Below are 115,343 nucleotides of genomic sequence, written 5' to 3' on the forward strand. Positions count from 1 at the left end.
ATTCTATAATCATGAAAGATATCAAAAACGATTAAACGGCCTTAGCCCTATGGAATATAGAGCTAAAGCCGCTTAGATCATTTTTATTATTTCCACTGTCTACTTGACAGGGTGCAGATCAATTTACCTCTCGATGCCTTTTTGCCGACATTCTAAAAGAGAGTCTCTACTCTCTTTTTTTATGCATCAAATACTTCAACTTTCTCCATCACATCGCCTTGTTTATGGTTAAGAACGGTTTCCATTCCGGAAGTCACCTTGCCAAAAACAGTGTGGACGCCATTTAAATGCGGCTGTGGTTCGTGAACAATGAAGAATTGACTTCCACCAGTGTCTTTGCCTGCATGAGCCATTGATAAGGATCCTACCTCATGTTTATGTGGGTTCCCAGCAGTTTCACATTTTATTGTATATCCTGGTCCACCTGTTCCGTTTCCAACTGGGCAACCACCTTGGCTAACAAAACCAGGGATGACACGGTGGAAAGTTAAGCCATTATAAAAGCCTTCATTTGCCAGCTTTTCAAAATTGGCTACCGTTCCCGGTGCTTCATTAGGGTATAATTCAAATTCAATTTTCTTTCCATCTTGCATTTGTATGTATCCTTTTTTTGTCATCTCGACCACTCCTTTATCTAAATGAATCAGTCTTTATCATACATGAAGTTAATAAGAAAGAAAAGCAAAGGGCTTGTTTACGTGCATGAAAACCAGCCCTTTTAGTAAGAACTGGTTCCATTTTATAATCCTTATTTTACATAAATTGTTTCTGTCTTTTGAAAGCGGGAGATGACTCCTGTTATAACCATTGTAATGACGACTGGAATAAGCCAGCCTAGCCCGTGCTCATAGAAAGGCAATGTTTGTTTATAAAAGGAGATAATCGGTTCCATCCATCTAAAATAGGAAATTTCAAGTGAATCACATAATGTTTTAAAGCCATCTATAATGCTAATTAAAAAGGCAACTACTGTTGCTGCTACATACACTAATCTCGCATGATTAAAGAATGGTGAAACGAAAGTTAACATCATAAGTGTAATGGCAAGTGGATATAAAAACATCAATACTGGAATGGAGAATGTAATGATATTTGCTAATCCAAAGTTGGCAATAACAAACGAAAATAGAGAGAAAATAATCACAAATACTTGATAGCTAACTTTTGGCAGCAACGTATGAAAGTATTCTCCACAAGCTGTTATTAACCCAATGCTGGTTGTTAAACATGCAAGTGTGATCAAAATAGCGAGCATCAATGAACCAAATGAGCCAAAATAGTACGAAGAAGCATTGCTTAATACTGGTCCGCCTGTTTCAAATAACCCAAAACGCTCTGTCGTGGTAGCTCCTAAATAGGTGATGCCGACATAGATTAATGCCAGCAAGGAAACTGCTACAAGCCCCGTTTTAATGGTAGCCGTTAAAATTTCTCCTTTCGAAGTCACACCTAATGCACGAATCGCATTAATAACAATAATTCCAAAAACGAGTGAAGCAAGGGCATCCATTGTATTGTAACCTTCGAGAAAGCCTTTGCTAAATGCCCCATTTTTGTATGCGTCTTGAGGTGCTTCAAAAGAGCCGATTGGGTTTACGATCGACATTAGCAATAATACAAATAGTAAAATAATAATTCCTGGTGATAATATTTTTCCAACTCGGTCTACTATTTTCGCTGGATTTAATGATAACCACAATGTAATTCCAAAGAAAATAAGTGTGAAAATAAAGAGTCCAAATTGTGAAAATTTTTCTCCCACAAAAGGAGAAATTCCAATATCAAATGCAACAGTACCGGTCCGCGGTGTTGCAAAGAAGGGTCCAATTGTTAAGTACAATAATGAAGTAAAAAATACTCCATATGTCGGATGAACACGACTTGCTAAATCCTGTAAATTGGAACTTCCAGAAAAGCCCATTGCTAAAATCCCGAGCAAGGGAAGTCCGACACCAGTAGTTAAAAAGCCAATGACGGCTGGCCAAAAGTTTGTCCCAGCATTCTGCCCGAGCTGTGCCGGAAAAATTAAGTTCCCTGCTCCGAAAAATAGAGCAAATAGCATAACTCCTATGACAGAATAAGATGAAAAAGAAAGTTTGTTCTTCATAAAAAAACTACTCCTTAGACGATAAAAATAATCAACAAAAGCTATCATACAACTATTTTTCTGAAAAAACAATAATATTTTCTGGAATTGCGTAAATTTTTAAGAAAATTTCACAATTTCTTACTTTATCACTCTTTTAATAATACATTTATTATAATCATGAGGTTGCAAAATTATATATCTCGATAATAATTTTGTTAATATTTAAAATTTACTTGAAACTTTTTTTCATTTCAATCGTCTGTGCTTATAATGAGGTGAACAATGTGAAGAAAAAAACAAGAATCATTCTTTTATTTATTTTCTTACTCTCCATTATTGTCTTCTTTCGAAAAGGAATTATTCTTGATTATCTCGGGGTTCACTGGGAGAATCCATTTATACAGAAGGTTGAAATTCCAGCTGCATATGCTAAAGTCGATAGAAATGAGAATCAGATACCAGATCCAATCGATATTGTTGAAGCAGCACGAAAAGAGGTTGAGCAGCGAACCCGTTATGAAAGCAATTATTATGATGGTGGCTATCCCCCGGATGATGAAGGGGTGTGTACAGATGTGATCTGGCGTGGATTATTGGGGGCAAATATTAATTTGAAGGATGTCATGGATGCCGATATTGCGACTAACACGGATTTGTATCCTCGTGTAGGAGGGGCACCTGATCCAAATATCGATTTCCGTCGAGTACCTAATCAATATGTCTTTTTTGAAAGGTATGCTGAGAGCCTAACTACCGATTTAGTACCAGGAGATGTGGAAAATTTGAAAGAGTGGCAACCAGGCGATATTGTCGTATTTCTAGATGGATATCATCATGTAGGAATTGTTTCTGACAAACGTGCTGCAGACGGTACTCCCTATCTTATTCATAATAACCCACCCTTTGCTGCGGAAGTCAAATTAACTTCATTTAAGACGCCTATTGCCGGACATTATCGCTGGAAATATTAATGCGTTCCTAAAACAAACCTAGTCTGAAGCTGTAGCCTTCAGACTAGGTTTGTTTATTTAAGCTTGTGTAGTAGCTGACAGCTTCGGGGAAATTTGCTAACTCCTTTTTTCCTAGTTCACTAAGATCATAGACTCCTCTTGCAATCCTTCTGAACCAGCCGTAATGGTTTTGAGATAAAATCGATAGCGTCTTATCTCCAGTTCCCAATTGTCGAAGCTTTTTTGGTGATAATGGTCCGTATTGAAGGAAACAAGTGGCAATCTGAATACAATTTTCCTTATAGGCGGTCATGATTTTTATCTGATTGCTCCCACCAATATTATCGTTTATATTTCGACCTTTAATTTCATCAAATAGCTTTTGACGTTTTCTTTTATAACTTTGAATACTATATTTTCGATCATATGGTCCAGGTTCTAAAATCACTTCAAGTTTAGTAGTGGATTTTAAAAATGTAACCATAATTAAGCCTAGCTCTAACCTCTTCAACAGATGGCACATATCATGCCATTTTTTTGAATTTCGTTTGAAACGCGGTTTTGGAATGGCAACGTACACTTGATCCGTAAGACGTTGCCGGTTTGTTGCTTGAATTAGTAAGTCACTGTTGAAGTGTAATTTTAATTCGATAATAATCAATTCATCCGCTTTAACGGCAACGACATCACAGTCGTTCACCTCTCCATATACTTCATAGTTCAGTTTAGAAAAATATTTTTTAACTGGTGGAAATAAATCTTTTTCATATTTCTTCTCTTTGTTCATCACTAAACCCCTCATACTTTCTGAAGGTAAGTATAACATGAATTATTTAAAAGGAAGTGACCTTATATATACTTTCCAGCAGTAACAAGCCATTATTTTATAGAGATGAAAATTCTTCAACTAGTTCCTTAAACTTGGCCAAAGAATTCTTGATTGGTTCTGGCGAAGTTAAATCGACTCCCGTTTTCTTTAACAGCTCAAGCGGATAATCGGAGCTTCCACTCTTTAAAAACTCTAAATAGTTGTATAAAGTTTCTTCATTACCTTTTAGAAGATTCGTCGCAATTTGAATTGCTGATGCAAATCCTGTTGCGTACTTATATACGTAGAATGGTCGATAAAAATGTGGGATTCTTGCCCATCCGTATTTCATCTCTTCATCGGCAACGATAGTATCACCATAATATTCTCTTAATAAAGTTTCATAGATGGTATTAAAAACTTCAACATTTAATGGCTCCCCTTGTTCAGCTCTTTCGTGTGTTAATTTTTCGAATTCAGCAAACATGACTTGTGTGAAGAATGTCCCTCTAAATTTATCAATGAAATGATTAAGCAAATGACGTTGTACTTTTTCATTTTCTTCGTTATCTAACAAATAATTGATAAGCAACACTTCATTGACCGTTGAAGCTACTTCTGCAACGAAAATACTGTAGCGAGCTGTAATTTGTGGTTGGTATTGAGAACTTAGTTGACTGTGTACGCCATGGCCGCATTCATGGACTAACGTAAATAAACTATCGAGATCATCTTGATGATTCAAGAGAATAAACGGATGCACGCCATAGACGCCAAGATTATAGGCGCCTGAACGTTTCCCTGGAGTTTCTCTGACATCAAAATAGCGCGCCTTTTTGAAGTCCTTTAATGTATTTACATAATCCTCACCTAGTGGAGCTAATGCTCTTAGCATAATATCATATGCTTTATCATAAGGGATAACCTGCTTTACACCACTGACAAGAGGAACATTCATATCATACTGTCTTAATTCATCGAGCCCAAGCTTTTCTTTACGAAATTCTGAGTATTGATGCAATGGTGCAATATGCTTCTTGGTCGCCATGATTAAGTTTTCGTACACTTCTTTTGGAACGTTATCTGCAAATAAGCCTTTTTCAAGTGCAGATGGGTAGTTGCGAATTTTTGAAGTGGTTACATTATTTTTAATTGCCGCAGCCAAGGTTGAAGCGATTGAATTTTTCATCTGGAGATATGGTTTGTAATAAGCTTTATAGGCTTCCTTTCTCTTATCCCGATTTTCATCCTCGATTAATTTCGAGTACATTCCTCTTGTAAGCTCAACCTTTTCCCCACTTTCATTTGTCACCTCTCCAAACTTAATATCAGCATTATTGATCATCGCATAAGTATTGGCTGGTGCTGATAAGGCTTCCCCAAATTGAGACATGAGCGCTTCTTGTTCCTTGCTCAATACATGCTTTTTGTATCGAAATGATTCAAAAAGGTCTTTCTCAAAATAAGTTAATCCTTTCTCCTCAGCTATATATTTTTTTAAGGTATGTTCATCTAAGCTTAGCAAAAAAGGGAGAAAGAAAGATGTAGCTGAACTAATCTTTACACTTAATGCTCTTGCACGTTCCAATAATGATTGGGAAGTTGTATCACGAGTATCCTCATCAACCTTTAGCATTGCATAGGCAAAGAGGTGATTAAATTTATAGGACAGTTTCTCTTGAGTTGTTAAAAATTGATATAACTGAATTCCGTTGTGTATAGCTCCATCAAAAGTTTTTAATTCATTTGCCAGCAATTCTATCATTTTTAAATCTTCTTCCCACTTTTGAAGATTTATGTAAAGGTCCTCTAAATTCCATTTTTCCTTTAAGGGAACTTCTTCGCGTGATTTGTAAGTTATTGTCATAGTTGCACTCCTTCTTAATTTAACTGATCTGGGTCCATTTGGACAAAAGACTTTTCCGTTTTGATAAAAGTAAGAGACGTATATACCTCTATTTTCTTTTCTGTCAACCATTGGCGATCTGAAATGCCTAACATTTTTTAGCAATTACAGCAGCATCTCTCATCGTTTTATAAGCAATCTCTGTTTTTTCCTCCTGCTACATAAATTTCTTTTACTTCCGGTGATACATTTGATTCCTCGTGAAAAGTTCATGACCTAATTTCATTCCCTCCAAATATGCAGTTTATTTTTTTTTCGAAATGACATTTTCAATTGGGATGAGAATTTCAAAATGTGGATCTGACAAGTCTCTATCACGCGGGTATCTTTCATGTTTAATCGGTAATGGGTCGTAATAGGTTTTACTTGCATCAACATACGGGATATAGTTCATTTTGCTAATCCAAATTCCGATTTCCGAATAGCTTTGCCCTATATTCTCTCCTTTATCGTGATGTGTGGTGACATATGTGAGTTCAGGAACATAGAATTCCACCATCCCAGGTGGTATTTCCTCAAACTCGTTTACTTCAAAAAGGGAGTAATGGACAAAACCGTCTGGTCTTAAATGATAAGATAAACCAAGCTGTGTGTTGCGATCAAGTGGATTTTTTAACTCGTCTATTCGTAGAGTCATTTCATTGATTACTTCCTTTAATTGTGCCACTTCGCTGTATGCACCTTCCCATTTCAGGCCAATGGCCCGATACGCAGGTAACTTCTTGACAATATAGCGGGATGATTCCAATTATCATACACCTCTTTATAATTTATTAACATTTAATTCTTCTATGATTACGAAAATTCCTTCTATTTTTGGAAGGAATTCAATGAAGCGATCACGTATTTTATTCAATAACATAAATATGGGGGAATGAAAGTTGAAAAAAAGACATGAAGTTTTATTTAATCAATTAGAAGCATATCGTTCTTTAACTTTAAAAACTATTGAAAACATTAGCGAAGAGCAAGCTGAACTTATTCCAAATGGGTTTAACAACAATATTCGTTGGAATTTAGGGCATCTCTATTTAGACCAATATCTTTGGATTCAGGCAGTAACGAAGGAAAAAGTGAATCTACCCGAAGTTTTTCAGAGGTCGTTCGGTTTCCGCACATCGCCCAGCGATTTTACAGCGGAAACTCCGAGTACACAGGAGTTAAAAACACTTTTAAAAAACCAGCCTAGCGAAATCAAAAAACTCTTTGGCGAAAGATTAGAAGAGGAATTTGAACCTACAGATATGGGGATGTATACTATTGAACAGGTGCTCATCCGCACAATTTTCCACGAAGGAATACATTTTCAAGCCATTCTAGATATTAAGAAATTTCTATAATTGTTTAAAAGCCGCCAACTTATGTTGAACGGCTTTTAAACATTTCTTTATTATTGTCGTTCACTCTTTAAATGAGTGCATCGATGGTTATTATCATAGGTTTCCATTACGCCAGAATAAGCCTTGTCTCGATGGATATTGCGAAACTATCACTGTTGCGAAGCTCATTCCTGCACTATTGATCTCTAACTTAATGACTTTTGTTGCGATTCTGACTGTTTTTGGATTAACACTTGATGCGGGAGTGGGATTTCAATTCCATGTGCATCGAAAGCCTCTTTAATAGCTTTTCTTAATTGTCTTTCGATTGCCCATTGTTCACCGTTCACTGTTTTTGCAATGACGCGAATGACAACCTCTGAGGTACCGAACGCTTGTACACCAAGAACATTTGGTCCCTCAAGGATTGTTGAGGTTTGTTTAGCAACTCGCTCACATGCCTGCTGCATAACATCAATGGCATGATCGATATCATCCTCATAGGAAATACCGATATCGACTAGCGCGCGCATATTCCCCCTTGAATGATTGCTTAAACTTGTTATTTCTCGATTTGGAATAAAGTGCAGTGTCCCATCGAAGCCTCGAATTTGCGTTGTTCTAAGCCCCACTGCTTCGACAATGCCGTCAAAGTTTCCGACCGTGACATAATCATTAACATCAATCTGTTTTTCAAGTAAAAGAAAAAATCCGGTTACAACATCACTAACCAGTCCTTGGGCACCGAAACCGACAGCTAGGCCGACAATCCCGGCTCCAGCGATTAAACTTGCAACCGGTATTCCGAGAACGCTAAATAGAGTGGCAGCAAGGATAAAAACTAATGCATATGAAAAAATATTCTCTGCCAAGCGATGTAATGTTAAGGCTCTTCCTTCGGTTATATCTTGGCGGTGCAATATATTATTAAATGTCCGATCAAGAATTTTACGGCCAATCCGTCTAATAATCCAGTAGGCGAAAAGTATCCCAATTACTTTAAGTGTAATTACTCCGCCTTTAATCAGCAGATTTTCCCAATCGAAATTTGTAATGAAGTTTTCTAATTTAAACATAAAGACATCCTTTCTTTTCTTAAACAATCTCTCTGTTATCTGATGTTGTTGGCTTTTTAGTTTGATTGATGAAAATCGAGCCTTCTCATATTTAATGTCGCCCCTTCTCCCAGCATGGATATGTCGGAGATCTACGATAAAATGAAGTTAAAAAACAAACGGTTTATACTAGTTTGAAATTCTGTTAAATTGACTTTGTTATTTGTCGGTCTTGAATTTTGGTTCTTTTTCTCCAACTGTTTCGTGGAACTGAAATTCTTGTAAATCCTCTCTTTCGCAAGAAATGTAACAGTATTTTTAATAAATCCTCAAAAATAAAAGATGAAACCTGTTGATTTCATCTACGTTTATTTTCTTCATTCTCAGGAAATAAAAAATAGGAAATAATTCCTGAAAAAATAACGGCACCGAATGTAATCAACATTCGAATGGAAAGATCAATTTCGGAATAGCCTGTTTGCAGCATATAAATTGATGCTATGCCAACAATAACCATTATTGGAACGATAAAAGTGACTCTTTTGGATTTCAAGATCGTTTTTCCCCTTTTTCAGCATTATCTCTTTCTATTATAGCGGTCTAGCATCAGTTGGTAAAATGGAAGGATTCATAAAAATGCTTCAATATATGGATTCTTGCAGAGTAAATAAAGAGGTCATCTAAGTTATTTTCTACATATTCAGCAATATTTTCGAGTGCTTTGCAAGCTCTAAAAATTAATAATTCAGATTGTTCCTTTTGCCAATTAAATTGATTAAGCCGAACAATTTCTTCCCCTAATAATTGTATACGATATTCTTCTATGATGTTTTTAAGGCGAAATAGTTTATGGTGATCAGATAGATTATTGATGTTTTCACTATTGCGAACATACTGAGCAAAATGAATTAAATTTTCTCCAAATAGAGTTGCTCGCTCTTGTTCAAATTTCAATTATTGTCCCTCCTCACATTACTGTTTTCTACCGTAAATGTATGTGAATTTGTCGATTTTTAGAAGATGCTTTGAACGATGAATATCCGATTTATTTCGTGGAAACCTAGGGATGAGGAGGTGTACATAATTGAAGAAAAAAAATAAACGATGGATCAAGTTTTTCAAGGCTTAACTCGTGCAACAGGAGTTGATAAAGGGAATGATGGAAAAGAGGGAAATGGATCTTTATTCACAACATTGCCCTTTATTGACATAAATTTTTTTGTAAAGGAGAAGACTATGCAAATTTCACAACAAACACCAATGCCGTCACCACCACCGGCCATTACGACAAAGGACTTGTCCTATTTAAAGGATGCAATGTCGTGGGAATTACTTGCATTCAAGAAATTTCACTTCTATGCACAGCAAGTAAATGATCTTGAGATTAAACAAGCATTTGAACAGGCTGGACAAATGCATCAAAATCATTATCAACGTTTACTTTCCCATTTACAGGTTAATAACGATGCCATTATGGCGAATGTTCCGAATCCAAATCAAGGTCAACAGCATTAAGAAAGCAGGTGATGTATTTTGCAAAATCAACAACAAAACAAGCAGATTGCAAATCCTTCAACAGGACAGTTACCGAAGATAAAAACACCAGAAATGAATGAAAGAGACTTTATCAATGACGGATTATCCACGTGTAAGTATTTAACAGATAGTTTAAATATTGCCGTTCGTGAGGCAAGTCATGACCAGTTGTATCAAGACTTTTTGCAAATATTGGAAGAGACGCATCAAACTTCAAGAGAACTTTTTAATTTAATGTTTAAAAAGGGTTGGTATAAATTGGAGGCAGCTGAACAGCAAAAAGTTGATCAAGCGTACCAACAATTTAGCAATTACTCTACACAATTCCCTTATCAATAATCTTGCCTTTTGCAGGGACGATCCTTGCAATGTTAAGCTACATGAAAAATATTAATTATAGAAAATAATTTTTCCGTGTTAAAAGCTTGCTCTGACTCGATCAAATGTTAAGAGAGTGTTGACTTTCTCCCTTCGTTTTCTCGAATCAGAGCCGTGCTAATGTTTCGTTATTTGATCACAAGCAAGCGTTCTTTCTCTTTTTAAATGGCTTTGTTAAACAGAATTGTTGATAAAATGATTTTTCCCTCATTTCGCGTGAAACCAAAATTTCACTTGGGGCTGTCCAAAAAAGTCAGTGAAAGCAGACTTTTTTGGACAGCCCTTTTCTTTTGGCTAAATTTGTTAAAAACGAATGAAGTTCATTCGCTTTCTTTTATGGTCTAGGTTTGTTGTGGATCACTTTTTTATGGGTTTTCAAGCAGCAAAGACCTAACATCTACAAATCGGGGATTTAACTTTATCGTGTAAGGCGATAAGCACTCAGAAAAATAGCTTTGAAATAACCATTGCAGGAGTATCTCGAATTTTAATGGTTTCAAAGATAATTTGCGCTTTTTTCTTTTGTTAAAAAACATAATTAAAAAAAGAAGAACCCTTGACAAAATATTCTAATTTTTCAAAAAATCTGATACAATGTAAATAAGAGCAAACTCAGTAGCTATTTCTATTGCACATGACACCAATTATTTAAATGAGGAGGTTTGTCCATGTACAGGATTAAAGAAAAGGAAATGCTTTTTATTTATACCGGCCCTGATGGTTCTGGTCGAAAAACGGTGGCAAAAATGGTGGCGACTGCTTTTGATATGGAGACAGTGCTCTCTTACACGACACGTCTGCCCCGCCACTACGAAACAAATGGTGAGGATTATCACTTTGTAGATGAAGAGACATTTAGAACTATGAATCTAGCTGGAGAATTTTTAGAGGCTGTTGAGCTTGATGGAAATCACTATGGCATTCGAGAAAAAGACATAATTAGAGCCTTTGAAAATCACAATCTTGTCTATTTAACTTTAAATCCTGAAGGAACGGAAAAGCTTAAGAGGATGTATGGTGAACGGGTCATGAGATTCTTTATTTATGCCAACCGTGATACAGTCATAAATAGACAAAAGGAACGGGGCGACAATGAGAGAGATATTGAGCGCCATCTCACCCATTACGATGAAATTATGGCTTACAAAAGCAAATGTGAATATGTGTTTGAAAATTATGATTCGCCACAAATATCGTATCAGGTCAGCGAAGAAATTGAAAAATTTTTAGACCGAGATTTGATTGTCACCGATTATTAATCACGATTCAATTAATGAAAAGGTGTTGTTAAACAATAATTGTGGATAAAACGATTTTTGGCTCATTTCGTGTGAAACCAATGTTTCAAACAAAATGAGCCAAAAATCAACTCGGTATATAATAAAGCCTATAGAGGTCCTACCAACAAAACGCGAAAAACATATGCTAAGATTTCGACATGAAGAAAGCCGATTTCCTACGCTAAGTAATCGGTTTTTTGATTTGGTGTTGATTAAAAATAAATTTCCTACTTCACAATATCCATATTCTTTTCTTGTTCCCACAGTAGGAATATGAATTAAACATTCAAAGCAAAGATATACAGTTTAACTTGTTGGAACTAACCATTTAGAGAGAATATAGTAATAATAGATCGATTAGAGGGCAACGTAAATTTCTAGAAAAGAAAAAACTCTGTAGAGATTTCTTTCTACAGAGCCCTTCTTAAGGGACAAGGAACCTGTCCCTTAAGAAGGGCAGTCAATCGAAGAAAGCTTGAAGAAATAAAAAATAAGGATCATTAATTTTCTTGTCCATTTACTTTTATTACAGATTACTTTGCGGTCTACAGCATGAACCCTGTCTATCATCAAGCCTAATCAAAAAAACCGTTTGTAAAAGTTTGACTTTTACAAACGGTTTTTTTGATATTCATTAAAATTTCATTAAATGAGTGTAAGTTTTTTTATTGAGTTCGAAGATATCCGCCTCAATTAATAAAAGAGAACTCCAAATTTCTATCACAAAATTAGCGCTAGAATAATATTCTTTTGTCCATTCGTAAGATGAATTCATAGAAATCTCTCCTATACCATTTTCAAAATAGTCAATAGATGTGAGTTCTAAATAATCCCCATCTTCTAATTCATAAAAAGAAAATCTATTTTCTCCATTGTTCTTTAAAAAATAATAAGAAGAGACATTTTTAAAAGCTATTTCAAAATATTCAACATTTCCATTTTCCGTTAACTTCAAATTCATACGAATTGAGTTTTCCATTAAGTTAAAGTCAATTTTTTCAATTACACTTGCCCACAAACTACCTAACTTTTCATTCAAATTCTCCATTTACATCATTTCCTTTTAGCTGCATTTACCATCTTGGTTATTTGACTTAAGAAGTTATCTCCTAAATCAATATGAGTTTGTCCTTTGTCCCCAGATAGTTTACCTTTAATTGTATAAGACCCTTTTCCATCAATACTTACTCTAAAATATGGTTTAGCCCTTCCACCTGAACCAGTATTCATTATTCGAACAGTAATCGGTTTCTTTCCATTAGGTATTTCAACTTTATAACCATTTTTTAATTTGGAAGTTTTTCCGCCTATTTTCTTTGCTACAAGTTTTGCAACAGTTTGTGTAGATGGTATTGGCATTTTTCCTTTATATTTTTTGGCAGCATACTTAATCCCTTTTTTTGCAACATATTTAACAACATACCGCCCACCAGTATAAACTAAAATAGCCACAAGTGGATGCTCACCGTCCGGATCATCTAGCATAACTGGATTATTTTGAGCATACGCATATGGATGCTGGCTAATAGGATCTATTGCTTCACCTGGCTTAGGATCAACTGCTAAGAAAACTCCTTCTTTTGGTTCATAATATCGTGCCAACAAATAGTATAAACCTGTTTCATTGTCATAACGGTAAGAGGCATATCGATACGGGTTTACATCTGCCATCGGACCGCTTTTTGATAAAATATTTCCCCATCCGTCATACATATAGGAAGCGACAGTGTTTCCAAATGCATCCGTTAAGGCAGTAACATCCTTATGTTCGTTAACTACATAATAATAAGTATTTCCATCCTTTGTCATTGTCAGAGGGCGTCCATAATCATCGTAAGAATATTCTGCAGTAATGGTGCCATCCTCATTCGTTTCAAATAGCACCTGATTTTCATCATAATGATAGTATGTTGTTTGGCCGTTGATGGTTTTGCTGATACGGCGGCCTTCTTCATTGTAAGCATAGGTTGCTACAATTTGGCCACTTAGTTTCTGAACTTCCACCAGCTCATTTAGTTTATTATACACATACTTGTAGCTTCTGTCCCGCATACGATTTCCGTTTAGGTCATAAATGTATGATTGACCATTTGATGCTGTTAGTTGGTTATTGGCATTATACGAATAAGTCTCGGTTGTAATCTGATCATTTTTCGCCGTTATCTGCTTTGTCCGGTTGCCTAATCCGTCATACTCATATGTAATAGACGCACCGTCTATGGTCGTTTCTTGGATTAGCTGGTTATTGCTATCATATTGAAATGTGGCTGTACCAGCATTAGACGTAACGGATGTTATATTTCCTCGTGTATCATATTCATACTTAAAGGTATCGAAAATCGCTGTTCCTTTTTTAACCGTCAGCGTCTTCAGCTGTCTCGCTACATCATATTCATACGTTGATGAAATACCATTTACATATGAAATTGTAGCCGGTGAATCTGTTGTAGTATACGTTAAAGATACCTGGCTGGTTCCATTTCGCTTAACGTGTGACAGACGTTCCAGATTATCAATTGTATAGTTTTGTGTAAAAGACTGTGTGCCTGATAGGCCTTTCACAGAAATAGCAGCATCTGTACTATCATAACCATATTGAACAGACTGGCTTCCAAGTGTTGACTTTAATATTTTGCCATTTGCATTATACAAGAAAGTCTTTTTTGCTCCTGTTACAACATTAAGTACAGCAGCAACATTGCCATCCGCATTATAGGTGTATGTCCATTTTCTTGAACCATTTAATGCTATATGAGAGAGCTGATTATTATTATTATAAATATTTTGTAGTTTATCTCCAGATGGATAAACGGTTTCTTTTTTATTTCCATTCTCATCATAGATATAAGTTATTGTCTCTCCAAGTGGCTCTTTTCTTGATGTCATCTGATTCTGAGCATTATATGTAAAAAGAGTCTGTTGCATTGCTGCATTTGTCGTCATTATCAAATTTCCATTGGCATCATAATCATAAGAGGTTACATTGCCTTTAGCATCTTTTACTTGTGTCAACAAATTTCGAAGGTCATAGGTGTAATTAATTGTATTTAACACCGGATCAGTAACACTTGTTGTGTTTCCATATTTATCTTGAAGAGTAGTGGTGGTCCTTCCTAGAGGATCCGTTACAGACTTCTGATAGTTTTTATTTTCGTCATATACATAATTTTCTTTCGTGCCATCCGCAAATGTTGTACTAATCAAATTTCCATAACTGTCGTATTCATGGACCGTTGTTTCCCCTGCAGGATTGATCTCCTCGATCAGATCACCTACACTGTTGTATACGTTTGTTGTTGTTCCTTTGGAGTCGGTAACCGTCAGTGGCTGGCTAAATTCATTATACGTATAGGTAACCGTATTCCCCAGCGGATCTTTTGTGGATAACAGGTTCCCTTTACTGTCATAGGTATTAATCGTCTGATTTCCCAAGGCATCTGTTTGGATGATCGGGTTATAGTTCGTATCATACTCGGTACTTGTGATATTTCCAAGAGGATCGATGGTTTCTAGTATGACATAATTATCATCTAACCAATACTCTGTTTGGTTTCCTTTCGCATCTGTTTCTATAGCTATATAATTCGAAATATCATAGGAATAGGTTGTTTTTGAAAGAGCTGTATCTGCAATCGTTGGCTGTTGTACATTTGTTAAAAAGCCGTTTGTATAGGTGTAATTGGTTTCCTGATTTTTCGCGTCAATAACGGTAACTAATTCACCGTCTGTATTATAATTGAAAGTTGTAACAGATCCTGTTTCTCCATCTTTAAAAATGGTAGATGTTTTTAAATTACCGTTTGCATCATACGTATAAGCTGTTTTCTTGGTTCCTTCAAAGCTCGTGGAAACAATACGGCCATTTTGATAGTCCAATGTTAATCTACGACCAGATGCATCGGTAATACCTGTTAATGTGCCATCCGCTTGACGCTGATACGTAATTTTGTTCTTATTCCTGTCTTCCTCATAATCGATTCGGTAAATTCGGCTTGGTGCTTCAGGATCTTTAATCAGATCACGAAAAACCGTCCGATTCCCATTGTAGTCAGCTAAAACAAAGGAGTCCGTATTGGCTTTGGTCAAAGTCAAATAAAGACCTGCTGGAGCTTTATATGTTCCAGTTGTTGTGTCGTAAGTGAAAAAGTGAACCGTTCCATCTTCCTGCTGATAGAGAACATCATTATTAGGAAATTGGGTTACCGTATCGCTGCCTGTATATGACCATCCATAGCCAATCGGTGAATCCTCTACCGCTTTGGAATTGTATGTTCGGGAGAAGGAAAAACCAGAATTCCCACGTCCACTGACAGAAAAATCAGTGGTTTCGAGAACCAGATTCCCAGTTCCGAGATTTACAAAGCCTTGTCCATCAGAAAGTGCATGCTCCGCATACGACCAATAATCTTCTAGACCTAGTCGGCTGACAGGATAATATACAATTGAAAGCTTGGGTGAATATTTCAAATCACCTGTTGCCCCAGAAGCATCACCGGAATAAAACTTTTTGTACGTCGCAAGTGATTCATTCTAAGCTTTTAGCATCAAGCCTAAATTTTGAGAGGGCTGATTAATCCACTTCTGGACGATATCTGCACTTATACGCCACTTAAATAATGGTGGTGCTGGAAGAGAAGTATCAAGTGCGCCAATTGTCTGGGCGGAAAGGCTGACAGGTGTATAATCACCGCCTTTGTTCGTCCACAAATCGCTTAATGTTCGGCGATTCCACGTAGCTCGGTTTTCCTCCCAGGCGTTCCTCATTTCAAAGAGCTGAATAACGGATGATGTATCATTCCAGACAGATGACAGATGGAGATTTAACTGAGCACTCATTATTTTTGCGCCTTTAGGCAATGTTCCAACATCAAATTGAAGGAGCGATCGAACAATATTGTTAGAGGTTTTATGAAAACCTGCTCCTAGTTCCAAATCGGCTCCACCTGTTGTATCTGGCAAGGCACTTCGGATCGTTGTATCGTTCAAGTCTTTTTTAGGTTGGAATACTTTCACAGTAGGGTCAAGTACAACAGGGTATACCCTCTCTGATGCTTTTAGCCATTCCATATCAGGTTTCAGAGTAAGGATTAGGTTATCTCCATTTTGCTCGGTATACATTTCAATTTGATCACTCCATGCCCCTTCTGGCATGGGCGTCTTCATATTAGAAACAAATCCTTCTGGCTTTGATGAATCCATCATAAAAGGCTTTTCAATTGCAAAAAGATGTTCTTTCGAGGAAGAATCAAGTAAATATAAGTAACCATCTTCTGTTTTTTCCAATATTAATCCACTGATATTAAATTGAAATGTATATTCTAACTGCTTGTCATTGCTTGGTTTTTCCTTTAATAAAATATCTTCTTTAATCTTGCTGTTATTAACGGTGTAGGAGAGGTCTGTATTGGGATAAATCTCTTTGTATATAACTTTATTTTCTTCCACCACGGCAGGGACTTCCGCTGCCAGTTCTCCATTTTGATCAACCGATTCAATTTCTACAGCTTTACCTTGTTGTTCAATTGACATAAGAGGCTGATTTGGTTTAATTTTTGACGAGAAAGAGGCATCGAATTCATTTTTCTTATTGTGAAAACGGCCTGTTTTTGTTTTCGTTAATGTATTATCAATCGGTTCCCATTTTTTTGTTTCTTCGTCTTGAACATGAATGGGTTCCGAGTAGATTTCCATTTTGTAAGAACCATCTTCCTGTTTAAAGACTTGAGATGTGGACGTCCGTTTTTCAACAATTTCTTGCTCTTGTTGAGGAGAAGGCACTATGACCTCTTTTTCTTCTGCTGAAGTTGCCTCCACATTGTTTAGTGGTGGTACCACACTGAATAACAATGTTGCAACTACTAGTTTTGCTATAACTCGATTCAAATATATTCCTCCATATCTATTTAATTCTAAGAATAGTATAAACTTTAATTATATATGTTAAATAGGCATAACTTACTATTTTGTAATCTATCTGTAAAATTTGTAAAATAGTTGTTTTAACACAAGATAGTGTCACAAATAAATCAAATTATTAATTTTCTGTTTGTTTATAAATGAGACAAAACAGAGAAATTTTGGCAATCGTTAAAATTTTCTTCCTCATGCTCCCTCCCCTTAAATGGATATGACTATATTACAACGGTTAAGGAACAAGCGTAAAATACATATTTATTATGATTTTCATAACTTTAAGTTATATCCAATGCGTGAGGAAGAATGCTTTGAAATATAATCGATAAAAGTTCGCCCGGCATATGAAAGATATTTATCCTTCTTTGTAATCAGCGCAAGATTCCAGGGGGTTATCGGAATAAGTTCTATGATTCGAATGCGCTTATTCATAACTCGATTACAAATTGATTCCGGCAGGATCGTTACCCCTAAGTTGGCAGCGACCATTTCTGACATAAAGTCCCACTGTGAGCTTTTAAATAAAATCTTTGGTTCAAAACCGCTCTCGATAAATTTCTTTCACATAATGTCATGGAGGGTAAAATCTTCATGATAAAAGATGAGCTCTTCATCCTTTAATTCTTTAAGATGAACTTTTTTAAAGAAGCAAGTTTTTACATTTTGCTATTGTAAGAAAATATTTTAATTGCCGCAATTCCATTTAAAAAAACCTCCAACCCTTTTCTCTAATTCATTTTTAGCACGTTTTTACTAGGTAAACAATCAGCATTCATTACTAATATTTCATCTTCTCCCATTTACAAAATTAAGATTTGCTCCTATAATACTTTCATACAAATGAATAAGTGCATTCACTCATATAATCGCGGGGATATGGCCTGCAAGTTTCTACCAGTGTACCGTAAATATACTGACTATGGGTGAGCAATGGGGATAACACCTAATGAAAGGTGTTTATTCCATTTCCTTCTATGATAGCACCTGAAGGTCATTGGCTCACTCATGTTTGAGGAGTGTCATGACGTTCAGGTTTTTTATGTAATGGCTTTTTATACTGTCCAATTTTTGGTTCATGTCCTCTCTGATCCTAAAGTGTTTCTTAAAAGGGTGTGAAGCTTTGATTTCATACGAAATGATCCAAAATCACTTTATCAACCATTCTGTTTTAAAAAGCCAATGCCATAAGGAGGAAAATGATGAAAACATTAAAAGACAAAATTAGGTTTGAAGGAAGAGTACTTTCTTCACAGGTTTTAAAAGTTGATTCTTTTTTAAACCATCAAATTGACCCCCGATTGATGGCGGAAGTTGGAAAGGAATTTGCCAACCGTTTTAAGAAAGAAAATATTACCAAAGTGTTGACTATCGAGTCTTCCGGAATTGCACCAGGCTTAATGGCCGCTTTAGAATTAGAGGTTCCTGTCGTTTTTGCTCGCAAAAGAAAGTCACTGACTCTAGTTAATGATTTACTTACTGCAAGCGTGCACTCGTTTACAAAAAATGAAACCAACGAGATTTCTGTTTCAAATCAATTTTTAATGCAAGATGACCGTGTCTTAATTATTGATGATTTTCTCGCTAACGGTCAGGCAGCATTAGGTTTAGTCGATATTGTCAAAGCTTCGGGTGCAGAAGTCGCAGGTATTGGGATTGTGATTGAAAAATCATTCCAAAATGGTGGCAGCCTACTTAGAGAAAAAGGCTTTCGAGTCGAATCTCTTGCTAGAATAAGTTCTCTTGAAGGTGGCGTGCAATTTTTGGATGAAGTGGAGGCTGCGCTATTATGAACAGAGACTTGTTTAAAACAACATCATTAGGGATTCAGCATGTTTTGGCCATGTATGCTGGAGCAGTGATCGTACCTATTATTGTCGGAGGTGCGTTAGGATTAACAGGTGAGCAGCTTACTTATTTAGTATCAATTGATATTTTAATGTGTGGGGTTGCGACCCTTTTACAGGTTTGGAAGAATCGTTTTTTCGGAATTGGCTTGCCGGTTGTACTCGGATGTACATTTACCGCAGTGGCTCCTATGATTGCTATTGGTGGAGAACATGGAATTTCCGCAATTTATGGAGCTATTTTAGTATCAGGCTTAATTGTCATTTTAATTTCTACTATTTTTAGTAAATTGGTTAAATTTTTTCCACCTGTCGTAACGGGCTCTGTTGTGACAATTATCGGTATCACTCTTATCCCGGTAGCGATGAATAATATTGCCGGCGGTGAAGGAAGTGCTGACTATGGCTCACTGACAAATATTTCCCTTGCCTTCTCTACGTTATTGTTCATTTTGCTTTTATACCGCTTTACGAGAGGATTCATCCGCTCCATCTCAATCTTAATCGGGCTGTTAGCAGGAACGGCTGTTGCTTACTTAATCGGCATGGTTGATTTTAGTGAAGTTTCCGAAGCATCATGGGTGCATTTGCCAACGCCATTTTATTTTGGAATGCCGACTTTTGAATGGTCTGCTATTTTGACGATGACGATTGTTGCTATTATTAGTCTTGTAGAATCCTCAGGTGTCTATTTTGTGTTAGGTGAAATTACTGAGAAAAAGATTACTGAAAAGGATTTATCGAAGGGATATCGCGCAGAAGGTTTAGCCATTGTTTTAGGCGGCGTATTTAATGCTTTCCCTTATACGACTTACTCGCAAAACGTTGGGCTTCTGCAGCTCTCCGGTGTTAAACGTAATAATGTTATATACACAGCAGGAATCATTCTCGTCCTCCTTGGCCTCATTCCAAAAATTGGTGCATTCACAACGGTTATTCCAACCTCTGTGCTCGGTGGAGCAATGGTTGCCATGTTTGGAATGGTTATTGCTGCAGGAATCAAAATGCTTAGTAGGATTGATTTTAACTCTCAGGAGAACCTTTTAATTGTTGCTTGTTCCATTGGAATGGGGCTCGGTGTTACAACTGTTCCGGCTATTTTTAACAATCTTCCAGAAGGAATTCACATTTTAACAAGCAATGGCATCGTTATCGGAAGTCTAACAGCGATCGTGTTGAATATCATCTTTCATCTTGCCCCTAGAAAAAAAGCAAATCATCCTGTTCAAGAACAGCAAGCCTCATAATAGATTAAAGCACTCTTTCTTTTTAGAAGAGTGCTTTTTAATGTTTTGAAAAGATGATGCAATCACTTTTGTATCGGAAAAGATTCATATGTTCAATGAACATTTAAGATCCTATTTTTGAAAGATTACATTTTTCGCTGAGTTAAGTTGTCAAGAAATTTATAGAGGACACTGTCTTCTGTTTCATTGTTTGTCGTTTTAATGATACTTCTTTCAAACGATAAATCGATTGTCTACCGATGGAATGGTACTCAATCGCATATTGAGAAACTTCACTGAGCGCAAAGCAATTACGACCGTCAAAGATAACGGGTCTCTTCATTAATTTTTCATATAATGCCAAAGGGAAATCTTTAATAACATCCCAATCGGTGACGATAAAGGCGAGGTCAGCTTCTTGCAGAGCATGCCGGATATCATCGGTAACCTTTACTTCATCTGGAAGCAGCTTTCTCCCCTTTTCATACGCAACAGGATCAAATGCTATCACTTTTGCCCCATCTTGAATAAGTTTGTTTGCTAATGGCAGAGCTGGAGATTCCCTCAGATCATCTGTGTTCGGTTTAAAGGAAAGGCCGAGGAGCGCTATTTTTAAATGTTTAAGCTTCGCAAATCTCGTCTTTGCCTTTTCAAAAAGAAGTGATTGCTGCCGATTATTTACATGGATAACAGCTTCAAGAAGTTCGAATTGATGACTTAAATTCCCAGCGATTTGCATTAAGGCGTTCGTATCTTTCGGAAAGCATGAGCCGCCATAGCCGATTCCAGCTTTTAAAAATTGCGTTCCGATTCTTGAGTCACTGCCCATTCCTCGAGCGACATCTTCAATATTGGCGTTTAATCTTTCGCAAATGTTGGCAATTTCATTAATAAAGCTAATCTTCGTCGCTAAAAATGCATTGGAGGCATATTTAATTAGTTCTGCGCTCCTTAAATCAGTGCGAATAATGTTCAGATGCAACGGTTCATATAATTCCATTAAGATTTTAGCGCCAACGTCATCATCAGCACCGATGACGATCCGGTCTGCGTGAAATGTATCTTGAAGTGCTTGCCCTTCTCGTAGAAATTCTGGATTGGAGACAACGTGGACATTAATTGGCTGTACCGCATGCTTTTCGATAAATTTCTTTACTATTTCACTCGTACCGACGGGAACAGTGCTTTTTGTGACCACAACGATTTCATCATGGGCTGAGAGACTGATTTCTTTGGCGGCTTCCATCAGATAGGAAAGGTCCACGGAACCATCCTGCAATGATGGGGTTCCCACTGCGAGATAAATAATATCCGCATTTTGAATGGCTTGGCGATGATTCCACGTAAAAGAGAGTCGTCCGCTTTTTAAATTTTGCACTAATAATGTCTCTAATCCAGGCTCATATATAGGGGATTTCCCAGCCATTAAAAGGTTGATCTTGTTTTTATCAATATCAACACAGATGACGTTATGCCCGAGTTCTGCTAGAGATACGGCGGTAACTAAACCAACATAGCCCGTTCCGATTATCGCAATTGCCCTCTTCTCCAAAATGACCCCTCCATTTATAAATTTGCAATCATGCGCTTAGTTTCTGTCTTCGTAACAACGCCTTCGTATTGCATTAAAAGATCCGAAAATATTCTTTCCCATGATTGCCCTAATGCATAATTTCTTGCTTCCAGGCTCATTAATTTTAGAGTAGATTGCTTATTTACTAGTTCAGTGATGCTTTCAACAAACTCGGTTACATTTCCTGGTTGGCATAGTTTTCCAGTTCGTCCATCTTCAATGATTTCTTGAACTCCGCCAGCTTTAGCTCCAACGACTGGAGTTCCACAAGCAAAAGATTCTAGCACAACATTTCCGAAAGTTTCAGTACTTGAAGGAAAAACAAACAGATCAGAAACTGCATAAAGCTCTGCTAAATTCTCTCCCTTGATATAGCCGGTAAACGTCATATTTGCTAGCTTCTGTCCTTGTAGTTCCTCATACAGCGGCCCGTTACCTGCTATTATCCAATGCACTTTATTTTGGATATGAGAAGGCAAGCGCTTTGCGATTTCCATTAAGACATCAAGATCTTTCTCAGGTGCTAGCCGTCCTACATAGCTTAAAATATATGGCTCTGTTATTTTGTATTGCTCTCTTAAGCGAGTAGAAGAAAAATGGGGATGAAATAAAGAGCAATCCACACCTCTACTCCAAATATCTACATTTGTAAACCCTCTGTTAATCAATTCCGTTTTTGTTTCATAAGAAGGAACAAATGTTTTTTTAAATGAACGATGAAACCAACGTAGGTATTTCCATATGAATTTAGATAAAAATTGTAAGTCGTAATATTGCAGATATCGATCAAAATGGGTATGGTATGACCCCACAAGGGGAATCTCAAGTTTTTTCGCATAATAAATACCGGCTAATCCAATATTAAAGGGAGTCGCCACATGAATGATATCCGGTTGAAATTGTTCAAGTTCTTTTTTTATATGGATGATATTTGGTAAGGCGAGGCGACATTCAGGATATAGAAAAAACGGATAACTTGTAAATCTGAAAATTTGGTTGGAAAATAAATCTGTCTCATGACCGTCTGGAACAAATAAACGATATTCGATCCCTACTTCATCTAAATAATCGACAAAGCGTTGAAACGTTAAGGCGACCCCATTAACTTGTGGTGTAAATGTATCGGTAAAGATGGCGATTTTCATGCATGTTTCCCCTCCTTAAAAAATCGATACGGCTAAAATGGCAAAGAGCGAACCTAATAATGCACCTGCTAACACATCTGAAGGATAATGCAAGCCTAAAACGACGCGCGATGCCCCTACACAAAAGCCAATTGGATATAGGATGAGACTGGTGATTGGCAAATGGATAATGAATGGAGTAATGACGGAAAAAATCGCTGTTGTGTGTCCGGAAGGAAAAGAGTGATCCTTTAATGGATTGATATCAACGTATGCTTCTTTAATCGAGAGATAGGGACGTTCTCGCGGATAAATTTTTTTAATCAGCATGACAATAAGATGGCTAAACAACAGAGCAAGCCCACTTTCAATTCCCCACATTTTTACTGGGGACTCTGCGAATAGAATGATAAACAGGCAGAAAATGATTGTAAAAGTGGCTCCGCCAAAATAGGTTATACGGCTAAAGAAGATATTTAATGCTTTGCGCTCAAATAGACAGTTTAGTGAATGAAATAATCCGCAATCATAACGATACAGATGATGGGCCCATTTTGTGATCATGAGTAATCCCCCTTTATGTCGTTTTACTTTATTTTAAGCTGTTCGTATATGGGGAATATTAACAGGGTGTAAAACTTCATTAAATCTTTATTGATTAAATTAGGCAAAATGTTTCATGATGACATCAAAAAACCGTTTCCTCTTGATTAAACATTTAAGTAAATTTCAGCATTTCAAAATATAAAAGCCTCCCAAATCGTAATTGGGAAGCTTTAGTAAAGATTATAATTACACTAAACTTGGAGTGCCGCTCCTCTTTTCGTTTCAAGTACTGAACGAATGACAACATTTTGGATTGCATCATGGCGACTTAATGGTTTAACCTGAACAATCTTTGATGCGAATTTTTGACACCAATGGGTGACTTCTGATAAAAGAAGCCCAGAGAACAAGAGATATGGAATGACAATCACCCGTTTTCTTTTTTTGGCGAGCATGCCATGTAATCCTTCTTGAAAAGTTGGTTTTGCTGCCGCAAGATAGCAAGTCGAGATTTCCGTGATTTTTAGCCTGTGTTTAATTCCTTCTTCCATTTCAAAAAATGCCCTTTTAATATCAGGATCACTGCTTCCTCTTCCAACAATTAAGAGAGCATCATCATGCGATAAATCTGGCACCGCCAATATAATTAATTGTGCCAGTGCATCCAATATTTCTTTTTGCACCCCAAACGCATTGCCAATTGTGACTTGAACAGTTGGATATTTCTTTTTCAGTCCACCTATCACTTCAGGTATATCTTTTTTCATATGGCCAGCAGATAGAAGAAAAATCGGAACGATCATAATTTCTGTTGCTCCCCTCTCGACACACTGATGGAATCCTTTGTCTATGGAAGGAGAAGTGAGTTCAAGAAAGCTCATTTCTTGTATTTGAATCGGAATTTTTTTCATGATGTTTTCGATAAACATTTTTGCCTCTAAAGCTTCTTTTTTTGAGCGGGTTCCATGCCCTACATAAAGAATGGCTTTCATCGTAATCACTTCCTAAGTTTATTTAGCTCCCGGTTATTGAAACAATTGAATTCTTTTCAGCATTAAACCAATTTAATTGTCGATTAAGGCCCACTACTTCACCAATGACAATCATGCTTGGATTGACGATATTTTCCCTATCTACGATTTTGCTAATTGTTTCGAGTGTTCCAATTACTGTTTTTTGTTTCATTAAAGTGCCCCATTGAATAATGGCGATTGGAGTATTTTTATTCTTTCCATTTTTAATTAAATTTTCAATAATGAATGGAAGTTGGCCGATTCCCATATAAACACAGAGTGTATCTACCCCTCTTGCCAAATGGTGCCATTGCTGCTCTGCAGCTTTATCTCCAGCTTGGTGGCCTGTTATAAAGGCAAAGCTTTTGCTTAATGTCCGATGGGTTACAGGGATCCCTGCGTAAGCAGCAGCTCCGATGCCTGCTGTAATCCCTGGGACGACTTCAAACGGAATTTGATGATGGATGCATGTTTGCGCTTCTTCGCCTCCGCGACCAAAGACAAAAGGATCTCCCCCTTTTAAGCGAACTACTTGGAGTCCTCTTTTTGCATATATAACAAGAATGTGATTTATCGTTTCTTGTTTCATTGTATGTGCGTGCGGCTGTTTTCCACAATAAATTAATTGTGCATCCTCACGTGCATATTGTAAAAGCTCCTGATTAACTAAGCGGTCATATAGAATGACATCTGCCTCTTTTATATAGCGAAGCCCTTTTACGGTTATTAAATCAGGGTCACCTGGACCAGCTCCAACTAAATATACTTTGCCAACCATAGACCCCTCATCCTTCCTTAAACTATAGAAGATTTTTTTTCTGTAAAAAGTGAATAATTACCTCGACAGATTCCTGAATGGATAATAGATTTGTGTGAATGACTAGATCAGGGTTTTCAGGTTCCTCGTAAGGAGAGTTAATCCCTGTGAAATCTTTAATTTCTCCTCTTCTCGCCTTCGCATAGAGCTGTTTTGGATCCCTCTTCTCACATTCTTCAAGGGGACAGTCAATGTGAATTTCAAAAAATTCATCATCGTCAAAAAGCTCGCGCACTTGATCCCGATCCGCCTGAAAAGGTGAAATAAAAGCTGTAGTAACAATTTTTCCACTGTCGACAAATAATTTGGCAACCTCACCAATTCTTCTTATATTTTCAGTGCGATCCTGTTCACTGAATCCTAGATCTTTATTTAAACCATGGCGAATATTATCACCATCTAGAACATATTCGTTGATGCCATGACGAAATAACTCACTTGAGACCGCATTAGCAATCGTTGATTTGCCAGATCCAGAAAGTCCGGTAAACCAAAGGACGCAACTCCCATGTCCATTCTGGTTTCTCCGTTCTTGCTTTGTTATGGTTGTTTGATGCCATGTGAGATTACTAGCTTTCAAGTTTATCTTCCTCCTGACATTGTTGTTGCTTCTTTAAGACCATCGATTAGGACTTTGATTACTTCTTTTCTACTAAAAGTAGATGGCGGTAAAACACCATTGCTCAGCATTTCTCTAACTTTTGTTCCGGAAAGAATAACCCGTTCTTCTATTCCATGCGGACAAGTTTTGTCCGATGCCATTCCTTCGCATTTTTGACAATAGAAACTATGTTCAAAGAAAAGTGGTTTTATTCCTAATTCTTCCTCTGTGAATTCATTAAAGATTAGTTGTGCATCATAAGTGCCATAATAATTACCAACTCCGGCATGATCCCTTCCAACAATAAAATGAGTACAACCAAAGTTCTTGCGAGCGATGGCATGGAAAATTGCTTCACGGGGTCCCGCATATCTCATCGCAGCCGGGTAGACTCCTAGATGGACCCTTTCCGTTGGATAATAATTATCGAGCAAAACTCTATAACTCTTTAAGCGAATATCTGCTGGAATATCATCTGCTTTTGTTTCTCCCACAAGTGGGTTGACAAAGAGTCCGTCAACCGTTTCCAAGGCAACTTTTTGGATATACTCATGCGCTCTGTGAATAGGATTTCGTGTTTGAAAGCCAACAACTGTTTTCCAGCCATTTTTTTCAAAAAGAGCACGTGTTTCCTTCGGTTCATACCAAACATCTGCAAAGATACCTTTTTCAGGTTTTTTCACGAGAACAATATCTCCTGCAACATAAATACTTCCTCTTTGAAAAAGATTTTTTACTCCAGGGTGAGCAATTTCATCAGTTCGATAGACTTGAACAGCTTCTTTTTGTAAATTTGGCTCAAACCACTCAGATACAGTAATGACGCCAAATGTCTCCCCTTCAAAGTTCAATTTATACGTTTCCCCTTCTGTCAAAGTTTTAGCGATCTCAGGTGTAATCGGTAATGTAATCGGAATCGACCATACGGTACCATTTGCTAGCCGCATGCTTTCTACGACGGATTCGTAGTCTTCTTTGCCAAGAAAGCCAGTCAGTGGACTAAAGAGGCCGGCTCCAATTAGTTCAAGATCGCTTAACGAAATGGCATCAATAGGAATTTCTTTCTCAATCGATTGTATATCGAATGTTGGATTATATAATTGGATTAATGTTCCACCATGTGGTGTTGGTAAAAATGACAAACTTCTCAACCCTTTCCAAAAAATTAACTTTTTTCCGTTAAAGATGTTTCCTTTCTTGCTTGAGTTGGCAAGGAAACAAATTTTCTTTTCATAACAAGAACAATGCCTACAATCAATATCAGCGCCATTGCCAACACGAATATTGGATAGAAATTCTTTTCAATGATTATTTGAATAAGGCTGTAGGAAAGTGTCAGCGAAATAATGGGGGAAACGACCCAAACGGTTAACAATTGAATGACGATCTTCTTTTTTAGGACATTGATACCGTCTTTTACAAAGCCAATACCGATAATCGAGCTCGTCGTAATTTGCGTTAACGGAACAGGGATGCCAAAAAGGGAGGCTGTCATAACGATGCTTGCTCCAGTTCCGGAAATAATGCACCCATCTTCTAAACGTATGCTGGTAATTTTTTTTCCGTTCGTTTCCAGTACCCGTTTTCCGAGAATCAGCGCCCCCAATGCAACAAACAGCCCGCCCCAAAAGATTCCTGATTGAATAGAAAGTATTTTTGCTCCCACCAATGGTCCGACTGCATTTGCAACATTGTTCATTCCTGCCGAAAAAGCTTCAAACATACCCATCACGATCACAATGAACGGTAAAATGCGGCTGATCGAAGGTTTCTCTAACCATTTTTTAATTTTCTTTATTTTAAGAATCATGGAAGAAACAACAGCCATGATGAAGGCAATAAAAGGAGTCAACACCCAGAATAGTAAGATCCATGCCAATTTATCGAAAAATAAAGATTGATAGACAATCCCGACTCCGACAATTGATCCTACAACAACTTCACTTGTCGAAAGAGGGATTCCTAAAATATTCGCTAAAAATAAAGACAAGGCGGCTGAAAGAAGAACTAGAATTGTAACGGATACTGTAAACGTATGTTCCGGAACAATTCCGCTCCCCAATGTTTTCACGACTTCTCCCCCGCCTAAATAGGCACCTAGAAATACAGCAATGGCACATAGAAACAATGCCATCCCCTTTTTAACAACGCCCGTTCCATAAGCAATCCCCATCGATGCTGCGGCACCTGAAGCTCCTATGTTTAGGGCAAAAAATAATGCAATGAGAATGGCTAAAATCACCATCGTGCCAACCTCCCCTAGCTTGTGTGAAGTCCACACTCTGTCTTGCTACTACCAGACCAACGGCCTGCTCTAGAATCACCCTCATTTGCTACCGGTTGTGTACATGGAAAACAGCCAATACTTGGGTAATGATGATCGTGCAATTCATTGTATGGAAGTTCATGTGCTTTAATATATGCCCAAATTTCGTCCCACGTCCAATGGATTAACGGACATATTTTTATATTTTTAAATTTTTCATCTTTATTAAGAAATTCAGTATGAGCTCTTGATGGTGATTGTTCTCGTCTTAACCCAGATATCCATGCCTCTTTTTTTCCGATTGCCTCTCGTAACGGAATAACTTTGCGGACATGGCAGCATTGGTTCGGTTCTCGTTTCCACAATGCCGTCCCATATTTTTCGGCTTGTTGTTCTAAAGTAAGAGCAGGTTTCTTTTTTTCAATTCGTAGTGTAGGAAAACGTTTTTCTATTTTTTCGATCACGTCGTATGTTTCTGGAAAATGTAAATCTGTATCTAAAAAAACGATATGTGCATCAGGCTTTATTTGATGAATAAGGTCAATTAAGACAATTCCCTCAGCCCCAAAGCTAGAAGCGTAAACGATTTTCTCTTCAGGATATACTTGGTAAGCCCACTCAAGTACAGAATACGCTCCTTTAAAAGGTTCATCCATTTTGAACAGATGGGGAATTGGCTGCCAATTTTCATAAGTTATCGCGGTTTTCATAGATTAAACCTCCTTTATCCATTGGCTTTGTTAAATAGAATGGTTGTTAAATGATTTTGGGCTCATTTCATGTGAAACCAAAGTTTCACATGCCTTTCTGCATAACTGAAAGGTCAGTGAGAAAATGAGCCAAAAATCAACACCGACATATAACAGAGCCTATCCATTAAAAAAAGGCAGACTTCCTTTATAAAAAAGGATAGCCTGCCTCTAGTTGTCTAGTCAGCAAGTGTTCATATCAAATGTTTAAGGAAGACGAATCTTTTCATTTTTTTCAATCTGAACGATCTTTCCATCCTGTACGACTAATGTAATAGATCCAAATTTCATTGTCGTAAGCATTTCTTCTAAATGCTTGATTGTATTTTGCCAATTTGCTTGTTTCAGAGCGATTCGCCCTCCTTTCATGAAAGAAGTTTGTAAAAATCACCTTAGAAGTACTTTTAATCCTACCATTTCGATATGATTTGTCAACATTTAAAGACGAAATATTCTAACTAAATTTCTCTTACTTTACATCATGAAAATTGGTTCCATCTGTTGTCTCTCCAACAATCCCGGCGCGTATCACAAAATCTCCGAAATGTTCCCCTTCTTTTCTCTCCTTTGCGTATCTTGGCAGGAGTATTTTTAGCTCTGATAAAATTTCCTCTTCGCCAATGTTCTCACGATACAATTTACTGAGGCGGCTACCATCAAATGCCGCACCTAAATACATATTGTATTTGCCAAGTGATTTACCGATAAATCCGATTTCTCCTAATGCGTGTCTGGCACAGCCGTTCGGGCAGCCAGTCATTCGAATCGTGATCTCTTCATCATGCAGACCATTTTCATCAATAATCGTTTCGATCTTGTCAATAAGAGTAGGTAAATAACGTTCGGCCTCTGCCATGGACAATCCGCATGTTGGCAATGCGACACAAGCGATCGAGTTTCTGCGTAAGGCGCTGAAGTGATGTCCATCTGTTAATCCGTAATTTTCCAATAATTCATGTATTTGTTTTTTATTGCGGCTTGACACATTTGCAATAATTAAGTTTTGATTTGGAGTAAGTCTGAAATCCCCCTTATGAATTTTGGCAATCTCACGAATTCCAGTTTTAATTTTAATATTTTCAAAATCTTTCACCCTTCCCCCTTCTATGAAAAGGGTGAAGTTCCATTTTCCTTTTATTCCTTTCACCCAACCGAAACGGTCACCGTTATGATCAAATTGGAATGGTTTTGCTTGCCCTAATGACCACCCCAGCCTTTTGTTTAACTCTTCTTTGACAGCAGAAAGGCCAAGGCGATCAACTGTATATTTAAAGCGGGCATTTTTTCGATTGGAGCGATTTCCATAATCTCTTTGAATCGTGATAATTTTTTCTGCTACTTCGTACATTTGTTCTGGTTTGCAAAAGCCAATTACTTTTGCTATTTGCGGATAGGTTTCCGGATCTCCATGGGTCATCCCCATTCCGCCACCGATCACGATATTAAAGCCTACAAGTTTGCCATCTTCAACAATTGCAATAAAGCCTAAATCCTGTGAAAAAACATCGACATCATTTGATGGAGGAATGGCAATGCCGATTTTAAATTTTCTTGGTAAATAAACTGGCCCATACATTGGCTCGGCTTCTTCCAATTCTGGACTACTAAAAATTTTTTCTTCATCTAACCAGATTTCATGATAAGCTCTTGTTTTGGGCAGCAAATCATCACTGAGCTTTTTCGACCATTCATATACTTCAGCGTGGAGCTCCGATTGAAAAGGGTTTGCATTGCTCATGACGTTACGATTCACATCGCCACAGGCAGCAATTGTATCGAGCAGGACTCGATTAATTTCCTGCATCGTATTTTTCATATTCCACTTCAAAATACCGTGCATTTGAAATGTTTGTCTTGTTGTTAATTTAAGCGTTTGATTTCCGTATTTTTCAGCAATTTCGTCCATAATAAGCCACTGCTCAGTTGTAGCAACTCCTCCAGGCAACCGAACGCGAATCATAAATTGATAGGCCGGCTCAAGCTTTTGTCTTTGCCGTTCATTGCGAAGATCGCGATCATCCTGCTGGTAGCTTCCGTGAAATTTTAAGAGCTGGTTTGAATTTTCAGATATTCTTGCATGAAGCGGGTCTGCCATCTCTTCTTTTAATATACCTCTTAAAAAATTGCTCTCTCTTTTTAATTTTTCATTTTTACTTGGAGGGCCATCAGGGGCTTTGATCATTTTGTCTGCCATTATTCATTCTCCTCTCACCTGAATCTTTAATATACATCTCTTTGATAGCGCCTTTGCTGCTGAAGTTTGCTCAAATATTCTTCTGCAAGTGTTCGACTCACATTCCCTTCCTTTTCGATAATTTCAATTAAGGCCTCGTGTACATCCTTTGCCATATTCTTCTCATCTCCACAAATGTAAAGGAAAGCACCTTCCTCAAGCCAGGAGTATAGTTCTTTACTATGCTCTTTCATCCGATGCTGTACATAAATTTTCTCAGATCCATCGCGGGAAAAGGCGACACTCATTTTAGTAAGTACTTCATTGTTTAACCATTGATTCCATTCTGTTTGGTAGAGAAAATCAGTCATAAAATGCTGATCTCCAAAAAACATCCATGATTTCCCTGATGCCCCTTGTTCTTCACGTTCTTGCATAAAAGCGCGAAATGGAGCAACTCCTGTACCTGGTCCAACCATAATAATCGGCGTACTTGGATCATCTGGAAGGCGAAAGTTATCATTAGATTGGATATAAACAGGGATCTTGTCACCAATAGAGATTCTTTCTGCACAGAAAGTAGAACAAACCCCTTTTCGATTTTTTCCATGGGCGGTATATCGGACTGTACCAACCGTTAAATGAACCTCGTCTGGGTTTGCCTCATAACTGCTTGCAATCGAATATAAACGCGGCGGTATTTTGCGTAATACCGATACAAATTCTTGTGCTGAATGGCCCCATGTGCCAAAATCTTCTATAAGATCAAGAAGATCTCGCCCTTCAATGTAGTCTCTAAACGCTGTCTCGTTTCTAGCTTCCAGAAGTTCGTCTAAATCGGGGTGCTGAAGCAATTCTTGAACCTTTTGCAAAAGCGGCTTTGTAATGACAGTAATTTCATAGTGGCTCGTTAATGCTTCTTTTAATGATAAAATCTCGCCTTGTTTATTAATTGTGACAGTTTCATCTGCGCCCCATTTTAAAACGTTTAACAAAGAATCAACGAGCGCAGGATCATTTTCAGGAATAATCCCTAAACTATCTCCTGGTTTGTAGGTTAGCCCCGAGCCTTCTAGTGATAATTCTAAATGGTGTGTTTCTTTATTAGAGCCTTTTCCGTTTAAATTTAGATTTTCCAGTACTTCAGCTTTAAAAGGATTGCTTCTCGAAAATGTAGAAACGGTTGGCGCAGTTGATAAAAGCTTCAGTGCTTGAGGTTCGCCGGCTGGATTGGAATCTTTTAAACTTTTGATTACACCTTCTAGCCATTGCTCGGCTGGTTCATCATAATCGAGATCGCAATCAAAGCGAGGATAAATCCTTGTAGCGCCAAGTTCTTCTAGTTTACGATCAAACTCTTTTCCTACCTGGCAGAAAAACTCATATGAGCTATCTCCAAGTGCCAAAACGGAATAGTGCAAGTTCTCAAGTTTTGGTGCTCGTTTCCCATGTAAAAATTCGTGAAAGATAATGGCATTATCAGGGGGATCCCCTTCACCATGGGTACTAACTATAATGAGTAGCTGGTTTATCTTTTTTAGTTGATTTGGCTTAAAATCGTTCATGGCTGCGACAGTCACTTTAAAGCCGTTTTTTTCAAGCTCCTCTTGCGCTTTTTTTGAAAGTCCCTGGGCATTTCCTGTCTGTGAACCGTATAGGATCGTAATTTCTTCCTTTATCGTCACAGTCGGTTGCTTTTTATTACTGACCGCCGTTGTCCCACTATCTCTAGATATGGAGCCAGAAAAAAAACCACTTAACCAGATTTTTTGTGAATCTGTTAAAGTTGCGAGTAATTGATTTATAAGTTCTGCCTGCTCCTGATTAAATGGACTGTTTCCTACTTGAATTTGCAATACTATCCACCCCACAAAAAATTTGGTAATATATCATTATATTTACTTTTCCTATCAAATAAGTTGGTTTTATAATAAAAAAAATCTCATCCTCGAAATTTCTGAAAGGCATTTAACTATGTAAAAACTTTAACGAAGAAAAGTCAATATGTAAAATAATTTTAAATAATCGGAATTATTGAGATTCCTAATCATAAGGTGGGAGATGAATGCAGTTAGAAGAACTAAAAACATTTGTGACATTAGCTGAAGTGAAAAATTTTACGAAAACAGCGGATAAACTTTTAATGTCTCAGCCAACCGTCAGCCTCCATATTAAAAATTTGGAAAAAGAATTTAATACGGAGCTATTTCAACGCTCACCAAAATTTTTAAAAATAACACCAAGTGGACAGTTGCTCTTAAACCGTGCAAAAGAAATTATTGAAATTTACGATCGAGCGAAACAAGAGATTTTGGAGTACCACCATAAAATAGCAGGTAAGCTGACGATTGGTGCGAGCTATACGATCGGTGAGTACATTCTTCCCTCCCTCCTTTTTGAGTTACAGAGAAAATATCCTGCTCTTGAAATCGAAATCATGATTGGGAATAGAGAAGAAATATTGCAATCTGTTCGCCAGTTTCGTATTGATATTGGCTTCATTGAAGGCGAGGCTAAGGAAAATGAGCTTCATATTATTCCCTTCATGGAGGAAGAGTTTTTTGTTGTTTCTTCATCTGATCATCCACTCGTTCATAAAGAAAAAATCAACTTTTCTGAACTGATTAATGAAACCTGGTTATCACGAGAAGTAGGCTCCGGTAATCGCGATTTTCTAATGGAGGTCTTGGCTAAAAATGGTCTAAAAATAAAATCGCTTTTAACGATGAATAGCATTCAGGCAATTAAAGAATCAGTAATAAATGGACTGGGACTTTCCTTGTTAGCGCAAAATTCTATTAAAAGAGAAATAGCACATCGCTATTTAGCTGTTCTTCCAATCGCTCAGCAGTCATTTAAAAGATCTTTTTCTTATGTATATTCCCCAATTATGAAAAATAACAAAAATGTTGAAGCCTTTATTTTAGTATTGGAAGAGCAGTGGAAGCAAACATAACGATTGGTAAGGATTTGGATAATTTACAACTTAAGTAGCCATATTAAATACATCGAATTTTTCTTAAGGAGTGACCGTATTGGAGTACTTATCTAGAACACAAATCATAAATGAGTTACAAAAGCCTTTTCAAACATATCTTGAACAATATGAAATTGATGAAATTGGGATTTATGAGGAAGCTGGGCAGGAGGGTATTTACCATATGGGCTATACTGTTACAAAAGACGGAAAAACCTATCATATCCACACATCTTTTCAAAAGAATAAAGATGAATTTTTAGCTCCTTTAGATGATTTGTGGACGCTAGAAACTGACGAGCCTACTGAGGATGATCGCACTGGTTATCGAGATTTAGTGAGTGTATTTCGGAAGATTTAAAAATACAATTCTCAAGCTTTACGAGTGAAAAACGTAATCTGTAATAGAACGAAATCGCTCATGTCTAAATGGATTTTATTTCAAAATATAGATAGAATCCCAACGTGGTTAGATTTCCATACCGGGTGACGCTTTTTCGCGGGCTGGGCCAAGCCGCTTCCCACACTACTAGGAGCGGAGATCAGCCTTTTTCCCACCATTCCTAAACAAAAAATGACAAAAAAGGTAGCGAGAAGGGCTTCTCACTACCTTTTTGTCGACAATCTGAAAGCTCGTTTCCTTTATTTGAGAAATGAGCTTTACGCCACTCTTACAGTGTTATAGTCCATGCTCTTTTGTATTAACCATTTCTACATTGAATTTTTGTTTCCCGAAAAATACTAAAAATAGAAAACCTAGCCCAGCAAAAGCTGAGTAAATGAGAATAAGATTTCCGTAATTAATAAACGTTGAAATGAAACCAAATAATAAGTAACCGATCGTTTGCCCAATTTGTGTCGCATTCATGTACAGCGTCGTTGCTGTACCTTGTGCCATTGGAATAAAATCTTGAAAATATGAGATCGCAATTCCTGCGGTAATCGATACTTGAGCCGCACTTAGTATTTGCAGTGGATAGATTTGCCAGGTTTCTGTTACAAGGCTAAACAATAAGAAATAAGTAAAAGCAATAAAAAATCCTACTTTAACAAGCAGTCCGTTATCCATTTTTGTTGCTAGGATGCCAAGTGCAATCATAAAAGGTACCTCAAATATGGGAGGAACGCTAAAGATTACTCCTACATCAACCTCTGTTCCATCAAGGACTTTCGTTACAAACTGAGGAACATTTAACATATGGATTGATGTCGCAGCTGCTAGTAGCAGAGCGGCAGCTAGATTAGCAAGAATATGCGGCCTTGACAAATAGTTCATTACTGCTAAGGATTCTTTTCGTGCTTCAGTTTGTGTCTCTATATTTTTCAAAAAAAAGAAAATCGTTAAAAAAGCTAATAAATAGCCTGCTGCGACAAATAAAAATAATCCTTTGAACCCAATCATAATAAGTAACCAGGAACCCAATGCGGGTCCAATCGTCCATGACAGCGCGAAAAACATGCGAAAAACATTCATGACGAAAGGGGTTTCTTCGCTGGCAATATGAGCAGCCTTTAAGGCATCTCTAGCATATGCCCATAGCTGCGGTACTGCGGCGGCTGTTGTCCCAAGTAATACAAAAGCTGTTATGAGCAAGGCTGCATAATCACGCAAAAAGGCAAACGAGGTATAGCCTAGAATCCCTGTTAAGGATGTGAGCAGTAATAATGTTCTCCGGCTTGTTTTTGTGTCGGACCGTTTGGCGATATAACTGCTAATCACTACTCCACCGACCGCCATAACAGTCATAAAGATCCCGAAGCTTGCGTTTGTCATCCCTACTTCATCAATGCCGAAGAGAGATGAAAAGGGGACAAAGAAAGACATCGACAATCCAAAAATCGTATTAATAAGAAATAAGATTGGAAAGGACGGGATTGCCCATACAAATCGTATTTTTTCTATAATCTTTTTCATTAGCAGCATCTATCCTAACAATAAAAATATTAAGTGATCACTATCTTATAAAACCGTGCCGTTGGAAGCAATCACTTTCTTATACCAATCAAAGCTTTTCTTCTTCACGCGGCGAAGATCATGTTCTCCTTCCTCATGCTGATTGACATAAACAAATCCATAACGTTTTTGGAATCCGTTCAGCCAACTCAGTAAATCGGTAAAAGACCAGACACAATAGCCAAGTACGTCTACTCCATCGGAAATGGCTTCTTGCATCGCTTCGATATGGGTACGAATATAGTCAATACGATAATTATCATTGACAACATCGTCTTTTTCCAGCTTGTCAAAAGCTCCTAAACCATTTTCACTAATTAAAATTGGTAAGTTGTAGCGATTGGTTATGCGGCGCAGAGCAATTCTAAGGCCAAGAGGATCGATATTCCAATCCCAGTCAGTTCTATCTAGATGAGGATTCTCTACTGTTTTAAAGACCCCTGGAATCCCTGTATCCTCCGAGGTGCCTTTTTCCCCAGTCGTATTAATTTTGGCTATTCCTGCTCCGTTGTTTAAAGGGTTTTCTTCATAGGTTGTTGTTTGATAATAGTTGACCCCCATGAAATCAGGAGTACCTTGACTCAATAGTTCAAAATCTCCTTCTTCAATTTGAGGAGCAAGACCGTTGCTTTCTAAATAATTCCAGACGGCTTTCGGATATCTCCCCCATGCATATATGTCCATCCACCAATGGCTATTTAGCTCTTCCGCATTTTCAGCAGCAATAATATCTTTTGGATTGGATGTTCGCGCATAGGCAGGCGAATAGGCAAAACTTGGGCCGATTTTTCCATCAGGCACATATTTTCTAAATTCTTTAATGACGCTTGCGCTAGCTAGATTTGCATGATGGTTGACTTGATAGAATAATTTATCATCCATGACACCAGGAGGATGAGCGCCCAGACGATAACCTAGCATTGTAAAGATATTTTGCTCGTTAAGGCTGACCCAATATTTTACACGATCACCAAAACGCTTAAATAATTCAACACTGTATCGGGTAAAATCCGAGATGATTTCTCTAGATTCCCAGCCTCCATATTCATCCTGTAGAGCTTGTGGAAGATCCCAATGATAGAGCGTCAAAATCGGCTCAATCCCTTTTGCTTTTAAGTCGTTAATTAAATGCTCATAAAATTCAATCCCTTTTTCATTTATTTCACCGCGGCCACTGGGGAAGATTCGAGTCCAAGCAACAGAAAAACGATATGCTTTCATCCCCATTTCGGCCATTAATTGGATATCCTCTTTATAGCGGTGATAATGATCGACAGCGACATCACCTGTTGTCCCCTTAAATGTTTTACCAGGAATCCGAACAAATTTATCCCAGTTCGAAACACCCTTTCCATCAACATCCCAAGCTCCTTCTACTTGATAGGCAGCCGAAGCTGCACCCCAGAGAAAATGTGGGGGAAATGGTTTAAGTTTTTTATGGATCATGTCCTTCACTCCTCTACTTGTCATAATAGTTCCTTTTTTAAAAAGGGAAGATGCTCTTTCATCCCCTGCATGCAGACCAACCTTCATTCATCATTAACTCAGCTAACGTTTTCTCTGCAAAATGCCCATTTTCAATGATCGATGGACCGTTTGGATGGGCAGAAATCGCCCAGCATTCACCCGTTTTTTCTAAAGGAATTTCATAGCCATATCTTTTTCTATAATATGTACTACCCCAGATTCTTTCATGAAAAATCGATTTTAAAAATAATGGTTGCAGTTGCAACTTTGTTCCCCTTTGTTTAGTTTTGTTGCAGTGCCTCATAAGCCAGGAGTAAGGCTCCTGTTATACCAGCATCATCCCCCAATTGAGGAGAAACAATATAATTGGTTAATTCAGGTAGTTCAACATAACCGTTTACAAGCTCTGTTAAATGCTGATAAATATAAGGAAACACATGTTTTTGCTTCATTACTCCACCGCCAAGAATTATTTTTTTCGGTGATAGGATCAGAATATATTGCATAAGTGCCTGAGCAATATAATAGCCTTCTAATTCCCATACTTCCGAGCGTTCCGATAGAGTTCTTCCTGACTGTCCCCAACGTTTTTCAATACTTGGACCTGAAGCTAAGCCTTCTAAGCAGTCTTTATGATAAGGGCAACTTCCTGCAAATAAATCTTTTGGATGACGCCGGACATAGGTATGTCCCATTTCTGGATGTGACAAGCCCTGTAATAATCGTCCTTGTACTAGTGCTCCTGCTCCGATTCCAGTCCCAACAGTAATATAAAGACAGCTATCTAGTCCGATTGCAGCTCCAAGTTTCGCTTCCCCTAAAGCGGCTGCGTTGACGTCTGTATTAAAACCGATTGGAACTGGAAATATTTCCTTTATCGTTTTTGTGAACGGGAAATCTCGCCAAGCTGTTTTGGGTGTAGAAGTAATATACCCATAGGTAGGGCTTTTTTTATTTACATCTATTGGTCCAAAAGAGCCGATTCCAATTGCGTCTACTTTAAATTTTTGAAAGAAAGTGCTCACTTCCTGGAGTGTTTCATTTGGTCCAATTGTGGGAATTTGTATGCGTTCAACAATCATTCCTTTTTCATCGCCAACGGCGCATACAAATTTTGTGCCACCTGCTTCAATGGCTCCTAGCATAGCTCATCCCTCCAATACATGGTGCTAGTTGATAGTCGTCACTTCAAATTTGTCATAGCGGTGCCGTGAAAAAGAGTATTCAAATGGTACTCCATTATTTAAAAAACCGACATGTTCGACTTCTAAAATGGGGTCATCAGGTAAGCACGCCAAATATTGATGATCAAGTTCTTCTGATTTACATGCCCGTATTTTCCGATGTGAGCCTGCAATTGTAAGTCCTAACGTCTCACGAATATATGAATAGATTGAGCCATGTAAAATTTCATCTGTGATTCCTGGAATCAAGATCGTTGGCATATATGTCCTCTCCATCACATATGGTTCATCATCAACCAATCGCAGACGGATTAAAAAGTAAACAGGGGTTTTTACGTCTATAGCTAAATGCTCTGCGACTTCTTGCGTAGGAAATTGGACATCAAATTTAATCACTTTGCTCGTCACTTTCTTCCCCTTCAAAAGTCGTGACAAGCCTAGAATCTCATTTGTACCAACGTTTACAACATTCTGAGATATAGCAGATTGAATAATAAAAGTTCCGTGCCCCCTTTTCCGGTACAGCAAACCTTCTTTCACTAAAATATCCAGTGCCCGTTTCATAGTCATTCGGCTGCACTGAAACTCTTTTGCTAAGGTAATTTCATCTGGTATTGGTTGATCGATGGGATAAAACTGATTTTTTATTCTTTCTCTCATTACGGATGAAATAGTTTCGTATTTTGGCATCACCGGTCTCCACCTTATTCATAATTTCTTTTTTTAACAGCTGTGCGAGATTGGATCGTTTTGAGTATTCCCTATTTCATTTATTAGGATAGCTTCTCACTTCTTTTTGGCTAAGAAAATAAAATGATCCGATAATTGTCTTTAACTCACACAGCTTTTCTATAAGGTTTAATTTCAAAAAGATATCATCTTACGCCTAAAAATGCGCTTTCTACTCTATCATACATCAAGTTATCAAAAATGGCTGATTGTTTTACCGATCTTCTTCTTCGTTGAAAAAAGATGGTCATAACGACCATCTTTAAAAACCATTATGTTCTGAAACGCTTTTAAACCACTGACCGCTCTTTTTAATTGTTCTTTCACCATCTTTGTTTAAATTCACTGATACTAGGCCGTATCGATTTTTATAAGCGTTAGACCAAGACCAATTATCCATAAAAGTCCAAAGGTGATAGCCTTTCACGTTCGCTCCCTCTTCCAACGCTTTATGAACCCATTTGAGATGTTCTTGAATAAATTCAATGCGATAGTCATCTTGAATCATTCCATTTTGATCACGGAATTTTTCTTCACCTTCTACTCCCATTCCATTTTCTGAAATAAAGCACTCGATATTGCCGTAGTTCTCTCTTAAATTTGTTAAAATATCATAAATCCCTTTTTCATAGATTTCCCAGCCACGATGCGGATTCATTTTACGACCGGGCATCTCATAATGATCAAAGAATCGCTCAGGCATAAAAGGAGCATTAGGATTCGGCAAATTTTCCTTCGCTTTTACTCTTCTTGGCTGATAATAATTGACACCAAGCAGATCGACAGTGTTTTCTTTAATAATTGCTAAATCACCACTCATTATTTTCGGTAAAAAACCTTCGTCTTTGAGAATTTGTATCAATTCTCGCGGAAATTCTCCTTTTACAGATGGATCTAAAAATGAGCGATTAAAGAAGGCGTCTGCAAGTTTCGCTGCCTGCAAATCAGCAGAGTTTTGGCTTCTTGGATATGAAGGAGTTAAATTGAGAATGATTCCAATTTTTCCATCTTGTTTCAATTTTCTATAAGCTTGAATCGCTTTAGCGCTTGCAAGAATTGAATGGAAAGCAACTTGAACCGCTTTGCCGAAATCAACTTCATTAGGGTAATGGAAATCATATAAATACCCACCTTCAACTGGTACGATCGGTTCATTATGGGTGAACCAATATTTCACTCGATCACCGAAAAGCTCAAAGCATGTTTGTGCATATTTTACATAGGCGGCAACAGTCTCACGATTTGTCCAGCCCCCAATTTCTTGCAACTTCAATGGCATATCGAAGTGAAAGAGATTAACGAATGGTTCGATTCCGTGAGCAATCATTTCATTTATGACATTATTATAAAATTCAACTGCTTTTTGATTGACCTCACCTCTCCCTTCAGGAATGAGGCGTGACCACTGGATCGACATTCGGAAAGAATTGTGGCCGCTTTCTTTCATCAGGAGGATATCATCTTTGTACTTGTAATAAAATTGCGATGTTTTGTCGGGCCCCACCCCATCAAAAAAACGATTTGGCTCAATTTCATACCAATGATCCCAAATATTCTTTCCTTTGCCATCCACCGCAGCGGCCCCTTCCGTTTGTGGTCCAGATGCGGCAGTTCCCCACCAAAACCCTTTTGGGAAGCGATATTTTATCTCATTCATGTTAGTCATCACTGCAGTCTCCTTTTTATCAAAATTTTGGGCAGGGTCTTTAATCTTTTTCGTCAAATACCTGCTCCTATAAGCTTTGAAATTTTAAGCAGCCTTTTCTGCTTCTTTTTCTTTCATTAAATTGGTTTTATCCAAAGTTTTTAGAAATGGGAACCAAATCAACCCAACAATCACCATATTTACTAACTGCAAAATACCTCCCGCTAATGAGTTAGTTGCCATGATCCCGTTGATGAAGAATGGTACTGTCCAAGGTATCGCCACCCCTGTTGGTGGTGGTACTAAACCAATTGACATAGCAAAGTAAGAAACGAGTGTTACAACCATTGGTGCAATAATCCAAGGAACAATGACAATTGGGTTCATGACGATTGGTAATCCAAAGATAACTGGTTCGTTAACATTGAAGAGACCTGGTCCAACCGCAAGCTTACCCACTTGTTTTAATTGTCTGCTCTTCATGAAAGCCAGCATTGCAAAAACAACCACGAGTGTCATACCAGTACCGCCCATTCCAACTGTATAAATTTCCATAAATGGTTTGGAAATAATATGCGGTAACGCTGCACCTGCTTGATAAGCTTCATAGTTTTCGATCATTAAAGTATTCCAAATTGGATCCATCACAGAGTTAATAATGATTTGTCCATGTAAACCAAAAAACCAAAAGATTTGAATAAAGAATACAGCTACTAATGTTGGAACAATTCCACTTCCTAATCCTACCAACGGTGCTTGAATAGCGTTATAAATAATATCATGCAAATTTGTGTTAAATAATTGTGTCACCAATACGTTAATCATCAAGAAAACAGTTAATGTTATGATTGCCGGAATTAACGCTGCAAATGATTTTGCTACTGCTGATGGAACTCCAGGAGGCATTTTTATCGTTATATTTTTTTGAACGATACGTCGATAAATTTCAGTGGCAAGAAATGCTGTAATCATCCCAAGGAACATGCCTTTTGCACCTAAGCGATCGAGCGGAATCACACCTGACACAACCTCCCCACCTTCAAGTGTTACAATAAATGGGGTTAATAATAGAAAGGAAACAAGTGAAATAGCGCCACCGAAGATCGCTTCCACCTCATAGCTTTTCGATAAGTAATATCCGATACCGAATACAACAAAGACAGACATAATCCCCATCGTTGCGGAGGAGGCGATTCCAAACATGTCCTTAAAATTTGCTAAAGCTCCAGCACTCATAATTTTTTCTAAGAATGGTAGATTTGTTAATACGACAAAAATGGAACCGAAAATCGTTAATGGGAACGCTAACATAAATGCGTCGCGCAGCACTGATAAAAAGCGATTGTTATTTAATTTTCCAGCGATTGGAACAAGATATTTACTTAGTCTCTCAAACATCACTGCTTCCTCCCTTTATAATTTTTTTTGTTTAAAGAGGTCTAGCAATTCCTTTACTAGCTCTTTCATTGATAATGTTGACATTAAATGATCTTCTGCGTGCATAAGTAATAATGCAAACTCGACTTTTGCCCCGGAAGCTTCTTGCTGAACCATCTTAAAGTGAATTTGATGGGCGACTTTTAAATCTTCATCTGCTTCAATCAGCAGATGATCAGCTTCTGTTACTCTTCCTTCTTTATATTCGCGCAGTGCTTGAATGATTTTACTCCTTGCATTTCCGCTGTGGAGAATAAGCATAAAATTGACTTGTTCTGCTGATAGCTCTTCTAAATTGAGGTTATCCACGACCATTCCTCCATTACATTAGTGAAAGTGCTTGTTCATAAGCTTTTTTACCATCAGCCATACCGTAGGCCATCATATCGATAACTTCCACTTTAATTCCGTATTGTTCTGCTTCTTTCTGAAATTCTCCCTTTAAAAAACTCATTTGCGGTCCGATTAAAACAACATCCGCATTGGCGAATTCTTTTTTTGCCTGGTCCTGGCCTACTGCCCAAATTTTTACTTCATCTCCGATTGATGCCGCGTACTCTTCCATTTTCGTCACTAAAAGGCTTGTTGACATTCCAGAACTGCAGGCTAATAAGATTTTCTTCATCTGAATCAAACTCCTTTATTATGAAATATTAGTTAAGAATTCGAAAAAGCGCTTTCTTGAATCGCTTACAAAATTAATTATATACTTATTTTATTAAATGTCTATACTTTTAATTATAAAAATATTATCTTTTGATTTGAAGGCTCTGTTTATGTTTACTGAAAGGCATGTGAAACTTTGGTTTCACATGAAATGAGCCCAAAATCATTTTAACAACAATTCTATTTAACAAAGCCAATTTAAGAGAAGAGAATATCTATAAACCTATTAAAGATTTGTTCAATATTTTTCGGCTCATTTTATCAATAATTCTGTTTAACAAAAGTGATAAAGAGTTTTATCCGCTCCATGATTATTAATAAGCCCCCCATTTGCGTTTGATTTTCCACAAACGTAGCAAATTTCACTAGCATCATTTAATTGCCTATCTTTTCGATAAAAAAATTTTTGTAATTACATATACAAGTCCCTAAAACGTAAGCTATGATTATACATATTTCAGTTTATAAGGAGAACGGATATGATGGATCTTTACAGTAAAAATGATAATCCGTTTAAAGGAAATTTTAAGACATTGGAAAGCTTGGTAGATCGAATAAGTGAAGTATTCCACTGTCCTGTCACAATCGAGGATGCCAATCATCGCCTTCTTGCTTATAGTCAGCATAATGAAGAATCCGATCAAGCGAGAATTCAAACGATTATAGGGCGGCGTGTCCCTGAAAAAGTGATTAACAGCTTGTGGAAAAATCATATTTTAGCAAAAATAAATCGTACTGATGAACCTGTACGAATTGCTCAAATTAAAGAAGTTGGTCTCGGAGATCGAATCGCGATCGCAATTCGAAAAAACAACGAGGTACTTGGTTATATTTGGGCGTTGGAAGTGGAGAGAAAGTTATCTGATCAATCTTTCCCCCTTTTTAAACAAGCCGCTCAAGCAGTGAAAAATCAATTACTTCAACTTCAAGGACAGCAAAAAGAAGCAGATGAGGGGGTTAATGAGTTTTTTTGGAAGCTTTTAACAGGGAATGTGCGCTCGAAAAAAGAAATCCGCGAAAAATTTGTGGAATTTCAGCTTTTGCCTCCCGTTTTTTTTTCTGTTGTTGTCTTTCAATTTCAAGAAGTGATTTCTAAGGAAAATCAACAACAAATTTTCTACCTTCTTTCGACGACTCAACAATTGAAAGTCATTTTTCGTGTTTTTGATGAAAAGGAAGTGATTATGCTCACTGCCCCGAACGAAGATAAGTATACAGAGAATGATTTGAAAACATTTATCAGGGAATTTATTACCCGTATGAGTAATAGGTTCAGTATAAACTCAATCACTGGTGGAAGTGGGACAATTTCTCAAGATTATACTGATATTGAACGGAGTTATCAGGAGGCTCTTTTCGTTCTACAATGCCAAAAGAAGTTTCCGGATCTAACTGCACAATTGTTCAATTATCGAGAGCTGGGGATATATCGTTATTTAGATTTGATTCTTGAAAAAAACAGATTGGAGCATTACGAAAATCATTCATTAAAAAAGCTTAAGCAATATGATTTAAAGCATCACTCCCAACTCTTCCATACATTGGAGACGTATTTGAATTTTGATAGCAATATGAACGAAGCTGCTAAAGCATTACATATCCATTTAAATACATTAAGCTATAGATTAAAGCGAATCGCAGAAATAGGAGAAATAAATTTGCGTGATCCCCATCAAAAAGTTACATTGTTCATTGATTTAAAACTTGAGCGTCTTCAAGAAAAGGAGCATTTGTGAAATTTAACAAATACTCCTTTTCTTTTTTTATTCTTTCAACAATGTTCAAAATATTTTCAAAAAAATATAATTAAAATAGATTTTTTTGGTGAACATTTTATAAGGGGGTTTTTAAATGTTAATTGGAGTGCCAAAAGAAATTAAAAATAACGAAAATCGTGTTGCAATGACTCCTGCTGGTGTTATTGCTCTAGTGAAAGCTGGTCATCGTGTTTTAATTGAAACAGAAGCTGGAGCTGGAAGTGGCTTTACAGATAAAGCTTATATCGAGGCTGGTGCTGAAATCGTTTCAACTCCTGCTAAAGCATGGGCCGCCGAAATGGTTATGAAGGTAAAAGAACCTCTCCAATCGGAATATAGTTATTTTCGTCAAGGTCTAGTTCTCTTTACGTATTTACATTTAGCTGCTGAACCAGAACTGGCAAAAGCGCTGGTTGAAAATGGTGTAACAGCCATTGCTTATGAGACAGTAGAAGTTAATCGCACTTTGCCGTTGCTGACACCAATGAGTGAAGTAGCAGGTCGAATGTCAGCGCAAATTGGGGCGCAATTTTTACAAAAATCTAACGGTGGTCAAGGAATTTTGCTTTCTGGTATTCCTGGCGTCAAACGTGGCAAGGTAACGATCATCGGTGGAGGCGTAGTAGGTACGAATGCAGCCAAGCTTGCTATTGGCTTAGGTGCCGATGTGACGATTATTGACTTAAGTCCCGACCGTCTCCGGCAGTTAGATGACTTATTTGGAAACGATATTCAAACATTGATGTCGAATCTACTTAATATTGCCCAATCAGTGCGGGAGTCTGATTTAGTAATCGGTGCCGTGTTGATTCCAGGTGCAAAAGCGCCAAAATTAGTTACAGAAGAAATGATCGAATCAATGAAACCTGGTTCAGTTGTAGTTGATGTCGCAATTGACCAAGGTGGTATTTTTGAAACAGTGGATCGCATTACCACACACGATGCTCCAACTTACTTGAAACATGGCGTTGTCCACTATGCTGTTGCTAATATGCCTGGTGCTGTTCCAAGAACGTCTACAATTGGTCTAACGAATGTTACTGTTCCGTATGCTTTGCAAATTGCCAATAAAGGTGTACACAAGGCCGTTTTTGAAAATCATGCTTTAAAATGTGGTGTTAATGTTGCTGCTGGCACCATAACTTACGAAGCAGTCGCAAAAGATCTCGGTTATGATTATGTAGACGTTGATACTGCCTTAAAAAAAATTCTTGAGCCGATTTAATTGTCAGAGCAAAAGCACAGGCGCTTAGCTCTGGCACGTACAAATTGGACCGTACAGGTAAGAGATCTAGGAAACCTGCGGTGCTAGCACCTCCGATTCGGATGGGATGGGAAATTTGATAAGGGTAAGTGCCGGAGCTAAACGTAGGTACACTCATTGAAAGAGTTATATATCAATCGAATAAAAGCGCCAAAACCTTAAACAAGAGGTTTTGGCGCTTTTGATCTCAATTCACTGCTTCTGGAGCAATCAAGAACCAATCCCAAAATTCCTTTGATTTTGCTAGATTAGAAACATAAATATCAAGATGATGCATCAACCCTGTTGCCATATGTTTATCCACTCCTATTCATTTATTTATGTGTATTACTTGAACAGGGTATGAAACCGTGTTAATATGATTGTAAACTTTCATATGAACACTAGGGGAGTCTTTTTTGGGGACTGAGATTGAGCAAGATGTTCTAAACCCTTTGAACCTGATCCGGTTAAAGCTGGCGTAGGGAAGTGGTTATGTTGTTTCATTTAGAGAGGCAGCCTCCACTTTTGTGGAGGTTTTTTGTATATAAATATATGAAACTTTTATTAATTGAACAAGATTGAACTGAATAATTTCATTTTCTGCTAGGGGCGCCTTATGGCTGAGAAGTACCCTTTGAACCTGATCTAGTTCGTACTAGCGTAGGGAAGTAGGTAATGGTGCATGACACTCTCATGCCTTACCGCTTTCCATAAATCTGGAAAGCGGTTTTTTATTTATATACAAACATACTCAAACCTGATTATTAAAGGAGGAAAATAAGGTGGAGATAAGCAAAGCAAGTAAATTTACGGAGCGACTTTATGAAAACGTGCAGCCAATATGGGAAAAAATCCATAGTCATCCGTTTGTACAGCAATTGGGAGATGGTACACTCCCTCGTGAAAAATTCGCGCATTATATGAAACAGGACTATGTGTATTTAATCGACTATGCGAAGCTTTTTGCCGCTGCCGTAACAAAAGCACGTGATCTGGAAACAATGGATAAGTTATCTAAAGTATTACATGAAACCCTTCATTTTGAAATGGAACTTCATCGTCAATACGCTGCTGAGTTTGGCATCTCCCGTGAGGAGCTGGAAGCTACAAAGCCAACACCAATCAATCTTGCCTATACTCGTTACATGCTAAATGCTGCACAAAACGGAACATTGGCTGAGGTCGTTTCATGTTTATTACCATGTGCTTGGGATTATTGGGAAATTGGGAAACTTTTACGCAAACAATATGGAGAACGTATTACTTCAAATCCATATGCTAAATGGATTGATACATATGATTCTGAAACGTTTGCAGAAGGCGCAAAATGGTTGATTAAACTTATGGATGAATTGACTGAAGGACTGCCGGAGCGTGAGCTTGCTTTATTGGAGGAACATTTCCAAATTACATCCAAATACGAATACTTATTTTGGGACATGAATTATTATGAACACGATTGGCCCATTTAGACGAGGATAAGACGATGACACTTTTGCTCAAAAATGTTACTTACACATTTCCAAAAAAAGAATATCCAGTTATTGACAAACTGTATTTAACCGTTCAACAGGGTGAGTTTGTTTCGTTAATTGGAAAAAGCGGTACGGGAAAAAGTACCATTCTTAAGTTGATCACAGGCTTGTTAACAGCGGATGAAGGTGAAATTTCCCTTTATAAAAAGCCTGTCACCCTAGGTGACGTTGGTTATATGCCGCAAAAGGATCTGCTATTTCCGTGGAGAACGATTCTTGACAATATCATGATTGGTGCTGAAATTCAGAAAGAAATAAAGCTTTCAAAAGAAGATGCTCGCAGTTGGTTAAAAAAAGTAGGCTTAAAAGATTACGAGCAAGCTTATCCTAATCAGCTTTCTGGTGGAATGAGACAGCGTGTAGCTTTCCTGCGCACACTGCTAACAGAAAAAGATGTGCTCCTACTTGATGAACCCTTTGGCGCATTAGATTCAATTACAAAAAAAGAAATGCAAGCTTGGCTTTTATCAATTTGGCAGGAACTTGATAAAACAATTATCTTTATTACACATGATCTTGAAGAAGCATGTTATCTCTCGGACCGGATTATTTTATTGAAAGATGACAGAACGATCGAGGAAACGACTGTTCCTTTGCCACGGCCGCGCTATCAAGAAATGCTTCATTCGCAAATTTTGCTCGAGTTGCGAAAAGAATTGGAGAAAAAGATTTAACATGAAAAACCTCCTAAAGCAATACAGTTTATTTATCGTCTTTGTCGTTTTAATAATGGTCTTGGTTGAATATTTGGTGCGCAGTAAAATCGTCCCTGCCTTTATTATTCCTGCGCCAACAAGCGTTGCAAACCATATTGTTGAACAGTGGAGACCTCTTATATTTGAACATTTAAAGGCTACGATGTCCGAGTTCTCCATTGGTTTTATCATTGCTGTAACAGCTGGAGTAGGTCTTGCAGTAAGCATGTATTTCTCGAAAACAATTGAAAAAATGCTCTACCCTGCTGTCTTGATTTCGCAGATGATACCGATCATCGCCCTCTCTCCCATATTTGTTTTATGGTTTGGTTACTCAATTTGGAGCAAAGTAGCGGTGACGGTATTAATGTCTTTCTTCCCTATTGTTGTTGCAACATATGATGGCTTAAAGTCGTGTGATAAAGACTATATTGAATTGTTACGATCAATGGGCGCAAACAAACGGCAAATCTTTATGAAATTAAATATTCCAATGGCACTTCCCTCCTTTTTTTCTGGCTTGAAAATTGCGATTGTCTACTCTCTTGTTGGAGCAACCATTGGTGAATGGCTCGGAGCAAGTGAAGGACTTGGCTATTATAGTCGAAGAATGTCAGGAGATTTAAATGCAAGTGGCGTATTTGCATCCATCGTCATTTTAACTGTTGTTGGGATTATTCTTTTTGCCCTTGCATCATTACTAGAAAAGAGAACATTACGTTGGAAAAACAGATTATAAACTTTGGAGTTGAAATTAAATGAAAAAAAGGATTATGTTCAGTTTTATATTTATTTTAACGATACTCATTGGCTGTTCAAACACTAAATCTACTAGCAATGATCTAGAAGAAATAAGCATTATGCTCGATTGGTATCCAAACGCAGTTCATTCTGCAATCTATATGGCAGAAGAAAAAAGATATTTTGAAGAGGAAGGCTTAAAGGTAAAGGTGGAAATGCCTGCAGATACAAATGATCCACTTAAGCTCGCGGCAACAGGTAAAGTTGATTTAGCCATTAGTTATCAAACCCAGTTATTAATGTCTAGAGCTGAAGATATTCCAGTTGTTTCAATTGCTGCCCTTGTTCGTCACTCATTAGATGGAATTATGTATTTAAAAGATAATGGCATTGAATCACCGAAAGACTTAGTGGGGAAAAATGTTGGCTACCCTTCTTCTTCCGTAAGTGAAGCGATTTTAAAGACTATGGTAGAACATGATGGTGGTGATGCTAACGATGTAAAACTAACGGATGTCGGTTGGGATCTTATGCCTTCGTTAGCAACCAAAAATGTTGATGCATTAGTTGGAGCTTATGTAAATCACGAACTTGTGCTCCTTGAAAAAGAAGGTTATGACGTAGACATGTTTCCTTTAACGGATTATGGGGTTCCTGATAATTACGAGCTTATTCTTGTAACCGGTGAAGATACTTTAGAAAAGAAAGAAGAAGTATTGTTGAAGTTTTGGCAGGCTCTTACAAAGGGACAAGAAGACGTCAAAAATAATCCAGAAGAAGGATTGGAAGTGCTATTTAACAATGAGAATGACAGCTTTCCACTTGATCGAGATGTTGAAACGGAAAGCTTAAACGTTCTTCTTCCATTAATGGATGACCCCTCTCACCCATTCGGTTATCAAGAGGAAAAAGTTTGGAAAGATGTTGCAGCATGGCTTCACCAGACAGGTATTTTAAAAGAAGAAGTTGATGCAAAAAGTGCTTTTAAAAACATCATATCCAATTAGAGAGGATAAAAATCTATGAAAAAAACAAATAAGATGACATTGACGGCATTAATTGCAGCAATTACAACGATTTCAAGCAGCATGATTTACATCCCTGTTGGTTTTGCAAAAATTTTTCCTATCCAGCATTTTGCCAATGTCTTATCGGCGGTTCTTCTAGGACCATGGTATGCCGTGTTACAAGCCTTTATCTCTTCTTCCCTGCGCAATATGCTCGGAACGGGTAGTGTCTTTGCATTCCCTGGAAGTATGATTGGAGCATTGCTGGCTGCCTTTCTGTATCAAAAAACAAAAAAGCTCTCATTTGCGGCATTTGGAGAAGTGGTTGGGACAGGAATGATCGGTGCGATGGCAACATACCCAATCGCCGTACTGTTTCTAGGGCAAGAGGCGACGCTTTTTGGACTTGTTCCCGCCTTTGCGATTAGCTCAATAACAGGAGCACTGATGGGATATGGATTATTAAAAATATTAATAAGAAATAAGGTAATTGGAGGTATGATTCATGAAAACAGCGCTAACAATCGCAGGTTCTGATTCAGGTGGCGGTGCAGGGATTCAAGCTGATTTAAAAGCTTTTTCTGCTAACGGGGTATTCGGAATGTCTGTGATAACCGCTGTAACAGCTCAAAACACACAAGAAGTGCGGTCTGTACAGAACATAGACAACAGGATCATCCGCGAGCAGATTGAAGCTGTCTTTGACGATATTCCTGTCGATGCAGTCAAAATCGGGATGCTTTCATCTCCGGCTACGGTCGAAACAGTCGCCCAGGCTTTGAAAAAATACCAACCTAATCAGATTGTTCTAGACCCTGTGATGGTGTCAAAAGGCGGGCACCATCTTTTACAGGATGAGGCAATCCAATCATTAATTGAGCATATGATTCCCCTGTCAACAATGATTACACCAAATATTCCGGAAGCAGAAGTGCTCGTTAAACGGAAAATAGACACGGAAGAAGATATGCTCACCGCCAGTAAAGCATTATTGGAGCTAGGTGCGAAAATGATTTTATTAAAAGGTGGCCATTTACAGGGTAATCCAAACGATCTCTTTTATGATGGACAATATTTTCACTGGCTTCACGGTGAAAGAATCGAAACAAAAAATACTCATGGAACTGGCTGCACCCTTTCTTCGGCAATTGCTGCCAATTTAGCCAAAGGCCATTCCATGTTCGAAGCAGTTAAATTAGCGAAACAGTATATTTCAATAGCGATTAAGCATAGTCTTGACCTAGGCCACGGGCATGGGCCGACGCATCACTTTTATGAACTTTATGAAAAGGCAAATCTTAAATAAAACGGAGGATGGAATACGTGAACGAAGTAATTAAAGACTTATTTACACAAGTAAAAGAAGTTCAACCTCTCATTCATCATATAACGAATACAGTTACAATTAACGATTGTGCCAATGTAACTTTAGCTATTGGCGGTTCTCCAGTAATGGCGACAAGCGTTGAAGAAGTGGCTGATATGGCTCAACTCGCCCAAGCTCTTGTGATCAATTTTGGAACGATCGACGATGCAATGTATGAAGCGATGATGCTTGCTGGTCAAGCAGCGAACAAAAAAGGCATTCCCATTGTGTTCGATCCTGTTGGCGTTGGGGCAACACCTTTCCGCACTGAGCGTGCGAAAGATTATTTAAACACAGTCAATGTCTCGGTTGTTCGGGGAAATGCATCAGAAGTATTTGCTCTTATCGGAGGCAATGCACACACACGTGGTGTCGATGCCGGTGATATCTCGATCTCCAGTAGAGAACTAGCGCTAGAAGCGGCTCGGAAACTGAATGCGATTGCTGTTATCAGTGGAAAAATCGATTATATTTCGAACGGAACCGATGTCATTGGCATTGATAATGGTGATCTTTTATTAACAAAAATTACAGGGACAGGTTGTACGACAGCCTCTTTAATTGCTGCTTTTGCTGGTGTAAGCACTGATTGGTTTGCCGCTGCAGTTGCAGGTATGTCTACGATGAGCATTGCAGGTGAGCTTGCTAAAAAGCAATTAAAAAAAGATGAAGGGATTGGTACATACCGTATCAAATTATTGGATCAAATTTTCTTAATGGATGGGAATACGTGGGAAGAAGGTGTCCGTTTCGCATGAAAGAACAGTTAAAATTATATCTTGTCACAGAAGAATCCATTCCACTTCCTGAGCTTTTAGCCATTGTCGAAGAAGCGATAAAAGGTGGAGTGACAGCCGTCCAGCTTCGAGAGAAAACGAACTCTGGGAAGTTATTTTTTGAAAAAGCGCTTAAACTGAAGGAACTGACCTCTCACTATAAAGTCCCTCTTTATATCAATGATCGGGTTGATATTGCCCTGGCAGTCGGAGCTGATGGTATTCATGTTGGACAAGAGGATCTCCCTCTTACTTCCATTAAACAAATCATTCCTTCTACTGTTAACGTAGGTGTCTCAGCAGGCTCTGTTGAAGAAGCGATTGCCGCTGAGAAAGATGGAGCAGATTATATTGGCGTTGGCGCCGTATTTCCAACTGCTTCAAAGGATGATGCCAAGGTTTTAGCGGAAGGAGAACTTGAAAAAATCATCCATGCTGTTTCCATTCCGGTTGTCGCCATTGGAGGAATTAAATTAATTAATCTAGAGAGATTAAAAGACTTACCAATCGCTGGTATTGCTATTGTATCAGAAATTATGAAAGCCGATTCTCCTCGAAAAGCAGCCTCCTTATTAAGGGAAAAATTGAATTAAAGTTAAAGACGGAATTTCTTCTAGAAAAGACAATTCCGTCTTTTTTATTTTTTCTCCTTTACATTTTTAGAAATAGGATTAAAATGAATGAGTACTTGAGATTTGGAATTTCAAAAGGAGAAAATAACGTCGTGGAAGAAACCAATAAATATAAAGAACAAACACTGTTTCAGATTACATGGCCACTTTTTATTGAAATCGCGTTACATATGAGTATGGGAATAATCGCTACCTTTATGCTTGGTCACTACTCTGATGACGCGGCGGCAGGTGTCGGAGTCGCCAATCAACTTCTTAACATCTTTATTTTAGTATTTAATGTTACTTCAATAGGTGCGACGATCTTAATTGGACAAAAGATTGGGGCAGGTAAACTGGCCGATGCGAAACAAATGGCTCGTTCTGCCTTTGGAATGAACTTTTGGTTCGGCTTAATGATGGCGCTTATTGTCTTTCTATTTGGAGAGCATTTTTTAAAACTCTTTGATGTACAAGGAAAAATTTATGATTATGGGCTCATTTTTATGCAAATTTGTGGCCTCTCTTTATTCTTCGAATCCCTTGCTCTTGCACTTAGTGCCGTGCTACGCAGCTATGGATATACAAAAGAATCGATGGTTGTTACCATCCTTATGAATATCATTAGTATTGGCGGGAACATTTTTGCTCTTTCCGGATTATTCGGCCTTCCAATCACAGGTGTAGTTGGTGTTTCCTGGGCGATCGTTATCGCTCGAGTAGTTGCCGTGGTCATTTTAGTTTTTCTAGTATATAAAAGGCTTGCTATTTCAATCAAATTCCGTGATATCGTAAAAATTGATCATGTCGATTTTTTTGGTCTCCTTCGAATCGGTCTACCGTCTGCTGGAGAGAATTTGTCCTATCAATTTTCACAGCTCATTATTACAGGGATAGTTGCTTCACTTGGAGCGGCTGCGTTAACAGCAAGGGTCTATATCGTTAATATTTCCATGGTTTGCTTCTTATTTACGATGGCAATTGGAATGGGAACACAGATTTTGGTGTCTAGATATATTGGAGCAAAAGAGTATGACAAAGCTCTTCACCGTGGATTAAGGACATTAAAAATTGCCACTGCTGCATCTTTTATCGTTTCATTGGTGATTGCCTTAGTTGGCTCTCCGATTTTAGGAATGTTTACAGACGACCCAATGATACTAGCGGTCGGAATCCCCGTTCTGTGGGCAATTGTCTTCATTGAACCAGGAAGAGCAATGAATATCGTCCTTATGAACTCATTAAAATCTGCTGGTGATGTCCGTTTTCCCATGATTACTGGAATTGTTTTTATGTGGGGAGTCGCTGTCGTCTTTAGTTATGTTTTTGGAGTTCATCTAGGATTAGGCTTACTCGGAGTTTGGATCGCTCAAGGAATGGACGAATGGATTCGAGGAATTCTCGCCCTTAGGCGCTGGAAAAGCCGCCCTTGGGAAAGGGAGACATGTATGAAAGATGTGCAGGTGAATAAAGGATAAATTAAATATAGATTTAGAGTAAGTCTATAAACTGCATAATGTAAAGGATAGATAAGTATCTATCCTTTTTTTACCATATTCAAGCATCTTGAATCGGAGAACTATACTGGATGGTTATTTTTAAAGGAGTAATGTTAAGTTATTATCCTGTTGAACCCATTTTAAAATGGCACAATCATGAAAGCTCAAATTCTCAATAGCCTCTTTGCCGATTCTATCAGAGCTTGCATTCACATATTTTTCATATTTTTTTAGTGTTTTATCTACAAATCTTTCATTATCCTCACAAAATTTTGTCACAGCGTTGATGACCGAACGAGTTGCCTTGTTTAAAGTAAAGACCCTTATATCAGCTATGTCTGATAAAATTGTTTCTGGTATTTCTTTTTAAGAGCTCTTGATTATAAATAAACCCCTCGTGAAATTGTTCGATAGCCCTCTCTCGATTAAAAGGTTCACATTCGATTTCATCATCTTCAGCAATCTCTTTTTGCAAATGAAGCCATTTTTTTAACTCATTGCTATAAAGTTGTTGAAAATGTTTCAGCCTGCTTATCTTTCTATAAGGACAGATGAAAATCAAAGCTCATACCATTTTTTTTATTCTCCTGCTCTCAATAAAGAGTAAAATTTATTAACGATCTCATCGTTAAACTATAAAAGATGATTCTCTTTTTTGAAAATGGCAAAAAATAGTTTTAAATAAAATATCTTTATGTTATATCAATTTGAGAATAGTAACGCACGGACTTTCCTTGTTTTTTTGCGTACTCAATTTCTTTTCTTGTGCTATTTCCAATGTAGCCATCTACATCAATTACCACAATTTCATCAGAGATATTAATTTTTTCATAATGTATTTTCTCAAATAATCTTACTTGTTCTTGTGTGATTTCAATCCCTTCGCTTTGTTCAAAAAAGCCAAGACTAATCACAATGTTGCCCTGCATTGTAAGATAAGCATTTGTTTTCTCAAATTGCTCTTTAAACTTTGTAGAGCCACATAATGTAATAACTTTCATATAAATATGACCTACCTCCTTTAGGATAATAGTTTGTTCCATTATTCTGCTCTATCGCTTAACTAGCCGTTTGTTATCATTATTTCTCTATCTGACATCTACTTCAATGAACTTTGCCTCTTCACCCCGGAAAATAAATTATCCCGATATGTAATTGCTACTGGAATATTACTTTCCAACATTTCTTGGATTTTCAACATATAAACCTAAAACATACCCACAATGTGAGCAATAAAGTGAAGTCATTGATGATGATTGCCCTCTTGGATTAGTGAAGGAAAACATTTGAACTGACGCATTTCCTGACTGAATAATGCCTTTTTTTAATTGATCGCTATGGCATTTTGGACACACTTTTTCTTCCATGTTCTGGTCGCTCCAATCTCAAAGAATATCAATATAAATTTTTGTTCATCTATACTTACGAACTACCGGTAATTATGTTTCCTTTACTTGCAAAATTTTTACCCTTTTAACTGTACACATTCTCATTATACTTTCTTTATAACGCTGAAGATCACTTAGGCAGTATAATTCCAATTATCACTTTGTAACCTCCGTATTTGATGTGAAGATAATTACCGCACATCCAATCATATTTTCTCAAAGAAAAAATAAAGCATTTTTGTTAGTAGTGCAGGTTAGTTCAATATGAATTTCTTTTACTCTAATACAACCTTGGCCTATCGTACCAGAAGTAGCACGTAATTTTTCGAAAATTTAAAATATGAACCTATCTTATGATAAAATATAGATAAAATTTTGCCAATTAAGTATTACGGAGGTGCATATTTTGAAAGAAATATTTAGAAAATTTGAAGATACTGCGGCTGAGATTTTGAAATTAAATGAGAAATCTGAAGCCGTTCTTTGCGATCCAATTTATGAAGGAAAATGGTCCATAAGAGATATCGTGGGGCATCTTTATTATTGGGACAAATTCATTTTAGAGAAGTTGGTCCCTTTAATGGCGGATGGCGCTGATTTGCCACCGTTTCCTGAACATGACAAGTATAATGCGGAAGCGCTCGCATATTTAAAGAATGATTCAGTAGCAACGATCATAGAGCAATTTATTGAAACTCGAAAACAATTAACCAAACAATTGGCTGCCGTGGATAATGGCATACAATTTACTATTGGTGGAAGGAAAAAGAAGTTTTCAGGAGAAAGCTTTACAAAAATGTTCCTCATGCATGACGAGCACCATTTAAAACAAATCACTGAAAAACTGCATCGTTAAAAGAGGCTCGTGAAATCAAAAAACGCATGGAATCAAATTTGGTTACATGCGTTTTGCTTTCAATTTTTTACCTAATCCCAGCCTCTTTTTTGTACCATGGGGAAACAGCTAAATAAAGCATCAATTTTACTCGTTCACTCGCATTTTTCAATTTACTGCTGCAGTAAATGTTAGACGACTTATGAAGAAGGGGATAAGTTTCCTTTATTTCCTTTTCGTTGTAATAATACCGCCCCAATCACGATGAAACCTTTAAAAGCTTCTCTTAAAAATGGCGGAACACCAAATAGATTTAATAAATTGTTCATGACGGCGATAATAAGCATTCCATATACCGTTCCTAAAATGAAGCCTCTTCCACCGCTCATACTTGTTCCACCGACAACGGCTGCTGCAATGGCATCCATCTCCATTCCTCTACCGGCATTTGAAAAATCCATTGAACCGACACGAGAAACTTGGATAATGGCAGCGATCGAGACAAGCAGTCCCATCAAAGCATAGACGCGTAATTTTATTTTATCAACATTTACACCGGATAACTTTGCCGCTCTTTCATTCGAGCCGACGGCAATGATTTGTCTCCCGAAAGTGGTCCGCTTTGACACAAAATAGAGAATATATGCAATGACAGCCCAATAGATGATTGGCATAATCATGTAGTTTCCTATATTAAAGCTGGCAATCTGTAAAAATTCAGAAGGAAGAGTTGTATTATAGCCTTGCATAAAGTGTTGGGTAACACTCCTGAAAATAAGCATTGCTCCGAGCGTCACGATAAATGGTGGGACATTCCCTTTTGTAATCGTCACTCCAATTAGCGCCCCAAGAAGGTAACCAAATAAAAGCACGAGTACAATCGTCGCAATAAATGCAGGCATACCAGTCATTCCAAGCATTCCCAAGATCCCTTTAGTTCCTGTATCAAGGAGAATCATGGAAAACGCACCTGTTGCCACTAATGTGGAACCGACTGCTAGATCGATTCCACCTGTCATAATGACGAAGGTCATACCTAATGCGATAATACCGATACTTGCATTGTTTCTTAAAATATTAATCCAGTTATTAGTCCATGACTGAAACCAGCTCCCGAACGAATCATAGTCAAAACCTAATACTAATGTTTGCAGTATAATCATGATAATAAGTGCAATAGCTGTACTAAATAACGGTTCATTTGACCATTTATGTTTAAACCAACGAAAGAAATTCAGTTTTTCAACATTCGATGTGCTCATTGAAATGGCCCTCCTCTTCTTCTAGTAATTTCCCACCGGTAGCTAGAGTCATAATTTGATGTTCAGTCATGTCCTGACCCGATAACTCTCCTTGGATCACCCCGTGATACATGACTAAGGCACGATCACAGACTCGGATAATTTCATGGGCTTCACTTGACAATACGACGATGGCAATCTTTTCGTCTGCAAGCTTCAAGATGATATCATAAATATCCTCTTTCGCACCTACATCGACCCCTTGTGTAGGATTATCCAAAATGAGGAGCTGTGGATTTGCAGCCAGCCATTTCGCTAATACCACCTTTTGCTGATTCCCACCTGAAAGGCTGTTAATACTATCTGTTAGTTCGCCCATTTTGATCCGAAGTGTTCTCCGATGACTCTCGAAAACTTCTTTGTGCTTTTCTGCATAAATAATCCCTCTGTTTGCGAATATTGGCCATGTAACAATAGAGGCGTTTTCAATAATATTCATATCCTTAATAATGGCATTTTCTTTGCGATTTCGAGGAAGATACGCGATCCCTTTTTCAATAGCCTGAGTCGTGCTTCTAATTGTTACTTTATCACCATTTAAACATAGTTTTCCTTCTGGAATTCCTTCAGCTCCGAAAATCGTTTGAAAGAGTTCGCTTCGCCCATCACCAAGTAAACCTGTAAAGCCTACGATTTCTCCAGCATGTATCGAAAAATCAATATCTTTAAAAAATGGCTCAGAGGTTAACCCTTCTACTCGCAACACTTCTTCCCCTAACTTTTTCTCTCGTCTCAATGACTCGGTTCTGACATCGTAGCCGACCATATATCGTGCAAGATCATGGGTCGACACATCGGAAATATTGCCGTCCGTTACCAAATTGCCATCACGCAGAACGACAAAACGATCGCAAATCTCCATCACTTCATTCAATTTATGAGAAATAAAAATGATCCCAACTTCATGCTCTTTCATCGTTCTCATCATGGTAAAAACACGTTCTATTTCTTGTTCAGTTAAAGATGTAGTTGGTTCATCCATGATAATGATCGAGGCATTCGCCATCATCGCTTTGCATATTTCCACGATCTGTTTGTAGGAAGCATCTAAGTCATGGACCATCGTCGTCGGGTTTAATTCGAGCTTCATTTTCTGAAACATTCTTGCTGTTTCTTTTTGCATCTTTTCCAGATCAAGAGCGCCACTTTTTGTCTTAAGCTCTCTCCCAAGAAACATATTTTCATAGATTGGCAAGTCATTAATCAGGTTAAGTTCCTGATGGATAAATGCGATCCCCTGTTTTTGCGAATCTGCGGGAGATTGAAAGTTTACTTCGTGATAATTGATAACAATTGAACCAGAATCTTGTTTGAGGACACCGCCGAGAATATTCATTAGTGTTGATTTACCAGCTCCATTTTCCCCCAGTAAAGCACAGATTTCCCCACCTTTTATGGAAAAAGAAACGTCTCTGAGGACTTCGTTGCGACCAAAAGCCTTATTAATATGATTCATTTCAATCCGCATAGTATCACTTCCACACATGGTTTATGTATTAAAAGAGAGGGTTCAGGCACTGCTATCCCTCTCTCATCTAACTTAATAAGGTGAACCTTCGTCTAAAAATTGTTCATAATTATCTCGATCAACAATCGTTGTCGGGATGATCGTCTCTTCTTCTACCGACTCTCCATTTAATACTTTCACCGCAATATCGACAGCATCCTTTACCATCGCAGGACTATAAAGGGCAGACTGAATCCAAATATCTTCATTTTCAGGCATCAGCTTGAAGTATTCCTGCATACCGCCGCCACCAGTAACCACTTGAATGTCTGTGCGACCTGCTTCTCTAATAGCTTGCAAAACACCAATCGACGTCTCATCATCCATCGAATAAACAGCATCAATTTGGCTATTACTTGTTAAAATATCGGCGAAATCCTTCAATCCATCCTCCCTTGTAAATTGGGTAGCATAGGTTAATAAATTCATATCCGGAGCAAGGCTTTCGATCGTTTCAACAAAGCCTTTCTTTCTCAATTCTGAGACGGAACCAGAAGATGGAACTTCTAAAATAACCACATTTCCTTCAGTTCCAATTTTGTCGACAATATAGTTTGCTCCTTGAATTCCCATATCTTCATTGTCACCAGCAACACGATATACCCCATCTACATTTATAGCAATATCAAAATTAATTACTTCAATCCCAGCATCAACTGCCCTTTGAATCGGAACTTCCATCCCTTCCCATTGCGGAAAAGCAACAATCGCTTCTGCTCCCCATGTCATGAGATCATCAAGCTGTGACGTCATTTCTTCAGCGTTCGAACTCGTTTGAATTTGATACTCGATATCATCAGACAATTCCTTTGCTCTTGCTTCAGCATGATAAGCTACGGCAGCAACCCAGCCATGGGTAACGGCAGGCGCAAGAATACCAATTTTGTACTTGTTTTTACTGCTATCATCCCCTCCATCATCTCCAGGATTACTACTGGTTGTCGTATTATTGCATGCGGCTAAAACGGGCACCAATATTAGCACAAATAATGAAAATACCTTTAACGCCTTCTTCATAAAAATTAACCCCCTAAATTTATTAGTAATCTACCTGAGTCGATTTCATAACAATTTAACTATCGTTATGAAAAAGATTCCATTTGTTAAAGCGCTTTCATTCAACTGAGGATAATTGCACTATTTGTTCACTTTCCAGAGATGTTTGAATGGCCTCCATCATTTTCATTGTTGCAAGTACATCGTTTAATGGGATAATATTATTCTCTTCATTGTTTTCAACACAGTTGATAAAGTAAGAAAGTTCATTTTGAAATGCATTCTCTTGAGGAATATCTATAGAAGATTTTTCATTACTCTTGTAGTAGTGGACAGAACTTTGGGTGATTCTCTCGATATTGTTACCAGCCGATAAGCGAAAATCAATCGCAGCATCTTCTCCTTGAATTCGAAAAAACATTGAAAACGGATAAGCTGTCGGCATACGATGTGATGCTTCAACAAATGCCTTCGTGCCATTTTTCAAAATGAGAGTGGTCATAATATGATCCCATGCCCCATTTTCATTTTTCGAGCCGACGGCATATACAGTTTTGATTTCACCAAGAAGATGGCAAATAAAATCTATATCATGAATATGCAAATCATAGAGGGCTCCACCGCTTTTTTCAGGATATTTAAACCAATGGTTCCATTTTGGTACTTGCCCTAATCTTCCCGCATGAATGAATTCAACATGGTTCAGTTTGCCCGTATCATAATACGATTTAATTGCTTTGTATTCGGGCCAAAATCGAAGCACATGGGCGACAAACAATTTCACTTTATTTCGTTGAACTGCCTCTATGATCCTTTCAACCGATTCAACTGTTAATGACAAAGGTTTTTCACAAATAATATCTTTTTTTGCTTCTGCTGCTTTAATGATAAATTCTTCATGTAAAAATGTCGGTAAACAAATATCAATAATGTTAATTTGCGGATCGTTCAAAAGAGCTTCGTACGTTTTCACCAATCGAACCTTTTTCCAGTTAGGTCCATCTATTTTTTGTTCATCGCTCTTGCTAAAGACGGCAGCAACGTTAGCGCTTTCAATTTGTTGATAAGCGTCAAAATGAGTTTTACCAATAAAGCCCCAGCCTACTAATCCGATGTTCTTCATCTTACTCCTCCCAGTTTACTTAGAATGGTAGAAAGATAGTGGAAGGAACGTTGAACGCTATCGTTCACCACTTCAAGGCCACTCGGCCCTTCAGGGGTAAATTCGATTTCCACACTGATCGGTCCCTTATAATTTGCGCGTTCAAGTATCTGGAAAATTCTTAGGAAATTAATATTTCCATCTCCAATAGCAGGGAAATTCCATTCTTGATTAGCGCCGAGTTTATCCTTCAGATGAATAAATTCAACCTCCGCTACTGATGCCTGTAAATCATCGTACGGCTCAATATTTCCATAAAAGAGCACATTTGCTGTGTCATAGTTGATTTTTATTCGCCTAGAAAGCAATTGAACAAGCCTATTTAAAGCAGTTCCAGTGGCGTAATTATTTCCATGTGTTTCGATCACGAGAACCTTGTTCAATCTTTCGCACATCTCAATAACTGGCAGTAGATTACGAATTAATATTTGTTCATCTTCTATGACATCTGAATCGTGATGGGGGTCTCCGGTGGCAGTAATGATATATTTGCACTCAAAAAAATTTGCTAATTCGACATTTTTGAGCACATTAATGATGCCAGCTTCCGTCATCACATTGCTATGAGCTCCTATCCCAACACAGCGCATTTCATATTGATGTAGCAGTTTCTTTATTGCAAGTAATTCTTTTTCCGACATTTCTGGTAAAACATGAGCCGTATGATCTTTTACTGCTGCAAGCTCAATTTGCTTAAATCCAGCTTTAGCAGCCCCTTTAACCGCATCCTCCAATGAAAAGCCGTGGTACGTATTTGAATTAATAGCCAATTGATCTATCATGCGTACCTCCTTTAATTGATGTAATTGATTTCATTATTCGACATTTCCGATATTTCAGTTCTTTTACTAATTTTATAGAGAAGTAAAATCGCTGATTATGTAATCCGTTACATCTATAGTAAAAGAAAATTCTGACTTCGTCAATTCCATTTAAAAAAGACTGATCTTTTTACTTTATGTTAGTATTTTTTCAATGACCCTTAAAGTAGCTATTGCGTCTTCTCCTGTAACTTCTGGTTCTTTATCATGAACAATTGCATCAACAAAGGCATTAATAACCCCACTGTTAGTTTGATTGTCATTCGTCTGAATGGAATCAAATTGATATTTGCACACTTCTCCATCTTTTTTTTCAATAATTAACGGTGCTTTCGGATCATGATAGATTTTTATGATCCCTTTTTGACAATAAATCGCTGTAGAATTATCTTCGGCACCATAATATGTCCAAGAGAAGGAAGCGGTTCCCAGACGTCCTTTTTTTGTTTTTAGCGCACAGACAACGTTGTCGCATACTTCTATTGGCTCCCCATTTTCGTCTACTTTATCTAATGCGCTATGGAAAGCATGGACTTCAGCGATCTCATCGTTCAATAGATAATGAATTAAATCGATTTTATGGATCCCTAAATCGCCTGCAACGCCCGAATAAGAACGAGCTTTCTTAAAGAACCAGGTAGAATTACTTTTATTAACACCCCATGATTCAGGACCTTGGTGACCAAAAGTAGTTGTAAAAGTTAAGACTTCACCCAGTTGCTTGCTGTCAATTAATTCTTTTGCCTTTTTATGAGCCTCAGTAAAGCGTTGGTTATGAGCAACCATTAATTTTTTTCCTGACTTCTTTTGTGCTTCGAGTATTTCTTCAGCATGTTTTATGCTGATTGCCAGCGGTTTTTCACATAAAACGTGCTTATCGTGTAATAATGCTTGAATCGAATGAATATGGTGTACATCATTGGTTGAGCAAACACTGATTGCTGCAATCGTCCGATCTTGATAAAGCTCCTCTACAGACTGAACCGCATGGCCAGCAAATTTTTCGGCTAACGCCATTGCACGCTCCTGATTATGATCAAAGAAAACTAAACGATCAACATAAGGATTTGCTTTATACTCTGGTGCATGGCGATGCTTCGTGATGGAGCCGCAGCCAATAATCCCTACTGAAATCCCCATTCTTTGTAACCTCCTTAACCCATTGTCGATTCACGAATGATCAATTCATGATCTAACAAAATGCTTTCCACTTTATTTTCATGAATACTATTAATTAACATGGTCGCAGCAGTACAACCCATTTTGTACATTGGTTGAGCAACCGTAGTCAAAGTTGGATTTGTCATATTGGAGAAACTAATATTATCAAAGCCGACGACAGCAATATCATCTGGAGCTTTTAACCCTGATGCGTTCATTTCCTTTAAAGCACCTATTGCCAAAGTATCTGATACTGCAAAGATTGCAGATGGCTTTTCTTTTAATTTCAGAAGCATTCTCATCGCTTGCACTCCGTCTTGGAAATCAAGCTGGGTTGTATTATAGATCCATTCCTTGCGCAGCGGTAGATTGAATTCAGCCAAAGCCCTTTCGTAGCCACTTCTTCTCTGTCTCGCATAAAGAAACTTTTCGTCTGAATTGATAAGTGCGATTTTTTCATTGCCTATTTTAATCAAATGCTTAACTGCGTGATAAGCGGCCAATTCATTGTCAATACTTACATACGGAATTACATTGCTTTCATCATACTCACTACATAAAATAATAGAATGGTTTTCAGCAAGCTCAATCAATTTTTGCATATTGACTGTAGGGTCCATGGAAATGACACCATCTGCCAATTTGTTTTTTACCATATTAAAATAGATATCTTCGCGCTCTGGATTCGAATTAGTTTCACATAGAAGAATATTGTAGTGATGGGCAATTGCGGTATTTTGAATACCATTAATAATTTCCGTATAAAAGGGATTTGAAATGCTTGGAATCAACACTAGTAGAAGACGGCTCTCCGAATTTCGCAAGTTTCTCCCGAGCATACTCGGTTCATAATTTAATTCTTTTATTGCATTTTCAACTTTTAATCTAGTGCTTGGACTTACAGTTGAATTGTTATTTAGCACTCTTGAAACGGTAGCAACTGAAACCCCAGCTTTTTGCGCTACTTCCTGTATATTCGCCATCAAACATCCTGCTTTCAAACTCATAGTAATGTAATCGATTACAAAATAAATTGTAAAATTAATTTCTTGCTTTGTCAATCATCAAAAAAAGTTAATATATTTAGAGTTTTAATGATTATTTCAATTATTTTTTTGTTATAATCAAATGTAACGGATTACAAAAGTTATAAGGAGGTTTGATTTTTATGAGATTAGGTGTTTTTTCTGTATTGTATTCGGATAAAGGCTTGGAGGAAATGTTAGATCATGTAGCTGCAATGGGGATTGAAGCAATCGAAATTGGAACGGGTGGCTACCCTGGGAACGCTCATTGTGACATCGATGAGTTGTTAAATGATAAGGAAAAACAAAAGGAATTTGTCGATAAAATATTAAGTCGCGGCTTAATTGTAAGCGCTTTAAGCTGCCATTCCAATCCACTTCACCCACAAAAAAAGATACGTGACGAAGCAGATGAGTTATTAACAAAAACAATCAAGTTAGCAAACCGCTTGAATATTCCGGTTGTCAATACTTTTTCCGGTTGTCCTGGCGATCACGAAAACGCAAAATTCCCCAATTGGCCAGTTGCTCCTTGGCCAAATGATTTCCAAGAGATTTTGAAATGGCAATGGGAAGAAAAAATAATCCCTTATTGGAAGGATAAAGCCCGTTTTGCTGAACAACATCAAGTAAAAATTGGACTTGAATTGCATGGCGGATTTTCTGTCCATACTCCTGCCACTCTTCTTCGATTAAGAAAAGAATGTGGGGCAGCAATTGGAGCAAATCTTGATCCTAGCCATATGTGGTGGCAGGGAATTGATCCAGTTGAGGCAATTAAAATATTAGGTCGCGAACAAGCAATATATCACTTTCATGCTAAAGATACAATCATCGATCAGCCTGTTTTAAACCGGAACGGGATTACGGATATGACCTCCTATGCCGATATGAAAAATCGTTCTTGGTATTTTCGTACGGTTGGCTACGGGCACGACGCTAAAGTTTGGGCTGACATGCTGAGCGTCCTCCGCCTTTACGATTATGACTATGTCGTCAGTATCGAACATGAAGATGGCCTTATGTCGATTGATGAAGGATTATCAAAAGCAGTGAATACGTTAAAGCCGTTAATATTTAAAGAAGCTACTTCTAATATGTGGTGGACATAAACTGCACGGGCCTTTTGCTTTGTTTCAAAGCGAAAGGCCTGCACTTTGGAACTCATATGCTTTTTATTCTTCCTATATTTCTTTGTTGTGCGTCTCTTCTGCTGGCGAATTTTTATATGGGCTATTTTTGCTAAGATAGAACTTCTCTTAAAAGGACAGAGTTATTACGCACTACTATTTAAAAAGACAATTAACTCCTCGAACGATTTTCATATGGTGAGACAGAATTCTTGCATGTCTTCCTTCCTCTGTGTAACGGTTTTGCAATGGTTTGAGTCGTTCAATAAACTCATGGTCACAACGGCAGCGATCCCTTGTCCGTTGATAGCAGAAGTCATGCTGTTGGCACGCTGCATCGACAGCGTTGATAGGGGCTCCTGGACCACTGCATCCCGGTCCGCACCAATTATAACGAGGGAACAAACAAAAACGCGGAAATCTTACCACCCTCTTCACCTCCTTGTATACAATTAAGACTGTCATAATACAATATGAGTGAAAAGAGAACGAAGTATAGCCGTTTATCAAGTAAAAGAAATAATCGTATTTTCTCTGGTTCAGCTTTCTTTTCTTTTAAAAAGTATAATAAGTAAAGCAAAACTGATAATGAGGTAAAGGAGGACGAAGATAGAATCGGTGAACAAAGATTCTAAAAATAAAATTTCATCCCCCTCCTCCATATGCTTGATTACGGTAAAAACCGGTGGAAATATCCATAAGAACCAATTTGCAATTGATGCTAATTCCGCCAACGATTTAGCAGAAATAGAGAGAACGATTACGAGCACAGCAGATAACCACGAATACTTTTTCGTCCCCCATTTTGTTGCTGAAAAGAGGGTTCCTATTAAAATACCAAAAAACGAAAAAATCACATGGCTGCTGACAGAGATTAGAATTAATGGGAGCGAGAGACTTCCCTTAAAGCTGTCTGTCATGATTGGGTAGAAAATTGCAAACGCATGAAGTGGAAGACTAATCACTATGATGGATAGCCATTTTCCTATTAAATATTTTTCCTTCCTCCCAAGTTGAAAAAACAAAATATATTTCTCTTGTTCTTCTTCCAATGAAAAAACTGTCATTGAAATCCATGTGATTGTTAAATATATCGCAATCGATGAAGCCCCATAGCTGCTAAGGATGGGGGCATTGTCATAAGTGTAGAGAATAAATATCCATAACAAAAATAGAGAGGCAGGAGGAATAAACTTTAATGATTGAATATAACTTTTAATTTGATAATGCACAAATGAGCTCACTACCCTACCTCATTTCTTTCAATTCTATAATTGAACAACCTTGTTCAAGAAGAATTTTTAACACCTTATCAGATTCAGTAAACGGAACTTTGACCTCAACAGTATTTTCTTCTATAAGCTTTTGGTCAATAAATGTCAACTCTTGTAAAATGCTATTCTGTGGAACTTTTGCTTTGATAATGTTTAATTTCTCCTTTATTTCCACGAAAGAATCGGAAATGATTTTTCCTTTGTCAACCTCAATTATTCTTGGAGCAAGTTCGCTTATAAGAACTTGTTCATGTGTCGTTAAGATAATGGTTGTATTATTTGCAAAAGCCTGCAATAGCTTGATGACTTTAGATTGAGTTGTTTGATCCAACCCAGTCAGTGGCTCGTCTAATAATATCAAGTCAGGTTCCTTTAGCAACGCTTGGATAATTCCAACTTTCTGTTTTGTTCCTTTCGAGCATTTTCTTAATGGTGTTTGGAGAAATTCTCCAATAGCAAAAACGTCTACATAGGACTCTATCTTCTTGTTAATCTTCTGTTCAAGTTTCCCGCTTATTTTTGCGATCAAATGTAAATAATCATTTATACTAAAACGAATATTCTCAGGGAAGTGCTCCGGTACATAACCGATATTCATCTCCGCCCGTTCGATATTTCCGTAAGAGGGCTCGTAGATTCCGCCTATTAGCTTTATCAAACTGCTCTTGCCAGAACCGTTAGTACCTTTAATTGCGATTGTCTCACCTTGACTGACGCATAAGGAAATATCTTGCAGAACTTTAACCCCAGCAATTTCCTTGCTCACCTTTCGCGCTTTAAAAATATCCATATAAAACCTCTGTTTTTCTTTTATTTTACCACTTTGAATCGGGTTGCTATTAAGTAATTTATCATTTCCTCCGATTTGTTCATCCTCAATTTTCAGTAACACAACATTAATATGAGTGGGGGAAGTTTTGTATAGAGCTAGATTTCTACATTTACTCAAAAAAAGGCCCATTGTTTATCTTTTGCAAAAAACAATAGGCGCTGGGTTTAGTTTATTTTTTAATCATAATGTGATCGTTTCTAGTTTAAATCCTTCTAGGTGAATATCTTCTTCGATTTCGAGCAATAAGCATTTTTTTCCTTCAAACATAATGTATTTTACTTTCTTCATTTCTTTCGGATTAATGGCTAAATCAGCTACATGCGTGCTAATCCTGATTTTTTTCGGAACGAGATTTGTTGCTTTAAATTCGTGTTTTTCGTCCTCTATTACATCCTTAAAGGCAAATTCTACTTTTTCTGCATCAACATCTTCCACACCACTAACAGTCAAAATTCGTTCAATATCTTTATAGTCGAGCTTGGGCTCTTCGTTTTCTTCGTTATCCTCGTTTTCTTGCACAACTCGGGCAATTTCTTCGTATACATTGGAAATCGTCCCCGTGTCCACTTCATCACCAATGACTTTTTGAATAATGATTTCAAAGCTAGCTTTATCTTCTTCAGCAGTGATAATGTCCTCGCAATTCAGCACTTCTGCAATGAACCGATAATCTGGTTCATTCGCTTTTCCTGCACTATAAAGAATTCGATTTACATCTGCGGCGTTTTCATGAAAAACAGGGAACATAAAACCAGCCAAAGGTGCTGTTAAATTAATGATTGGATCAAGATTTGTATTGGGCTTAAATTCTCTTTCAATATAGTCAAATGTTAACGCCTTTTTCGGTTGATCAGCCTTGTTAAAACTGCAAAAAATGAAAGAACTGGAATATACTTCGTCATCCCCACCTGTTTCTGTGTCTTGATCACGTTTTTTGGTTGGTTTTTGATACTCCCCGCGGATAAAGGTAACTACCGTATCAAATTCATATACTTTCACAGCAAACATTTTTTCTACGATTTGAAGCATTTGCTGTTGCCAATCTTCCGATAAACTTGATTGTAATCCTTCAAGGAGAATTTTTTGTGTACCGCCGAGCGAATCATGCTGAAATTTTAATTCAAACAGCTTAGAATCAAGTTGGCCAGTTAGAACTTTTTTGAAGTTTGCCAAAAATAACTCCTGTGCTTCTTTTTCAAGTATCTCAAAGGGTTGACTAATATGAGTATATATTTCTCCTGTCTCCTTTTTCACATAAACGTTGAAAATTTCTTGTATTTGCATATAGTTGTTCTTTAGTTTAAATTGCTTTCGGATATTAGCGATGTCATTTTTATTCATTTGTCTCAACTCCCATATCCGATTATACTTTGTTAAAAACATTTTTGTAATACTTGATTTTCATGGATGTAAGTTATCTGTTTATTGAATTACTGAAATGATTTCCATTTCTCTTTTGAAATCACTTGCCATCCATTCGCTATAAGCCTCTCAATGTACGTTTCCCATTCTATCTCCTCTAATTCTATAGCGAGCGACCGTAGCGACACATATTTATGTGATAATTAATAGTGACCTTAACGACTTCGTACCCATTATGATATTGCGGATGAAAGCCTGGAACATCAACGATATCCCCGATCATCGGACGAAAATCTGATTGGTAGCTTTTTTGCAATACTTCATTTTTATGATTATTATTTAAAGATGAGACGAAAATAAGTAGGTTTATGTTCATGCTCACTCCTTCTTTTTGGTTCAATCCATTTCTCTTATGAGTTTTTCTTCCCGTGCTTTTTGCAACAAACGGCAAGGTTGTCCCACGCTGTATACAATTAATTTATGCATAGCTCTTGTGCAAGCCGTGTAAAAAGTACGGCTCAGACTTTCGTCGCCGTATACTTCCTCTGAAGCATCATAAATAATAACAGCATCAAATTCAATTCCTTTTGACAAATACGTTGGGATGACAACGATGCCTCCCTCATATTCGAGAGAATTGCTTTTCAAAAGTTTCATATCTTCGATCATGGATAGCCCTTCATAGGCATGTCTACTTTCCGCGGCAGATTTACATATGATGGCAATGCTATTAAAATTACGATTACGCAAATCGCTAATTTTGTCAGCAATAGAACGATGAAGCTCATTATGGTTTGATACTTGTTTTAATACAGGTATCTCGCCCTCGCGATCAAAGGGAATAATTTGGTCACCATTTGAAAGAAGTGATCGTGTAAATTCAATAATCGGTTTTGTTGAACGGTAACTCCTACTTATATTAAATATTTTTGTTTCATCTTGACCGTAAAGATTCGTCAGTTGTGTAAAGTCGATCATCTCCCGTGCGTGAGCAAAGATTGCTTGGTTAAAATCACCGAGGACGGTCATTTTAGCATTCGGGAATAGATGTTTTAAAAATTCAAACTGAAATGGGGAATAATCTTGTGCCTCATCAACAACGATATGTTTAATCGTGCTGTTACTCTGAAAACCTTGAATCAGCTCCTTTAATAATAAATATGGGGTTGCATCTTCGTAATAGAGCCTATCTTGCTCCAGCATGTTTACTGTCAATTGGGAAATGTCAGCCCAATTTGCCGGCATTTCTTCGCCAATCCACTTTTTCACCTTTTCCGAATCAGTAAAAAATTGTTTATATAACTCTTTGAAATGAATAAAGCGCAAAGTCTTTACTTGTTTTCGTAACGGTTTTAATTTCTGGTGAACGATTAAACGGGCAAGTGCTTTCGGTTCCATTTCATACTCAGCTAATCTTTCCCGTGTAAAGCCTCGTTTTTCTGCTAAAATTCGATGTGCGCGATGGTATGCATCATTACTTAGTAATTCTATTTCCTCCTCTACCCACAATTTATCCCGTTCTTTTTTTTCAATTTTTTTAAGCTCCATTATGAGCCAGTCCTTGACCTTTTCAAGTCGTTGATGAAATCGCAGTGAGCCATTATGGTTATAAAATTGTTCGGCGATTTGGGATGAAGTGATGATTGACTTTCCTCTAAAGAGCAGATCATTGAACTGCATACCAGAAAATGCTAATGACTGTTGGTATCGATGTAATGCTTTGAAAAAAGTAGTAGTAGCTTTGAATTGAATATTCGCGATTCTTAAACTGTAAAATGAAGAATTCTTTTGTGTCAAAACATATTCCAATTGATCAAAAGGGGTTTCGAGTTGCGATTCTTTCTTTAAGCGGTACTGTAAATATTCCTGAAACGTTACTTGCTGCATATTTTCTTCGCCGAGTTCAGGAAGCACATTGGAAACATAGCTATTAAACATTTTATTGGGAGAAAAAAGAATAATTTGATCGGCAAGAAGATGACCGCGATATTTATAAAGCAAATAGGCAATTCTTTGCATAGCTGCCGATGTCTTCCCACTCCCTGCAGCTCCATGTACAATAAGAAGTCTTCCCTTATCGTAACGGATAATTTTGTTTTGATCCTGTTGAATCGTTGCAACGATATTGTGCATTTTTTTATTGCTTTCTTTACCAAGTACTTCCTGTAATATCTCGTCTCCAATCGTAATGCTTGTGTCAAACATTGAGTGAAGAAGACCATCACGAATAAGATATTGCCACTTTTTTTCTAGTTTTCCTTGAACTATCCCACCTGGAGTCGTGTACTTAGCTGGACCGGGTTGATAATCATAATAAACACTTGACACCGGAGCTCTCCAATCATAGATGAGAAAGTTTTCTCCGCTAGCATCCCGAAGAGTAGAAATTCCGATATAAATTTGTTCTGGTACTGAAGTATCTTCTTCCAAAAAATCGATCCGTCCAAAATAAGGTACGTCCTGCATACGTTGCAATGTCGAGAGACGCTTTGATGCATGTCTGTGTGTGCCCTGACTAACGGATAACGCTTGCACCTCTTGTCTCAAACCAATGATCGTTTCAAGATAGTCATCAAAGGTATCCGTATTTACTTTCACTTCATCCCAGAAGTGTTTACGAATTTGTATGACTTCATTTTTCCGGCGTGACGTTTCATCTTCCAATCTGTTTATCTCCTCTGAGATGATTTTCATTACGTTGGTTAATCGTTGTTGCTCCGCCTCGAAATTAGAATTCATAAAAAACACTCCTAAAAAAGTTTTTAAAAGGGTTGACGAATAAATCGCCTGCGTTGTATAATTAAGTTAGGGTAGTATTGTTACTTTTAAATTATACAATGAGTATCTATATAAATTTATCATAATCACGTATTTTTTTCAATGATTTTTTGATGCAAAAAGAGTAGAATTTGAGCAACGTCAAATTCTACTCTTTTTTATTTATTATAGTACTAATCCGTATCATTCGTTTTATTGGCTTCATTAAAGAAATTCTCACAAAGCCACTGACCTTCTTCGCTAAATAATTTTATGCAGATGTTTCGATCTATCGAAGCACCCGCAGCCCAATTTAGAATCGTTCTCACATTTGCTTCTTTCATAGGAAAATGGTGGATAAACACTTCTGATTGCTCATTTAGTCTTGTTGACCATATTTGCGAACGTGCCATGACCGTTGAATAATACGTACGGATGAGTTTACGGGCAAATCCTTGTGTGATGCTTTTAAATTCTTCATCTGAAGCTATACTTATTCTTCTCATAGTCCGTTGCAAAACATCGCAAATATCTCCATTGAAGCTTATCGCTATTTCCGGTGTTAGTTTATAAGGACCAAATCGCGGTCTTAAATCTTCTCCGTATAGACAAACACATAATTCTTTAAGAAATGCCTGCTCATAATAATTTGCCGGATCCATTATATAATCGTAATATCCGACAGCAATGCCGACTTCACGAAACAGTAAATTAGCTTTGTATGACAATTGTTCAGCAAGAAGTTTTAAATGGCTCGACTGATCAGAACTCAGTTGTTCCTGATAAACCGCAAGAAGATCCAAGTCTGACTTACATTGGATAGCATCTCCTCTTGCAACACTGCCATAAACATATACACTGTGCAAATTTCTTGAAAAACTGTTTTTAAGTTTTTCTACCGACTCTCTAATAAAAGGCATATAGACGTCATCAATTAATTTCAAGTTAACGTCACTAACGATAAACCCTTCATCATCAAGGCCGTCACCTGTTTTTAACCTCCTCCTTTTCAATCGCTCACCTCCTCATTATATAGCTGCCAAAAATCGTTACCATTCGTTCCTTTACATCTCTTCTAATCAAATTGTTCACTACCGTCATTATGGAAGCAATTGAAAAATAGGTTTTACTTTTTTACCAACGTAACTGCTCCCCCCTCGTTGTTTCACATCTTCAATCATCATCGCAATCAAAAGATCTTGTTTGTCATGATCATAGGCAACAAACCAGCCGTTTTCAGTACCTTGTGTGTCGCTTTTGCTGGCTTTGATTTCGGCTGTACCGGACTTTCCGGCAATTGTTCTTGTAGGAATATAGACACCATGACCAGTGCCATTAGGGTCTTTCACAACATCAAGGAGATATGAATCAATCCGTTCAACTGTTTCATGGTCAATAAGGTTGTTTTTCCATATCTTTCGTTCTTCCTCTTTTAATAAGAGTGGATAAAGCATATCTCCATCATTGAGGAAGGGTGTGTATGTCATCGCTAAATGAATAGGGCTCATCAAAATTTCCCCTTGACCATAGGCGGAATCGGCTAATTGAACTTCTGTATTGATCCCAGCATTGGATAGTTGAGAAGGAGCCATGGTGAATGGCAAATTCAGCTCCTCATTAAAGCCGAATTCTGTTATCGCATTAACAAATCTTTCAATTCCCAATTCAATTGCTTCTTGAGCAAAATAAATATTGTCTGAATAGACAATAGCATCTCTTAAATTAACTGTAGACTTATTTTTCACTCGGGTCACGTAATATCCACCCCAAGACTCATCCTTCGACCAACGAAGACCGTTAATTTGCTTTCTTTCATTTGGCTCTATCGTTCCTAACTTTAAGCCAGCGGCTGCAGTAATTGTTTTGAAAACAGAACCGGGGGCGCTTCGGTTAAGAAAACGATTAAAGAACGGATTTTTTGGATTTTGATTCCATTCTTCCCACTGTTTTGTTGATAAGCCACGGACAAATGCGTTTGGATCAAATGCTGGAGTGCTCACTAACGCAAGAAGAGCACCCGTTTTTGGAGCAACCGCGACAGATGTTCCCGCATCTCCCTCGAGTTGTTGATAAATTTCATACTGTAAGTTCGCGTCAAGTGCAAGCTGAAGAGTTTCTCCATCAACAGCATCTGTTTGCGCCAATGTTTCTTTTAGGTTGCCATCCTTATCACGGATATAGATATGGACTCCATTCTTTCCTCTTAATTTATTTTCATAAATGCTCTCTAATCCTGTGTTACCAATAATATCACCAGCGGAATAGCCTTGCTTCTCTAACTCTTGTAGTTGTTCCGCGCTGATTTCTCGAACATAGCCAATTAAATGAGCGGTGGCAGGACCAAAAGGATACGTTCGAACCGTTTCTTCTTGGATCATCACACCTGGTATTTTTAAAAAAGGCTCGATATCCTTTTGACCGTAAGGAAGCGTTACTATCGGAACAAACAATTCTGGCTTAACCCAGTCAGCGCTTAATTTTTGTTTTATCTCGTCAGGTGTTATTGCTAACAGGTCAGCCAATGCTTCAATCGAAGTCTCTTCTTGATCTGAAAGCTTTTCTGGCACTATTCCCACTACATAAGCTGGTGCATTGATCGCAAGACCACTGCCGTGTCGATCATAAATCTCTCCTCTTGTCGCCTTAAGCGTCCTCACTCCTACTGTATCCCCCTCCTCCATCGGTGGAAAAATAAGAGAGGGCTCCCAATTAACAAACCACTGTTGTTTTTCATTACTTTTTTCTTTTACCAACTGGGCTTGGTGATCAAATTCAATCGGCCCAGCATTTGTGGTCATACGGACCGTATATTTCAATGTTATTGCCCCTCCTTTCGTTTCTTCCGTGTCCGTATAACGCCCAGTAATCTTTAATTGTTTCACTTCAATTCCGTTATAGATCTTCTCATACCTTTCCACAAATTGTTGTTCTGACATTCTTTCTTTCGCATTCCCGGATAAATGCTGATACATTTCAGCAAAATTCATTTCTTCCCAGCTTTCAAGATACATGGAAAAGCTGTCCTCAGGACTTAACTTTTTTGAACAGCCACCGGCCATGAACATGAGGAAGAAAGTGAGCATCCATAAAGTAATTCGTTTCATCTTTTTCAACTCCTGCTTATAACTGCGATTGTATTATTCATTAAAAAACACCCTGAAGATTCTTTGACTAATCGTGTTAGCCGTACTGTGTGGGGCAGCATAACCATCTTTGTATGCGTGCGGAACGATGACGGCGAGCGCAATTTCTGGCTGATCAAATGGGGCATATCCGACAAAAGATTGATTCCATGTTTTCACACCATTTTTGAACGATTCCGCTGTTCCTGTTTTTCCTGCAGCATTATATGGCTCGTTGAGAAAAAATTTTCTAGCGGTTCCTTGTGTTCCATGAGTTACCTGCCAAAGTCCCTGCTGCACCCGTTCGATGTATTTATCCTCCATTTCAATCCGGTTTAAGACAACTGGATGAATTTTTTCAACAACATTTCCTAAAGTTTCGTTTTCTATTTGTTGTTCTCTTATTTCTTGAACAAGTAACGGCTTCATCCGATAACCACCATTTGCTATGGTTGAAATATATTGGGCTATTTGCATTGGTGTATAAGTGTCTAACTGTCCAATCGCAATTTGAAAAAAAGTACTTTGATTCGTGCCTTTAATTCCAGCAGTTTCATTTGAAAAGCCGATTCCAGTAGGAACACCTAAGCCAAATTGATTAAAGTAAAAGCGGATCATCTCAATTTTTTCAGGATCAAATGTTAACGGTCCATTTTTGACATACTTGCCATTCATCATTTCGATTGCTGTCAGCCACATATACACATTCGAGGAACGTTCTAGCGCTTTTAAATCATTAACTCGATTCATTACCGTATAGGACGAAAAAGTACCAGAACCTTTAATATGCAAAACTTCATCCAAGATCGTTTCTCCTATTTTTCGTACACCTGTTTGATAACCTGCAAGCAACGTTGCTGGTTTTACCACAGAACCTTGTTCAAAGGCATAAGTAAATGTGCCAGGCGTATAATCATAAAACTTCTTTGACTCTCGGTCATACACTTTTCCAGACATAGCAAGAATATAGCCAGTTTTTGGTTCCATTGCCACAACAAATGCTGTATCAAGAGTTTCTGTATGGGACTGTCGTATTGCCTTTAAGAGCTCCTCTTCCATAATGTTCTCGACTTGTTTTTGAAATTCCATATCAATGGTAAGGACAATGTCCTTACCAGGTGCTCCCTCGGCGACGATCTCCTTATCTATCACTTTTCCACTTTGAGCAGATGTAATCTTCATTTGACGTTTATTGCCCTGTAACACTTGATCATAAAGCTCTTCTAAATAGCTTTTTCCAACCCGATCATTGAGATTAAACCCCATTGCTTTATATTGTTCTGCCTTTTCTGCTGGAAGACCCTCATCTGTCGTCGTCACTTCACCTATCATATTCCAAAATGTATCTCCATAGGTGCTTTCTCTTTTCCAATCTGTTGTTACATCTACACCAGGTAAACGAGCTAAATTTTCACTTACTCTAGCAAACTCTTCGTCAGATACATTTTCATTTTTAATGATTGCAGGTGTTAAAGCGATGGCACTTGAAAGCTTTCGATAAATAGCTGCCGTATTGCCCTCAACGCTTTTTAAATCATTTGCAGTAATTCTCTCAAGTTTTTTGTTGTAAATTTCCTTATCCGTAAGGTCACCATTTTTCCAAGCTTGCCATTCTTCTGCAGTTACAAGCTGTTCCCCATTTTCATTTTCTAGCAACCAAATATCTTTCAATTCCCGAGTACGGACTTTATCAATATCCTTTTGATTCATCTTGATCATTGCAGATAGTTCCTTGGCCAAATCCAATAGTTCAGTTGGTTGTGGATGCTTTGGGGGCGTGAAGGTGATCGCTTGTTCAGGTGTATTATAAACAATTAAACGCTGATTCCGATCGTATATTTTTCCTCGTGGAACCTCATATTGAACAATAGTCGATTCTTGTTTTTCTAATTCATGAAGATACGCTTCCCCGTTCACAATTTGTACAACGCCAAGACGAATAATTAATATGGAGAAGAGAACAAAAACAACAAAAAACAAAATATTCATCCTCTTCACAGGTTTATTTCTCTTTTTATTCAAGTGACAAACCTCTTTCTATTTAAATGTTTCGACGATCACTTTCGCTGTATTAGCAATTAACTCATCATTGTAAGTGGCTTCCACTTCATCTTTGCTCGACATAATCACCATAATGATTGGCTTTCGCTCAGGCGGCCAGACAATCGCGATGTCATTTCGAGTTCCATAACCTCCCGCACCGCTTTTGTCACCGACGACCCAATCCTTGGGAACTCCAGCCCGAATAAGTGAATCCCCTGTCGTATTTCCCTTCAACCAATCTTGAAAAATATCTTTCTTAGATTGGGAGAGAAATTCATCTATTCCAACATATTGAAGGTTTTTAGCAAGGGCCTTTGGTGTACTAGTATCCCTAGAATCACCAGGTGTTGCTTCATTTAATTCCGTTTCATAACGATCGACACTTGTTGTTTGATCACCAATTTTTCTCAAAGCCTGCTGTAACCCCTTAGGTCCCCCGAGCTCCTCAAGCAAAAGGTTTCCTGCTGTATTGTCACTGTATTGAATCGCTGCTTCTGAAATTTCTAATAAATTCATACCCGTTTGAACATGCTTTTCTGTAATCGGTGAGTATGTAACAAGATCATTTGTCGTAAAGGTCTTCAATTTCTTTAGTTCACTAATAGTAGACTTTTGCAGAATAAATGCTGCTGCAAATGGTTTAAAAGTAGAAGTATATGCAAATCTTTCATCGGCCCGATAGTTAATCGTCTTATTCGTTTCTGTATCAATTACATAAACACCTAACCGGGCTGCAAATTCTTCTTCAAGCTGTTTAAATTGCTCTGTTGTGGAATCCACTCGTACTTCTGTTTTTGCTGCTTCCTCACTGCATCCAGTAACAGTGAAAAAAAATAATAATGTCATTGCTTTATATAGTCGTTTTTTAAGCTTCATTGTTCATTTCCTCCCTATTTGATTACGTTAGTAATCTGACTACATTTGTAGTATAATACTACATACGTAATCAAATAATGTCAATTTTTTATACATCGAATTGCTAATTGATTAAGAGAATGGTAGAATTCGAGTATTATCAAATGTTGAATAAACATGTAAGGAGGGATATTAGGATGTTTTTAAATCATTTTATGATCGGTTTTATCGCTTCATCTTTTTCGATCATCGTCATTTTAGTTATGAAAAAATTATTTAAAAATCATCTTTCTGCTAAATGGCATTATCATCTATGGTACATCCTTTTTATCGTTTTAATGATTCCATTTATACCTCTTCACATCTTTAACATTAACGAACATTTTCATTTTCGAACGATCGAAAATGAAATTCAGACACGTTCTTTAACTGCTCAGGAAGGTCATAAAACGGGTGAAACATTCAATTGGATTGAAGATTTTTCAGTTACGGTCAATCAGCCTGATTTATCCCTTCTGAATGTCCTACTTGCGACAATCTGGCTTGGCGGAATGCTATTTTTTGTCTGCGTCACATTGAAAGCATGGTTTTCCATTAGAAACATCAAAAAATATTCGGTCCAGTTAACCGATCGTGAGACTATAAAAGTCTTTGAAGTTTGTAAAAAAAGACTGGGAATATCAAGAAATATTAAAGTGGTAGTATCGCCTCATATTACTTCACCCATGATGTATGGGCTTTTTCAAACATATGTTGTCTTACCTTCCTCTTTTCAGCTATCGAAGAAGGAAATGGAACATATTTTTTTACATGAGCTAAACCATTATAAAAACAACGATATTTTAATCAATTATTTTTCCATTGCTTTTCAAATTGTTTATTGGTTCAATCCACTTGTGTGGCTGGCATTCAAAAAGATGCGTCTTGATCGTGAAATTGCTTGCGATATGGCTGTTCTACAATCATTGGAATCAGATGCTCACCATGATTATGGATACACGCTTATCAATTTTATCGATAAAGGTATGTTCAAAAGAAAATTTACTTTGGCAAACCTTTTAAACGGCTCCAAGGAGCAGATGAAAAAGAGAATAGAACAAATTGCCTCCTATTCACCGCAATCTAAAAGCTCAAAGTGGAAAAGCTTTTTCATCTTTAGCTTCATAAGTATAGTGATCGCAACTCAATTACCGTTCATCTCTGTTTTTGCTGAGGAAAACAATCGCTACTATAACATCGAGGATAAAACGGTATATGAAGATTTAAGTAAATATTTTTCAGGCTTTGAAGGAAGCTTTGTTTTATACGATCAAAATAAAGATCAGTACCGCATATACAATGAGGATAAAAGTTCATTAAGAGTATCGCCAGACTCCACTTATAAAATTTATAGTGGTTTAATTGCCTTAGAATCCAATATCATTACACGGGACTCTTCCACCCTTACATGGGACGGAAAAGAAAACCCCTATCCAGCATGGAATATGAATCAAGATTTAGAGTCTGCCTTAAAAAATTCTGTCAATTGGTATTTTCAACAGTTAGATAAAGAAAATAGTCTTGAAACGATCGAAACCTTTTTAAAAGAGCTGGGTTATGGAAATGAAAATATATCTGGAGGAATTGATTCATTTTGGCTTGAATCTTCTCTAAAGATTTCTCCTCTCGAACAAGTCAACGTTCTTCACGATTTCTATACAAATCATTTTTCCTTTAATGAAGATAACGTCAATACAGTTAAGGACGCTCTCCGTTTGGAGGAAAAACCTGGGCGGGTTCTCTCAGGCAAAACAGGGACAGGAAATGTAAACGGAGTAAATATTAGAGGATGGTTTGTTGGATACGTTGAAACGGATGACAATACTTTTTTCTTCGCAAGTTATATTGAAAATCATGGAAATGCAGCAGGAAGCAAAGCTGCAGAAATTGCCTTATCGATCTTAGCAGATAAAGGTATATATTAAAGATTTATGGATGAGGAGGAGGATTGTTGGTGAAGAATATTCCCAACATTTCAGAATCAGAATGGGAAGTAATGAATATTCTTTGGAATAAATCGCCATTAACGGCCAACGAAGTTATTGCTTCTCTGCAACAAACAACTGATTGGAAGCCTAAGACGATTCGCACCCTTTTAGATCGTCTCGTTCATAAAAACGTCGTAGGTGTCAATCGAAATCAAAAAGTATACACTTTTTATCCTTTGTATTCTCAAGATGAATGCCAACGTGCTGAAACGGAATCATTCGTAAAAAGAATATACGGCGGAGCTGTAAAATCGATGCTTGTTCAATTTATTGAGGAAGAATCTCTTTCAGATGATGATATTAAGGAATTGCGAAAGATTCTCGATGAAAAGCCTAAAGAGAAATAAAAAAGAACACGTCCAGATTACAAAATCTGTTCGTGTTCTTTTTTGCCATTAATGTTTTCTGAAGAAGAAAAAAATTCTTTTACTCGTCGAAAAGCTAACAGACAATGCATGTTAAGAAAAGGATTTTTCCAATTATTAGCGAATATTTACTTTAATATATTGATTGGTGGTGTAGTGATGATCAATAAATTTGTCATGCCTGAAGTAATATTCGGTCATAATTCCCTCCATCAGGTTGGAGAAAGTTGTATCCGACTCGGAGCAAAAAATGTACTAATTGTAACTGATCAAGGAGTTATGGAGGCCGGCTGGGCAGACGTGGTTGAAAAAAGCTGTAAAAGTGCGGAATTAAGCTACACAAGTTTCAATGAAATTACAACTAACCCGAAGGATTATGAAGCAGAGCTTGGTGCCAATGTTTACGTTGAGAATGAATGCGATGCAATTATCGGAATTGGTGGCGGTAGTGCTATCGATGTAGCAAAAGCAGTTGCTATTTTAGTTACAAATGGCGGAACAATTTCAGAGTACGAAGGGGTTGATCAAATTAAAAAACCACTCCCTCCCCTTATTATGGCGGCGACAACGGCAGGATCCGGGTCCGAAGTTTCACAATTTTCTGTAATCGTTGACAGTAAAAAGAAAAAGAAAATGACGATTATTTCAAAATCGCTCGTTCCCGATATTGCAATTATTGATCCGCTCACCCTTTCGACAAAACACGACCATCTTACCGCTTCAACTGGTTTGGATGTTTTAACACATGCTATTGAATCATATGTAAGCGTTGCCGCAACTGCGTTAACAGAGGTATATTCAAGAAATGCTATTCGACTTATCTCCCAATATTTACGGCCATCAGTAGCGTCAAAATTAAATAAAGAAGCAAAGGAGCATATGGCCATGGCAAGCCTTCAAGCCGGGCTCGCTTTTTCCAATGCAATATTGGGGGCTGTTCATGCTATGTCGCATTCAGTTGGTGGTCGATATCCGATGTTGCATGGCGATGTAAATGCCGTCCTTCTTCCTCATGTAATGGAATTTAATTTGTTAGCAGCCCCCCAAAAATTTTGCGATATTGCTGAATTGCTTGGTGAACATATTGGAGGTTTAAGTGTATACGAAGCTGGAAAAAAAGCGATCGAGCATGTAAAACAATTATCACTTGATATTGGTGCCCCTCAATCCTTATCGGAAATGGGGCTTGAGGAAAAAATAATTAGAGAATTAAGCTGTCTTGCCTTGAACGATGCTTGCATGATTACGAACCCCCGTGATATTAAGGAAGAAGATGTAGAAAGGCTTTTTCATCAAGCATTATAAGGGGGGGATTATTCCGTGAATACACAAGAAAGAATGATCGAATTATTAACTGGAATTCAATCGTCAAAAAGGAATTATTACACAGAATTAAAAGAAACCGTCCACGAGCTTGAAAAGAAAAACATCCAGTTAGAAATTATTAATGAGATCATGAGAAGCTTTAATGTCGACATGTCCATAAATGATATGCTAGAAAAAATGCTTGGAAAATTAAAAACTATTTTTCCAATTAATCGAATATCACTTTTCTTGAAAGTCGAAAATACCCTCACTCTTTCACACTGCTATCCATCAGATTCGCACTTTTTTGTGCAAGGAATGATTATTCCAAAACAGCAAGGCTTGTACTGGACCGTTTTAAAAACGGGTCAAGCACGCCTTATCTACATTGAAGAAAGCGAGGAAATGTTCGAGGTACAGGCTTTGCGCAAAATCGATCTCACAAGCTGTCTTTTATTGCCTTTAAATTATAAAGATAAAACGATTGGTATTCTGCTATTAGGGAGCAAGGAAAAGCTCGAACTATTGGAGACTGATCTCACGTTCTTCCAACAGCTCTCCAATCAAATTGCTGTTTGTTTAGAAAACGCACGTCTCTTCAATGAGGTGCTGCAAAGAAAGAAACAGTGGGAAGAAACTTTTCAAGCCGTATTTGATGCAATTTTCATCATTGATTTAAATGGCATCATTCTTCAAGCAAATAAAGCAGCACAACAAATATTTTCCCATTCCGAAAAGCTGGAAGGACGTTTAATTCATGATTTCCCATTCAAACAAGGCGACTACCAGTTTCAATTTTCGCCTATTTTAAATATCCCCTCATCCGGGGAGCTCCTTATTGCCAAAAGGATTTGTGAATATTATTGCTACCCTATTCTGGATGAACATGGCGCTCAATATGCGTCGATCATTTATATTAAAGATATTACCGCAAAAAAACAGATTGAAGCACAGTTGCTCCAATCTGGGAAGCTCGCGGCGATTGGGGAAATGGCTGCTGGTGTAGCGCATGAATTAAATAATCCCTTAACTGCAATTATGGGGAATGCACAACTTTTAAATAGAAAATTAAATCTAAAAGATGTTCAATTAAAGCAACTGCTTGAAGACATTCATGAATGTGGAAAAAGAAGTAAAAATATCATTCGCAATCTTCTGACCTTCTCTCGACAGGAGCAGTATCGCTTTGAAAAGTGCTCCGTAAATGATGCTGTTGCACAAGTATTGAGCATCATTGGCAATCAATTGCACAAACAAACAATTGAATTAGAAACGAAGCTCGATCATAAACTTCCATTTATTGATGGAAACTTGCAACAAATTGGGCAGATTATTTTAAATTTATTATTAAATGCCAAGGATGCGATTGAAGGCTGTGAGCATCCGAAAAAGATTTTGCTTGAAACTTTTCAAGAACAAGGAAACGTTATCCTTGCTGTAACAGATAATGGCTGCGGCATCGAGGAGCAAACTATCTCTGAAATTTTTAATCCCTTTTTTACGACAAAAACAGATGCAAAAGGAACAGGTCTCGGTTTATCAGTTAGCCTTGGTATTGCCGAAGCCCATGGTGGAACGATCAAGGTAATAAGTAAACAGCATCAAGGTAGTACATTTAAGCTGATTCTTCCAATTAAGGAGTGAAATAATGGCAGAAATTTTAATCGTTGATGATGAGAAGGAAGTTAGCACATTTCTTTCTCATCTGTTAAATGATAAAGGACACTCTATGACTATTTGTTCTAGTGGTTTGGAATTCGATTCAAACATACAAAAAAAACAATTCCAATTGGCATTTCTTGATGTGAAACTGCCTGATCGAAATGGTCTTGCGATTTTGAAAACATTAAAGGCGGTGCAGCCTGCTTGTAAAGTAGTCGTCATGACTGGGTATGCCACCATTCAAACAGCTGTGGATGCGATTAAATTTGGTGCAAATGACTTTATTGAAAAGCCTTTTGATGATATTAAAGATATTGAAAATTTGACGGAGCAGATTTTACAAAATGAAAATGGTTCTAATCACGCTGAAATTGATAAATTAGCGCAACAATTGAATTGTTTTATCGGCAACAATAAAGAAATGATACAAGTATTCAAATTAGCTCACAAATTAGCTCAGAAAAATATCCCGATCCTTATAGAGGGAGAAACCGGAACAGGCAAGGAGATCCTTGCCCGCTTTATTCATCATGCAAGCTTGCGTAAAAACTATCCTTTTGTCGGAATAAATTGCGGTGCCATTTCAGAAAATTTGCTAGAAAGCGAACTATTTGGTCATGAAAAGGGAGCATTTACCGGTGCTACGAAAGAGAGAAAGGGATTCTTTCAACTTGCAGGCAAAGGCACTTTATTTCTTGATGAGATTGGAGAAGCTTCATTGACTACACAAGTGAAGCTTTTACGAATATTGGAGACAGGCGAATTTATAAAAGTTGGCGGCGAAATGACTGAGTTTAGCCTTGCCAGAATTATCGCTGCGACCCATGTTGGACTTGAGGATGCTGTCAAAAATGGTTTATTTCGTGACGATCTCCTTTATCGTCTTGATGTAGTGAAGCTAATGATCCCACCGCTGCGTCTTCGCTCTGAGGACATTCCTCTTTTCATTGAATTTTATCTACAAAAGGAGCAGTTGAACTTTACTTTTACAAAAGAAGCACTTGATTGTCTTCGTTTTTATACATGGCCAGGAAATATTCGTGAGCTAGTTAATGTTATTAAAAGAGCCGTCGCTTTTGCTGAAGAGGAAACAACAATGATTACAGCGGATTATCTTCCGGAAAGAGTTCGAAATGTGAGCGCTCGTGATAGCAGGACAAATAATCCATCCTTTCCAGCTTATCACCATACCACCTTTGAACAATTTTTACACAATTGGTCAGAAGAAATATTAAAAATGTTATATGTACAAAAAAGCTCAGACCTAAATAAAGTGTTTGAAATGATGAATATACTTGAAGCTAAAGCAACACAAACTTTTATTGAAAAAGCTTTAAAGAATACAGTTGGAAATCGAAAAAAAGCAGCAGAAGAACTGGGGATTACGTTGCGAAAATTACGCTATTATTTAAATGAAAAAAAATGAGGAGTGCAAGAATAAAACCTTGCACTCCTCTTGTTAATTCATCTTTAAAACAACTCGACCGTTTATCTTTCCATTTATCATTCGCTCAAATACTTTATTTACATCGTCTAAGGAAGCGGTTTCAATTTGGCAGCGGATTTTCCCTCTAGCTGCAAAATCGAGTGCCTCCTGCATGTCCTTTCTAGTTCCTACAATTGAACCTTTCACTGTGACTCCATTTAAAACAGTATTAAAAATCGGAATAGGTAGATCATCATGTGGAAGACCTACAACAACTAGTGTTCCACCTCGTTTAACAGAACGATACGCTTGCTCGAAAGCCTTTTGTGTGACTGCAACACTAACTGCTGCTTGCACGCCCCCTACCTTTGCCTGAATTGCTGCCGCCGGATCCTCCTTCAATCCATTGACAGTAAGATCTGCGCCTAATTCTTGCGCCAACTGCAATTTTTCATCCTGAATATCAACAGCAATAACATTAAACCCCATCACTTTTGCATATTGCAGTGCTAAATGGCCTAAACCACCAATCCCATAAATAGCTACCCAATCTCCTGGTTTTGCTTCAGATACCTTTAATGCTTTATAAGTCGTCACACCAGCACAAAGGATTGGGGCTACTTCAACGGGATCAAGTCCTTCTGGAATTCTTGCTACGTAATCTGCTGGAGCCTTACAATATTCGGCATAGCCGCCATCAACAGAGTATCCCCCGTTTTCTTGTTTAAGACAAAGCGTTTCACGTCCGCTCAAGCAGTATTCACATTCTCCACAAGCAGAGTAAAGCCATGGAATCCCAACTCGATCGCCTATCTTTAATGATTTTACTCCATCACCGACCGCCTCAACGATTCCAACCCCTTCATGACCAGGAATTAAAGGCAACTTAGGTTTTATCGGCCAATCACCATGGGCGGCGTGAAGATCTGTATGGCATACCCCACATGCCTCAAGCTTCACTAGTACTTCTCCGTAATTTAAAGTTGGTTTTTCCACTTCCTTGATCTCCAATTGTTTCTTAAATTCATTGACAATTGCCGCTTTCATCGTTTCCATTCCCCCTGTTTAAAAAAGTTCACTATTTTTATGCAATTACTGTGCCAACTCATCAGTTCAAATAATTGTTGTTGTTTCAATAATAATGAGAGGCCTTCCTCTTTCATTTTTAAAAAAGAAACGATAAATCGGCCAAATTGGCCGAATTTTCGTAAAATTACGATTAAACAAAAACTTTAATCTGTGAAAGTTAACATGGCTAAAAAATATTTATTAAATTGAATAAACATAGTATGATAATAATTAAAAAATAGGAAGAGGTACGTCGATGAGCTCAACTTTGGCACCAAAACAAGCAGTGAAAACCAAAATATTAGTAATCAATGCGCTTTTTATCGCATTAGTTTTTGTATCGACAATGTTCATTAATATTCGCCTGCCAATCATGGGAAATGGCGGACTGATTCATTTAGGAAATGTTCCCCTTTTTATCGCCGCATTTCTCTATGGAAGAAAATCAGGAGCGATTGCAGGTGCTGTAGGAATGGGATTATTTGACCTTATTTCAGGCTGGACAGCATGGGCCCCTTTTACTTTTGTTATCGTTGGAGCAATGGGGTATCTTGCTGGACTGATCGCCGAAAAGCTTCCAGGGAAAAAGTTATACGTCTATTCAATGGCCGTGGCCGTTGCTTTAATTATTAAAGTAGTAGGCTACTATTTTGCAGAAGTACTCTTATACAGCAATTGGGTCTTACCATTTGGTTCAGTTCCCGGGAACATCATGCAAGTCGTCATCGCTGGCATCATCGTAATTCCACTTGCAGCACGATTAAAAAGATATGTATAAAATGAGTAAACTGGATGATGTTATCACGAACTTGCTGCATCATCCAGTTTTGTAATCAATGTCTTTTTTGAATTTGCTTACATACTAATCGTTCCTCCCCTATCTACCTCTCACAATGATCATATTCACAACCTTATACAATGCTGTACATGACTGGTCAATCTTGTTAGATAACTAAAAAGCCCTAGTGGAGATACTAGGACTTGAAAATACGTGAGTGATAAAATGATTGCCTACTCACCAGAAACCCAAACTAATTTAATGCTATATTTAGTCGTTCCTTTTGTAAAAACACGATTAAACTTGCCATCCATAATTAATTGTCTTAAAGAACGTTTTGTTTCGTCTGCCCACTCATTGATCTTGCCACGCCCATCATAAGGAAAAACGGAAGACTGTTTTGCATTGATTTTCACAAGATCATCTCCGTCAAAGTGATGCCGATAATTATAATTGTAGCTTTCTGATTTATCCTTTAGTTTAAGTGGTGCACGATCGATTAGCTTGTTTTTGCGGTAAAAAGAAATAATATTAGCTTTTCCTGACTTTATTTTATCAATTTCTATGATAATTTCCTTCTCATTCATATGCATAGTCTCCATTTCCAAACTATATTTTTTAAACCTTATTAATAGTCAGTATCCCCAAACAAAGAAAGCTATAATTCTGTTTCTTTCAAAGTGCTCTTGCCTGAATAGATTTAACTCACGTTGATTAAGTGCTGTTCCTTCCTTTGAATTTACATTGTTTCATTAACAAAAAAGCTTGCAGCCTGTTTTCATTAAACTCGCCTGCAAGCTTTAAAGCTAAAATCTCGTTACTTTCATGATACACTTATTTTCGCTAAATTGCGAACTTATTTGATGAATGTTTACTTTAGCCAACACTGAATATGGAGATCAGCTGTTAAAATATATTATAATTTCAAGAGATCGAGTGGAAACTCCTCCACTTCTCTTCCTTTTCTTCCAATCGTTGTTTTTGCCCTCGTCAAGGAATTTAGAATTGCTTCCTCAGTTGCTTCAGCAGCTGCGCAAAAAAGCATGTTCATCATACGCTTGTCTTCTCTAAAAAGGAATTGCTGCTCTATCCTATCGCTTGAAAAATGAGGAAATGTCTGTGAGGTTGAAAAGGCCATTACAATATCTCCACTTCCGTGACTCATATGGCTTCCTGTTCTTCCGAGACCGATTCCACATCTTTTCGCCATTCTCTGAAGCTGGCGTTCATTAACAGGGGCATCCGTAGCCAACACGATCATGATCGAGCCGTCTGTTTGTGCATCTTCGTTATTATTTTCAACTCTTCGTTTTTTTTCAGTGTCAATAAAACGATTATACGAGTATAGTTCATCTTGAGTACCAAAATTACTCAATACTAAACATCCAATCGTGTAAACTCCTTGTTCTCCATCATCGACCACCAATCGTGATGAGCAGCCTATTCCACCTTTATAACCGAAACAAACCATTCCTGTTCCTGCTCCAACTGCTCCTTCCATTGCCTTATCTGTTGAAGCTATTCTAATGGCCTCTTTTGCATGCTCCGGTTTTACTGACATCATTCGAATAGAATTCAAGTAACTATCATTACATTCCCCAACGACGATATTGGCGGTACCTGTAGTCTCTCCAATTTCTGGATTTTGCTCCAACAAATATTCTAAAGTCCCTTGTGTTACGGCAGGAATTGAAAATGTATTAGTAAGCATGATCGGAGATTCTAATCTTCCTAATTCATTCATTTGCACTAAGCCTGTTGATTTACCAAATCCGTTAAAAACATAGCTTGCCGCGACAACTTTATTCTGGAAGATATTTTCTTCGTGCGGAAGAATCGCTGTCACGCCTGTACATGCCCATTCATTATCGGCATTTGCAAGTGGATGATGTAAAGTTACATGACCAACACGAACCCCCTGTACATCAGTGAGGCAATTTTTCGGTCCCGGTGGCAATTGTCCTACTACAATACCCAGATCTCTAATTTTTTTTCTTTCCATAGACATCCCCTCTTACGTTATGAGAACCACTCCGTTAAGCTACTCTTATTGCCTTTTACATACATGCCATAGTAAATAATTTCTGTAAACAAGCATAAAAATTAGAAATCATGATAATCCCTTTATAAGTGGAAACTCTGATTAGCGCTAGCCCAGTGTGGCGATAACTAACCGCTCTCTTTCAATGCTATTGTTTCTCATCTCCCTTTTCCATCGTCAGGTTGATCAGAAACGAAAAAAACTGTAGATAACTCTATTTCTTTTGATTGTCTACAGTTTAGATGGCCGACTTGATTACTTCAAACGTTAAGCTGTATTCTAAACTCCACGCTTATTGCCCCAAATAAGTGTATGGAGTTGTGGAAGTACTTTCACACTTTTTAATGTATGATCGTCTATCGTTTTATTGATCAGCCATTCATACTTATTTAATAGCTGGCGAATAAGTGTCTCATTATCTTCTGTTTTACTGTCATCATTGCCTACTTGTAAATAAAATGGTAAATTCGGATAACGCAGATGGATCTTTTTCGCATACAAAAAGTCCTCATCATCAAATATCACAACTTTCAAGCTAATCTGACCGGTACTTGACTCGATATAATTATGAATAATTGTATCAAGTGCCGCAAAGTCTGTGTTCATCCCTGAGCTTGGAGGCTTTGGAGAAATAGTCAACTGATCGATCTGAAGGAACCAATCTTGCCATTTAGACCCTTGCGTTTCTAATCCAATATCGATATGATTTGCTTTTAACAGGGCGATTAAATTCGAAAGATTCTTTAACAGGGCTGGGTTTCCTCCTGATAAAGTGACGAAGGAAAATCCATCGCCACCAATTCTCTTTAATTCATGCCAAATCTCTTCTGCTTCCATTTGTTTAATTAAGCTTTTACCTGATCCATCCCAAGTGAAGGCAGAATCACACCATGAACAGGAGTAGTCACATCCAGCAGTTCGGACAAACATTGTTTTTTGGCCAATAACCATTCCTTCACCTTGAATAGTTGGTCCAAAAATCTCCATTACCGGAATTTTACTCATTTTCCATCCACTCCCTTCTTGCCTCGGCATAGCTTGTAGGTGTTTCAAATAAACGGATAAATTCAACTCTAGTATTTGGATAGGACTGGGTTAGTGCAGTCTGTAATTTTTCATAAATCCACACAACCATATTTTCCGCAGTTGTGTTCATTTTCGGCAGCGTTTCATTTAAGTAACGATGATCTAAGAATATTTCAATATCCTCTTTCCAAATTTTTTTCAGGTCAGCAAAATCTATGACAAGACCAAGCTCGTCCGTAAAGCCGCTCACTCCTAAGATGACTTTATACGTATGTCCGTGAAGATTTTTACATTTTCCTTCATAACAATGGAGATGATGAGCTGCATCAAAGGTAAATTCTTTGCTTATTAAAACACGCTTCTGATGATATTTTAATTCACTTTTTTGAATGTCTTTATCTATTTTTTGCAATTGATCAACGATGCGAAAACCGAACATAGACTGATCCATCATCCCTTCACTCCTTCACGAGTGGAAAGATAGCTTTCTAAACCGTTTTTTCTTAGCTTACAAGCAGGACACTCCCCGCAGCCATCACCAATAATCCCATTGTAGCAAGTAAGTGTTTTTTCACGGACAAATGCCAATCTATTAAGCTCATCAGCCATTTTCCACGTTTCTTCCTTGTTTAGCCACATCAATGGTGTATGAATGACAAATTCCTTATCCATGGACAAATTGATTGTAACATTTAATGATTTAATAAAGGCATCACGACAATCAGGGTAACCGCTGAAGTCAGTCTCACAGACACCTGTTATAATATGTTTTGCATTGACTTGACTAGCAAGGATTGCGGCGAATGAGAGAAAAATAAGGTTTCTTCCAGGCACAAAGGTAGACGGAAGCTCACCGTCCTCCCCTTCTTCAATTTTAACATCATCTCTTGTCAACGCATTGGTCGTTAATTGATTCAATAAATTCATATCTAAAATATGGTGATTTACATTCAACTCTTTTGCGATCTTTTTAGCACACTCAATTTCTTCAATATGCCGTTGATTATAATTAAACGTAACCGCCTCAACTTCCTTAAATGTTTCGAGTGCCCAAAACAAACAAGTTGTGCTATCTTGTCCACCGCTAAATACAACAATCGCTTTTTCATCTTTTAACATAAAAATTACTCCTTTTCAAAAGAAAAAACAGTACCCCAAGATCGAAGTACTGCTTCATCTTAGTTTTTTTAGAGAGGGGTGCTAGAACCTCTTTTATTCAGCTATTACAATACTAGCATAATTTTTCTAAAAGGGGTACTCGGATGAACATAATGACGAGAGATTATGTGATTAGCCAAAAATCGTTTCCTCGATCAGGATCGTATAAAAAAACCTCCTATTAAGAGAAAAAGCCTCCTAAAAATAATTAGCGAGGCAGTTTATATTACAATATTTTCTTTTGCTCCAACTTATCTTCGCTCACCATTTGTTCCAATTCAAGTCTCATTTTCTCAGTTTCTATTAAAAAGTTTTGATGTTTCAATTTCTCCAATTCCAATTGATCTTTAATCATCTTATGCTTCATTTTCGTCTGCTTTTGAAAATGGTCTGTAATAATAGCAACGAGCGGGATCGAAAAAATCATGATGACAGTCACTGTTCCAGTCATAAAAATCCTCCTGACGAAATATTATTATGCTTACATTTTACACCAGAAATTATTCACAAGGAATGATTTTATGAAAATTGCAGCTATTGGTTTTTTACCATTGCAAAACTAAAAATGTGATTTTTGATGCTCATAACAATATACATTTCCTTTAAAGCGATTTGAATGAGCAAGACAGTATTGTGTCACTTTACTAGAAACTACTTTACCACAAGTTTTACAAGTGGAATTTCCCGTTGAATTAGGAGTTTCTTGAGTTTGTCCGTTCAGTGTCCTGATGTGTGCTGCTCTTATTTTTTTATCGGTTATATTCCCCTCACTCACTGTGGTATACATATTTAAAATATCAGCTGTAGTAAAAGGTGGCTGTGAACTGCTTAGCTTGATAACATTTAATTTTCTCGTTACGTATTCTAATAGTTCTATGTCATAGATGATGAGATCGTTAGAATTAATTTTTCTTAGCTCTTCATTTACTTTAAAAGTACTTCTGCGGTTAAAGGAAACTACTGAAACAATATTTTCATTTGTTATTTTTGGTAAAATCGACTTAACAGCCTCAATATGGCCATAATTTTGATGAAATGGGTTGGTGAAATTGAATTTGCCATTCAGTGACCATTCAGTGCGATTTCGATGGCCATAAATAACACCGGTATAATTTTTCGTCTCAATAACAAATATCGCATGAGTCGTAAAAACGATATGATCAATTTGAGAATACCCAGATTTAGTTTTTTTGCTTGGAAGCAAAACATCACTTAAGTATTTAAACTCTTGCGGTAATTGCTCTAGCTGGAGATTAATTTTATATTCCCCTATTTCTCCAATTCTGGTATTTTCAACTTTATTTTTTTTGCCTTCCTTCAAACTAGTTTTATTCAGTTGCTGCTTACTTGAATTGTTAAATAATCTTTTAAACATATTTGTGCCTCTCTTAAAATGGAAACTCTTCACATTTGCCGAAATCCTCAATCATTTTACTGGAACATACCCAGTCTGTTCCACGATATATTGTCCTTGCTCAGAAAGCATCCAATTGATGAACTCCTCGACATGAGGATTTGTATTTCCACTTGTAGTTACCGCGTAAAGTGGAGCAACGATTGGATAAGAATCGTTTTGAATATTTTCTTTGCTAGGTGTCATTCCGTTAATCGCGATATATTTAATTTTACCATTCTCCACCATGTTTTGTGAAAAATGCCTAAAAGAAAAGCCGATCGCATTGGTGCGATTTTGATAATTGGTGGTTTCGGTAATAATCCCTCCCATGGCCGAAACGATATCTTCTGATGGCGGTTCCATTAAAGGTACATCGCCCATCACGTTTATTAAAGCTGATTGACTCCCGCTGCCTTCAGGACGTTGAAAAGCACGGATTTCCTCATTCTTTCCACCAAGCTGCCTCCAATTGGTGATTTTTCCCGAGTAGATCGCTTGAATCTGTTCCATTGTTAGTTCATTAATCGGATTTTTAGAATGAACAAAAAAAACAAATGCTTCTCTCCCAATCGGTGTTAAATTCAATTCAATCCCAAGCTCTTCCGCATTGCGCATCTGTTTTTCCGATGGCTGCGCAATAAAAATAAGATCTACATCGCCTTTTAAGAGACGGTCGAAAGCTCCGCTTGTCTGACTTGAAACAACTTCACTATCGTGAAGTGAATAATCCTTTTTTGGATATACCGCTTGGGCAAAAGCAGAGTATACAGGATATAGCGCTGTGGCACCATCTAACTTAGGAAGATCATCGGAGATTTTCAGTGTTGAAGGTTCTTCCAGCGAAACAAGTTTCGAGCCTTCAACAAACGGGGTGTACTCTGATAAATCAACATCTTGGGTGCTCACCACTTCAAGTGATCTTTCATAAGCTTCATATCCTTCATATGAAACGATTGAAACAATAGCAGCTGCAATAAGAATGATTGTACTTCTCTTAAACATTTTACTTTGTGCTTTCCCATAAATCAGAAAAATAATCATTATAATGAGTGCAATTGTAAAAATAGGAATAAAAAATAAATAAAATGGTTTGTAATCAAGCAATGAAATAAAAACGGTCGTTGCAAATCCCAAAAATCCCAACAAAAAAATGGTCAATATTGAGACAAATAGCTTCATCAATTCTTCCTCCCTAAATAACTAAATAATTTAAAATTCTATAGTGTAATTTTACACTATTAGTGCTATTTGTCAATTATATTTAGCAAGATCAACCAAATTTGCAATGCGCCATTTTTAATGAACAGCTGTATTGGTTGTGTTTAAGTTGTTGGTTTTGTACCGCTCTGTCGAAGAGTAGAGAGCTTTAATGATGAGAAACTTCACTTTTCTTTTAATTGACTAGAACTCTTGTTTGTAACATTGCCTTCTTGCACATTTAGCCCATTTCTTTAAGTTCATGGCACTAAAAGTAAGCATCGCCTGCATGGACTTGTTTTAATTCCTCTAAAAGTTGTCCATCGCATACCATGCTTTTCTTTTGCGTCCGCAAAGAGTCGTTCAAACGACTCTTTACGGCATTAGTATAATTCTTTGAATTCATTTGTATGACAAAGGTGTTCAGCTTCTTATAAGTGTCGCTGTATTCGCTTCTTGTGATTTTTACTCAGTGTATACTGTTCAAACAAAGGAACACTTTCCATTTCACCGAATTCGATTTATATTTTCTATGTCCTTCCTTTTTGTTGTAAAGGGATATCTCCCAGTACCACCTCTCATATTTTAGCAAAATCTAGCATCTGCTCCCTATTTCGAAGCAATTCTATTCTAACCCTTCAATCAAAATTTCTTTTGCTGGTAGAAAAAACTCTCCTGTATCTAAGTAACGAACTTCCACTTTATCACCTTCCTGTAAATAGATAGCAAAGGGATTCGTTTCAGATGAAATGACGTAGCTCTGTTTATTATTCAATAAGAAGGTGATTGTCGTAAAATCGCCGACCTTCTCCTTATAAACACGTATAACTGTTCCACTAATTTCCTTTTCCTCTGCTTTCGAGCTTCCATCAACCGTACTACCCCCTCGTTGCAATGCTGTTTTGTAGAGCTTCAGTGCTTCATTTGGTGTATTTGCATACACAGAAATTTCTGGGTTGGCAGCGGAAACGATAAAATAGTTTTGAAGGAAGCCATTTGAATCAAGTACTGGAGTAAGCCAACTTGCTTCGCCATAGAAGTTATAGAGAACAGGCATCTGACCCTTCCACTTCTTTTCTATAAATTTCTTTTCAATAATTTGCAAAGCACCTTGTGAATCCATGTAAGACTGTTCAAGATTGCCAGTGTAGTATGTTGCTTCACCTGTTCTAGCGTTTGTGAGAGAATAGCCTAGCATCGAATCTACATTCTCTTTTGGACTTGTGAAATCAGTGAAATAAAACATATCCCCATTTTCATCAAATATCGGACTAACATTTGCCACTGTTCCTTCATCAGAAGGCAGCTTTACATCTTTCTTTCCAAACTTGCTATTCCAAAATCCGTGAATATAATTTCCGAAATAACTATTGTGTAAACTGACAACTTCTGGAGAAACAGCACTATCAATAAATTCTGGAATTTCTGCTAAACGAAAGTCACTTGTTTCCCCTGTCTTTGGGTCTACCATCACAATCCCTTTGACATCAAAGCCATTTCTAGCAGAAATGAATTGTCCATAGGAACGAATATAAAAAGGCTTACCATCATCATCAATTTCTAATTGCACATCCCCATAAAAAATATGATGCGGATATTTCATCCGTATATGGCGTTCAAGATTCTTATGAAGATAGGAGGATGGTGTGTATTCCATTTCAGCTTTCATAAATTTGGGATTGTCACTTGAATCGGTTGCACTGATCGTAAAATAACCTGGTGTATTATCGCCATTTAACCATTTAAAAAAACCTGAAAATTCTACAGGTGCTATATATACATATTCTCCATTAACCTTTTGAATTTGCAAATTTCCAAGTTCGTAATAGCTTGTGTTTGGAACCTGGCCAAACGCTTTTTTCATCTTATTTCGAGCAAATTTTGGTGGTACACTTGCTGGCGTTTCACTTTCAGAAAATGTTTCGATTTCTATTTTTTCGCTCATTTTTGCTACTTCGTATTTTTCATTAGCATTAAAAACAAATGCTGATAATAATACCGCTCCAAATACTAAACTTCCAAGAAACAATGCTCCTTTGATCAGCCTTTCTTTTCCAGAAGCAAAAATTGTTCCTAACAGAGTCACAGGGATAGCCAATCCCCATAAAGATGTAAAGTTTCGATCAAGATTTGTTACATAGTAGAATGTAAAAATAAAAATAATGATAAGAGCAATCCCAATCAGCATTACTCCTGTTTTTGATTTCTTTTCCTCTTTCTTATTTGTTCTCCTACCAGTAAAGGGAATCAGCACCAGTGCAGAGGCTAATCCCGCGATAAGTGAAAATAGATAAATATTGCCCATAATAACCCTCCTGTCATAAAACCTACAAATAAATTTACGGATGAGCAAAGCAGAAGTTTCAAAAGAAGAATATTAGCGCTAGTTAGGTTCCCCTTAAATGTAGGAGAACTATCGATTTGTTTCTTACTATTTGATCGTCTCTTAAAGAAGGAGAGTGCTAAATTTGCACTAAACATAAATACAACCCACAAAAGAGTTCGCCTTGAAATACAAATTCAATATTTTTGCACAAAAAAAGGGATGAGAACTGTTCCCATCATCCCCTACTTAACCACTTTTATATAAAAGTAAATATCTTGACCGTCCTTTTCTGGCGCAACTACCAACTCATACCCGTGCTTAACAGCTTCTTCCGGTACGCTACGGAAGGACTGTGGACAATCGGCAATCACTTCCAACACCTCTCCAATTCTCATCGTTTTCAGCGCATCCAGCGCATAAATAACTGGGTATGGTCAAGGTTCACCACGAATATCTAAGGTGTAGTCGATTTCAAGTTCTTGTGACATGGATTAAACCTCCTTTATGGTGATATGTTTCGTTTGTTCATGTTTAATTCCTGTTCCATAACGAAACCGTTTTTCCCACCAATTTGAGAACAAGAACCATAGCACTAACATAATTAACGTACCAATAAGAGCTCCTGTTGGCCCCCATTCAGTAATTAAATTAACCTGCGGCCATCCAGCTGCAAGTGTATTGAAAATGCCAAAGTGATCCCAGCCATAGGATAACAGGGTAGCCCCAACAATGTTCCCTGCTCCCACAATCAAAAACAATACTTGTCCCTCCATGGCACGATACATCATCCCTGTTTCACAGCCTCCAGCAAGAACAATTCCGAATCCAAATAAAAGACCGCCGATTATAGTACTAGGTGCGGCGATTTTAATAATTTGGGTAGAGCCTGCTTGAATAAAAATAAAAGTAACAACAACGCTAATAATCATCCCTACTGCGATCGCCTTTGACATGATGGCACGTCCACTAATCCATAAATCGCGGAATGCGGATGTGAAACAAATTTGTCCCCGTTCAATCAAAATACCAAAGAATGCCCCTGCAAGTGCGCCAACTGCAAGTAGATTTTTGCCTGTAGCAAGAAAATATACAATAATCCCCGCATATACGCAAGCTAACAACCACCCTAAAACGGGTTGTATATTCGAGTTCTTTATTTTTTTCCTTTTCATACTTCTTTTTCCTTTACTGCTTTGAAGGTTTGGTTTTCCAAGCCACCATCTTGTATTGACCACTTTTACTCCAAAAAAAGTTCCGACCGCTGTCATAATCATAAAAATCCATGCGTGGAAAGAAAACTGAGGAACCCCCGTAAAAAAGGCAGCTAAGTTACACCCCATTGCCAGTCTCGCACCAAAACCAGCAATAATCCCACCAATAAATCCTTGTACAAGACGGCGTTTTTGGTTAGGTATACGAATTTTGAAACTGCTACTTAACAAAATCATCATCAATGCTCCCACGAGCATGCCAATCACAATCCAGCCATCCGTACGATTAAGAGGAGACCCATTTATCCCAATTAACTCGAAGTAGGCCCATTTGGACACATCCACACCGAACCATTGTAAAACATGTCCTCCTAATCTTGTAAACTCCCCCGTTACAGCCCAGACAGTTCCGGTTATTCCAAAATATAGTGCGCTGAGCAATCCTGCAATTCCAATCGCTACATAAGGGTTCCAATATTCTTTAAATATTTTATGGTATAAATTCATTTTATGATGAATCTCCTTTTAAAAACTTTTCTACTTAAGATAATGTAATCACTTCATATTTAGAAGATAACTCAATAAAGTGTTGCATACTGCTGATTTTTCCAACCACTAACTTCTTCTCTAGTTCATAGTAGTCGACGCATGTTTTACAGGCTAGAACGTCAACACCTTTCTTCTCCAGTTCGATTAAATGAAGAGAAACGAGAGAATCCTCTGTTAATGTTCGTACACCCCTATTCATACAAAAAATGGCCTTAGGTAACTCTTCCTTTTGCTTAAGAATGGTAAAGAAGGTTTCTAAAATTCCCTCTCCTAATTCTGCTTCCCCCTTCCCAAGCTGATCAGATGAAAGCAATATAATTTTATTTTCCATTAATTTTCCCCTTCTTAAAAGTTTTCTTAATTCGATGATAAATAGCTATAAATCAAGATTAATTCTCACATTTTCAAATTTTAACATTTAATCATCTAGTATATTCATTCATTTTTTAGATAGAATCAATAAATATTTATCTATTTTTTGAATGTGCAGTTGAGTAAAATAGGAATTTCTTGAACGAATGGAATTTAGGAGATAGTGTAAGTTCCTTCTACTTTGAAGTGATAGGTAAGGCCTCCTTAACATTGTATGATCTTATGAAAAATAGAACGTCCCTCCTTCCTGCTTTGTTTTACAGTTCAGAGGGAACGAAATCGATTTATGTTCGCAAATAATGTTTTTCGCCGTCGAAAACAGGAATTTCATCGTTAGGTAGATACCATTGTGTTTGAAGATGAATGTTGTGCTTTTTTAAAAGCCTATGTAACTCCTCCATATACACACCACGCGTTGGATCACAGGAAGGGCTGCTTTGTATAGCGAGTGAACCGACGATTTCATATCCCGCACATGTATATTCTTTCAATTGTTCAATAATAGGCAGTAATATTTTTCGACAATGAGTGCGATATTCTTCATTATTGTATTCTTCATATGTCATCGATGGTCTGTCTAAGCCTAGAAAAGTAAATTCCGGGCATGGGAGCTGCAGGACACCTACTCCTTTTTTTTCAATCCATCGTAAAGCAGAAGGAATCGCACCAAGTGCTCTTGCTTCATCATCAATGACTGTGTTTTGATTTAAAATACAATGGGAAGATAGCAATATTTTCTTGCTACGCTGCATGTTTATTCGCTCCAATATGATAGACTTTTAATAGATAAGGGAGTTTTGAAACAATAAACATAACGAGCAGACATGTGGCAATTTTATCAAGGAAGTTTCCGGTAACTCTTGATATGAATGTTGAAGCAAATACGCTTTCCCCTGAAGCTCTTAGCCATAAAACGATGACATCCATTCCGCTGCCATTCAGACCACCGAAGACAGCAACTGAAATGGGAGTGCCAATCAACGGTGCAATAATTGCTAATATCATTCCAGTTATTAATGCAACATACCACTTCATGAAATTAAATTTCCTTGCCATAAAGCCAACGACAAGTGCGACGGCAATATTAACAATTCCGAAAAATATCGCCGATGGTGATGAGGTTACACCTAATACAAGATTGGTTAACAAACCAACAAGTGCTCCCCACCATGGACCATATAAAACTGCCATCAATACTGTACCTATTGTGTCTAGAAACAATAATGGTATTTTCAATCCACTTACGACGGTTCCTAGCACAACATTTAATGTAATACACATTGCTCCATAAGTTAAAATCAATGGTTTTCTTTTGTTCATATCTCTTCTCCTCCTATTCAAAATATATCATCAATCGGAGAACGTAAGGATAGTTTAAATCGATATGAACGATATGTATTAATTGAAGAAATCTATTCGAAACTTGTGAAAATGGTTTAAGCAATTATTTCAATCGATAGTTAACAAATTTATATTACATTTTTACGTATAATATACGTTGCAATTCCAATCAGACATTTAGTCTTTAATAATTAACCCGAGTAAACTCGCAAATTGTAATGCCTGATAAGTTGAGACTTTACAACCTCTCATATCCTTCATATCAATAATTAACTGCTCAAATGTCGAGGTACTGATATCAACCCCTTTTAATGAAGTTTCACTAAAATTAGCTCCTTCTAATTGACACTCATGAAATTCCACATTTTTAAATTTGCAGTTAAAGAAATCAATCCCTTTAAGCGAACTATTTTGATAGATGGTCTTTTCCAGTTTCGAATCAGCAAATGAGCCAAATCAACACTGACATTGACAAAATCTTATTTTTAAAGGGCTCTTCCTTATTATCTTAATCTTAAATTGCAAGGGAAGCGAATCTTAAAACGCTTTAATAGTAACAATGAACCAGGATCAGTTTGATTTAGCCATTATTCCCTAGCAGCAAATTTACTACTTATTTTTAAATATATACTGACCTTAAAACAAAAAATCTGCCCACACTAAGAAGGACAGATTCTTATTCATACATAGATACTTCTAGAAGCAAAATTACTCACAACGCAGAATTCTCTTTGTTTTGTTAAAACGTCCGCTAGCTTCACATAGCTGTTAATCCACCATCAACAACATATTCAGCTCCAGTGGAATAGCTTGATTCATCAGAAGCCAAGTACAACACGAGACTTGTCACTTCCCTAGGTTGAGCCATTCGGGCAAGCGGAACCTGTTTCGCATATTCTTTAATCATCTCAACGGCATCACCTTCTGTTACCATTGTTGTTTCAATTATTCCAGGATGCACCGAATTTACTCTAATTCCCAATGGAGCCAATTGAAGAGATGCTGCTTTTGTCATCCCGCGGACAGCAAATTTTGTATCGGTATAACCTACTGCACCTCCAACTAGCCCGTTAATGGAAATTTCTTTTATAGAAACAGATCTTTACTTATTTTTACCGGAAGGAGCAAGAAAAAGCAGTTAATAACCTACTAGACTCTTATAAAAATTCTAGCTGTTTTAAAATGCTAGAAAACTATCCTTTCATTATTTTAACAAGTGCAAGTACTTTGCTCTCCCTTACTGCTTTTCTCTCATTAGTTTTTTATCTCTATCCAGCTCTTCCTGTGAACTGCTTTTATCTTTAATGAAAAAAGAAATAATCAGCCCACTAAGTGTGAGGAGCGCCACAACAATGAATGCTACATTAGCCCCATATATGTCAGGATTTATAATTTCTCTGCTAGCTGCCGACCTTTCTGATGTCGTCATAACTGTGACAAGTATTGCTGTTCCGACAGAAGCAGCAATTTGTCGCATCGTGTTATCCATTGCTGTTCCATGAGGGATTAATCGTTTAGGCAATTGATTTAAGCCTGCTGTTGCAATAGGCATCAAGACCATTGATAAGCCAAACATTCGAATGCTGTACATAATCGTTAAATATGTTATTGTTGTCGATGTATCTAAACGAATAAAAGCAAATGAAGAAATCGTTAAAATAATCAAACCTACCATCACAAGTTTCTTGGCACCAAATTTATCAAAAATTCTTCCCGAAACCGGAGACATCAATCCAGTTATTACTGCCCCTGGTAGCAATGTCAGGCCCGCTTCAAAGGCGCTGAAATCACGCATATTTTGCATATAAAGCGGTATGAGTGTTTCGACTCCTATCAGCCCCATGAAAGCAATCATTCCAATTGCTACAGCAAATGGGAAAATCGAATATGTAAAGACACGGAACTCGAGCATCGGATGCTTTAGCTTTAATTGCCGGTAAATAAAAATGACAAGTGACACTACTCCTATAGTCAGAGATAATATCGTGATCATTGTAAACCAGCCATTATTACCTGCCGATGTAAATCCATATAGCAAGCCACCAAAACCGAAAGATGAAAAAATGATTGATGGAATATCAAGCTTTGGCTTTTGCACTTCTGTAACATTTTTTAGAGCGAAAAACGCGATAATGATATCAATAATTGCGATAGGCAAAATAATATAAAATAGCACCCGCCACGAATAATGTTCCGTTACATAACCGGATAACGCCGGCCCAATTGCCGGTGCAAATGAGATTACCAGTCCAATCAGCCCCATTGCTGCTCCACGTTTGTTGACAGGAAAAATCATTAAAAATACCGTTTGCATCAAGGGTAGCATTACGCCAGCACCAGTGGATTGAATGACGCGACCGACTAATAGCATTGGAAAATTCGGGGCAATAGCTGCGACAAATGTGCCCACTGCAAATACGCTCATCGCTGTTATAAATAGCTGTCTAGTCGAAAAACGCTCTAATAAAAACGCACTAATTGGAATCATAATGCCGTTAACTAGCATAAAGACAGTTGTTAGCCATTGCGCGGTATTAGCTGTAATTCCCATCTCTTCCATAATCGGCGGAATTGCTGTAATCATTAATGTTTGATTTAATATAGCAATAAACGACCCTGCAAGTAACAAGATAACAATTGTTCTTCTGTTGAAATTTAAATTTTGCATAACATACCTTCCCTCTTGCTTTAGATTACTTTATAAAGAATACATGATTCGGTACCAATATTCTATTAGTTTGTTTCCAATTTAATGAAATTTAAGAGCAGCTTTGTTTACAGACATTTTGTAACAGCAAAAACAAAAAATGGATTAAAAACAAAAAACAGCAGGAACAGTTCCTGCTGTTGGATTGGTTATATTTCAAATCATGTAGAAATTGTATGACTTGCTTCATGCTTATCTTTATTCATTACTTTACGGAGGTATGGCAATACGTAGCGATCTAATCCGTATTTACCAGCATTATAGCCTGCTGCTGCAATAAATACTCCCATGATGATGTCTGTTGGGTTATGAGATACAGTGCCGGAAAGCATGAATGAGAAATTCATCACGAGGGCAAAAAATGCTGCTGCTGTTGTTAAACAGCCAAGTATCAAACCTAAACCAACTAATAATTCTCCCCAGGCAACGAGAGTGCTAAATAAACCTGCATTTGGAACGGCAAAGCTGTCCAAAAATGTTACCCAACCACTATACACTGCTGAACCATCCGGTCCCGTAACAGGGTTGGCAACTGCTCCCTTTAAAAAGCCACTTGCATCAAATCCTCCTGTAATTTTGCCCCATCCTGCTGTCATCCATGCCCAACCAAGATAAATACGCACGACCGTTAAAATAACTGCAACAATATTGTTCTCCCTTAATAATTTACCAATCATAATAAATCTCCCCTTATGCAACTTGCTAATATTATTTTCTTTCTACTTAAAGATTAGCATTAAAAACTAAGAAATACATTATATTGTGATTTTATTCACAAATTTGATACAAAGTTATGGCAGACTTTTGAACATGGTTCATCAATAATTTAATGTGTAGGAAAACTTATCTTTTTTCTTCTAACTTGCATATATCGATAACATTTTTGTTGTTTTCTCTCATACACTTTATGTAGAGGTGATGACTGTGGCGAGGGTGAAATATACGGAAAGCGATGTAGCCTTAGTGGCAAGAATGATGCGGGCTGAGGCTGAAGGGGAAGGTCGACTCGGAATGCTTATGGTTGGCAATGTTATCGTCAATCGACTTAAAGCGAATTGTTTAGACTTTAAAGATTTAAGAACGATTTCACATGTTATTTTCCATGTTCAAGGAGGAAATTATTCCTTCGAAGCTGTACAGAAAGGAAATGTTTTTTATAATCCTGCACGTGCTGTTGAAAAGAAATTAGCGAAACAAACTTTAGAATTTTGGAGAGAACATCCTTCCAAGTATGCATTATGGTACTTTAATCCGTATGCTCCCTGTCCACCTACATGGTATGATCAGCCATTTGCAGGACAATTCAAACAACATTGCTATTATGAACCACAGGCAAATACATGTGATAGTGTATATGCATGGTAAAAAATCGCCAGCGGCAGCGACTTTTACCTTCTGCAAATACTTTAATTATAGTTTTCTTTCCAAGATGAACTGCCCGTTGTTTACGGGCAGCATTCCTTTAATCCTTATTCATCTGCTTACGTACATAAATACTTGCCAAAATTACTGCGCCAGTGAGCAAAGATGCCCACCATGAGAATTCAAAAGAAGGACCGATTTTGGGCAGAAACTTGACTGTTAATAAGATCAAAGCCATACCGATGGCTCCAATGAGACCAGCTTTCATTATCTCTTTCCATTTGCTTTGTTTTTCCTTAAACAAAGTGCCCTCAATCAACTTTAAAATATATATTATCGTCACAATCACAAATGTGGCAATGACGAATGCAATCACGATAACAGTAACCGGATATACAGTTGAATTAACTGCTGTGAACGGGGACAATACTAAGAAAAGAAAACCTCTAATTATAAGCAGCCAACCAACAATATTGGCAACAATCCCACTAATGAACGGGAACAGTTCTCGTTTCTTAGATTTTGGAAGCTGCTCGATAATTTCATCTGCATACCCTTTTAAGTCATCACCAAATATATCTTTTCCTGTTTTTCCTATCTGCTGCCCTTCAAGTAGATGATCAAGTAATTCCATTAATATTTCTTCTGTATGCAATTCGGAAAGTCTGAACTTAAGTCGGATATAAATTAATAAATCACTATAATATGCTTCATTTTCTGGAGTTAATAATTCTCTTTTGCGATTGTTCTCTTCAACCAAAGCTTTAACATTCATAACTGGCTTCCTCCCCCTATCAGCAATTCATTGACTGGTTTTGATAATTGAGTCCATTCTTCGGTTATTAGTTGCAATGCCTTTTTCCCTTCTTCCGTCAAAAAATAATATTTGCGATTTGGACCGGATTCAGAAGGCTGCATTTCTCCTCTAATTAAGCGGTTTTTTTGAAGCCTTAATAAGATCGGATAGATTGTCCCTTCACTAACATCTGCTAAGCCAATCTGAAATAATTTTTGCGAAAGCTCGTAACCGTACACAGGCTCTTTCTCTATCACTGCCAATACACATCCATCTAATATCCCTTTTAACAACTGGCTTCTTATTGACATTGGCATCATCCTTTCCTTGCTAGTTTGTAATGCAAGATAGCATGGTATTAAATAAAGCTATTTGGTAAAACATAATAGCTTTTCAAAAAAAAACTAACTTGCAATACATAATAGTCATTTTCAGTGTAGCATCGTTGCAATTTTTTTGTCAAGATATCTTTTAAATGCCACTAAAATTGCTTTCATTTCGTTTAAATCTGTCGTTTGATCAAGTTCATGCACCATCTGGAAACAATAAGAAAAATTATAGAAAATTGGAGAAACAAATATGATAAGGTATAAGCAAAAATTCGTCTCAGTGAATCTCTCACTGCAAAGATATGTTGGTGTTGAGATGAAAAAGCAGTGAGGTTATCCCCACTGCCTTCTCTCTATTTTAAGCTGAAATAGTTTGCCCTGCTTCGTTCTTGCCTTTCCCTGTTAATTTACGAAGATATGGTAATACGTAGCGATCTAAACCGTATTTGCCAGCATTGTAGCCAGCAGCTGCAATAAATACGCCCATAATAATGTCTGTAGGATTATGAGATACTGTCCCAGATAACATAAATGAGAAATTCATAACAAGCGCAAAAAATGCAGCTGCTGTTGTTAAACAGCCAAGAATAAGTCCTAAGCCTACGAGGAATTCACCCATTGGAATTATGAAATTAAATAATCCTGCATTTGGAAGGGCGAAACTTTCAAGGAATGTTACCCAACCGCTATAAACTGCTGTTCCATCTGGACCCATTACAGGGTTTGCAACTGCACCATTTAAAAACCCACTTGCATCAAAACCGCCAGTTAGTTTTCCCCAGCCCGCTGACATCCAGGCCCAACCTAAATATATGCGGACCACTGTTAAAATCCCTGCAACAATGTTGTTTTCTCTTAATAATTTACCAAACATAATAATCTCTCCTTACTAAGGTATAAATGATGAATATATAATAATTTCTTTCCTGTGAAAAGATTAACATGTCTAATCCAACAAAAACATAATATTGTGTAATAGTTCACAATGTTGAAACAAAACTATGACAAATTTTTGAACATCTAAACTAAGCTATTTTTACTTCTTACAATTTCATATTTAAGATTTTTATTAGACCGACAATTATGAAACAGATTGTTAGAATATGTCTTTCCTTTGACGCCACTTCATAAGAAAAATAGCTTCAGCAAGCAATTGAATACAACTGATCTAAGTAATTTACAATTAATGGAATTGAAAGTTGTAATGAAAAAAGTTGAAAATATTCGTGAATCAATATAGTGATTGAGGCCATGAATGCAGATACTATATAAGAGAACTTTAAGGAGTTTAAAGATAAATGGAGAAACAATTTAGCTTTAAGTGATTTGACTAGTAAATAAGGAAAGGAGACTTTTTATATCCTGATAAGTTTTATGAGACCTATTAATTTTAGTATCCTTATTTCGTGCTCAACTGACGAACCTGTTAATTAATACCTATATTAAAATAAGGAAAATACGGAGATATAAATCTACAGCATTCCCCAGAAAAAACTGATTTTAGCGGTAAGAAAGAATAGAATCATCCCTATTATAACCACCTTAATGATTTGTTTTGGAGTCTGATACAATATAAATATTGTGGAAATCCAAAGTATCAATTCTAGAGTATCCTTGATATAAATATACCAATTTCCAATCCCAAATGCCTGTCTAGAAATGAACATGATTATTATTGCAGAAATTGAAGTAGCCATTATTCCCTTACCTTTTGCATACCAGCATACATAAGCGAATAATGGCGAAATAATAGTCATGATTATCCAAATTGTCATATATGATTTAGGGAAAAATCCAGCGATCATAATAGTATATAGATAGTAGCTACTTACCAAGCCTGCAAAAAACAAAAAAACATTTATTCCGGACCTAACAGGTGTTTTGCTATACACAGATATTAGTATGGCAAGGAAAAGCCAAATTCCCATACGCGAAAAAAAATTCCGTAAATCTAACACTTCAAGAAAGTAAGGTAATAAATTACTTGCAGTTTCATCAAGAACTTTGGAGACTAATCCTAAAACAACTCCTGCAATAAATATTAAGACAGAGTATAACAATTGTCTTGATTGTGATATTTTTATTGGTCTGCGAATCTCATTTAAAAACTTTTCCATATATTCCTCCAAGGCTTACCCAAACAAATTCTAAAGCTATTTTCCAATTGTAGCTGCTCAACTATTTCTAGAGCTTCCTGCATTTAACACTAACAATTTAAAATGCATAAAATGTTATTTCAAAAATAAACTATTTCATAGAAATCTTCAAGATAAATTGGTCAAAATAGCCATCATATTCACAAAAAAGACAGGAAATTTATCATTTATTTCCTGTCTTTACCCTTTCAAAATGATTATGGCCATTACACTTCTAGCAATTGTCGCTCTTCAATTGTTACTTTTATTTTTTGCGTTTCCTTCTTTTCCAATAAGCCAAGCGTTTCGGAAGTATTCGTGTGAACTGCTTGCAACAATGCTTGATCTTCCACAAGTGATTTCCCATACGATGGAATCATTTCTGTAATTTTTTCGTTCCATTTTTCTTTATAATCAGGAAAGCATTTCTCAATAACCTCGAGCATAACATGAACTGCAGTCGAAGCACCTGGAGAGGCACCTAGCAATGCCGCAATTGAACCATCTTCGGCGTTGATCACTTCCGTTCCAAATTGCAAAGTTCCTTTGCCTCCCGTTTCAGTATCCTTAATTACTTGAACTCGTTGGCCAGCAACGATTAAATCCCAATCCTCCGATTTGGCAGTCGGGATGAATTCACGAAGCTCTTCCATTCGTTGTTCTTTTGATAACAGTACCTGTTGGATTAAATACTTCGTTAATGGGATTTCTTTTACCCCTGCTGCAAGCATGGTTAACAGATTATGGACTTTTAAGGAAGTGATTAAATCCAACTTAGAGCCTGTTTTCAGAAATTTCGGCGAAAACCCTGCAAAAGGTCCGAATAATAATGACTTTTTATTGTTAATGAATCGTGTATCAAGATGTGGAACAGACATTGGTGGTGCTCCAACCTTTGCCTTGCCATAAACCTTTGCATGATGCTTTTCAACCACTTCCGGATTATTACAAACCATAAATAATCCGCTTACAGGAAATCCGCCAATATGCTTTCCTTCAGGAATACCTGATTTTTGCAGGAGGTGAAGACTACCTCCCCCGCCACCGATAAAGACAAATTTCGCTGTATGTCTTTCAGTCAGGCCGTTTTCTTCATTTTTTACTTTTAATTCCCACTCGCCATCATCCGTGCGATTAATATCTTTAACACAATGATTATAGTTAATCTGTACATTTTGTTCCTTTAAATGTTGAAACAGCATCCGAGTTAAAGCCCCAAAGTTTACGTCCGTACCTGAATCGATTTTCGTTGCTGCTATCGGGACATTCAATTCGCGCTCTTGCATAATGAGCGGTATCCATTCTTTTAACTTATTGGGATCATCGGAAAATTCCATTCCTTGAAAAAGCGGGTGGTTTGATAGCGCTTCAAAACGTTTTTGTAAAAAAGAAACATTTTCTTCTCCTTGCACAAGGCTCATATGCGGTAACGCCCGAATAAAATTTTGTGGATTTTTGATCAACCCCTTCTTAACTAGATATGACCAAAACTGCATAGAAACTCTAAACTGTTCATTAATATTAATGGCCTTGCTAATATCAATTGTTCCATCTGGCTTTTCAACTGTGTAGTTTAATTCACAAAGTGCCGCATGACCAGTCCCAGCATTATTCCACTCGTTAGAACTTTCTTCACCTGCAGAAGCAAGCTTTTCAAACACTGTAATGTTCCAATCTGGCGCTAATTCTTTTAAAATGGTTCCGAGCGTAGCACTCATAATTCCAGCACCAATTAAGATAATCTCTGTTCTTGTTTCCCCGTAGCTCATGTTTATCGGACTCCTATAATTCGCAGAAAGAATGATAAGCACAGTACTTAGACTTACCTCGACTCTGGATTTATTATTATTTAATGATAGTTTATCAGAATTTTTGATAGATTAAAATATTTATTTACTATAAGTATAAGTAAAACCTAATAATACTTGATAATTCGTAGAAATGGAAGACTTAAATTAAAGCGTTTACATATTTTTTCCTAAAAATTTACAATTGCTTAATGTAAAACAAGGATCGAATTATTAGCCTAGAAAAATATCAATAACTAGAATCAAATTTTTATTGCGGAAGTATGATTTCAAGTGAAAAAGTCGAGAATGTAAATGTCTCTCTTTATCATTCTTGAAATATTGAGCGCCACTAATCATTTAATTAGTCGTTATTTGAGGTTTACCCTAAGGGAATTAGTGATACCGCAAAGTTTGACATATGTTAGATGGTGCAAAACAGCAACTTGAGTTAGAGCGACTTTAACCAAAATTATTCAATGTCTGGTTATATATTTTTATTAAATTTTTAATACCATATAAGGAGGAAAATGAAAAATGTCTTTAATCGGAAAAAAAGTATTACCATTCACAGCACAAGCGTATCACAATGGAGATTTTATCACTGTAAGTGATGAAAATTTCAAAGGGAAATGGAGTGTTGTTTGTTTTTACCCTGCAGATTTCACATTTGTTTGCCCAACTGAGCTTGAAGATCTGCAAAATGAATATGCTACATTAAAGGAGCTTGGAGTTGAAGTATACTCCGTTTCTACAGATACTCATTTCACACATAAAGCTTGGCATGATCATTCAGAAGCAATTAGCAAAATTGAGTATATTATGATTGGTGACCCCTCACAAAAACTCTCTCGTAACTTTGAAGTTTTGGATGAAGAAGCAGGACTTGCTCAACGCGGCACTTTCATCATTGATCCAGATGGCATTGTTCAAGCTGTTGAGATCAACGCTGACGGCATCGGACGTGATGCAAGCACATTGGTAAACAAAATTAAAGCGGCCCAATATGTACGCAACAATCCAGGCGAGGTTTGCCCGGCAAAATGGCAAGAAGGCGGAGAAACACTGAAGCCAAGTCTTGATCTTGTAGGGAAAATTTAAGGAGTAATATCATGTTATTAGAAGCAGATATTAAAGCACAATTAGCTCAATATCTTCAGATGATGAAGGGTGACATTCTTCTTAAAGTGAGTGCTGGAGATGACCAAGTATCCCGCTGACTATTTAATTCGTAGCTAACAAGATGGAGAGGATTAATGTCTCCCTGAAATAATTTATAGAATACTGATTATATGATTAATAAACATCTTTCCATTCTGCGATATTTTCTTGATCATGATTTGCGTTCCTTCTCCATCTTCTACAACCTCAAGAGAACCTTGCTTCAGATGCCCGCCCTTTGAAAAAAGAATTGATGAACTGAACCTCGAATTACCATCATTGCTGTTGACAAGCAGGAAGGTAAATGAATTGAAATGATGTCAAAAAAAAATAAAAATTATAGAACAATTGTCTACATAGCCAATGATTTTTCAAAAGTAATCGAGCATTTGTCAAATCCAGATACTAAGTTGGAGCGTTTTAACCACCAAATTATATAACAGGACCTTAAACATAGTACATTCTTCACTATTCTCTCTTTCTTTCATGATTTCCCTTCCATAACTAGTACTATTTTAATATACTATGTGTAACATGATATAAAATTGGAGGTTTACTAAGCTTGTGAAAGGAGAGGTACGATGGAGTTTTTACCTTTTGGAGAATCTCTGAGAAATATACGCAAAAGAGCCGGTTTTAGTCAAAAGGAACTAGCTTCTGGCATATGCTCTCAGGCCCAAATTAGTAAAATCGAAAAAAATATCGAAATTCCTTCAGCACTGATACTAAATGAAATTTCTAAAAAACTTGGTGTTGATATGAACTATTTTTTTGAAATTCAGCAATCTCACAAAATTGAATTTATAAAAGAGTTCAAAAGTAAAGTTTGGAATTTAAAAAAGCAAAAAAAATACGCAGAGCTGCAAAAACTAATCTTAAAAACAAAAAAAAATCCCCTTTTTCAGGATGGAGAAAATCTAAAATTTCTAATATGGCATGAAGCGATTTGTCTTCATTACGTACAAAATAAATCCTCCGAAGCGGTTGACCTATTAAAAAAAGGACTTCAAATTAACCCTTACGAAAAAGAAGAATTTTTTAAAGAAATTGATATACAAATTATAAATAGCCTTGCAGTTCTACAAAAAGAATTAAAGATGTATGAAGAATCAGAGGCCAATTTCCAAAAAGCTTCTGAACTTCTGAAGTACATTCCGCAGTTATCGGATAATACAATTGAGTTAAGAAGATTGTTCGGATTAGCACAGCTATATACGGATACCGATAGGTTTGAGGAATCTCTCTCTGCCTGTATAGCTGGAATTAAGCTCTGTAATGAATTAGAGACCCTTTATTTATTAGGGCATCTCCAATATCAATTGGGAGAAAATTATGCTAAGCTTGGCAAGATATCTGAAGCAAAGAAAGCATTTAATAAAGCATGTCTGATTTTCCAACTCCAGGACAACTCGTTTTATGTTAAGCTAGTTAAAGAAAATGAAGCTGAACTAATAGGGAAAAGTCATTAGATTTTTGAAGTAAGAGGTGTAGATTTGAAAATGTTTAGTCTTGGTCAAGCAATAAGGGAACTTAGACAAAAAATGGGATTAAGTCAAAAAGAGCTGGCTTCTGGTATATGTAACCAAGCCCAGATTTCAAATATTGAAAAAAATAATTATACCCCATCAGCAATGCTGCTAAATCAAATCTCCACTAAGTTAGGCGTGGATATGAATTATTTTTTTGAAATGCAAGAATCCTACAAAATCGAGTATATTAGCAATAGTAAGAAATATATTCGTCAACTAGTACGGAATAGAGATTATGAAAATTTATATTTCACGATCCTTTCTGAAAAAAAACATCCATACTATCAAGAGAAAGAAAATTTACAATTTATTTTGTGGCATGAAGCCATTTGCATTCATTATGTGAAAAATAATTCAAAGTTAGCCTTTGAGATGTTGGATGAGGCTCTTCACATAACGAATAATAAACGCTACTACACAGAACAAGAAATGGAAATCCTTAACAGTATTGCCGTAATCAAGCGAGAAACAGGTTTCTTTGAAGAGTCCGAACAACTGTTTCGGAAGGCGCTAAAAAAATTATGCGAAATCCCTAAAATAACAAATCATTTAATTGAACTTAAACTCCTATTTGGGTTAGCCCAATTGCTTACAGATATTGAGAATTATGAAGAGTCATTACACTATTGTGAAAAGGGAATAAAGATTTGCAATCAAGCTGAAATTTTATCAATATTAGGCGAGTTCCTTTATCAACGCGGTGTAAACCTTGCAAGATTAGGAAATTGCGAAGAAGCTCGAAAATCATTCGAGCAATCAATTCATATATTCGAAATTCAAAATAATACTTTTTTATTAGAAAGTGTCAAAGAAAATCAGGCAGCACTATTAGGGGAAAAAATTAAGAATGGATCCGCACAGGAATTCCTGCGAGAATGAATAAAAGGGAGCTTTTCCTCGTGAATAATCGAATAAGCCTGCGCCTTGCTTATCGAAGGGCGATGGTTAAAAAGGATAGACAAAGAGGTAAGAATTCCTCAGTGTCTATCCTTTTTATTCGGGCTATTCATTTTTCACAAAGCTTCCCGTATTCAGCCATTCAAATTGACGGTGTCTAATCTGGAACAAAATCATCGGATCATAAAATGTTTCCGGATTGGATTTGAAAGATTGCAGTTCTTTTTCATACAGTTCTTTATCTCTCTCTAACTGCTCGACCGTATTTTGCAAAGCGTGGATTGGATTGCTGAAAAACATGGAAATGTCACGATCTAAAGAACGCTCAAAAATATCAAGCTGCTGCAAAAATCTCTTTGTAATCAATTTTGTTACTTCAGTGAAATCTTCATGTTCAATATGTTTTTTGTATTGTCCTGCTAAAAATCCTTTATTTTGTGATAAACCACCTAATAGTTTACCAGCACTCTTTAGTAAAAATTGTGTTGGGCTAAACCGTAAAAAGAAATTTTCTTTTTCATAGGAGATAAAACTAGTCATGCGTTCCATATCACGCTTCCAATCATTAAGGACTTGAAAATCACATTCCATCTGCAATCGATCTTCCCCTAGCAATTGGTTCAACCCATCTGACATCTCATCCAAAAATTTCTTGCTTTCAATAAACTCTAATTCCGATTTTTTTACCCATCCTTGAAACTTCTTCTGAAACAATGGCTGCACTGTTTCGTATAAATATTGCTGAACTCGCTCATTCATGGCCTCATTAATTTCAACATGTATTTTTTTGAAATCACTATTTTCAGTCACCAAGTCAGAGCAACTCTTTAAAATTTCTGGGATCTTTGACTCAATACTATTTTTAATATCCTCTTTATTCAGCGCAAAAGATTTCTTGATTACTTTATTCTTTGCAAATTTTAAATCATCAAGCTGATGTACTGCCCCGTTTAATTTTGAAAGGATTTCCTTATGCCAATTAATATTGGTTTGTAGCTGCTTCTTCTGCTCTTCTTTCTTTTCTAATAACAGATCCAGCAACTTTCTAATTAATTGCAACATGACTTCATAGCGTTCCACTTCATTAAATTCCTGTAAAAACAGTTTGATATCATCATCATTTTCAATTTTTACTGTTTTTCCATCCCATTTAAGGAGTTCGGACATATTAATCGATTCATCCTCCCCCCAATTAATAATATCAAACAAAAGCTGTATACTCTCTTCCATAGACCTTATTGAAACAGGCTCACGACTTATAAAAGCTTCCGCACTTTCAACTACTTCCCTATCCAATGTTGTTGGAAAATAATCATTCCATGCTAAGATTCCACCATTTACAAGAGGAGCATCTTCTAAATCAACGATTCTTACCCAATTTTTAAATAAATCTGGGATCAGATTTTCGATATCTTTAATTAAAAACTTACCGTTTATTAAAGTAAAGAATACCTCGCGAAAGAGCTGCTTCGTTTCCTGCCAGCGCTCCTGTTCACCCGCTTCCATTTCGTTAAACAGTTGATTCAAACTTTGCACCCAATCTAAGAGTTTGCCATCTTCCTCATACCTCTTCCATAAAGAGGAAAGTAATTGTTCAAAATGCGCTTGGCTAAAGTCCTTTAAAATCATTAAGCTTTCTTTAAAATATTCAGGTGGTAATTCTTTTGTATACCCTTCTACTACATAGGATTTTAAGATTGAAAACCACTGTACTGACTTTAATCTTATTCCCTCTTGAACAGCTAGCTCAACTGCACTTTTCCAATCTTGATTTTCCTCATAAAATCTTCGAGCTGTTTCCGTTACTTTAGGATAATCTGGATTAATCGAAACGACCCATTTTATAATATGGTCTGCCTTCTCTAGATTTCTAATTTTTGTATATAAAGAAAATAAATGCAAACCAATTTCGGAGTTTAAGACAAGGGAATCTGTCACAATGGACGTATAAAGCTTTTCACCCTCTGAATAATAGCCTAATTGAACATATGCATCCGCCATATTCTTTTTTGCCCATGAGCTCAATTCGTTATTAACATATTCCCATTTATATATAGCTGCCTCAAAATCCTTATAATGATAATAAAGCTCACCTTGTGCATAACGGATATTCGATAGGTCAGCCTCATCTTTTCTTTGTTCTTCGGCAAAAAGCCCACCTAAAACTTCCATTGAATTTTCATATTTATCTTCACTTAGAAATTGTTCAAAGTATTGTCTGTTTTTTAACATTTCTTCTAAATTCATAGCATCCTCCGAAGAATGTATTTTTAAAGCGAAGTCGATCTTAGCTTTACCATCGACGTTTTTTCACTATTCCTTACTCTACCATGATAATTTAGCAAAGGACTATATGAGAAAAGTAGCAATCTTGCGCATCGTTTCTTAAAAGACTATGGGACGATCTGCTCTTTTCCCAAAAAAGTTAATTGCCAAAAACACTTATCATGGTACAACCTTTACGATTCTGGAACTTTCTACCTCCCCTTTATAAATATTGGCTCTTTTATGACTATATGTCGGGTCATTTGTCATATTTCTATTGAATTTGAAACTTTTTTTATCAAATTAAGAACAAATGTCACTACTTTGTTCTTAAAAAAGCAGGACGGATTATGTTAAGGTTATTCCATTGCAAACAACAAGGAGGTAGCAGCATGAATACAATTATAAAAAGACTAGTAACAACAAGTGTTGCTACTTTAGTATTTCTATCGATACAGAGTGGCATCACTTTTGCTCAGGAACAGGATGAAAACAAATTAGAAATATCAAACGAGGGAAATTCGGACATTCAAAATGACATTCCCTTTTCAGCTATAGAAAACCCTGATAAACCAATTAATGAAGGGATATTAAAAGAGACACCCGGATATAAGATTTCATCAAAGGAAAAAGACTTGCTGGCTCGTTTAGTTGAAGCTGAAGCAAAGGGTGAATCGTTTGAAGGAAAGGTTGCTGTCGCTACAGTTGTACTAAATCGAGTCGATTCAAATCAATTTCCGAACAGCATCACGAATGTCATTTATGAAAAGGTTGGCAATGCTTATGCTTTTTCTCCTGTTCAGAATGGAGAAATTAATAAACAAGCATCAGAAGAAGCGACTCAAGCGGTTGAAGAGGCATTAAAGAGCCCAGACCGTTTAAATAATGCGCTCTATTTTTACAATCCAGAAATTGCAACAGATGATTGGATTCGTTCGCGTCAAATTGTTAAAAAGATAGGCAACCATGTTTTCGCAATCTAAATTTATATTGAAAAAGACGGTTCGTCGTAAAATGATGAGGCGTCTTTTTTTGACGAAAACTACCAACATCAAGAATATAAAGCGCGTTTATACTATCTACATACCCCACTTTATT

Annotated in this window: 110 protein-coding genes, 3 pseudogenes and 3 riboswitches; of the genes and pseudogenes, 34 read left to right on the forward strand and 79 right to left on the reverse strand. The window is 37.2% G+C overall.

Features of this window, described 5'->3' with window-relative positions:
- On the forward strand, positions 1-76 hold a 76-nt coding region (locus FCJ93_RS25905; protein ID WP_137743581.1), incomplete at its 5' end, for an IS3 family transposase.
- Between the two features lie 103 nt (positions 77-179).
- Here FCJ93_RS25905 and FCJ93_RS14210 read toward each other — a convergent pair.
- Together FCJ93_RS14210 and brnQ are read right to left on the reverse strand one after the other, a co-directional pair.
- Positions 180-617 (reverse strand): peptidylprolyl isomerase, encoded by a 438-nt coding sequence (locus tag FCJ93_RS14210; RefSeq protein WP_095313216.1) that lies wholly within the window; start codon positions 615-617, stop codon positions 180-182.
- Positions 618-748: 131 nt separating this feature from the next.
- A complete protein-coding gene (brnQ, locus tag FCJ93_RS14215) occupies positions 749-2,107 on the reverse strand; it encodes a branched-chain amino acid transport system II carrier protein (protein ID WP_137743981.1) in 1,359 nt (452 codons plus the stop codon).
- Between the two features lie 266 nt (positions 2,108-2,373).
- Between brnQ and FCJ93_RS14220 the strand changes: the two genes are divergently transcribed.
- On the forward strand, positions 2,374-3,060 hold the full coding sequence (locus FCJ93_RS14220; protein WP_095313220.1) for a DUF1287 domain-containing protein: 687 nt from the start codon (positions 2,374-2,376) through the stop codon (positions 3,058-3,060).
- Between the two features lie 43 nt (positions 3,061-3,103).
- Here FCJ93_RS14220 and FCJ93_RS14225 read toward each other — a convergent pair whose 3' ends face one another.
- The 3 genes from FCJ93_RS14225 to FCJ93_RS14235 all read right to left on the reverse strand — a co-directional run bounded on the left by FCJ93_RS14225 (position 3,104) and on the right by FCJ93_RS14235 (position 6,501).
- On the reverse strand, positions 3,104-3,826 hold the full coding sequence (locus FCJ93_RS14225; protein WP_137743982.1) for a DUF2161 domain-containing phosphodiesterase: 723 nt from the start codon (positions 3,824-3,826) through the stop codon (positions 3,104-3,106).
- A 97-nt stretch (positions 3,827-3,923) separates the two neighbouring features.
- Positions 3,924-5,714 (reverse strand): oligoendopeptidase F, encoded by a 1,791-nt coding sequence (gene pepF, locus FCJ93_RS14230; RefSeq protein ID WP_137743983.1) that lies wholly within the window; start codon positions 5,712-5,714, stop codon positions 3,924-3,926.
- 283 nt (positions 5,715-5,997) lie between these two features.
- Positions 5,998-6,501: a GyrI-like domain-containing protein gene (locus FCJ93_RS14235; protein ID WP_211344122.1), complete on the reverse strand. Its 504-nt coding sequence runs from the start codon at positions 6,499-6,501 to the stop codon at positions 5,998-6,000.
- A 133-nt stretch (positions 6,502-6,634) separates the two neighbouring features.
- Between FCJ93_RS14235 and FCJ93_RS14240 the strand changes: the two genes are divergently transcribed.
- Positions 6,635-7,093, forward strand: a complete 459-nt coding sequence (locus FCJ93_RS14240) for a DinB family protein (protein WP_095313226.1) — start codon at positions 6,635-6,637, stop codon at positions 7,091-7,093.
- A 185-nt stretch (positions 7,094-7,278) separates the two neighbouring features.
- On the opposite strand, the gene FCJ93_RS14245 is transcribed toward FCJ93_RS14240, so the two are convergent.
- The 3 genes from FCJ93_RS14245 to FCJ93_RS14255 form a co-directional block, all read right to left on the reverse strand.
- Complete coding sequence (locus tag FCJ93_RS14245; RefSeq protein ID WP_095313228.1) at positions 7,279-8,148, reverse strand: mechanosensitive ion channel family protein; 870 nt, start codon at positions 8,146-8,148, stop codon at positions 7,279-7,281.
- A gap of 337 nt (positions 8,149-8,485) precedes the next feature.
- Positions 8,486-8,680 carry a histidine kinase gene (locus FCJ93_RS14250; RefSeq protein WP_095313230.1) on the reverse strand — a complete coding sequence of 65 codons (195 nt, stop codon included), beginning with the start codon at positions 8,678-8,680 and terminating at the stop codon, positions 8,486-8,488.
- Positions 8,681-8,733: 53 nt separating this feature from the next.
- Complete coding sequence (locus FCJ93_RS14255) at positions 8,734-9,081, reverse strand: hypothetical protein (RefSeq protein ID WP_095313232.1); 348 nt, start codon at positions 9,079-9,081, stop codon at positions 8,734-8,736.
- 282 nt (positions 9,082-9,363) lie between these two features.
- Here FCJ93_RS14255 and FCJ93_RS14260 point away from each other — a divergent pair, with 282 nt between their 5' ends.
- The 3 genes from FCJ93_RS14260 to FCJ93_RS14270 all read left to right on the forward strand — a co-directional run bounded on the left by FCJ93_RS14260 (position 9,364) and on the right by FCJ93_RS14270 (position 11,300).
- Positions 9,364-9,642 (forward strand): ferritin-like domain-containing protein, encoded by a 279-nt coding sequence (locus FCJ93_RS14260; RefSeq protein ID WP_137743984.1) that lies wholly within the window; start codon positions 9,364-9,366, stop codon positions 9,640-9,642.
- 18 nt (positions 9,643-9,660) lie between these two features.
- Positions 9,661-10,002 (forward strand): spore coat protein, encoded by a 342-nt coding sequence (locus tag FCJ93_RS14265; protein ID WP_235879487.1) that lies wholly within the window; start codon positions 9,661-9,663, stop codon positions 10,000-10,002.
- Between the two features lie 707 nt (positions 10,003-10,709).
- Entirely contained in the window at positions 10,710-11,300 is a 591-nt protein-coding gene (locus tag FCJ93_RS14270) for a guanylate kinase (RefSeq protein WP_137743985.1), read from the forward strand.
- 655 nt (positions 11,301-11,955) lie between these two features.
- Here the strand turns inward: FCJ93_RS14270 and FCJ93_RS14275 are convergent.
- The 4 genes from FCJ93_RS14275 to FCJ93_RS25480 all read right to left on the reverse strand — a co-directional run bounded on the left by FCJ93_RS14275 (position 11,956) and on the right by FCJ93_RS25480 (position 17,786).
- Entirely contained in the window at positions 11,956-12,369 is a 414-nt protein-coding gene (locus FCJ93_RS14275) for a YxiG family protein (protein ID WP_137743986.1), read from the reverse strand.
- A gap of 5 nt (positions 12,370-12,374) precedes the next feature.
- Positions 12,375-15,788, reverse strand: a complete 3,414-nt coding sequence (locus FCJ93_RS14280) for an RHS repeat-associated core domain-containing protein (protein ID WP_137743987.1) — start codon at positions 15,786-15,788, stop codon at positions 12,375-12,377.
- Positions 15,789-15,851: 63 nt separating this feature from the next.
- Complete coding sequence (locus FCJ93_RS14285) at positions 15,852-17,204, reverse strand: DNRLRE domain-containing protein (protein WP_137743988.1); 1,353 nt, start codon at positions 17,202-17,204, stop codon at positions 15,852-15,854.
- A gap of 300 nt (positions 17,205-17,504) precedes the next feature.
- Positions 17,505-17,786 (reverse strand): LysR substrate-binding domain-containing protein, encoded by a 282-nt coding sequence (locus FCJ93_RS25480; protein ID WP_268951596.1) that lies wholly within the window; start codon positions 17,784-17,786, stop codon positions 17,505-17,507.
- A 286-nt stretch (positions 17,787-18,072) separates the two neighbouring features.
- A riboswitch (purine riboswitch) is annotated at positions 18,073-18,174 on the forward strand.
- 259 nt (positions 18,175-18,433) lie between these two features.
- Between FCJ93_RS25480 and FCJ93_RS14295 the strand changes: the two genes are divergently transcribed.
- Both FCJ93_RS14295 and FCJ93_RS14300 read left to right on the forward strand, forming a co-directional pair.
- On the forward strand, positions 18,434-19,024 hold the full coding sequence (locus FCJ93_RS14295) for a xanthine phosphoribosyltransferase (RefSeq protein ID WP_095313245.1): 591 nt from the start codon (positions 18,434-18,436) through the stop codon (positions 19,022-19,024).
- Complete coding sequence (locus FCJ93_RS14300; RefSeq protein WP_137743989.1) at positions 19,021-20,325, forward strand: nucleobase:cation symporter-2 family protein; 1,305 nt, start codon at positions 19,021-19,023, stop codon at positions 20,323-20,325. Before FCJ93_RS14295 ends, FCJ93_RS14300 begins: the two co-directional genes overlap by 4 nt.
- A gap of 142 nt (positions 20,326-20,467) precedes the next feature.
- Here the strand turns inward: FCJ93_RS14300 and FCJ93_RS14305 are convergent, their stop codons facing one another.
- The 12 genes from FCJ93_RS14305 to FCJ93_RS14360 all read right to left on the reverse strand — a co-directional run bounded on the left by FCJ93_RS14305 (position 20,468) and on the right by FCJ93_RS14360 (position 33,022).
- The gene (locus tag FCJ93_RS14305) at positions 20,468-21,856 is read right to left on the reverse strand and encodes a UDP-glucose dehydrogenase family protein (RefSeq protein WP_137743990.1); all 1,389 of its coding nucleotides are present in this window, start codon (positions 21,854-21,856) and stop codon (positions 20,468-20,470) included.
- Positions 21,857-21,870: 14 nt separating this feature from the next.
- A complete protein-coding gene (locus FCJ93_RS14310) occupies positions 21,871-23,022 on the reverse strand; it encodes a glycosyltransferase family 4 protein (protein ID WP_137743991.1) in 1,152 nt (383 codons plus the stop codon).
- A 15-nt stretch (positions 23,023-23,037) separates the two neighbouring features.
- Entirely contained in the window at positions 23,038-23,565 is a 528-nt protein-coding gene (locus FCJ93_RS14315; protein ID WP_137743992.1) for a phosphatase PAP2 family protein, read from the reverse strand.
- A gap of 233 nt (positions 23,566-23,798) precedes the next feature.
- Positions 23,799-24,539, reverse strand: coding sequence for a sirohydrochlorin chelatase (locus FCJ93_RS14320; RefSeq protein WP_137743993.1), 741 nt, complete (start codon positions 24,537-24,539; stop codon positions 23,799-23,801).
- 22 nt (positions 24,540-24,561) lie between these two features.
- Positions 24,562-25,338 carry a uroporphyrinogen-III C-methyltransferase gene (gene cobA / locus FCJ93_RS14325; protein WP_137743994.1) on the reverse strand — a complete coding sequence of 259 codons (777 nt, stop codon included), beginning with the start codon at positions 25,336-25,338 and terminating at the stop codon, positions 24,562-24,564.
- 22 nt (positions 25,339-25,360) lie between these two features.
- Positions 25,361-25,957, reverse strand: coding sequence for an adenylyl-sulfate kinase (cysC, locus tag FCJ93_RS14330; RefSeq protein WP_095313260.1), 597 nt, complete (start codon positions 25,955-25,957; stop codon positions 25,361-25,363).
- Between the two features lie 2 nt (positions 25,958-25,959).
- Positions 25,960-27,120: a sulfate adenylyltransferase gene (gene sat / locus FCJ93_RS14335; protein ID WP_137743995.1), complete on the reverse strand. Its 1,161-nt coding sequence runs from the start codon at positions 27,118-27,120 to the stop codon at positions 25,960-25,962.
- A 23-nt stretch (positions 27,121-27,143) separates the two neighbouring features.
- A complete protein-coding gene (locus FCJ93_RS14340) occupies positions 27,144-28,223 on the reverse strand; it encodes an inorganic phosphate transporter (protein ID WP_137743996.1) in 1,080 nt (359 codons plus the stop codon).
- A gap of 14 nt (positions 28,224-28,237) precedes the next feature.
- Positions 28,238-28,954 carry a phosphoadenylyl-sulfate reductase gene (locus FCJ93_RS14345; RefSeq protein WP_095313266.1) on the reverse strand — a complete coding sequence of 239 codons (717 nt, stop codon included), beginning with the start codon at positions 28,952-28,954 and terminating at the stop codon, positions 28,238-28,240.
- A 246-nt stretch (positions 28,955-29,200) separates the two neighbouring features.
- Positions 29,201-29,347: a YezD family protein gene (locus FCJ93_RS25685; protein WP_373315059.1), complete on the reverse strand. Its 147-nt coding sequence runs from the start codon at positions 29,345-29,347 to the stop codon at positions 29,201-29,203.
- Positions 29,348-29,462: 115 nt separating this feature from the next.
- Entirely contained in the window at positions 29,463-31,187 is a 1,725-nt protein-coding gene (cysI, locus tag FCJ93_RS14355) for an assimilatory sulfite reductase (NADPH) hemoprotein subunit (RefSeq protein ID WP_137743997.1), read from the reverse strand.
- A 26-nt stretch (positions 31,188-31,213) separates the two neighbouring features.
- Positions 31,214-33,022, reverse strand: a complete 1,809-nt coding sequence (locus tag FCJ93_RS14360) for an assimilatory sulfite reductase (NADPH) flavoprotein subunit (RefSeq protein WP_137743998.1) — start codon at positions 33,020-33,022, stop codon at positions 31,214-31,216.
- Between the two features lie 209 nt (positions 33,023-33,231).
- Here FCJ93_RS14360 and FCJ93_RS14365 point away from each other — a divergent pair, with 209 nt between their 5' ends.
- Both FCJ93_RS14365 and FCJ93_RS14370 read left to right on the forward strand, forming a co-directional pair.
- Complete coding sequence (locus FCJ93_RS14365) at positions 33,232-34,122, forward strand: LysR substrate-binding domain-containing protein (protein ID WP_137743999.1); 891 nt, start codon at positions 33,232-33,234, stop codon at positions 34,120-34,122.
- A 79-nt stretch (positions 34,123-34,201) separates the two neighbouring features.
- Positions 34,202-34,504, forward strand: coding sequence for a DUF5634 family protein (locus FCJ93_RS14370; protein WP_095313281.1), 303 nt, complete (start codon positions 34,202-34,204; stop codon positions 34,502-34,504).
- Between the two features lie 318 nt (positions 34,505-34,822).
- Here the strand turns inward: FCJ93_RS14370 and FCJ93_RS14375 are convergent, their stop codons facing one another.
- The 9 genes from FCJ93_RS14375 to FCJ93_RS14415 all read right to left on the reverse strand — a co-directional run bounded on the left by FCJ93_RS14375 (position 34,823) and on the right by FCJ93_RS14415 (position 43,184).
- Positions 34,823-36,058, reverse strand: coding sequence for a sugar efflux transporter (locus tag FCJ93_RS14375; protein ID WP_170211314.1), 1,236 nt, complete (start codon positions 36,056-36,058; stop codon positions 34,823-34,825).
- 45 nt (positions 36,059-36,103) lie between these two features.
- Complete coding sequence (locus FCJ93_RS14380) at positions 36,104-37,543, reverse strand: glycoside hydrolase family 1 protein (RefSeq protein ID WP_137744001.1); 1,440 nt, start codon at positions 37,541-37,543, stop codon at positions 36,104-36,106.
- 58 nt (positions 37,544-37,601) lie between these two features.
- Positions 37,602-37,829, reverse strand: coding sequence for a type I phosphomannose isomerase catalytic subunit (locus FCJ93_RS14385; protein WP_095313286.1), 228 nt, complete (start codon positions 37,827-37,829; stop codon positions 37,602-37,604).
- A 16-nt stretch (positions 37,830-37,845) separates the two neighbouring features.
- Positions 37,846-38,709 carry an ROK family protein gene (locus FCJ93_RS14390; RefSeq protein ID WP_137744002.1) on the reverse strand — a complete coding sequence of 288 codons (864 nt, stop codon included), beginning with the start codon at positions 38,707-38,709 and terminating at the stop codon, positions 37,846-37,848.
- A gap of 24 nt (positions 38,710-38,733) precedes the next feature.
- A complete protein-coding gene (locus tag FCJ93_RS14395) occupies positions 38,734-39,438 on the reverse strand; it encodes a GntR family transcriptional regulator (RefSeq protein ID WP_095313290.1) in 705 nt (234 codons plus the stop codon).
- 301 nt (positions 39,439-39,739) lie between these two features.
- On the reverse strand, positions 39,740-41,134 hold the full coding sequence (locus tag FCJ93_RS14400; protein WP_170943644.1) for a glycoside hydrolase family 1 protein: 1,395 nt from the start codon (positions 41,132-41,134) through the stop codon (positions 39,740-39,742).
- 93 nt (positions 41,135-41,227) lie between these two features.
- Entirely contained in the window at positions 41,228-42,520 is a 1,293-nt protein-coding gene (gene celB, locus FCJ93_RS14405; RefSeq protein WP_095313292.1) for a PTS cellobiose transporter subunit IIC, read from the reverse strand.
- 15 nt (positions 42,521-42,535) lie between these two features.
- A complete protein-coding gene (locus tag FCJ93_RS14410) occupies positions 42,536-42,868 on the reverse strand; it encodes a PTS lactose/cellobiose transporter subunit IIA (protein WP_095313294.1) in 333 nt (110 codons plus the stop codon).
- 13 nt (positions 42,869-42,881) lie between these two features.
- Positions 42,882-43,184, reverse strand: coding sequence for a PTS sugar transporter subunit IIB (locus FCJ93_RS14415; protein WP_095313296.1), 303 nt, complete (start codon positions 43,182-43,184; stop codon positions 42,882-42,884).
- A gap of 520 nt (positions 43,185-43,704) precedes the next feature.
- On the opposite strand from FCJ93_RS14415, the gene FCJ93_RS14420 reads away from it, so the two are divergent.
- The 11 genes from FCJ93_RS14420 to FCJ93_RS14470 all read left to right on the forward strand — a co-directional run bounded on the left by FCJ93_RS14420 (position 43,705) and on the right by FCJ93_RS14470 (position 54,437).
- Entirely contained in the window at positions 43,705-44,961 is a 1,257-nt protein-coding gene (locus tag FCJ93_RS14420; protein ID WP_235879490.1) for a PucR family transcriptional regulator, read from the forward strand.
- Positions 44,962-45,076: 115 nt separating this feature from the next.
- Complete coding sequence (gene ald, locus FCJ93_RS14425; RefSeq protein ID WP_137744003.1) at positions 45,077-46,207, forward strand: alanine dehydrogenase; 1,131 nt, start codon at positions 45,077-45,079, stop codon at positions 46,205-46,207.
- A 414-nt stretch (positions 46,208-46,621) separates the two neighbouring features.
- A riboswitch (TPP riboswitch) is annotated at positions 46,622-46,730 on the forward strand.
- A 93-nt stretch (positions 46,731-46,823) separates the two neighbouring features.
- Positions 46,824-46,912, forward strand: a riboswitch (TPP riboswitch).
- A gap of 98 nt (positions 46,913-47,010) precedes the next feature.
- On the forward strand, positions 47,011-47,700 hold the full coding sequence (gene tenA, locus FCJ93_RS14430) for a thiaminase II (protein WP_137744004.1): 690 nt from the start codon (positions 47,011-47,013) through the stop codon (positions 47,698-47,700).
- Positions 47,701-47,714: 14 nt separating this feature from the next.
- Positions 47,715-48,437 carry an ABC transporter ATP-binding protein gene (locus FCJ93_RS14435; RefSeq protein WP_137744005.1) on the forward strand — a complete coding sequence of 241 codons (723 nt, stop codon included), beginning with the start codon at positions 47,715-47,717 and terminating at the stop codon, positions 48,435-48,437.
- 1 nt (position 48,438) lies between these two features.
- Entirely contained in the window at positions 48,439-49,197 is a 759-nt protein-coding gene (locus FCJ93_RS14440; RefSeq protein WP_137744006.1) for an ABC transporter permease, read from the forward strand.
- A 19-nt stretch (positions 49,198-49,216) separates the two neighbouring features.
- Positions 49,217-50,206, forward strand: a complete 990-nt coding sequence (locus FCJ93_RS14445; protein ID WP_137744007.1) for an ABC transporter substrate-binding protein — start codon at positions 49,217-49,219, stop codon at positions 50,204-50,206.
- 15 nt (positions 50,207-50,221) lie between these two features.
- On the forward strand, positions 50,222-50,743 hold the full coding sequence (thiW, locus tag FCJ93_RS14450) for an energy coupling factor transporter S component ThiW (RefSeq protein WP_137744008.1): 522 nt from the start codon (positions 50,222-50,224) through the stop codon (positions 50,741-50,743).
- The gene (gene thiD, locus FCJ93_RS14455; RefSeq protein ID WP_095313324.1) at positions 50,712-51,512 is read left to right on the forward strand and encodes a bifunctional hydroxymethylpyrimidine kinase/phosphomethylpyrimidine kinase; all 801 of its coding nucleotides are present in this window, start codon (positions 50,712-50,714) and stop codon (positions 51,510-51,512) included. Before thiW ends, thiD begins: the two co-directional genes overlap by 32 nt.
- Positions 51,513-51,529: 17 nt before the next feature.
- Entirely contained in the window at positions 51,530-52,330 is an 801-nt protein-coding gene (thiM, locus tag FCJ93_RS14460; protein WP_095313326.1) for a hydroxyethylthiazole kinase, read from the forward strand.
- Positions 52,327-52,941: a thiamine phosphate synthase gene (thiE, locus tag FCJ93_RS14465; protein WP_137744009.1), complete on the forward strand. Its 615-nt coding sequence runs from the start codon at positions 52,327-52,329 to the stop codon at positions 52,939-52,941. Before thiM ends, thiE begins: the two co-directional genes overlap by 4 nt.
- Positions 52,942-53,072: 131 nt before the next feature.
- Entirely contained in the window at positions 53,073-54,437 is a 1,365-nt protein-coding gene (locus tag FCJ93_RS14470; protein WP_235879491.1) for an MATE family efflux transporter, read from the forward strand.
- Between the two features lie 120 nt (positions 54,438-54,557).
- On the opposite strand, the gene FCJ93_RS25910 is transcribed toward FCJ93_RS14470, so the two are convergent.
- The 3 genes from FCJ93_RS25910 to FCJ93_RS14485 form a co-directional block, all read right to left on the reverse strand.
- A complete protein-coding gene (locus FCJ93_RS25910; RefSeq protein WP_137744034.1) occupies positions 54,558-54,818 on the reverse strand; it encodes a DUF4085 family protein in 261 nt (86 codons plus the stop codon).
- Between the two features lie 332 nt (positions 54,819-55,150).
- Positions 55,151-55,459 (reverse strand): DUF4406 domain-containing protein, encoded by a 309-nt coding sequence (locus FCJ93_RS14480; RefSeq protein WP_095313340.1) that lies wholly within the window; start codon positions 55,457-55,459, stop codon positions 55,151-55,153.
- Between the two features lie 168 nt (positions 55,460-55,627).
- On the reverse strand, positions 55,628-55,825 hold the full coding sequence (locus FCJ93_RS14485) for an acetyltransferase (protein ID WP_095313344.1): 198 nt from the start codon (positions 55,823-55,825) through the stop codon (positions 55,628-55,630).
- 427 nt (positions 55,826-56,252) lie between these two features.
- Here FCJ93_RS14485 and FCJ93_RS14490 point away from each other — a divergent pair, with 427 nt between their 5' ends.
- Positions 56,253-56,702, forward strand: a complete 450-nt coding sequence (locus tag FCJ93_RS14490) for a DinB family protein (protein WP_095313347.1) — start codon at positions 56,253-56,255, stop codon at positions 56,700-56,702.
- 179 nt (positions 56,703-56,881) lie between these two features.
- Here FCJ93_RS14490 and FCJ93_RS14495 read toward each other — a convergent pair whose 3' ends face one another.
- The 7 genes from FCJ93_RS14495 to FCJ93_RS14525 form a co-directional block, all read right to left on the reverse strand.
- On the reverse strand, positions 56,882-57,943 hold the full coding sequence (locus FCJ93_RS14495; protein WP_095313349.1) for an ABC transporter permease: 1,062 nt from the start codon (positions 57,941-57,943) through the stop codon (positions 56,882-56,884).
- Positions 57,924-59,450, reverse strand: coding sequence for a sugar ABC transporter ATP-binding protein (locus FCJ93_RS14500; RefSeq protein ID WP_137744010.1), 1,527 nt, complete (start codon positions 59,448-59,450; stop codon positions 57,924-57,926). Before FCJ93_RS14500 ends, FCJ93_RS14495 begins: the two co-directional genes overlap by 20 nt.
- 72 nt (positions 59,451-59,522) lie before the next feature.
- On the reverse strand, positions 59,523-60,506 hold the full coding sequence (locus tag FCJ93_RS14505; protein WP_095313354.1) for an ABC transporter substrate-binding protein: 984 nt from the start codon (positions 60,504-60,506) through the stop codon (positions 59,523-59,525).
- A 97-nt stretch (positions 60,507-60,603) separates the two neighbouring features.
- Positions 60,604-61,608, reverse strand: coding sequence for a Gfo/Idh/MocA family protein (locus FCJ93_RS14510; protein ID WP_095313356.1), 1,005 nt, complete (start codon positions 61,606-61,608; stop codon positions 60,604-60,606).
- Complete coding sequence (locus tag FCJ93_RS14515) at positions 61,605-62,429, reverse strand: sugar phosphate isomerase/epimerase family protein (protein WP_137744011.1); 825 nt, start codon at positions 62,427-62,429, stop codon at positions 61,605-61,607. The genes FCJ93_RS14510 and FCJ93_RS14515 overlap by 4 nt, the downstream gene beginning before the upstream one ends.
- A gap of 174 nt (positions 62,430-62,603) precedes the next feature.
- Complete coding sequence (locus tag FCJ93_RS14520; protein WP_095313361.1) at positions 62,604-63,608, reverse strand: Gfo/Idh/MocA family protein; 1,005 nt, start codon at positions 63,606-63,608, stop codon at positions 62,604-62,606.
- 14 nt (positions 63,609-63,622) lie between these two features.
- Positions 63,623-64,612: a LacI family DNA-binding transcriptional regulator gene (locus FCJ93_RS14525; RefSeq protein WP_095313363.1), complete on the reverse strand. Its 990-nt coding sequence runs from the start codon at positions 64,610-64,612 to the stop codon at positions 63,623-63,625.
- Positions 64,613-64,797: 185 nt separating this feature from the next.
- Between FCJ93_RS14525 and FCJ93_RS14530 the strand changes: the two genes are divergently transcribed.
- On the forward strand, positions 64,798-65,766 hold the full coding sequence (locus FCJ93_RS14530; protein WP_095313366.1) for a sugar phosphate isomerase/epimerase family protein: 969 nt from the start codon (positions 64,798-64,800) through the stop codon (positions 65,764-65,766).
- 174 nt (positions 65,767-65,940) lie between these two features.
- Here FCJ93_RS14530 and FCJ93_RS14535 read toward each other — a convergent pair whose 3' ends face one another.
- From FCJ93_RS14535 to bla, 10 genes are all read right to left on the reverse strand, one after another.
- Positions 65,941-66,213, reverse strand: coding sequence for a phospholipase (locus FCJ93_RS14535; RefSeq protein WP_095313368.1), 273 nt, complete (start codon positions 66,211-66,213; stop codon positions 65,941-65,943).
- Between the two features lie 110 nt (positions 66,214-66,323).
- The gene (locus tag FCJ93_RS14540; protein ID WP_137744012.1) at positions 66,324-67,028 is read right to left on the reverse strand and encodes a hypothetical protein; all 705 of its coding nucleotides are present in this window, start codon (positions 67,026-67,028) and stop codon (positions 66,324-66,326) included.
- Positions 67,029-67,032: 4 nt separating this feature from the next.
- On the reverse strand, positions 67,033-68,007 hold the full coding sequence (locus tag FCJ93_RS14545) for an ATP-binding cassette domain-containing protein (RefSeq protein WP_170211317.1): 975 nt from the start codon (positions 68,005-68,007) through the stop codon (positions 67,033-67,035).
- 63 nt (positions 68,008-68,070) lie between these two features.
- The gene (locus FCJ93_RS14550; protein ID WP_095313373.1) at positions 68,071-69,231 is read right to left on the reverse strand and encodes a DUF4317 domain-containing protein; all 1,161 of its coding nucleotides are present in this window, start codon (positions 69,229-69,231) and stop codon (positions 68,071-68,073) included.
- Between the two features lie 184 nt (positions 69,232-69,415).
- On the reverse strand, positions 69,416-69,628 hold the full coding sequence (locus FCJ93_RS14555) for a hypothetical protein (RefSeq protein WP_235879492.1): 213 nt from the start codon (positions 69,626-69,628) through the stop codon (positions 69,416-69,418).
- Between the two features lie 20 nt (positions 69,629-69,648).
- A complete protein-coding gene (gene helD / locus FCJ93_RS14560; protein WP_137744014.1) occupies positions 69,649-71,991 on the reverse strand; it encodes an RNA polymerase recycling motor HelD in 2,343 nt (780 codons plus the stop codon).
- Positions 71,992-72,203: 212 nt separating this feature from the next.
- On the reverse strand, positions 72,204-73,022 hold the full coding sequence (locus tag FCJ93_RS14565) for a nucleotidyltransferase domain-containing protein (protein ID WP_235879493.1): 819 nt from the start codon (positions 73,020-73,022) through the stop codon (positions 72,204-72,206).
- Between the two features lie 87 nt (positions 73,023-73,109).
- Complete coding sequence (locus FCJ93_RS14570) at positions 73,110-75,113, reverse strand: penicillin-binding transpeptidase domain-containing protein (RefSeq protein ID WP_137744015.1); 2,004 nt, start codon at positions 75,111-75,113, stop codon at positions 73,110-73,112.
- A gap of 33 nt (positions 75,114-75,146) precedes the next feature.
- Positions 75,147-77,153: a peptidoglycan D,D-transpeptidase FtsI family protein gene (locus tag FCJ93_RS14575; protein ID WP_235879494.1), complete on the reverse strand. Its 2,007-nt coding sequence runs from the start codon at positions 77,151-77,153 to the stop codon at positions 75,147-75,149.
- Positions 77,154-77,168: 15 nt separating this feature from the next.
- Positions 77,169-78,050, reverse strand: coding sequence for a class A beta-lactamase (bla, locus tag FCJ93_RS14580; protein WP_137744016.1), 882 nt, complete (start codon positions 78,048-78,050; stop codon positions 77,169-77,171).
- Positions 78,051-78,226: 176 nt separating this feature from the next.
- Here bla and FCJ93_RS14585 point away from each other — a divergent pair, with 176 nt between their 5' ends.
- From FCJ93_RS14585 to FCJ93_RS14605, 5 genes are all read left to right on the forward strand, one after another.
- Positions 78,227-79,993: a BlaR1 family beta-lactam sensor/signal transducer gene (locus FCJ93_RS14585; RefSeq protein ID WP_137744017.1), complete on the forward strand. Its 1,767-nt coding sequence runs from the start codon at positions 78,227-78,229 to the stop codon at positions 79,991-79,993.
- 26 nt (positions 79,994-80,019) lie between these two features.
- On the forward strand, positions 80,020-80,403 hold the full coding sequence (blaI, locus tag FCJ93_RS14590; protein ID WP_095313385.1) for a penicillinase repressor BlaI: 384 nt from the start codon (positions 80,020-80,022) through the stop codon (positions 80,401-80,403).
- 174 nt (positions 80,404-80,577) lie between these two features.
- Positions 80,578-81,726, forward strand: coding sequence for an iron-containing alcohol dehydrogenase (locus tag FCJ93_RS14595; protein WP_137744035.1), 1,149 nt, complete (start codon positions 80,578-80,580; stop codon positions 81,724-81,726).
- Positions 81,727-81,741: 15 nt separating this feature from the next.
- Entirely contained in the window at positions 81,742-83,370 is a 1,629-nt protein-coding gene (locus FCJ93_RS14600; protein ID WP_137744018.1) for a sensor histidine kinase, read from the forward strand.
- Positions 83,371-83,374: 4 nt separating this feature from the next.
- Positions 83,375-84,814, forward strand: coding sequence for a sigma-54-dependent transcriptional regulator (locus FCJ93_RS14605; RefSeq protein ID WP_137744019.1), 1,440 nt, complete (start codon positions 83,375-83,377; stop codon positions 84,812-84,814).
- A 33-nt stretch (positions 84,815-84,847) separates the two neighbouring features.
- Here FCJ93_RS14605 and adhP read toward each other — a convergent pair whose 3' ends face one another.
- Positions 84,848-85,861, reverse strand: a complete 1,014-nt coding sequence (gene adhP / locus FCJ93_RS14610; RefSeq protein WP_095313391.1) for an alcohol dehydrogenase AdhP — start codon at positions 85,859-85,861, stop codon at positions 84,848-84,850.
- A gap of 277 nt (positions 85,862-86,138) precedes the next feature.
- Here adhP and FCJ93_RS14615 point away from each other — a divergent pair, with 277 nt between their 5' ends.
- Complete coding sequence (locus FCJ93_RS14615) at positions 86,139-86,660, forward strand: ECF transporter S component (RefSeq protein WP_095313393.1); 522 nt, start codon at positions 86,139-86,141, stop codon at positions 86,658-86,660.
- A gap of 233 nt (positions 86,661-86,893) precedes the next feature.
- On the opposite strand, the gene FCJ93_RS14620 is transcribed toward FCJ93_RS14615, so the two are convergent.
- The 19 genes and pseudogenes from FCJ93_RS14620 to FCJ93_RS14705 form a co-directional block, all read right to left on the reverse strand.
- Complete coding sequence (locus FCJ93_RS14620) at positions 86,894-87,247, reverse strand: hypothetical protein (RefSeq protein ID WP_095313395.1); 354 nt, start codon at positions 87,245-87,247, stop codon at positions 86,894-86,896.
- Between the two features lie 329 nt (positions 87,248-87,576).
- Positions 87,577-88,662: a DmpA family aminopeptidase gene (locus FCJ93_RS14625; RefSeq protein ID WP_095313397.1), complete on the reverse strand. Its 1,086-nt coding sequence runs from the start codon at positions 88,660-88,662 to the stop codon at positions 87,577-87,579.
- A 318-nt stretch (positions 88,663-88,980) separates the two neighbouring features.
- Entirely contained in the window at positions 88,981-89,706 is a 726-nt protein-coding gene (queE, locus tag FCJ93_RS14630; protein WP_137744020.1) for a 7-carboxy-7-deazaguanine synthase QueE, read from the reverse strand.
- On the reverse strand, positions 89,699-90,178 hold the full coding sequence (gene queD / locus FCJ93_RS14635; protein ID WP_137744036.1) for a 6-carboxytetrahydropterin synthase QueD: 480 nt from the start codon (positions 90,176-90,178) through the stop codon (positions 89,699-89,701). Before queD ends, queE begins: the two co-directional genes overlap by 8 nt.
- Complete coding sequence (queC, locus tag FCJ93_RS14640; RefSeq protein ID WP_095313401.1) at positions 90,178-90,846, reverse strand: 7-cyano-7-deazaguanine synthase QueC; 669 nt, start codon at positions 90,844-90,846, stop codon at positions 90,178-90,180. Before queC ends, queD begins: the two co-directional genes overlap by 1 nt.
- A gap of 265 nt (positions 90,847-91,111) precedes the next feature.
- Positions 91,112-91,336: a hypothetical protein gene (locus FCJ93_RS14645; protein WP_095313402.1), complete on the reverse strand. Its 225-nt coding sequence runs from the start codon at positions 91,334-91,336 to the stop codon at positions 91,112-91,114.
- A 108-nt stretch (positions 91,337-91,444) separates the two neighbouring features.
- The gene (locus FCJ93_RS14650; RefSeq protein WP_095313404.1) at positions 91,445-92,260 is read right to left on the reverse strand and encodes a nuclease-related domain-containing protein; all 816 of its coding nucleotides are present in this window, start codon (positions 92,258-92,260) and stop codon (positions 91,445-91,447) included.
- Positions 92,261-92,311: 51 nt separating this feature from the next.
- On the reverse strand, positions 92,312-93,460 hold the full coding sequence (locus FCJ93_RS14655) for a PstS family phosphate ABC transporter substrate-binding protein (protein ID WP_095313406.1): 1,149 nt from the start codon (positions 93,458-93,460) through the stop codon (positions 92,312-92,314).
- A gap of 222 nt (positions 93,461-93,682) precedes the next feature.
- A pseudogene (locus FCJ93_RS25490) lies at positions 93,683-94,022 on the reverse strand (transposase); the annotation flags it as partial.
- Positions 94,023-94,103: 81 nt separating this feature from the next.
- The gene (locus FCJ93_RS14660) at positions 94,104-95,783 is read right to left on the reverse strand and encodes a hypothetical protein (RefSeq protein ID WP_095313408.1); all 1,680 of its coding nucleotides are present in this window, start codon (positions 95,781-95,783) and stop codon (positions 94,104-94,106) included.
- Positions 95,784-96,046: 263 nt separating this feature from the next.
- A complete protein-coding gene (locus tag FCJ93_RS25265; protein ID WP_235879496.1) occupies positions 96,047-96,226 on the reverse strand; it encodes a sulfurtransferase TusA family protein in 180 nt (59 codons plus the stop codon).
- Between the two features lie 69 nt (positions 96,227-96,295).
- Positions 96,296-97,522, reverse strand: coding sequence for a selenium metabolism membrane protein YedE/FdhT (yedE, locus tag FCJ93_RS14670; protein WP_137744021.1), 1,227 nt, complete (start codon positions 97,520-97,522; stop codon positions 96,296-96,298).
- A 34-nt stretch (positions 97,523-97,556) separates the two neighbouring features.
- On the reverse strand, positions 97,557-97,895 hold the full coding sequence (locus FCJ93_RS14675; RefSeq protein ID WP_095313411.1) for a DsrE family protein: 339 nt from the start codon (positions 97,893-97,895) through the stop codon (positions 97,557-97,559).
- 325 nt (positions 97,896-98,220) lie between these two features.
- The gene (locus FCJ93_RS14680; protein ID WP_095313413.1) at positions 98,221-98,688 is read right to left on the reverse strand and encodes a CD3072 family TudS-related putative desulfidase; all 468 of its coding nucleotides are present in this window, start codon (positions 98,686-98,688) and stop codon (positions 98,221-98,223) included.
- Positions 98,678-99,277 carry a CD3073 family putative ECF transporter S component gene (locus FCJ93_RS14685; protein WP_268951594.1) on the reverse strand — a complete coding sequence of 200 codons (600 nt, stop codon included), beginning with the start codon at positions 99,275-99,277 and terminating at the stop codon, positions 98,678-98,680. Before FCJ93_RS14685 ends, FCJ93_RS14680 begins: the two co-directional genes overlap by 11 nt.
- Positions 99,278-99,454: 177 nt before the next feature.
- A pseudogene (locus FCJ93_RS14690) lies at positions 99,455-99,727 on the reverse strand (pentapeptide repeat-containing protein); the annotation flags it as partial.
- 307 nt (positions 99,728-100,034) lie between these two features.
- A pseudogene (locus FCJ93_RS14695) lies at positions 100,035-100,355 on the reverse strand (SDR family NAD(P)-dependent oxidoreductase); the annotation flags it as partial.
- A 159-nt stretch (positions 100,356-100,514) separates the two neighbouring features.
- Positions 100,515-101,945: a DHA2 family efflux MFS transporter permease subunit gene (locus FCJ93_RS14700; RefSeq protein WP_095313419.1), complete on the reverse strand. Its 1,431-nt coding sequence runs from the start codon at positions 101,943-101,945 to the stop codon at positions 100,515-100,517.
- Positions 101,946-102,145: 200 nt separating this feature from the next.
- A complete protein-coding gene (locus FCJ93_RS14705) occupies positions 102,146-102,661 on the reverse strand; it encodes a DoxX family membrane protein (RefSeq protein WP_095313421.1) in 516 nt (171 codons plus the stop codon).
- 247 nt (positions 102,662-102,908) lie between these two features.
- Here FCJ93_RS14705 and FCJ93_RS14710 point away from each other — a divergent pair, with 247 nt between their 5' ends.
- Positions 102,909-103,349, forward strand: coding sequence for a cell wall hydrolase (locus tag FCJ93_RS14710; RefSeq protein WP_095313423.1), 441 nt, complete (start codon positions 102,909-102,911; stop codon positions 103,347-103,349).
- A 97-nt stretch (positions 103,350-103,446) separates the two neighbouring features.
- On the opposite strand, the gene FCJ93_RS14715 is transcribed toward FCJ93_RS14710, so the two are convergent.
- The 5 genes from FCJ93_RS14715 to mqo form a co-directional block, all read right to left on the reverse strand.
- Positions 103,447-104,121 (reverse strand): DUF1129 family protein, encoded by a 675-nt coding sequence (locus FCJ93_RS14715; protein WP_095313426.1) that lies wholly within the window; start codon positions 104,119-104,121, stop codon positions 103,447-103,449.
- Positions 104,118-104,453: a PadR family transcriptional regulator gene (locus FCJ93_RS14720; protein WP_137744024.1), complete on the reverse strand. Its 336-nt coding sequence runs from the start codon at positions 104,451-104,453 to the stop codon at positions 104,118-104,120. The genes FCJ93_RS14715 and FCJ93_RS14720 overlap by 4 nt, the downstream gene beginning before the upstream one ends.
- A 376-nt stretch (positions 104,454-104,829) precedes the next feature.
- A complete protein-coding gene (locus tag FCJ93_RS14725; RefSeq protein WP_095313430.1) occupies positions 104,830-105,345 on the reverse strand; it encodes a DoxX family protein in 516 nt (171 codons plus the stop codon).
- Positions 105,346-105,943: 598 nt separating this feature from the next.
- Positions 105,944-106,588 (reverse strand): hypothetical protein, encoded by a 645-nt coding sequence (locus tag FCJ93_RS14730; protein WP_095313432.1) that lies wholly within the window; start codon positions 106,586-106,588, stop codon positions 105,944-105,946.
- A gap of 245 nt (positions 106,589-106,833) precedes the next feature.
- A complete protein-coding gene (gene mqo / locus FCJ93_RS14735; RefSeq protein ID WP_408014801.1) occupies positions 106,834-108,408 on the reverse strand; it encodes a malate dehydrogenase (quinone) in 1,575 nt (524 codons plus the stop codon).
- 522 nt (positions 108,409-108,930) lie between these two features.
- On the opposite strand from mqo, the gene ahpC reads away from it, so the two are divergent.
- The 3 genes from ahpC to FCJ93_RS14750 all read left to right on the forward strand — a co-directional run bounded on the left by ahpC (position 108,931) and on the right by FCJ93_RS14750 (position 111,962).
- On the forward strand, positions 108,931-109,494 hold the full coding sequence (ahpC, locus tag FCJ93_RS14740; protein ID WP_137744026.1) for an alkyl hydroperoxide reductase subunit C: 564 nt from the start codon (positions 108,931-108,933) through the stop codon (positions 109,492-109,494).
- 641 nt (positions 109,495-110,135) lie between these two features.
- A complete protein-coding gene (locus FCJ93_RS14745; protein ID WP_137744027.1) occupies positions 110,136-111,023 on the forward strand; it encodes a helix-turn-helix domain-containing protein in 888 nt (295 codons plus the stop codon).
- A 30-nt stretch (positions 111,024-111,053) separates the two neighbouring features.
- Complete coding sequence (locus FCJ93_RS14750; protein ID WP_235879497.1) at positions 111,054-111,962, forward strand: helix-turn-helix domain-containing protein; 909 nt, start codon at positions 111,054-111,056, stop codon at positions 111,960-111,962.
- A gap of 123 nt (positions 111,963-112,085) precedes the next feature.
- Here FCJ93_RS14750 and FCJ93_RS14755 read toward each other — a convergent pair whose 3' ends face one another.
- The gene (locus FCJ93_RS14755; RefSeq protein ID WP_137744028.1) at positions 112,086-114,227 is read right to left on the reverse strand and encodes a tetratricopeptide repeat protein; all 2,142 of its coding nucleotides are present in this window, start codon (positions 114,225-114,227) and stop codon (positions 112,086-112,088) included.
- A 410-nt stretch (positions 114,228-114,637) separates the two neighbouring features.
- Here FCJ93_RS14755 and FCJ93_RS14760 point away from each other — a divergent pair, with 410 nt between their 5' ends.
- Positions 114,638-115,228 carry a cell wall hydrolase gene (locus FCJ93_RS14760; RefSeq protein WP_095314670.1) on the forward strand — a complete coding sequence of 197 codons (591 nt, stop codon included), beginning with the start codon at positions 114,638-114,640 and terminating at the stop codon, positions 115,226-115,228.
- Positions 115,229-115,343 lie beyond the last annotated feature (115 nt).

It is taken from the genome of Robertmurraya siralis (assembly GCF_005502275.1).
Classification (GTDB): Bacteria; Bacillota; Bacilli; order Bacillales; family Cytobacillaceae; genus Robertmurraya; species Robertmurraya siralis.

Excerpts from the sequence above, each read along its gene's own strand:
- FCJ93_RS14650 (WP_095313404.1), bottom strand. The coding sequence starts at position 92,260 with ATGTTTAAAAGATTATTTAACAATTCAAGTAAGCAGCAACTGAATAAA.
- FCJ93_RS14485 (WP_095313344.1), bottom strand. The coding sequence starts at position 55,825 with ATGGAAGAAAAAGTGTGTCCAAAATGCCATAGCGATCAATTAAAAAAA.
- FCJ93_RS14435 (WP_137744005.1), top strand. The coding sequence starts at position 47,715 with ATGACACTTTTGCTCAAAAATGTTACTTACACATTTCCAAAAAAAGAA.
- FCJ93_RS14750 (WP_235879497.1), top strand. The coding sequence starts at position 111,054 with ATGTTTAGTCTTGGTCAAGCAATAAGGGAACTTAGACAAAAAATGGGA.
- FCJ93_RS14495 (WP_095313349.1), bottom strand. The coding sequence starts at position 57,943 with ATGAGCACATCGAATGTTGAAAAACTGAATTTCTTTCGTTGGTTTAAA.
- FCJ93_RS14210 (WP_095313216.1), bottom strand. The coding sequence starts at position 617 with ATGACAAAAAAAGGATACATACAAATGCAAGATGGAAAGAAAATTGAA.
- thiW (WP_137744008.1), top strand. The coding sequence starts at position 50,222 with ATGAAAAAAACAAATAAGATGACATTGACGGCATTAATTGCAGCAATT.
- FCJ93_RS14510 (WP_095313356.1), bottom strand. The coding sequence starts at position 61,608 with ATGAAGAACATCGGATTAGTAGGCTGGGGCTTTATTGGTAAAACTCAT.
- FCJ93_RS14645 (WP_095313402.1), bottom strand. The coding sequence starts at position 91,336 with ATGACTGGAACAGTGACTGTCATCATGATTTTTTCGATCCCGCTCGTT.
- FCJ93_RS14500 (WP_137744010.1), bottom strand. The coding sequence starts at position 59,450 with ATGCGGATTGAAATGAATCATATTAATAAGGCTTTTGGTCGCAACGAA.
- FCJ93_RS14380 (WP_137744001.1), bottom strand. The coding sequence starts at position 37,543 with ATGATCCATAAAAAACTTAAACCATTTCCCCCACATTTTCTCTGGGGT.
- FCJ93_RS14505 (WP_095313354.1), bottom strand. The coding sequence starts at position 60,506 with ATGAAGAAGGCGTTAAAGGTATTTTCATTATTTGTGCTAATATTGGTG.
- FCJ93_RS14745 (WP_137744027.1), top strand. The coding sequence starts at position 110,136 with ATGGAGTTTTTACCTTTTGGAGAATCTCTGAGAAATATACGCAAAAGA.
- FCJ93_RS14310 (WP_137743991.1), bottom strand. The coding sequence starts at position 23,022 with ATGAAAATCGCCATCTTTACCGATACATTTACACCACAAGTTAATGGG.
- FCJ93_RS14530 (WP_095313366.1), top strand. The coding sequence starts at position 64,798 with ATGAGATTAGGTGTTTTTTCTGTATTGTATTCGGATAAAGGCTTGGAG.
- FCJ93_RS14315 (WP_137743992.1), bottom strand. The coding sequence starts at position 23,565 with ATGATCACAAAATGGGCCCATCATCTGTATCGTTATGATTGCGGATTA.
- FCJ93_RS14400 (WP_170943644.1), bottom strand. The coding sequence starts at position 41,134 with ATGAATGAGATAAAATATCGCTTCCCAAAAGGGTTTTGGTGGGGAACT.
- FCJ93_RS14705 (WP_095313421.1), bottom strand. The coding sequence starts at position 102,661 with ATGATTGGTAAATTATTAAGGGAGAACAATATTGTTGCAGTTATTTTA.
- FCJ93_RS14260 (WP_137743984.1), top strand. The coding sequence starts at position 9,364 with ATGCAAATTTCACAACAAACACCAATGCCGTCACCACCACCGGCCATT.
- FCJ93_RS14225 (WP_137743982.1), bottom strand. The coding sequence starts at position 3,826 with ATGAACAAAGAGAAGAAATATGAAAAAGATTTATTTCCACCAGTTAAA.
- FCJ93_RS14275 (WP_137743986.1), bottom strand. The coding sequence starts at position 12,369 with ATGGAGAATTTGAATGAAAAGTTAGGTAGTTTGTGGGCAAGTGTAATT.
- FCJ93_RS14655 (WP_095313406.1), bottom strand. The coding sequence starts at position 93,460 with ATGAAGCTATTTGTCTCAATATTGACCATTTTTTTGTTGGGATTTTTG.
- FCJ93_RS14340 (WP_137743996.1), bottom strand. The coding sequence starts at position 28,223 with ATGGTGATTTTAGCCATTCTCATTGCATTATTTTTTGCCCTAAACATA.
- FCJ93_RS14480 (WP_095313340.1), bottom strand. The coding sequence starts at position 55,459 with ATGAAAGTTATTACATTATGTGGCTCTACAAAGTTTAAAGAGCAATTT.
- cobA (WP_137743994.1), bottom strand. The coding sequence starts at position 25,338 with ATGGTTGGCAAAGTATATTTAGTTGGAGCTGGTCCAGGTGACCCTGAT.
- brnQ (WP_137743981.1), bottom strand. The coding sequence starts at position 2,107 with ATGAAGAACAAACTTTCTTTTTCATCTTATTCTGTCATAGGAGTTATG.
- queC (WP_095313401.1), bottom strand. The coding sequence starts at position 90,846 with ATGTTAAAAGATGAAAAAGCGATTGTTGTATTTAGCGGTGGACAAGAT.
- FCJ93_RS14625 (WP_095313397.1), bottom strand. The coding sequence starts at position 88,662 with ATGGAAAGAAAAAAAATTAGAGATCTGGGTATTGTAGTAGGACAATTG.
- cysI (WP_137743997.1), bottom strand. The coding sequence starts at position 31,187 with ATGGCAGACAAAATGATCAAAGCCCCTGATGGCCCTCCAAGTAAAAAT.
- helD (WP_137744014.1), bottom strand. The coding sequence starts at position 71,991 with ATGAATTCTAATTTCGAGGCGGAGCAACAACGATTAACCAACGTAATG.
- FCJ93_RS14660 (WP_095313408.1), bottom strand. The coding sequence starts at position 95,783 with ATGGGCAATATTTATCTATTTTCACTTATCGCGGGATTAGCCTCTGCA.
- FCJ93_RS14615 (WP_095313393.1), top strand. The coding sequence starts at position 86,139 with ATGAGCTCAACTTTGGCACCAAAACAAGCAGTGAAAACCAAAATATTA.
- FCJ93_RS14300 (WP_137743989.1), top strand. The coding sequence starts at position 19,021 with ATGAACAGAGACTTGTTTAAAACAACATCATTAGGGATTCAGCATGTT.
- FCJ93_RS14320 (WP_137743993.1), bottom strand. The coding sequence starts at position 24,539 with ATGAAAGCCATTCTTTATGTAGGGCATGGAACCCGCTCAAAAAAAGAA.
- FCJ93_RS14515 (WP_137744011.1), bottom strand. The coding sequence starts at position 62,429 with ATGATAGATCAATTGGCTATTAATTCAAATACGTACCACGGCTTTTCA.
- FCJ93_RS14420 (WP_235879490.1), top strand. The coding sequence starts at position 43,705 with ATGATGGATCTTTACAGTAAAAATGATAATCCGTTTAAAGGAAATTTT.
- FCJ93_RS14395 (WP_095313290.1), bottom strand. The coding sequence starts at position 39,438 with ATGCCAAAATACGAAACTATTTCATCCGTAATGAGAGAAAGAATAAAA.
- queE (WP_137744020.1), bottom strand. The coding sequence starts at position 89,706 with ATGAGTAAAATTCCGGTAATGGAGATTTTTGGACCAACTATTCAAGGT.
- ald (WP_137744003.1), top strand. The coding sequence starts at position 45,077 with ATGTTAATTGGAGTGCCAAAAGAAATTAAAAATAACGAAAATCGTGTT.
- FCJ93_RS14345 (WP_095313266.1), bottom strand. The coding sequence starts at position 28,954 with ATGAAAACCGCGATAACTTATGAAAATTGGCAGCCAATTCCCCATCTG.
- ahpC (WP_137744026.1), top strand. The coding sequence starts at position 108,931 with ATGTCTTTAATCGGAAAAAAAGTATTACCATTCACAGCACAAGCGTAT.
- FCJ93_RS14715 (WP_095313426.1), bottom strand. The coding sequence starts at position 104,121 with ATGAATGTTAAAGCTTTGGTTGAAGAGAACAATCGCAAAAGAGAATTA.
- FCJ93_RS14585 (WP_137744017.1), top strand. The coding sequence starts at position 78,227 with ATGTTTTTAAATCATTTTATGATCGGTTTTATCGCTTCATCTTTTTCG.
- FCJ93_RS14730 (WP_095313432.1), bottom strand. The coding sequence starts at position 106,588 with ATGGAAAAGTTTTTAAATGAGATTCGCAGACCAATAAAAATATCACAA.
- FCJ93_RS14605 (WP_137744019.1), top strand. The coding sequence starts at position 83,375 with ATGGCAGAAATTTTAATCGTTGATGATGAGAAGGAAGTTAGCACATTT.
- FCJ93_RS14570 (WP_137744015.1), bottom strand. The coding sequence starts at position 75,113 with ATGAAACGAATTACTTTATGGATGCTCACTTTCTTCCTCATGTTCATG.
- yedE (WP_137744021.1), bottom strand. The coding sequence starts at position 97,522 with ATGAATTTATACCATAAAATATTTAAAGAATATTGGAACCCTTATGTA.
- celB (WP_095313292.1), bottom strand. The coding sequence starts at position 42,520 with ATGTTTGAGAGACTAAGTAAATATCTTGTTCCAATCGCTGGAAAATTA.
- FCJ93_RS14555 (WP_235879492.1), bottom strand. The coding sequence starts at position 69,628 with ATGAACATAAACCTACTTATTTTCGTCTCATCTTTAAATAATAATCAT.
- FCJ93_RS14680 (WP_095313413.1), bottom strand. The coding sequence starts at position 98,688 with ATGCAGCGTAGCAAGAAAATATTGCTATCTTCCCATTGTATTTTAAAT.
- FCJ93_RS14700 (WP_095313419.1), bottom strand. The coding sequence starts at position 101,945 with ATGCAAAATTTAAATTTCAACAGAAGAACAATTGTTATCTTGTTACTT.
- thiE (WP_137744009.1), top strand. The coding sequence starts at position 52,327 with ATGAAAGAACAGTTAAAATTATATCTTGTCACAGAAGAATCCATTCCA.
- FCJ93_RS14520 (WP_095313361.1), bottom strand. The coding sequence starts at position 63,608 with ATGGGGATTTCAGTAGGGATTATTGGCTGCGGCTCCATCACGAAGCAT.
- FCJ93_RS14445 (WP_137744007.1), top strand. The coding sequence starts at position 49,217 with ATGAAAAAAAGGATTATGTTCAGTTTTATATTTATTTTAACGATACTC.
- FCJ93_RS14365 (WP_137743999.1), top strand. The coding sequence starts at position 33,232 with ATGCAGTTAGAAGAACTAAAAACATTTGTGACATTAGCTGAAGTGAAA.
- FCJ93_RS14760 (WP_095314670.1), top strand. The coding sequence starts at position 114,638 with ATGAATACAATTATAAAAAGACTAGTAACAACAAGTGTTGCTACTTTA.
- FCJ93_RS14440 (WP_137744006.1), top strand. The coding sequence starts at position 48,439 with ATGAAAAACCTCCTAAAGCAATACAGTTTATTTATCGTCTTTGTCGTT.
- queD (WP_137744036.1), bottom strand. The coding sequence starts at position 90,178 with ATGGATCAGTCTATGTTCGGTTTTCGCATCGTTGATCAATTGCAAAAA.
- bla (WP_137744016.1), bottom strand. The coding sequence starts at position 78,050 with ATGAAGCTTAAAAAACGACTATATAAAGCAATGACATTATTATTTTTT.
- FCJ93_RS14550 (WP_095313373.1), bottom strand. The coding sequence starts at position 69,231 with ATGAATAAAAATGACATCGCTAATATCCGAAAGCAATTTAAACTAAAG.
- FCJ93_RS14415 (WP_095313296.1), bottom strand. The coding sequence starts at position 43,184 with ATGAAGAAAATCTTATTAGCCTGCAGTTCTGGAATGTCAACAAGCCTT.
- FCJ93_RS14295 (WP_095313245.1), top strand. The coding sequence starts at position 18,434 with ATGAAAACATTAAAAGACAAAATTAGGTTTGAAGGAAGAGTACTTTCT.
- FCJ93_RS14390 (WP_137744002.1), bottom strand. The coding sequence starts at position 38,709 with ATGCTAGGAGCCATTGAAGCAGGTGGCACAAAATTTGTATGCGCCGTT.
- FCJ93_RS14720 (WP_137744024.1), bottom strand. The coding sequence starts at position 104,453 with ATGTCAATAAGAAGCCAGTTGTTAAAAGGGATATTAGATGGATGTGTA.
- FCJ93_RS14270 (WP_137743985.1), top strand. The coding sequence starts at position 10,710 with ATGTACAGGATTAAAGAAAAGGAAATGCTTTTTATTTATACCGGCCCT.
- FCJ93_RS14620 (WP_095313395.1), bottom strand. The coding sequence starts at position 87,247 with ATGAATGAGAAGGAAATTATCATAGAAATTGATAAAATAAAGTCAGGA.
- FCJ93_RS14725 (WP_095313430.1), bottom strand. The coding sequence starts at position 105,345 with ATGTTTGGTAAATTATTAAGAGAAAACAACATTGTTGCAGGGATTTTA.
- FCJ93_RS14755 (WP_137744028.1), bottom strand. The coding sequence starts at position 114,227 with ATGAATTTAGAAGAAATGTTAAAAAACAGACAATACTTTGAACAATTT.
- FCJ93_RS14245 (WP_095313228.1), bottom strand. The coding sequence starts at position 8,148 with ATGTTTAAATTAGAAAACTTCATTACAAATTTCGATTGGGAAAATCTG.
- FCJ93_RS14525 (WP_095313363.1), bottom strand. The coding sequence starts at position 64,612 with ATGGCGAATATACAGGAAGTAGCGCAAAAAGCTGGGGTTTCAGTTGCT.
- adhP (WP_095313391.1), bottom strand. The coding sequence starts at position 85,861 with ATGAAAGCGGCAATTGTCAATGAATTTAAGAAACAATTGGAGATCAAG.
- FCJ93_RS14675 (WP_095313411.1), bottom strand. The coding sequence starts at position 97,895 with ATGGAAAATAAAATTATATTGCTTTCATCTGATCAGCTTGGGAAGGGG.
- thiD (WP_095313324.1), top strand. The coding sequence starts at position 50,712 with ATGAAAACAGCGCTAACAATCGCAGGTTCTGATTCAGGTGGCGGTGCA.
- FCJ93_RS14375 (WP_170211314.1), bottom strand. The coding sequence starts at position 36,058 with ATGAAAAAGATTATAGAAAAAATACGATTTGTATGGGCAATCCCGTCC.
- pepF (WP_137743983.1), bottom strand. The coding sequence starts at position 5,714 with ATGACAATAACTTACAAATCACGCGAAGAAGTTCCCTTAAAGGAAAAA.